Origin of the sequence: Labrys sp. KB_33_2 (genome assembly GCF_052114505.1) — a bacterium.
In the GTDB taxonomy this organism is placed as follows: domain Bacteria; phylum Pseudomonadota; class Alphaproteobacteria; order Rhizobiales; family Labraceae; genus Labrys.
The window spans coordinates 1-87,752 of record NZ_JBFREW010000026.1; the positions used below are offsets into that span (position 1 = coordinate 1).

The 87,752-nt window shown below is 60.9% G+C and carries 79 protein-coding genes, 10 pseudogenes and 1 other annotated feature; of the genes and pseudogenes, 47 read left to right on the forward strand and 42 right to left on the reverse strand.

Annotated features, from left to right (window positions below; all coding sequences use genetic code 11):
* Positions 1–133 (forward strand): annotated as a pseudogene (locus AB4037_RS31640) (IS630 family transposase); the annotation flags it as partial.
* On the opposite strand, the gene AB4037_RS31645 reads toward AB4037_RS31640, so the two are convergent.
* The 4 genes from AB4037_RS31645 to AB4037_RS31660 all read right to left on the reverse strand — a co-directional run bounded on the left by AB4037_RS31645 (position 105) and on the right by AB4037_RS31660 (position 3,115).
* Positions 105–848: a sulfotransferase family protein gene (locus tag AB4037_RS31645; RefSeq protein ID WP_441774243.1), complete on the reverse strand. Its 744-nt coding sequence runs from the start codon at positions 846–848 to the stop codon at positions 105–107. The pseudogene AB4037_RS31640 and the gene AB4037_RS31645 overlap by 29 nt on opposite strands.
* Before the next feature lie 144 nt (positions 849–992).
* Positions 993–1,790: a hypothetical protein gene (locus AB4037_RS31650; protein WP_441774244.1), complete on the reverse strand. Its 798-nt coding sequence runs from the start codon at positions 1,788–1,790 to the stop codon at positions 993–995.
* A gap of 500 nt (positions 1,791–2,290) precedes the next feature.
* Positions 2,291–2,569, reverse strand: a complete 279-nt coding sequence (locus tag AB4037_RS31655) for a PqqD family protein (protein WP_441774245.1) — start codon at positions 2,567–2,569, stop codon at positions 2,291–2,293.
* A gap of 126 nt (positions 2,570–2,695) precedes the next feature.
* On the reverse strand, positions 2,696–3,115 hold the full coding sequence (locus AB4037_RS31660; protein WP_441774246.1) for a hypothetical protein: 420 nt from the start codon (positions 3,113–3,115) through the stop codon (positions 2,696–2,698).
* 511 nt (positions 3,116–3,626) lie between these two features.
* Here AB4037_RS31660 and AB4037_RS31665 point away from each other — a divergent pair.
* The 9 genes and pseudogenes from AB4037_RS31665 to AB4037_RS31705 form a co-directional block, all read left to right on the forward strand.
* A pseudogene (locus AB4037_RS31665) lies at positions 3,627–4,173 on the forward strand (IS6 family transposase); the annotation flags it as partial.
* A pseudogene (locus AB4037_RS31670) lies at positions 4,153–4,906 on the forward strand (SDR family oxidoreductase). The pseudogenes AB4037_RS31665 and AB4037_RS31670, both read left to right, overlap by 21 nt.
* 409 nt (positions 4,907–5,315) lie before the next feature.
* Positions 5,316–6,143: a phosphogluconate dehydrogenase C-terminal domain-containing protein gene (locus AB4037_RS31675; RefSeq protein WP_441774247.1), complete on the forward strand. Its 828-nt coding sequence runs from the start codon at positions 5,316–5,318 to the stop codon at positions 6,141–6,143.
* Positions 6,144–6,286: 143 nt separating this feature from the next.
* Entirely contained in the window at positions 6,287–7,636 is a 1,350-nt protein-coding gene (locus AB4037_RS31680) for an MFS transporter (RefSeq protein ID WP_434961252.1), read from the forward strand.
* Between the two features lie 93 nt (positions 7,637–7,729).
* The gene (locus tag AB4037_RS31685; RefSeq protein WP_441774248.1) at positions 7,730–8,671 is read left to right on the forward strand and encodes a D-ribose ABC transporter substrate-binding protein; all 942 of its coding nucleotides are present in this window, start codon (positions 7,730–7,732) and stop codon (positions 8,669–8,671) included.
* 89 nt (positions 8,672–8,760) lie between these two features.
* A complete protein-coding gene (locus tag AB4037_RS31690; RefSeq protein ID WP_441774249.1) occupies positions 8,761–9,420 on the forward strand; it encodes a DUF2291 family protein in 660 nt (219 codons plus the stop codon).
* Positions 9,417–10,997, forward strand: coding sequence for a sugar ABC transporter ATP-binding protein (locus AB4037_RS31695; protein ID WP_441774250.1), 1,581 nt, complete (start codon positions 9,417–9,419; stop codon positions 10,995–10,997). The genes AB4037_RS31690 and AB4037_RS31695 overlap by 4 nt, the downstream gene beginning before the upstream one ends.
* The gene (locus AB4037_RS31700) at positions 10,994–12,058 is read left to right on the forward strand and encodes an ABC transporter permease (RefSeq protein WP_441774251.1); all 1,065 of its coding nucleotides are present in this window, start codon (positions 10,994–10,996) and stop codon (positions 12,056–12,058) included. Before AB4037_RS31695 ends, AB4037_RS31700 begins: the two co-directional genes overlap by 4 nt.
* Positions 12,058–13,086, forward strand: coding sequence for a Gfo/Idh/MocA family protein (locus AB4037_RS31705; protein WP_441774252.1), 1,029 nt, complete (start codon positions 12,058–12,060; stop codon positions 13,084–13,086). Before AB4037_RS31700 ends, AB4037_RS31705 begins: the two co-directional genes overlap by 1 nt.
* Before the next feature lie 57 nt (positions 13,087–13,143).
* Here the strand turns inward: AB4037_RS31705 and AB4037_RS31710 are convergent, their stop codons facing one another.
* Entirely contained in the window at positions 13,144–13,866 is a 723-nt protein-coding gene (locus AB4037_RS31710) for a transcriptional regulator NanR (RefSeq protein ID WP_441774253.1), read from the reverse strand.
* A gap of 206 nt (positions 13,867–14,072) precedes the next feature.
* Between AB4037_RS31710 and oiaX the strand changes: the two genes are divergently transcribed.
* From oiaX to AB4037_RS31725, 3 genes and pseudogenes are all read left to right on the forward strand, one after another.
* Positions 14,073–15,341: a 3-oxo-isoapionate-4-phosphate decarboxylase OiaX gene (gene oiaX, locus AB4037_RS31715; protein ID WP_441774254.1), complete on the forward strand. Its 1,269-nt coding sequence runs from the start codon at positions 14,073–14,075 to the stop codon at positions 15,339–15,341.
* Positions 15,342–15,360: 19 nt separating this feature from the next.
* On the forward strand, positions 15,361–16,731 hold the full coding sequence (locus AB4037_RS31720) for a four-carbon acid sugar kinase family protein (RefSeq protein WP_441774255.1): 1,371 nt from the start codon (positions 15,361–15,363) through the stop codon (positions 16,729–16,731).
* A gap of 202 nt (positions 16,732–16,933) precedes the next feature.
* A pseudogene (locus AB4037_RS31725) lies at positions 16,934–17,254 on the forward strand (IS3 family transposase); the annotation flags it as partial.
* Between the two features lie 541 nt (positions 17,255–17,795).
* On the opposite strand, the gene dhaL (AB4037_RS31730) reads toward AB4037_RS31725, so the two are convergent.
* The 8 genes from dhaL (AB4037_RS31730) to AB4037_RS31765 form a co-directional block, all read right to left on the reverse strand.
* Positions 17,796–18,443, reverse strand: a complete 648-nt coding sequence (gene dhaL, locus AB4037_RS31730; protein ID WP_441774256.1) for a dihydroxyacetone kinase subunit DhaL — start codon at positions 18,441–18,443, stop codon at positions 17,796–17,798.
* A gap of 30 nt (positions 18,444–18,473) precedes the next feature.
* Positions 18,474–20,585, reverse strand: coding sequence for a bifunctional sugar-binding transcriptional regulator/dihydroxyacetone kinase subunit DhaK (locus AB4037_RS31735; RefSeq protein WP_434961242.1), 2,112 nt, complete (start codon positions 20,583–20,585; stop codon positions 18,474–18,476).
* Between the two features lie 142 nt (positions 20,586–20,727).
* Positions 20,728–21,369, reverse strand: coding sequence for a dihydroxyacetone kinase subunit DhaL (gene dhaL, locus AB4037_RS31740; RefSeq protein WP_434961241.1), 642 nt, complete (start codon positions 21,367–21,369; stop codon positions 20,728–20,730).
* 12 nt (positions 21,370–21,381) lie between these two features.
* Complete coding sequence (locus AB4037_RS31745) at positions 21,382–22,374, reverse strand: dihydroxyacetone kinase subunit DhaK (protein ID WP_441774257.1); 993 nt, start codon at positions 22,372–22,374, stop codon at positions 21,382–21,384.
* 33 nt (positions 22,375–22,407) lie between these two features.
* Entirely contained in the window at positions 22,408–23,181 is a 774-nt protein-coding gene (locus AB4037_RS31750; RefSeq protein WP_434961239.1) for a GolD/DthD family dehydrogenase, read from the reverse strand.
* 57 nt (positions 23,182–23,238) lie between these two features.
* Positions 23,239–24,231: a substrate-binding domain-containing protein gene (locus AB4037_RS31755; RefSeq protein ID WP_434961238.1), complete on the reverse strand. Its 993-nt coding sequence runs from the start codon at positions 24,229–24,231 to the stop codon at positions 23,239–23,241.
* A gap of 82 nt (positions 24,232–24,313) precedes the next feature.
* Positions 24,314–25,318 (reverse strand): ABC transporter permease, encoded by a 1,005-nt coding sequence (locus tag AB4037_RS31760; RefSeq protein ID WP_434961237.1) that lies wholly within the window; start codon positions 25,316–25,318, stop codon positions 24,314–24,316.
* Between the two features lie 44 nt (positions 25,319–25,362).
* A complete protein-coding gene (locus tag AB4037_RS31765) occupies positions 25,363–26,841 on the reverse strand; it encodes a sugar ABC transporter ATP-binding protein (RefSeq protein WP_441774258.1) in 1,479 nt (492 codons plus the stop codon).
* 179 nt (positions 26,842–27,020) lie between these two features.
* Here AB4037_RS31765 and derI point away from each other — a divergent pair, with 179 nt between their 5' ends.
* The 7 genes and pseudogenes from derI to AB4037_RS31800 form a co-directional block, all read left to right on the forward strand.
* Positions 27,021–27,476 (forward strand): D-erythrulose-4-phosphate isomerase, encoded by a 456-nt coding sequence (gene derI, locus AB4037_RS31770; RefSeq protein ID WP_434961235.1) that lies wholly within the window; start codon positions 27,021–27,023, stop codon positions 27,474–27,476.
* A gap of 161 nt (positions 27,477–27,637) precedes the next feature.
* Entirely contained in the window at positions 27,638–28,627 is a 990-nt protein-coding gene (locus AB4037_RS31775) for an ABC transporter permease (protein WP_441774259.1), read from the forward strand.
* A 91-nt stretch (positions 28,628–28,718) separates the two neighbouring features.
* Positions 28,719–29,717, forward strand: coding sequence for an autoinducer 2 ABC transporter substrate-binding protein (locus AB4037_RS31780; RefSeq protein WP_441774260.1), 999 nt, complete (start codon positions 28,719–28,721; stop codon positions 29,715–29,717).
* 84 nt (positions 29,718–29,801) lie between these two features.
* The gene (locus AB4037_RS31785) at positions 29,802–31,370 is read left to right on the forward strand and encodes a sugar ABC transporter ATP-binding protein (RefSeq protein ID WP_441774261.1); all 1,569 of its coding nucleotides are present in this window, start codon (positions 29,802–29,804) and stop codon (positions 31,368–31,370) included.
* Positions 31,367–32,398 (forward strand): ABC transporter permease, encoded by a 1,032-nt coding sequence (locus AB4037_RS31790; RefSeq protein ID WP_441774262.1) that lies wholly within the window; start codon positions 31,367–31,369, stop codon positions 32,396–32,398. Before AB4037_RS31785 ends, AB4037_RS31790 begins: the two co-directional genes overlap by 4 nt.
* A 49-nt stretch (positions 32,399–32,447) precedes the next feature.
* Positions 32,448–33,392 carry a carbohydrate kinase family protein gene (locus AB4037_RS31795; RefSeq protein WP_441774263.1) on the forward strand — a complete coding sequence of 315 codons (945 nt, stop codon included), beginning with the start codon at positions 32,448–32,450 and terminating at the stop codon, positions 33,390–33,392.
* A gap of 789 nt (positions 33,393–34,181) precedes the next feature.
* Positions 34,182–34,868, forward strand: a pseudogene (locus AB4037_RS31800) (COG4280 domain-containing protein); the annotation flags it as partial.
* A 262-nt stretch (positions 34,869–35,130) separates the two neighbouring features.
* On the opposite strand, the gene AB4037_RS31805 reads toward AB4037_RS31800, so the two are convergent.
* The gene (locus AB4037_RS31805; protein ID WP_441774264.1) at positions 35,131–36,144 is read right to left on the reverse strand and encodes a methyltransferase; all 1,014 of its coding nucleotides are present in this window, start codon (positions 36,142–36,144) and stop codon (positions 35,131–35,133) included.
* A 494-nt stretch (positions 36,145–36,638) separates the two neighbouring features.
* Entirely contained in the window at positions 36,639–37,586 is a 948-nt protein-coding gene (locus tag AB4037_RS31810) for a LysR family transcriptional regulator (protein ID WP_434961229.1), read from the reverse strand.
* A 104-nt stretch (positions 37,587–37,690) separates the two neighbouring features.
* Between AB4037_RS31810 and AB4037_RS31815 the strand changes: the two genes are divergently transcribed.
* Positions 37,691–39,106: an aldehyde dehydrogenase family protein gene (locus AB4037_RS31815; protein WP_441774265.1), complete on the forward strand. Its 1,416-nt coding sequence runs from the start codon at positions 37,691–37,693 to the stop codon at positions 39,104–39,106.
* A 148-nt stretch (positions 39,107–39,254) separates the two neighbouring features.
* Here AB4037_RS31815 and AB4037_RS31820 read toward each other — a convergent pair whose 3' ends face one another.
* Entirely contained in the window at positions 39,255–39,746 is a 492-nt protein-coding gene (locus AB4037_RS31820; RefSeq protein WP_441774302.1) for a hypothetical protein, read from the reverse strand.
* Between the two features lie 51 nt (positions 39,747–39,797).
* Here AB4037_RS31820 and AB4037_RS31825 point away from each other — a divergent pair.
* Positions 39,798–40,049 (forward strand): annotated as a pseudogene (locus AB4037_RS31825) (hypothetical protein); the annotation flags it as partial.
* Between the two features lie 67 nt (positions 40,050–40,116).
* On the opposite strand, the gene AB4037_RS31830 reads toward AB4037_RS31825, so the two are convergent.
* Positions 40,117–41,208 (reverse strand): LacI family DNA-binding transcriptional regulator, encoded by a 1,092-nt coding sequence (locus AB4037_RS31830; RefSeq protein WP_441774266.1) that lies wholly within the window; start codon positions 41,206–41,208, stop codon positions 40,117–40,119.
* 192 nt (positions 41,209–41,400) lie between these two features.
* On the opposite strand from AB4037_RS31830, the gene AB4037_RS31835 reads away from it, so the two are divergent.
* The 5 genes from AB4037_RS31835 to AB4037_RS31855 all read left to right on the forward strand — a co-directional run bounded on the left by AB4037_RS31835 (position 41,401) and on the right by AB4037_RS31855 (position 46,954).
* Complete coding sequence (locus AB4037_RS31835; protein WP_434961375.1) at positions 41,401–42,354, forward strand: substrate-binding domain-containing protein; 954 nt, start codon at positions 41,401–41,403, stop codon at positions 42,352–42,354.
* An 87-nt stretch (positions 42,355–42,441) separates the two neighbouring features.
* Positions 42,442–43,977 carry a sugar ABC transporter ATP-binding protein gene (locus tag AB4037_RS31840; RefSeq protein WP_434961374.1) on the forward strand — a complete coding sequence of 512 codons (1,536 nt, stop codon included), beginning with the start codon at positions 42,442–42,444 and terminating at the stop codon, positions 43,975–43,977.
* Positions 43,970–44,974, forward strand: a complete 1,005-nt coding sequence (locus AB4037_RS31845) for an ABC transporter permease (RefSeq protein WP_441774267.1) — start codon at positions 43,970–43,972, stop codon at positions 44,972–44,974. Before AB4037_RS31840 ends, AB4037_RS31845 begins: the two co-directional genes overlap by 8 nt.
* Complete coding sequence (locus AB4037_RS31850; protein ID WP_441774268.1) at positions 44,971–45,975, forward strand: ABC transporter permease; 1,005 nt, start codon at positions 44,971–44,973, stop codon at positions 45,973–45,975. Before AB4037_RS31845 ends, AB4037_RS31850 begins: the two co-directional genes overlap by 4 nt.
* 112 nt (positions 45,976–46,087) lie before the next feature.
* On the forward strand, positions 46,088–46,954 hold the full coding sequence (locus AB4037_RS31855) for a D-psicose 3-epimerase (RefSeq protein ID WP_434961224.1): 867 nt from the start codon (positions 46,088–46,090) through the stop codon (positions 46,952–46,954).
* Between the two features lie 389 nt (positions 46,955–47,343).
* On the opposite strand, the gene AB4037_RS31860 is transcribed toward AB4037_RS31855, so the two are convergent.
* The gene (locus AB4037_RS31860; protein WP_441774269.1) at positions 47,344–47,529 is read right to left on the reverse strand and encodes an MFS transporter small subunit; all 186 of its coding nucleotides are present in this window, start codon (positions 47,527–47,529) and stop codon (positions 47,344–47,346) included.
* 1,472 nt (positions 47,530–49,001) lie between these two features.
* Positions 49,002–50,072 carry a LacI family DNA-binding transcriptional regulator gene (locus AB4037_RS31865; RefSeq protein WP_441774270.1) on the reverse strand — a complete coding sequence of 357 codons (1,071 nt, stop codon included), beginning with the start codon at positions 50,070–50,072 and terminating at the stop codon, positions 49,002–49,004.
* 314 nt (positions 50,073–50,386) lie between these two features.
* Between AB4037_RS31865 and AB4037_RS31870 the strand changes: the two genes are divergently transcribed.
* The 3 genes from AB4037_RS31870 (at position 50,387) to AB4037_RS31880 (ending at position 54,001) form a co-directional block, all read left to right on the forward strand.
* Entirely contained in the window at positions 50,387–51,139 is a 753-nt protein-coding gene (locus AB4037_RS31870) for an ABC transporter substrate-binding protein (protein ID WP_434961373.1), read from the forward strand.
* 60 nt (positions 51,140–51,199) lie between these two features.
* Complete coding sequence (locus tag AB4037_RS31875) at positions 51,200–52,711, forward strand: amino acid ABC transporter permease/ATP-binding protein (RefSeq protein WP_434961221.1); 1,512 nt, start codon at positions 51,200–51,202, stop codon at positions 52,709–52,711.
* A gap of 159 nt (positions 52,712–52,870) precedes the next feature.
* Positions 52,871–54,001, forward strand: a complete 1,131-nt coding sequence (locus AB4037_RS31880) for an NAD(P)/FAD-dependent oxidoreductase (protein WP_441774271.1) — start codon at positions 52,871–52,873, stop codon at positions 53,999–54,001.
* 160 nt (positions 54,002–54,161) lie between these two features.
* On the opposite strand, the gene AB4037_RS31885 is transcribed toward AB4037_RS31880, so the two are convergent.
* Positions 54,162–54,431, reverse strand: a complete 270-nt coding sequence (locus AB4037_RS31885; RefSeq protein WP_441774272.1) for an NmrA family NAD(P)-binding protein — start codon at positions 54,429–54,431, stop codon at positions 54,162–54,164.
* Position 54,432: 1 nt separating this feature from the next.
* Here AB4037_RS31885 and AB4037_RS31890 point away from each other — a divergent pair, with 1 nt between their 5' ends.
* The gene (locus tag AB4037_RS31890) at positions 54,433–54,618 is read left to right on the forward strand and encodes a hypothetical protein (RefSeq protein WP_441774273.1); all 186 of its coding nucleotides are present in this window, start codon (positions 54,433–54,435) and stop codon (positions 54,616–54,618) included.
* A gap of 126 nt (positions 54,619–54,744) precedes the next feature.
* On the opposite strand, the gene AB4037_RS31895 is transcribed toward AB4037_RS31890, so the two are convergent.
* A complete protein-coding gene (locus AB4037_RS31895; protein ID WP_441774274.1) occupies positions 54,745–55,503 on the reverse strand; it encodes an alpha/beta fold hydrolase in 759 nt (252 codons plus the stop codon).
* Positions 55,504–55,650: 147 nt separating this feature from the next.
* Here AB4037_RS31895 and AB4037_RS31900 point away from each other — a divergent pair, with 147 nt between their 5' ends.
* Complete coding sequence (locus tag AB4037_RS31900) at positions 55,651–56,094, forward strand: MarR family winged helix-turn-helix transcriptional regulator (RefSeq protein ID WP_441774275.1); 444 nt, start codon at positions 55,651–55,653, stop codon at positions 56,092–56,094.
* Here AB4037_RS31900 and AB4037_RS31905 read toward each other — a convergent pair.
* The 3 genes from AB4037_RS31905 to AB4037_RS31915 form a co-directional block, all read right to left on the reverse strand.
* Complete coding sequence (locus tag AB4037_RS31905) at positions 56,042–56,446, reverse strand: hypothetical protein (protein ID WP_441774276.1); 405 nt, start codon at positions 56,444–56,446, stop codon at positions 56,042–56,044. The genes AB4037_RS31900 and AB4037_RS31905 overlap by 53 nt on opposite strands.
* A gap of 281 nt (positions 56,447–56,727) precedes the next feature.
* The gene (locus AB4037_RS31910; protein WP_434961214.1) at positions 56,728–58,344 is read right to left on the reverse strand and encodes a DHA2 family efflux MFS transporter permease subunit; all 1,617 of its coding nucleotides are present in this window, start codon (positions 58,342–58,344) and stop codon (positions 56,728–56,730) included.
* A gap of 36 nt (positions 58,345–58,380) precedes the next feature.
* The gene (locus AB4037_RS31915) at positions 58,381–59,571 is read right to left on the reverse strand and encodes an HlyD family secretion protein (protein ID WP_441774277.1); all 1,191 of its coding nucleotides are present in this window, start codon (positions 59,569–59,571) and stop codon (positions 58,381–58,383) included.
* Between the two features lie 117 nt (positions 59,572–59,688).
* On the opposite strand from AB4037_RS31915, the gene AB4037_RS31920 reads away from it, so the two are divergent.
* Entirely contained in the window at positions 59,689–60,345 is a 657-nt protein-coding gene (locus AB4037_RS31920; RefSeq protein ID WP_434961212.1) for a TetR/AcrR family transcriptional regulator, read from the forward strand.
* A 56-nt stretch (positions 60,346–60,401) separates the two neighbouring features.
* Here the strand turns inward: AB4037_RS31920 and AB4037_RS31925 are convergent, their stop codons facing one another.
* From AB4037_RS31925 to AB4037_RS31935, 3 genes are all read right to left on the reverse strand, one after another.
* Entirely contained in the window at positions 60,402–61,736 is a 1,335-nt protein-coding gene (locus AB4037_RS31925) for an epoxide hydrolase family protein (RefSeq protein ID WP_441774278.1), read from the reverse strand.
* Positions 61,737–61,949: 213 nt separating this feature from the next.
* A complete protein-coding gene (locus tag AB4037_RS31930) occupies positions 61,950–62,372 on the reverse strand; it encodes an organic hydroperoxide resistance protein (RefSeq protein ID WP_441774279.1) in 423 nt (140 codons plus the stop codon).
* 167 nt (positions 62,373–62,539) lie between these two features.
* On the reverse strand, positions 62,540–63,454 hold the full coding sequence (locus tag AB4037_RS31935) for a LysR family transcriptional regulator (protein ID WP_441774280.1): 915 nt from the start codon (positions 63,452–63,454) through the stop codon (positions 62,540–62,542).
* A 328-nt stretch (positions 63,455–63,782) separates the two neighbouring features.
* Between AB4037_RS31935 and AB4037_RS31940 the strand changes: the two genes are divergently transcribed.
* Complete coding sequence (locus AB4037_RS31940; RefSeq protein WP_441774281.1) at positions 63,783–64,580, forward strand: SDR family NAD(P)-dependent oxidoreductase; 798 nt, start codon at positions 63,783–63,785, stop codon at positions 64,578–64,580.
* A gap of 159 nt (positions 64,581–64,739) precedes the next feature.
* On the opposite strand, the gene AB4037_RS31945 is transcribed toward AB4037_RS31940, so the two are convergent.
* The 5 genes from AB4037_RS31945 to AB4037_RS31965 all read right to left on the reverse strand — a co-directional run bounded on the left by AB4037_RS31945 (position 64,740) and on the right by AB4037_RS31965 (position 70,684).
* The gene (locus AB4037_RS31945; protein ID WP_441774282.1) at positions 64,740–66,728 is read right to left on the reverse strand and encodes a dipeptide ABC transporter ATP-binding protein; all 1,989 of its coding nucleotides are present in this window, start codon (positions 66,726–66,728) and stop codon (positions 64,740–64,742) included.
* Positions 66,729–66,731: 3 nt separating this feature from the next.
* A complete protein-coding gene (locus AB4037_RS31950; protein ID WP_434961206.1) occupies positions 66,732–67,625 on the reverse strand; it encodes an ABC transporter permease in 894 nt (297 codons plus the stop codon).
* Positions 67,622–68,575: an ABC transporter permease gene (locus AB4037_RS31955; protein WP_441774283.1), complete on the reverse strand. Its 954-nt coding sequence runs from the start codon at positions 68,573–68,575 to the stop codon at positions 67,622–67,624. Before AB4037_RS31955 ends, AB4037_RS31950 begins: the two co-directional genes overlap by 4 nt.
* Entirely contained in the window at positions 68,572–69,195 is a 624-nt protein-coding gene (locus tag AB4037_RS31960; RefSeq protein WP_441774284.1) for a dimethylsulfonioproprionate lyase family protein, read from the reverse strand. The genes AB4037_RS31955 and AB4037_RS31960 overlap by 4 nt, the downstream gene beginning before the upstream one ends.
* Positions 69,196–69,292: 97 nt before the next feature.
* Complete coding sequence (locus AB4037_RS31965; RefSeq protein WP_441774285.1) at positions 69,293–70,684, reverse strand: ABC transporter substrate-binding protein; 1,392 nt, start codon at positions 70,682–70,684, stop codon at positions 69,293–69,295.
* A gap of 245 nt (positions 70,685–70,929) precedes the next feature.
* Between AB4037_RS31965 and AB4037_RS31970 the strand changes: the two genes are divergently transcribed.
* Positions 70,930–71,805, forward strand: coding sequence for a LysR substrate-binding domain-containing protein (locus AB4037_RS31970; RefSeq protein ID WP_441774286.1), 876 nt, complete (start codon positions 70,930–70,932; stop codon positions 71,803–71,805).
* A gap of 130 nt (positions 71,806–71,935) precedes the next feature.
* Here the strand turns inward: AB4037_RS31970 and AB4037_RS31975 are convergent, their stop codons facing one another.
* From AB4037_RS31975 to AB4037_RS31985, 3 genes and pseudogenes are all read right to left on the reverse strand, one after another.
* Entirely contained in the window at positions 71,936–73,534 is a 1,599-nt protein-coding gene (locus tag AB4037_RS31975; protein WP_441774287.1) for an HAL/PAL/TAL family ammonia-lyase, read from the reverse strand.
* A 305-nt stretch (positions 73,535–73,839) separates the two neighbouring features.
* Positions 73,840–74,986, reverse strand: a pseudogene (locus AB4037_RS31980) (IS3 family transposase).
* Positions 74,589–74,705: a sequence feature (AL1L pseudoknot), on the reverse strand. Its footprint overlaps the pseudogene before it by 117 nt.
* 50 nt (positions 74,987–75,036) lie before the next feature.
* Positions 75,037–75,159, reverse strand: a complete 123-nt coding sequence (locus AB4037_RS31985; RefSeq protein ID WP_441774288.1) for a hypothetical protein — start codon at positions 75,157–75,159, stop codon at positions 75,037–75,039.
* A 184-nt stretch (positions 75,160–75,343) separates the two neighbouring features.
* On the opposite strand from AB4037_RS31985, the gene AB4037_RS31990 reads away from it, so the two are divergent.
* Together AB4037_RS31990 and AB4037_RS31995 are read left to right on the forward strand one after the other, a co-directional pair.
* Positions 75,344–76,378 (forward strand): alpha/beta fold hydrolase, encoded by a 1,035-nt coding sequence (locus AB4037_RS31990; RefSeq protein WP_441774289.1) that lies wholly within the window; start codon positions 75,344–75,346, stop codon positions 76,376–76,378.
* 346 nt (positions 76,379–76,724) lie between these two features.
* Positions 76,725–76,879 (forward strand): annotated as a pseudogene (locus AB4037_RS31995) (transposase); the annotation flags it as partial.
* Here the strand turns inward: AB4037_RS31995 and AB4037_RS32000 are convergent.
* Positions 76,879–77,208: pseudogene (locus AB4037_RS32000) on the reverse strand (LysR family transcriptional regulator); the annotation flags it as partial. The pseudogenes AB4037_RS31995 and AB4037_RS32000 sit on opposite strands and share 1 nt — an antisense overlap.
* A gap of 227 nt (positions 77,209–77,435) precedes the next feature.
* Between AB4037_RS32000 and AB4037_RS32005 the strand changes: the two are divergent.
* The 5 genes from AB4037_RS32005 to AB4037_RS32025 all read left to right on the forward strand — a co-directional run bounded on the left by AB4037_RS32005 (position 77,436) and on the right by AB4037_RS32025 (position 80,837).
* Entirely contained in the window at positions 77,436–78,170 is a 735-nt protein-coding gene (locus AB4037_RS32005) for an SDR family NAD(P)-dependent oxidoreductase (protein ID WP_441774290.1), read from the forward strand.
* A 49-nt stretch (positions 78,171–78,219) separates the two neighbouring features.
* Positions 78,220–78,972: an SDR family NAD(P)-dependent oxidoreductase gene (locus AB4037_RS32010; RefSeq protein ID WP_441774291.1), complete on the forward strand. Its 753-nt coding sequence runs from the start codon at positions 78,220–78,222 to the stop codon at positions 78,970–78,972.
* Between the two features lie 32 nt (positions 78,973–79,004).
* Positions 79,005–79,607: an NADPH-dependent F420 reductase gene (locus AB4037_RS32015; RefSeq protein WP_441774292.1), complete on the forward strand. Its 603-nt coding sequence runs from the start codon at positions 79,005–79,007 to the stop codon at positions 79,605–79,607.
* An 81-nt stretch (positions 79,608–79,688) separates the two neighbouring features.
* A complete protein-coding gene (locus AB4037_RS32020) occupies positions 79,689–80,102 on the forward strand; it encodes a nuclear transport factor 2 family protein (protein ID WP_441774293.1) in 414 nt (137 codons plus the stop codon).
* 102 nt (positions 80,103–80,204) lie between these two features.
* Positions 80,205–80,837, forward strand: a complete 633-nt coding sequence (locus tag AB4037_RS32025; RefSeq protein ID WP_441774294.1) for a class I SAM-dependent methyltransferase — start codon at positions 80,205–80,207, stop codon at positions 80,835–80,837.
* A gap of 225 nt (positions 80,838–81,062) precedes the next feature.
* On the opposite strand, the gene AB4037_RS32030 is transcribed toward AB4037_RS32025, so the two are convergent.
* Together AB4037_RS32030 and AB4037_RS32035 are read right to left on the reverse strand one after the other, a co-directional pair.
* Positions 81,063–81,554, reverse strand: a complete 492-nt coding sequence (locus AB4037_RS32030) for an SRPBCC family protein (RefSeq protein ID WP_441774295.1) — start codon at positions 81,552–81,554, stop codon at positions 81,063–81,065.
* Positions 81,538–81,894 (reverse strand): ArsR/SmtB family transcription factor, encoded by a 357-nt coding sequence (locus AB4037_RS32035; protein WP_434961192.1) that lies wholly within the window; start codon positions 81,892–81,894, stop codon positions 81,538–81,540. Before AB4037_RS32035 ends, AB4037_RS32030 begins: the two co-directional genes overlap by 17 nt.
* A gap of 140 nt (positions 81,895–82,034) precedes the next feature.
* Here AB4037_RS32035 and AB4037_RS32040 point away from each other — a divergent pair, with 140 nt between their 5' ends.
* From AB4037_RS32040 to AB4037_RS32055, 4 genes are all read left to right on the forward strand, one after another.
* The gene (locus AB4037_RS32040; protein WP_441774296.1) at positions 82,035–82,676 is read left to right on the forward strand and encodes a dihydrofolate reductase family protein; all 642 of its coding nucleotides are present in this window, start codon (positions 82,035–82,037) and stop codon (positions 82,674–82,676) included.
* Positions 82,677–83,361: 685 nt separating this feature from the next.
* Positions 83,362–83,571, forward strand: a complete 210-nt coding sequence (locus AB4037_RS32045; protein ID WP_434961190.1) for a cold-shock protein — start codon at positions 83,362–83,364, stop codon at positions 83,569–83,571.
* Between the two features lie 135 nt (positions 83,572–83,706).
* A complete protein-coding gene (locus AB4037_RS32050) occupies positions 83,707–83,931 on the forward strand; it encodes a hypothetical protein (protein WP_434961189.1) in 225 nt (74 codons plus the stop codon).
* A 36-nt stretch (positions 83,932–83,967) separates the two neighbouring features.
* Entirely contained in the window at positions 83,968–84,348 is a 381-nt protein-coding gene (locus AB4037_RS32055) for a DUF6481 family protein (protein WP_441774297.1), read from the forward strand.
* A 375-nt stretch (positions 84,349–84,723) separates the two neighbouring features.
* Here AB4037_RS32055 and AB4037_RS32060 read toward each other — a convergent pair whose 3' ends face one another.
* From AB4037_RS32060 to AB4037_RS32070, 3 genes are all read right to left on the reverse strand, one after another.
* On the reverse strand, positions 84,724–85,197 hold the full coding sequence (locus tag AB4037_RS32060) for a hypothetical protein (protein WP_441774298.1): 474 nt from the start codon (positions 85,195–85,197) through the stop codon (positions 84,724–84,726).
* 222 nt (positions 85,198–85,419) lie between these two features.
* The gene (locus tag AB4037_RS32065; protein ID WP_441774299.1) at positions 85,420–86,037 is read right to left on the reverse strand and encodes an OmpA family protein; all 618 of its coding nucleotides are present in this window, start codon (positions 86,035–86,037) and stop codon (positions 85,420–85,422) included.
* 2 nt (positions 86,038–86,039) lie between these two features.
* Positions 86,040–86,537, reverse strand: coding sequence for a hypothetical protein (locus AB4037_RS32070; protein ID WP_441774300.1), 498 nt, complete (start codon positions 86,535–86,537; stop codon positions 86,040–86,042).
* A gap of 376 nt (positions 86,538–86,913) precedes the next feature.
* On the opposite strand from AB4037_RS32070, the pseudogene AB4037_RS32075 reads away from it, so the two are divergent.
* Positions 86,914–87,138, forward strand: a pseudogene (locus tag AB4037_RS32075) (transposase); the annotation flags it as partial.
* 200 nt (positions 87,139–87,338) lie between these two features.
* On the opposite strand, the gene AB4037_RS32080 reads toward AB4037_RS32075, so the two are convergent.
* On the reverse strand, positions 87,339–87,752 hold a 414-nt coding region (locus tag AB4037_RS32080; protein ID WP_441774301.1), incomplete at its 5' end, for a PqiC family protein.

Here is an 87,752-nt window from a genome sequence, read left to right on the forward strand (position 1 = left end):
CAAAGCCCATCTGAGGGCGGCTGCCGCTCGAACTTTCGAACAACTCTGGAACGCAATCGGCGATATCTGCGATCTCTTCAGCCCAAAAGAATGCTGGAACTATCTTAACGCCGCTGGATATGCGTACGATTAAATGTCCGATGCGCTAGAAGCCGCTCGGTGCCAATTGACAAGCCTGACATATCGCGTTTCCAGTTGTCGAAATAGCGTTTATTGATCCCGGTATGAACGCTTTGCCTCAGATCAATAGAAGACACATCCAACCAAGAAAAGATTCTATTTAGATGTAACTTTGGATTGTCAATCAGATCTTCATAATGCAAAACATAATAATGACGCAAATGAGATCGATCCCGTAGAAACCGCTCATAGCATACCAAAGCGTGTTCGATAAGCCAAGGAACAGGTTTAGTGTTCCAACCTCGCTGCCTAAGGGCATATGAAGTCGCGATAGGATGGCGTAAAATAATCAAGAACCGCGAATTGGGAAAGCAATATTGCAGATAACGCGTCCGGATCAGATTTGCTGGCGACTTCTCTACGAACAATGGCCTCGATGAATCCCAATGAATTCCCCATTGCTGCCACAACCGTTCGGCATCAATCGGATTTGCTAGAGAATGACTTTCGTCCATCGCCGAGCCCGTGTAAAATCCGAAATTTCCCACACCGCCGAGCTCCTGATCAATCGGATATACAGTTTGCAGATGTTGCCCTTCATCGTGCGATGCGCCGGTGCTCTCAAAACCGCTAATCATCGGATGAGAGCGCAGGATGCTATGGAGCAAGGTTGTTCCACTTCTGTGTACTCCTCCAATGAAAACGATTTTTTTATCAATACGTTGCACAGTCTCTCATCCGCTTATATTTTCAGTCCGCCCCAACTACTCAGTGTATTGCGCCCGCAGACTTAGGGAGCCATAAATTTTGTGAGAATACGACAGCTTTGCTAGCGGCAAATTTGGCACATCCCGACGTCGCGGCTACTTCGGTTATTCGTTTGCATGTATGATTTCAACCTGCGGAAGCCCCCAGCACTGCGCATTCATGTCCAGCGCCATTATCCCCAGGCCCTCAGTTTCAATCTCTCCTTGGCCCCAATAGGGATGGCGGGGCCGGATCCTCGGATTGGCGACACCGTAAGGAAACGGTGGAAAGATCAATCCGTCGCGATGTAGGTCTGCTTTAACGAGAAGCATCGTTCCTCCAACTGCATCTAGGCGAACGACGTCCCGGTCTCGCAGACTATCCATCGTTTTAGTGCCGTGGTCGCACCAGGCGTTTAAATCGAAACTCGGACCCCCTCGCTTCTTCACGCAATGCGGATGGACGATCTCAAATTGCGTAGCTAACAATTGTTGAATTATATCTTCAGGAAAATCTATGACGTCGGCATCGAGCCACAAAACCCACTCCTCGTTGCGGAGTGCACGAAAGAGCAGTTGATTGCGAGCTCGTGCCAGGATGCAGCGTCTAAATTTCTGGATTTCAGGAGCCCATCTCGGCACTCCTGTCGGAATTCGGAAACCGAAATCTCGCTTGACCATCGTCACCGCGGCAGCGCGGAGTTGAAACACAGATTCAAATCCAAGAAGAGCTTCCCAGGTCCTATCCAAGCTATCACTTTCGAGGAAGCCGATCGATAAACTGTCTTTGGGCCAATCCAATCGCTCGATACGTTGGACATACCCATCCAGATGAGCACGGGCATTCTTGATCGGCGTCAATATTAGGACGGATGGACGGCTCGTTGCGTCCTCTGCGGTAGCCGTTGCGAAGGTCGATGTCACGTTTTTGCACCAATGCTAGGATAGACGAAATATGCTGCGATGATCTTTGCGCGCCCGGCTAATGCGCGTAGCCCTTGGAAGTCCTGTCTCGGAGAGGAGACTGGCGACTTGCTCCCCTCCATGGCTCATTCCGACCTGCAAGATCAAGTCGATCGGTCGACCCGCGCGTATATTGGGCTATCCAAAAGTGTTAACATGTGATTATTTCTCCAGACGAAGAAAATAATCACAATATATAATCTTGTTCCATTGATATTGTACTATCACATCGATTGTATATCCTCACGATAGATCGTTTCTTCGATATTTTATACCAAATTTCACTCTGATCTTTCGTTAAAAATACTAGATCGGAAGGCGCAGTGGCTTAAAGGGGTGGCAATATATTGCAACGTAAGCCGATAGACTCCGGTTGCGACAGAGTGGCGCTGCACTGGATGAGAGTAAATACGGCCCACGTACCCGTAAATCACATCGCATGAGGCTGCAACACACCGCCCTTAAGGAAAGGATATAATTAAACCCTCACGAGCTAGAGATACGAGGCAGGCCTCGATATCTGCGCTCGGCTTGGTTTTTAGGCCAAACGATTTTTGAAAGTACTCAACAATATCATCATCACTGTGTTTCCCATCGCAAAGCTCAAATACGATGGCAGCAGAAATATTTAAAAAATGGATATATTCGCCGTCCTCACCGTAAATTACATACCCATCAGGCGTATTCCTGCATTCGAAACCCAAAGCTTTCTTATAGAATCTTGAATTTTCTCGTGTCACGCAACCCTCCTATTATTGGTCGTCAAGCTTCGTCGGCGACGTACAGATCTGCAAAATCAGTTATTCACAGTCACGATATCGATGAACCCAACTTATATGGGCGGCTCCTCTAGCCAGTAATGCGGCTTATGAACTTTTTTCCGCAAAAGCTTTGAAAGCCCTGGCCGGACAGCTTTGCTCGTCGGCTTGATCTGTCGTGGACGCATCGCCTTTATTCAGGCCGGCCTCAGCATTAGGCACCGCACGCCCGTTGATGGACAATACCCGTTCAACCACGCGCCCGTCGCCATCTACGCGGATCGTCGCGACGATTTCGCAGGTTTCGTTATGCGAGCAATGTCTCTGAGCGCTCGCCTTGGCCGGGATGTCAGCCTCAAGAAAGCAGATCGACCGTCCATCCTTTTCCACGGCCGAGCCAGCCATACCAGATCCGGAACTAAAAACACCGGTATAGACGAAACGCTTAAGCTGGGGTTCGGCCGAAGCGGTGCCAATAGAACACAACAAGCATCCAAACAGGTAGGCGATAAAATGAAGTCGTGGCATCGATTCCCCCTACGGAAGCCTAATTTTCTTACCTAGGCATGACAAGACATATATTTCTCAAAATCCCTGGATTTTGCAATATCTCGTGAGGCCCGTCTAAATGACGGATCGTGGTGTTTGGGGGACGACTTCGTGGTCGTGCGCGGCGGCGCCATGCAGATCCGAGCGCAGATCGAGTTCGAGATATTCCAGTTGCAGATCGTGCGCCCTAAGCGCGGCCGCGCTTGAAAGGATTGAACTGCTGGGGCCTGGACGGCAATTCGCCAAAATGGGCTCAGTTGCTTGGCATGATGTTTTGTTGCCTGAGCCCTCTTTCGAGGTTGCCGGTGGGCGCGCCGCCCCTAGGCAAAGGCCGCGAATCCTTGCTCGGATCGGGTCGCGGCTGTTTCGATCGAGTCGCATCTATTTCGAGAAGTGACACAGGCGCACGTGGTGACCTGCTGGTCGTGTTGCAAACTTTCTGGAAACTCTCTGATGCCATGAGGCCAACTCCATTTTCGGAGCGTGTTTCATGTTCAAAGGCCGCCATTTCGATCGCTCTGGGATCCTGCTATGCGTGCGACGGTATCTGACCCATGGCTTGAGCTTGCGGGATCTGAAGGAGATGATGGCCGAGCGCGGCATCAGCGTCGACCATTCAACAATCCACCGCTGGGTCGTTCATTTTTCGCCTGCGTTGCTGCAGCGGTTCAACCATCGGAAACGGCAGGTCGGAAGCAAGTGGCACATGGACGAGCCGAAGGCAGCGCGGAGCAGCAAGACCTCTATCACGCTCCGCTGTCAGTGGATGTACCTTTATCGCGCCATCGACAGCGTCGGCGACGCCGTTGAATTCTGGTTCAGCCAGCACCGTGATCTGCTGGCGGCAAAGCGCTTTCTGCGCAAGGCGCGTGCAGCGCCATGGTCGACCCGATCGTATCGCAATCGACGGGAGCCAGGCCAACCGGGAAGCGATTATCTCTTGCGATGCCGAGAGCCGTTTGCAGGATCGATCGCACCGAGCATTGAAGGGGATCCGCATCCACAAGAGCCAATATATGAACAACAGGATTGAACAGGGGGCCGCCCAAGGCATTGGGCTGGCGATGGTTCGCGCCTTCGTGCGCGAAGGGGCTGGCGTTTTCCTCCTTGATCGGGACGAGAAGCTGCTTGCCGGTGTCGGTGACGAACTGGCGGGGCAGGGGGCGCCCATCGCCTACCGGCCATCGACATCACCGACAAGCCAGGCATTCACAGGCCGTTTCACAGGCGGCGTCGGCGATCGGCGAGATCAACGCACTCGTCAATAATGTCGGCATCAACGTTTTCGCCGAGCCATTGCAGACGACGAACGAAGAGTGGCAGCGATGCTTCGACGTCAATCTCAAAGGAGCCTGGAATTGCAAGGCGGTCCTGCCAGGAATGATCGCCGGCGGCGGTGGCGTCATTCTCAATATTGCCTCGACACACGCCCTCACCATCATTCCCCATACCTTCCCCTATCCCCTGGCAAAGCACGCGTTGCTCGGCATGACCAAGTCGCTGGCACTGGAATATGCCGGCCGCAATGTGCGGGTGAACGCGCGCGAGCCCGGTTATGTCTCGACCCAGTAGGTGATGGACTACTGGAACAGCTTCCCCGATCCCGAGGCCGCCAAGGCGGAGACGCTGAAGCTGCACCCGGGCGGGCGCATCGCCACGCCTGAGGAAATCGCGCTTGTCGCGCTCTTCATGATTTCCGACGAATGTCCTTTCATGAACGCGGTCTGCCTGACCGTCGACGGCGGCCTCTGCGTCCAGCAACACCCCTGAGCATCCGGCGCACGACGCTCATGCCGATGCGGGCTTCCTGGCGGTTGCTCTATGATCAAGAGTCTCGGCGATCTTTGCGCCGATGCAACCACTCCTGCCACGTCCGAAATATGCTCCATCGATGACAACGAAAATCTTTCGGCTTTGCCGGAGGCCATGCACTCGGCTGTCCACGGGCGCTTGCCCCCGAGATAACGAAATTCCTCCTACATATTGATAATGCAGCAGAAAATACACTTTATTGCGGCGCCTCTGCATGCAGGGAAGCCGCCGCCATGTCGGCAGCGCCGGGCGAGGTCCATGGATCTCGGCCGAAAAGGAAATTTAGATATCGTATCATGCTACAAGTGATGATTGACTCATCATACCAGTAGATCTATAAGCCACCCGAACTCGGGAGGAAATCTGCATGACGACGATCGCGCTCTTTGGCGCCGGCGGAAAAATGGGCTACCGGCTGGCCAGCAACCTCAAAGCGTCGAGCTTCGAGGTCCGGCATGTCGAAGTGAGCGCAGCAGGCCAGGAGCGCCTCAAGACCGGTCTCGGCCTTGACAGCGTAGCGCCGGATGCGGCTCTGGAAGGCGCCGATGTCGTCATCCTCGCCGTGCCTGATACGCTGATCGGCAAGGTGGCCGGCGGCATCGTCGACAAGCTCAAGCCCGGTACCATGGTGGTGGTGCTCGACGCTGCCGCACCTTTTGCCGGACATCTGCCCGATCGCCCGGACCTGACCTATTTCGTCACCCACCCCTGTCATCCTCCGATCTTCAACGACGAGACGGAGATGGCCGCCAAGAAGGACCATTTCGGCGGAATCGCTGCCAAGCAGCATATCGTCAGCGCCCTGATGCAGGGCCCGGAGAGCGCCTATGCGATCGGCGAGGAGGTCGCCAAGGTGATCTGGGCGCCGGTCATGCGTTCCCATCGTGTCACCGTCGAGCAGATGGCGTTGCTGGAGCCGGGCCTGTCGGAGACCGTTTGCGCAACCCTTCTGGTGGTGATGCGGGAGGCCATGGACGAAGTCGTGGCCCGGGGTGTACCGCACCAGGCAGCTCGCGACTTCCTGCTCGGCCACATGAACGTGCTCGGCGCCGTGATCTTCGACGAGGTCAAGGGCGTGTTCTCCGATGCCTGCAACAAGGCCATCGCCTTCGGCAAGCCGGCCCTGATGCGGGACGACTGGAAGCGCGTCTTCGAGCCGAACGAGATCGCCGACAGCATTCGCCGCATCACCTGAACAAGACCCTGCAGCAGCCGTCACCTTTGGTGGCGGCTGCTGCATTCGACCGAGCTTTTCGACGAGCAGTCGAGCAGCCAAACGTCGGCGTCCTCCACAAAAGAACAAACAGGAGGGGACGCCTGGCCTCATGGGGAGGAAAAATGAGTCCGAATACCCTCGCGATCAGTTCTATCGAAACATCGGCCATCCGTAAGGCCACCTGGCGCCTGGCGCCGTTCCTCGGGCTGATGTTCTTCATCAATTTCCTCGATCGGACCGCGATTTCCTTTGCCGGTCCGCACGGCCTGACGACGGATCTGGGGCTCACAGCCACTCAATTCGGGTTTGCCGCCGGCATCTTCTTCATCGGCTATATCCTGCTCGAAATTCCCAGCAACCTGGCCCTGCACAAATTCGGCGGCCGCCGCTGGCTTGCCCGCATCATGGTGACCTGGGGCATCGTTTCACTGCTGTTCACCTGGGTCAGCGGGGTCACCGAGCTCTATGTCCTGCGCTTCCTGCTGGGCATTGCCGAAGCTGGCTTCTTCCCGGGCGCGATCCTCTATCTCAGCACCTGGGTGCCGGCCCGCCACCGGGCCAACATCCTCGCCCTTTTCTACATCGCGCAGCCGATGACGACCGTGATCGGCGCGCCGCTGGCTTCCTCCCTGATCCAGGCCCATGGCTTTTTCGGCCTCGAGGGCTGGCGCATCATGTTCTTCGGCGTCTCGATCCCGGCCGTCCTGGTCGGCATCGTCACCTGGTTCTATCTGCCGGATTCACCCAGGGACGCGAAGTGGCTCAGCCCGGAGGAGAAGGCCTGGCTCACCGGCGAACTCGCCCGTGAGGACAGCACCAAGCGCGAGCCGCACAACGGCTCGATCGCAGCGGCCCTGTCGAGCGGCCGGGTCTGGATGCTGGCGTTCATCTATTTCGGCATGATCTATGGCCTCTACGCGCTGGCCTTCTTCCTGCCCACCATCGTTTCCGGCTTCGAGGCGAAGTTTGCCACCAAATTCACGGTCTTTCAGGCCGGGTTGGTCATTGCCGTTCCCTACCTTCCCGCGGCCATCGCGCTCTATCTGTGGAGCCGGGATGCGACCAGGCGCGGGGTTCGGGCCTGGCATATCGGTATTCCGGCCCTGATCGGCGCGATCAGCATTCCGTTGGCCCTCTACATGCCATCGCCTGAGACCACGATTGCCTGCATCACCGTAACGGCCTGCGCCATCTTCTCGGCCCTGCCGAATTTCTGGTCCCTTCCAGGGCGTTTCCTGTCGGGCGCGGCGGCAGCCGCCGGCATCGCCCTCATCAATACCATCGGCAATGTGGCCGGCTTTGCCGCACCCTATGTCACCGGCGCGGTCAAGGACTACACCGGCCTCTACCAGGCCCCGATGATCATCGTGGGAGCCTTCATGCTGCTCTCGGCCATCCTCGCCTTCCTCGTTGGACGGGAGATCAGGAAGGGCGGAGAGGTCTCGCAGGCCTACGCACCCCTCAAGCCATGAGGGCGTATTCGCACCGATAGCCAAGAAAGACCCGCCGGATACAACCGGCGGCCATCGCGGACTGAACCGTCGACAGACAAATGGGAGGACGACATGAGCTTGAAACGACTTTTACTGGGCGCAGCGCTTGCCGGCGTGATGGCATCGGCGGCGATGGGCACGGCCCTGGCCGCCGACCTCATCGCCATCATCACGCCCTCGCACGATAACCCCTTCTTCAAGGCGGAAGCGCAGGGCGCCGAGGTCAAGGCGAAGGCGCTCGGCTACGACACGCTGGTGCTGGTGCATGACGACGACGCCAACAAGCAGTCGCAGTTGATCGACACCGCCATCGCTCGCGGCGCCAAGGCCATCATTCTCGACAATGCCGGTGCCGCCGCCACAGTGGCCGCCGTGCAGAAGGCCAAGGACGCCGGCGTGCCCTCCTTCCTGATCGACCGCGAGATCAATGTGGCCGGCATCGCCGTCGCCCAGATCGTCTCGAACAACTATCAGGGCGCCCAGGCCGGCGCGCAGGAGTTTGTCAAGCTGATGGGCGAGAAGGGCAATTATGTCGAACTGGTCGGCAGGGAGGCCGACACCAATGCCGGCATCCGCTCCAAGGGCTATCACGACGTCATCGACGACTATCCCGACCTCAAGATGGTTGCGCGCCAGTCCGCCAATTGGAGCCAGACCGAGGCCTACAGCAAGATGGAGACCATTCTGCAGGCCAATCCCGACATCAAGGGCGTGATCTCCGGCAACGACACCATGGCGATGGGGGCGATCGCCGCGCTGCAGGCCGCTGGCCGCAAGGATGTGATTGTGGTCGGCTTCGATGGGTCCAACGATGTGCGCGACTCCATCAAGCAGGGCGGCATCAAGGCTACGGTCCTGCAGCCTGCCTATCTCCAGGCCCAGACCGCCGTCGAGCAGGCCGACACTTTCATCAAGACCAAGAAGGGCCCCGCGCAGGAAAAGCAGCTGATGGATTGCGTGCTGATCACGCCCGACAATGCCGGCAAGCTCGAAACCTTCGCGCTGGCAAATTGACGCTGCGATGAAAGATGCCCGGGGCTGCCTCGCTGGGGGCGTCCCGGGCCTGTTCCTGATCCCGACAACCGAGGCCGGAGCCAAAATCCATGCCCAGGCTTGCCAACAGGCTGATGATCGCCGCCATGGCGCTCGCCCTTGCAGCATGCAAGATCGTGCCGACCGTCGAGGTTGAGGCCGCCCGACAGACCGGCGCTTCGGGCGCAGGACCCGTCTTCGACCCGGACAAGGCTGTCGATGCGATCTGGTCAGCCAAGGTGTTGCCCTATCTCACGGCGAAGGCGGGCGACTTTGCCGTCGTCCGCGACCTGGTCGCGAGGAACGCGGACGAGGCCGGGCAGAAATACGGCTATCGTGCCAAGGAAGGCACCGTGCCCTGGGCCTATGTGGTCAAGGCCGAAGGCCGCATCGTCGCGGCGAACACCGGTTCGCGCGCCGCCACCATCGACGTCGATGTCGACAGGGACGGCAAGGCCGACATGGTGGTGCAGATCGGTCCGGCCCTGCGCGGCACGACGCTGCGCGACAGCCTGGATTTCGTGTCCTTCAACGCCTTCACGAACCAGATCGAATACGCCCAGTTCGGCAAGGCCTTCAACGCCAGGGTCAACGCGGACGTACTGCAGGCCCTGCCGCGCGAGCACCTGGTCGGCCGCTCCGTGACGGTGCTCGGTGCCTATGTGTTCGAGCCGGGCGGCAAGCCGCCGCTGGTAACGCCCGCCGAACTGAGCCTCGGGGCAGCGTCATGACGGGGGAGGGCCACCCTGCGACGCCCGATGACGACGTGGTGCTGCGCCTTGAGGGCGTGTCGAAGGTCTATTCCGGGACGGTTGCCGTCAGGCATGCCGATTTCGATGTGCGGCGCGGCGCCGTGAACGTGCTCGTCGGCGAGAATGGCGCCGGCAAGTCCACGCTGATGAAGATCATAGCGGGGGTCGTGCAACCCACCGACGGGCGCATCCTGCTCGATGGCAAGCCTGTCACCTTCCGGGATGCCGGCGAGGCAGTGGCCCATGGCATCGGCATGGTGTTCCAGGAGCTCAACCTGTTCGGCAATCTCTCGGTCGCCGAGAACATCTTCGCCGCCCGCGAAATCGTACGGCTGCCCTTTGGCATCGACCATCGCGCTCAGGAGCGCCGCGCCGCCGAATTCCTGGAGCGGCTCGAGGCAGGCATCGATGCCCGCACGCCGGTGGAGGATTTGCGCATCGGCCAGCAGCAGCTGGTCGAGATCGCCAAGGCGGTGGCGCAAGATGCCCGCATCCTGATCATGGACGAGCCGACCTCCGCCCTCAGTTCCGCTGAGGTCGAGATCCTGTTCCGTGTGATTGCCGACCTCAAGGCGCGTGGCGTCGCCATCGTCTACATTTCCCACCGGCTGGAAGAGCTCATCCGCATCGGGGACTACATCACTGTGCTGCGCGATGGCCGCGTCACCGGACAGGAGCGCATCACCAATGTCGATGTGCCCTGGATCGTGCACCAGATGATCGGCTCCGATGCCAAGGACTTCGCCAAGACCGAGGATCACCCGCTCGGTCCGGAAGTCTTTCGCGCGGAGGATATCTGCCTGCCGCGCGTGAGTGGCGGACTCGCCGTCGACCATGTCTCCCTGTCGGTCAGGCAAGGCGAGATCGTGGGTATCTACGGATTGATGGGAGCCGGGCGCAGCGAATTCTTCGAATGCGTGATGGGACGCCACCGCCACGCCACCGGCCGCCTCTTCGTCGACGGCAAACCGGTGGCGGAAAAGGACGTGACGGGGCGCATCCGTCGGGGCCTTGCCCTGATCCCGGAAGACCGCCAGCGCGAAGGGCTGGTCAGCATCCTGTCGATCGCCGCCAACCTGTCGATGGCGGCCCTCGGTCGCTTCCTCGCCGGCTTCCATATCCGGCGAGCCCGCGAGCAGGGCGCCATTCGCGCTGCCGTCAGGGACCTGTCGATCAAGGTAGCCGATCCCGAACTGGAGGTGAGCTCCCTGTCAGGCGGCAATCAGCAGAAGGTGGTGATCGGCAAGGCGCTGATGACCGGCCCGAAAGTGTTGCTGATGGACGAGCCTAGCCGCGGCATCGACGTCGGCGCCAAGGCCGATGTCTTCCGCACCATGCGGCGGCTCGCCGCCGACGGCCTCGGCATCCTGTTCGTGACTTCCGACCTCGACGAGGTGATGGCGCTGTCCGATCGCATCGCCGTGATGAGCAACGGCAAGCTCACCGCCCTCTTCGAGCGGGCCGAGGCCACGGCCGCCAAGGTGGTGGCCGCCTCCGCGCTCGGCCATGGCCCTGTTCCTTCCCCCTCTTCTACAAATCACGGAGCGCCGGCATGACAGTCGCGCAGGACACCTTGAACCATCCGTCCGCCGGAAACGGCTCGCTTGCCCTGAACCTGATGAAGCTGCGCACCTTCATTGCCCTTTTCGCGGTGCTGATCTTCTTTTCGCTGGCGGCGCCGAACTTCCTGAGCACCGCCAATCTCATCTTGATGTCGAAGCATGTGGCGCTGAACGCGTTCCTGGCGATGGGCATGACCTTCGTCATCGTCACCGGCGGCATCGACCTGTCGGTCGGATCGATCGTGGGCCTGTGCGGCATGGTCGCCGGCGGGCTGATCCTCAATGGCCTGGACCTGCGCATCGGCTACACCATCTTCTTCAACATCTATGAGGTGATGGCGATCACACTGCTGGTGGGTATCCTGATTGGCGCCGTCAATGGGCTGCTGATCACCAGGCTCAACGTCGCGCCCTTCATTGCGACGCTCGGAACGCTCTACATCGCCCGCGGCCTGGCGCTTCTTTCATCAGATGGCGCAACCTTCCCCAATCTGGTCGGGCGCCCCGATTTCGGCACGCAGGGCTATGCCATCCTGGGGGCTGGGCGTCTCCTCGGCTTGCCGGCCTCGGTCTGGATCCTCGCCGTGTTGGCGCTGGTTGCCGCCTATATGGCGCGCTGCACGCCGCTCGGCCGCCACATCTTCGCGGTTGGCGGCAATGAGCGAGCCGCGGGTCTGTCGGGCATCCGGGTCAACCGGGTGAAGCTCTTCGTCTATATGTTCTCGGGCTTTTGTGCCGCCGTCGTCGGCCTGGTCGTTTCCTCTGAATTGATGGCTTCGCACCCCGCCACGGGTGAAAGCTTCGAACTCAATGCCATTGCCGCAGCGGTACTCGGGGGCACCTCGATGTCCGGTGGCCGCGGCACCATCGGCGGCACCATCATCGGTGCCTTCGTCATCGGCATTCTTTCGGACGGGCTGGTGATGATGGGCGTCAGCGAATTCTGGCAGATGGTGATCAAGGGCCTGGTGATCGTCATCGCCGTGGTGGTGGACCAGGCGCAGCGCCGGCTGCAGCAGCGCGTTGCCTTGCGCCAGATGGCGAGGCTGGCCTGATGGCGTCCTATCGCGGTGCCCTGGTTGGTTGCGGCTTCTTCGCCATCAACCAGCTTCACGCCTGGTGCGACGCCGAAGGAGCCGACATCGTCGCACTCTGCGATCGCGATCCGGTGCGCCTTGCCCAGGCCGGTGAGCGTTTCGGCATCGACAGGCGCTACGGCGATGCCGAGCAGATGCTTCGGGCTGAGAAGCCGGACTTCGTCGATATCGCCACCACCGTGGCGAGCCATCGCCCGCTCGTCGAGCTCGCGGCGAAGATGGGAATTCCCGTCATCTGCCAGAAGCCCTTCGCGCTTTCGATCACGGATGCGCGTGCCATGGTCGAGGCTTGCCGCCTCGCCGGCGTGCCGCTGATGGTGCATGAGAATTTCCGCTGGCAAAGTGCCATCCAGGCCGTCAAGGCTCGCCTCGACGCCAATGTCATTGGCCAGCCCTTCTGGGCGCGCGTCTCCTTCCGCTCCGGCTTCGATGTTTTCAGCGGCCAGCCTTATCTTGCCGAAGGCAAGCGTTTCATCATCGAGGACCTCGGCATCCACATCCTCGACATCGCCCGCTTCCTGTTTGGCGAGGTGACGCGGCTGAGTGCACGCACCCAGCGCGTCAATCCCGACATCAGGGGCGAGGATGTCGCGACGATGCTGCTCGACCATGAGGGCGGTCTCTCCTCGGTGGTCGATTGCAGTTATGCCACCAGGCTGCCGGTCGATCCTTTTCCCGAAACCCTCGTGGAAATCGATGGTTCGACGGGTACGCTGCGGCTCGGCGCAGGCTATCGGCTCGTCGTGAACGGGCCTGGCGGGCAGGAGAAGGTCGATCTGTCGCCGCCTCTGCTGCCCTGGGCCTCGCGTCCCTGGCACAATATTCAGGAGAGCGTGCTCGCCATCCAGCGCCACTGGCTGTATTGCCTGCGCAACGGCAAGGAGCCTTCCACCTGCGGGCGGGACAATATCGCAACGATGGCCCTGGTCGAGGCGGCCTATGCCAGCGCGTCCACTGGCCAGACGATCGAGATGGCCTCGATATGACGCCGCGCAACCATTGATGCGCGACCTGTCCGTGCTGCCTACGCCCCGCAGCGTCGTTCAGGCCGACGCCGTGGTCTGGTGAACGTAGAGCGAGGCGGAACGATCGAGGTGCCTGACCATCGCCTGTTCCGCCCCGTCCGGATCATGGGCGATGATGCGGTTGAGGATGTCCTCGTGCTCGGACAAGGTGTAGTTCTCCTTGCCGGTCCAGATCAGCAAATCGGTGTGGTACTGCTTCAGCCAGCCGAGCATGGCCTCGCTCATCGCCTCGAACAGCGGGTTGCCGGAGATGGCGGCGATACGTGTGTGGAACAGCATGTCCGCATTGATGAAGGCATCCGCGTCGCCAAGGCTCGCGCGCTGGCGGGCCAGGGCTTCCTGCAGGCCGGCAACCGCCTGCGCATCGGCCTTCTGCGCTGCCTGGCGTACCATGCCCAGTTCGAAGAAGCGGCGTGCCTCCTTCAGATGCTCCAGCGAGGCCGGGGAGCTCGACAGGAGCACGCTGGCAGCATCGTCGACCTGCTGGAAGATCGACCTGGCGGTGGGCTGGCGAACGCGCGCCCGCTCGCCGTGGGAGATGGTGAGCAGGCCGAAGATGCTGAGCTGCTGCATGGCTTCGCGGATGGCGGGACGGCCGACACCGAGGCGGTCCATCAATTCGCGCTCGGAAGGGAAGGGGTCCCCCGGCTGCAACTCTCCGCTGGTGATCAGCGCCTTGAGGCGGTCGAAAACCTCATCGGAGAGCTTGCGACGGACAATGCGTTGATCGGGGAGGGGCATGAGGCATTCCGATTGAGGCAGTAGGTTCGGCGGTCTTTGCCGTCTGTTCTTCCGTGAGGCAAGGCCGCTGCTGCAACAGTGCCACCGCTGTCCGGAAACAGACAAGGCGAATTTCCGTTGCTTCGACTTAAGTCATGATATACTCATCATACCTGTTAAGCAATTCCAGGCCGGGCGCTGCGAGCGCCCCAGACTGAATGGGTGCCATGTCCGTCATCCGCATGACCTATCGCATCGAGACGGCTGGCGACATCGAGAAGCTGGCCGCCAAGATTGCCAGCGATCAGTCGACCGGCACCTTCGTCAGCCTGCCGGGCGAGACGCCGGAGCTCAAGGCGCGTGTCGCCGCGCGCGTCGTGGCGATCCGGCCGCTGGAGGCCCTTGAGGTGCCGTCGATCCCCGATCCCTCCACGCAGGCCGGCGCCGTGTACAAGCGTGCCGATGTCGACATCGATTTTCCGATCGAGGCGATCGGCACCGATCTGGCGGCGTTGATGACGATTGCCATCGGCGGCGTCTATTCGATCAAGGGATTCAGCGGCATCCGTGTCACAGGCATGCAATTGCCCGCGGTCTTCGCGGCTGCCTATCCCGGCCCGCAATTCGGTACGGCTGGCACGCGACGGCTGACCGGTATCGTCGACCGGCCGGTGATCGGTTCCATCGTCAAGCCAGCGCTGGGGCTGCGCCCGCCTGAATCGGCCGGCCAGGTGCGCGAACTCGTCGAAGCCGAGGTGGACTTCATCAAGGATGACGAGAAGCTGGCAAGCCCGGCCTATTCCAGCCTCGAGGATCGCGTGAAGGCGATCATGCCAGTCATCCTCGATCATGAGCAGAAGACCGGCAAGAAGGTGATGTATGCCTTCGGCATCTCGCACAGCGATCCCGACGAGATGATGCGCAACCACGATATCGTCGTTCGGGCCGGTGGCAATGCCGCTGTGATCAACATCAACTCGGTGGGCCTCGGCGGCCTCTCTTTCCTGCGCAAACGCTCGCATCTTGCCTTGCATGCCCATCGCAACGGCTGGGATATCCTCACGCGGCACCCCGGCCTCGGCATGGATTTCGAGGTCTACCAGCAATTCTGGCGACTGCTCGGCATCGACCAGTTCCAGATCAACGGCATCCGGGCCAAATATTGGGAATCGGACGAATCCTTCGTGCGCTCTTTCAAGTCGGTGACGACGCCCTTGTTCGAGGGCGACGTCTGCCCCATGCCCGTCGTGTGTTCGGGCCAATGGGGCGGTCAGGCCCCGGATACCTATGCCCGCACCGGCCGGACGCTCGATCTGCTCTATCTGTGCGGTGGTGGGGTCGTCAGCCATCCCGGCGGCCCGGCAGCGGGTGTGCGCGCCGTTCGCCAGGCCTGGCAGGCGACCGTGGAGGGCGTGCCGCTCGAAACCTATGCACGCGAGCATCGCGAACTCGCGCAGTCCCTGCAGAAATTCGGCGCCGACACCGCTGCGTCCTGAAGCTTCCGAGGAAAGAACGATGCCGGGCTTGCTGCTCTCCTATTATGGCGATGATTTCACTGGGTCCACCGATGTGATGGAAGCGCTGGCCTCGCATGGCGTGCGTACCGCCCTGTTCCTGCAGCCGCCTTCTCCGGCGCAGCGCGAGCGCTTCGGCGAATGCGATGCCATCGGCCTCGCCGGGACCAGCCGCAGCCAGAGCCCGGCCTGGATGGATGCCGAGCTCACGCCGGCTTTCGAATGGCTGAGGCAGCTCGGCGCCGCTACCTGCCACTACAAGGTCTGCTCCACCTTCGATTCGAGCCCGGCTGTCGGCAATATCGGCCGCGCCATCGAGATCGGCAGCAAAGTCTTCGGGCAGCGGCAAGTCCCGCTGGTGATCGGTGCACCCCAGCTCAGGCGCTACACCAGCTTCGGTACCCTGTTCGCCGCCTATCAGGGCCAGGTCTACCGCATCGATCGCCACCCGGTGATGAGCCGCCATCCGGTGACGCCAATGGATGAGGCGGACCTGCGCCTGCACCTTGCCCGGCAGACGCAAAGCGGCATCGGCCTCGTCGACGTTGCGGCGCTGGCGGCAGCCGATGTCGACGATACCGTCGATGCCGTCTTGGCGAAGGGCGAGGACATCGTGCTTCTCGATGTCAATGACGATGCCACCCAATTGCAGGCGGGGCGCCAGCTCCTGCGCCTGCAGTCGCGGCTCGGGCCCTTGGTGGCCGGTTCCTCGGGAGTGGAATATGCGTTGCTGCAGGCCTGGCAGGAAGCCGGCCGGATCGGGGGGAAAGCCTCCTTTTCCGCGCCGGGCGTGGCAGATCGTATCGCCGTTGTGTCGGGGAGTTGCTCGCTCACCACGGAACGGCAGATCCGCCACGCCGTCGCCCACGGATTCGACGGCATTGCCCTTGATCCGCGCGCGCTCATCCATCATGGCGAGGCTGCAATTGCAGAGGCCGTTGCCGCCGGCCTCGAAGGATTGGCCCAGGGGCATAGCGTGATCCTCTATACCGCCCTGGGGCCGAGTACCGATGTCGGCGACGAGCTCGGGACCGAGGGAGACCGCAACCGCATCGGTCTCGCTTTGGGCCGGATTCAAAAGGCTCTGGTCGAGCGCGCCGGCCTGCGCCGTGCCGTCATCGCGGGTGGCGACACTTCGAGCCATGCTTTGCGCGAACTGGGCGCCTTTGCCTTGACGACGAGGCTGCCCTTGCTCTCCTGTCCTGGGTCTCCGCTCTGCACCGTTCATGCGGATGCCGCCGCCTTCGACGGGCTTGAGATTGCCCTCAAGGGTGGCCAGGTGGGTGGCGACGACTATTTCTCGATGATCCGCGAAGGTCGCGCGTCGGTTTCATCCCGCTGCACGACAGTAGGGTCATCCCCCATCTGCTAAGCAGCGCTGCGTGCCACCTCGCGTCCCCGCTCACTCCTACGAATGCAGGAGTGAGCTGAGGGTGACCGCGTATACTTTCGTGCTGAGGGTTGTGTCGCAGATTTTTCGGCAAGGCTGCACTGGCATGAGATCGCTCCTCAGCAATTTGGGGACCCCTCATGTTCAAAGGTCGCCATTTTGACCGATCTCTGACGTGCTATGCCTGCGCTATGGCTATAGGCGCGTGCACGTCCTTCTCGTGCGTGACGGCTGGGCGATCAACATTAAGCGAACACGCAGACTTTACAACGAGTTGGACCTGCAGTTGCGCAACAAGACCCCGAAGAGGCGTGTGGAGGCCAAGCTCAGAGAGGACCGATCGGAGGCAATGCGTTGCAACCAGACCTGGGCGATGGATTTCGTCCATGATCAATTAGCGACCGGCAAGAAGCTACGCATTCTCACCATTGTCGACATCTGGTCACGGTTCTCGCCGGCCGTGGATCCCCGCTTCAGCTATCGGGGAGAAGATGTCGTCCTGACGACGTTCGATATCTTAGTGCGCAATAGCCGCCGAAACTACGCCCAGTGCAATGAGCGGGAGAAAGTCTGGGGGAGAAAAGCGTGGAAACGGCGGCGTTTGGCGGCAAAAAGTTCGAACAGCGCCCGATTTTAGATTATCGCCGTATTTCAAAGTGACGCGCTACGAGTCTCCCTCTGGAAGCAGGCACGCTCAGATGGTCGACCGGACTATATGTTCCCCATGTTTCGGCTCATACGAACAGAGCGCTGACTTTTTCTCCGTTCGACGAACCTCGCCTCCCCAGGCGATACTCACCAGGGGAGCGGTACTGAAGGCCCGGGCGACCCCGCTGCGCGCGAAGCGTATCCACGATCTGCGGCACGATCTTTTCCATGCCGAACGGTGCATCTGGGCGGCTAAGGCCTCTTCACGTTCCGACACGAGGAGATGACAAGTACAGTTCAAGCGTCATTTCGATCGATGAGGCCATCGCCCATCACCTCCGAATCATGGAAGCCCATCGATTCAGAAGCCATCTAAAATCACCAGTTTAATGCCAAGATTAGAGTTTTTCAGCAAAGGCTTCCTGCATTGCCCGCAGAATGATGAGGGCAGAAGCTGCGCCGGGATCCATATGGCCCAGGGAACGTTCCCCAAGCCGCGCCGCGCGGCCGCGGGTTGCGACCATGGACCTTGTTGATTGCGCGCCTTCTGTGCCGGCCTCCACAATATGGCGCCACATCTGCCCAGTGGTCAGGCCATTTGCATTGGCATGAACGGCGATTTCCATGGCCGGAATCCACGTGTCGAGCATCGTCTTGTCCCCGCGCTGCCCTTTGCCACGTAATTGGATACCTTTGGTAATGGCTTCGACGATAGCAACCTGTTCCGGCAGGTCGAGGGACAGTTGGTTTTTCAAGGCCTTGGATGCGTTTTGAAAAGCCGCGGCATAAAGGGGGCCGGTGGATGCGCCGACGGCATCGAGAAAGGCGGAGGCCGCTGCCGCAAAGACATCGGAGGGTGATGCCTGATCGAGATCGAGTTTTGCAAGGGCGCCGTTGACGGCCGAAAAGCCCAGAGCCATGCTGATCCCGTGATCGGCGTCGCCGATGGCGCCGTCGAGATCGGACAGATATTCCTTCTCCGCCTTTATCGACAGGGCAATTAGCTGGAACATCCAGCCGAGGCGGCGCGCTGCGGTTTCCGACATTGTATTGATCTCCCGAACAGCGTGGAATTCTCATTGGGCCGCAGGTAGCGGCCCTTTTTCGGTGATCCGAAGAAAGGCCGTATCGCAAGGATGCGACAGGAGATCGGATAGTTCCTGATCCAGATGCAGGATGGATATGGACGCACCGTTCATGTCGAGCGATGTGCAATAATGGCCGACCCAGTTCGCTACGATGCTGATCCGCTTGGCGCTGAGGCGCTCTTCCACGCGCTTGAACAGGATGTAGAGCTCCATCAGGGGGGTCGAGCCGAACGAATTGACGAGAACCGCCACCCGGTCACCCGGGCCGGCGGTCATCTCGGAAAAGACCTTGTCCATGATGCGGTCGACGATTTCGTCGGCTTGCATCATCTTCTCGCGGATAACGCCCCGCTCGCCATGAATGCCCATGCCGATTTCCATCTCGTCAGGGCCGATCTCGAAGTTGTGCCGGCGAGTTTGCGGCAAGGAACACGGTTCCAGCGCGACCCCCATCGTATAGGTGCGCCTGTTGGCTCTGCGCGCAATGGCCTCGCATTCCTCGAGCGACAGCCCGCGATCGCAGGCGGCGCCGGCAATCTTGAAGACAAAGAAATTGCCCGCCACGCCGCGCCGTCCGTCGCGATCCTCTACCGGTGAGGAGGAGATATCGTCGGTCGTCAGCACCGTCCGTGTGGGGATGTTCGCCTCCTGTGCCAGCTCGGCCGCCATTTCGAAGTTCATCACGTCGCCGACATAATTGCCGTAGACGAAAAGGACGCCGGCTCCGCCTGAGGCAGCCTTTGCGCATTCGAGGATTGGAACAGGGGGAGGCGAGGAGAAGACGTTGCCGACCGCGACTGCGTCGGCCAGCCCCTTGCCGACATAACCGAGAAAGCAGGGTTCGTGGCCGGAGCCACCGCCGATGACCAGACCGACCTTGCCCGCACGTGGACCATTGCGCGCAACCAGGGCACGCTTCGAGCCGTTGATCGGCACGATATGAGCGGCATGGGCCTTGACCACCCCGTCGAGCATTTCATCGACGACATCGTCCGGGTTGTTGAGAAATTTCTTGATGTGGGTGCGATTGTGGCTGGGCGGGGCAGCCTCGGATTCCTGGCGCAAGCGTTGGGCGGGCCTGTTGTGGATCTGCGCAACGCCATCGGCGTTGAGGATGCCACGCCCGGTCGCCGCATCGGTGATCAGCACGCTGACATAGCCGCCTCTCAGCGCCGCCAGAATTGCCGGCACCTTGTCGAAACCGCCGGCAACCGCAATGCGCATGTCGCTATCTCGCAGCCGATCGAGCGAAATGCCGATAGTTCTGTCGTCTAGAGGTCCCGAAACGGGCTGGCCATGGGAGTCGATGAAACGGCCTGCAATCACGCCGACGGCATTTCTGGCCAGATAGTCCTGGATCGACACGTCCTCAAAGAATCCGCTGGTATGGATCGTCGAATTCGGCCGAAGGGACGAAATGCCGAAAAGTGCCTTGTTGGCTCGGGTCAGTGCTTGAAATTGCTCGGCAATGACCGGTTCGTCCAAAAAAGCCGATTTGACCTGCGCATTCGACACGATAGCCGGCGCGGTGATGTTGATGAGATGAGCATTCGTGGCTGTGGCGACCGCCGCCGCGCACAGCTCCGGCGTGTAGGCGAAACCGGCTCGCGTGCCGCCGGTTGCCTGGACGACCGTCACATCCTGCAGATTGGAGATATGCAGGTTTTGGGCAATGGATAGGATTGTGCGCCCCCATGCGACGGCGACCGTATCGCCGGATTTCAGCAGCTTCGCAACCGCTTGCGCGCCGGCGGCTCCCAGGCGGTCGATCAAGGTTCGCGATCCGTCGTCATTGGGCACGACGAGGCAGTCGGTCAATCCGAAATGCTGTTTCAGCTCCTGCGCGATTACCAGCGAGCTCAGCCGCGAAGGCTCGATGGAAATGCTGACGATTCCACGGCTGCGCGCTTCGGCAAGGTAGCTGTTGACCGTTGCGCGTGAGATTCCCATTATCTCGGCGATATCGCCCTGTGTGCGCCCGTCCTCGTAATAAAGCCAGCATGCCCACACATAGGGATCGTCGCCATATCGCAGCGGTATGACATCGGCCAATTCCGCCTGACCAGGCTTGGCCATCGCGGTTTTATTACTCGGCGCCATCTTGTTTGCCATCGCTCCTGCGTCGGTCGGGAAGGCTTGCAGGACAATGCCTTTGTCTCGTTTTGAGAAAATTCGAAACAAAGGGCGGCCCAACTTTCCAAGCATAAAGTGGGGCCGCCATGTTGCGCAAATCGGCTGTCCCTTATTGCAGTTGCTCGCGGGCGCGAAGTGACAATTCCTTCAGAATGATGGCACAGGAGGTTGCCCCAGCGTCCAGGACGCCGCGGGAACGTTCGCCCAGACGGCTGGCGCGTCCGATCCTGGCCACCAAATCTATTGTGGAATCTCGCCCCTTTTCCGCGGCTTCGACGAGCTCATCCAGCGCTTCGGCAAAGGATCTGCCGGCCATGTTCGCGTCATCGAACGCGGCAAGGGCAGGAACGAATGTGTCGAGAAGCGTCTTGTCGCCGACCTTGGCTGCGCCGATGGATTGAATACCTTCTAGGCCTGCATGCAGCATACGGCTGAAGGCGGTGGCATCGATGGCGTCGACACCGTCGATCTTTTCGGCGAATTCCGTAAACATGACGCCATAGAGCGGTCCCATCGAGCCACCGATTTCGGTCATCAGGACGGTGCCAAGCGTGTCGAGCGAGCCTGAAAGGGATGCGTTCTTGCCCTTGAGCCGCTCGGCAGCCAGGTTGAAGCCTTTCGCCATGTTGACGCCGTGATCGCCGTCGCCGATCTTGCCGTCGATTTCGCTGAGAAAGGCCCGATTTTCGATAATGCGTTCTGCCATGGCCAAAACGATGTGGCCGGCTTCTGCATTGTTGAGGGTTTGCATGAGGCGTTCTCTTTACAAGATTGCAGTGCAGCGCACGTCCGTATCGAGCAGTTCCTTCAGTTCGTCGTCAAGAGCCATGACCGTCAAGGTTGCGCCGATCATTTCCAGAGAGGTGAAGTAATTGCCGATATAGGTACGATGGATTTTCAGGCCGCGTTTGACGATCTCGGATTCGATCGTATCGTTTAGGATATAGAGTTCGTTGAGCGGTGTCGCGCCGAGGCCGGAAACCAGTACGGCGACTTCGGTGCCTTCGGGAAGATCGTGGTCGTCGAGAACGATTTCGCACATGTCGCGGGCGATCTCGGCCGCGGATTTCAGCGGCTCCACGCGGACGCCCGGCTCGCCGTGATGGCCAATGCCGACCTCCATTGTGCCCGGGGCGATCTCGAAATTCGGATGGCCGACGGCAGGCAAGGTACATGGACCAAGCCCCACGCCGATCGAGCGGCAATTGTCGATCGCCCTTTGCGCGGTGGCACGGACGGCTTCGAGCGAGGCCCCCTTTGCCGCCTTGGCGCCGCCAACCTTCCACATGAAGATTTCGCCAGCAACGCCCCGGCGTTTTTCGCGCTCTTCGCGGGACGCCGAGCAGACATCGTCGTTGGCGACGACGGTCGCCACTTCGATGCCATCCTTGGCTGCGAGCCGGATCGCCATCTTCACGTTCATGTTGTCGCCGGCATAATTGCCGTAGAGCACGACGACCCCTTTGCCACCATCGGCTTCGCGGATGGCGTCATGGAAGCTTTTGGCCGTGGGCGAGGAGAACAGCTCGCCAACGGCGACGGCATCGAGCATGTTCTTGCCGGTATAGCCGATGAAGGCCGGCTCGTGGCCGGAGCCGCCGCCCGTGATGACACCCACCTTGCCGGCATGGGGGGCATTCCTGGCGGCGATGACACGGGGATTGTCGGCGAGGCGAACAATATCGGAATGGGCCTTGACGAAACCCTTCACCGTGTCTTCGACGACTTCGTCGGGATTGTTGACGAAACGCTGCATGATTTCTCCTATGGGTTCCTGGAGCGCTTCGGCTCAAAGGATCGTGTAGCCGCCATCGATTAGTAGATCGGCGCCGTTGATCATATCCGCACCGGCGGAAGCGAGGAAAACGGCCGCAGCCGCGATTTCCTCGGGAAAGGCGAATCGACCGGTGGGAATGCGTTTTCGGGCGGCCTCGCCCTTCTCTCCCGCCCAGGCCTTTTTGCCCAGTTCGGTGAGCACGATGGTGGGGGAAAGCGTGTTGACGGTGATGCCGTATTTGCCCCACTCGGCCGCAAAGGTCTTGGACATGCCGATGACGCCGAATTTCGAGGCGCAATAGGCCACATGCTCCTCGATGGCGACAGTGCCCGCCTGCGAAGCGAGATTAATGATCCTGCCGCCCTTGCCGGCGCTGATCATTTCCCGGCCGACAGCCTGCGTGACCAGGAAGCTGCCTTTGAGATTGATGTCGATCGTCCTGGTCCAGTGGTCCAGGGACAGATCCTCGGCCGGAGCCAGGAACACGACACCGGCGCTGTTGACCGCGATGTCGATGCCGCCAAAAGCCGCCTTCGTACCCGCGATCGCGGCGTTGACGGACGCAGGATCGGTGACATCGCATACGAATGCTTGCGCGCCATTCCCAAGCTCCGCCGCCTTCGCGGCGGCAAGTTCGGCGTTGATGTCGAGAACGGCGACCCGGACCCCCTTGGTGGCGAAAGCCCCTGCAATGGCCGCACCGATGCCGGAGGCGGCTCCGGTGATGAGGGCGATCTTGCCGGAGAGCGGGAAGGTCAGGTCGATTTGAGGCGCGATATCGGTCATGTCGATGGGTCCTGGCGGCGGAAGGCGCGGGGCAAGGCGATGCCCCACGCGTAAAAATCACTTGCTGCGGGCAGCGAGCAGCTTGTCGACATTGTCGGCGGTGACGGGCGTCCACGGCACGTTGTATTCCTTGGCGCTGCCATCCTTGAACGGCATGCTGGGATACTGGGCCCAGATATCGGATTGCGGCTTGTAGTTGCCCTTCCTTGCCTGGAAGATGGCAAGGTCCAGGGCTCCCTGCGCCTGGGCGCGGGCGTCCTGCAGGATCGAGGTCATCGTGCCCTGCTTGACAGCATTGAGCGCATCGGTGACGCCGTCGATGCCGGCAATCGCAAAGTCCTTAACATTGAGCTTGGCTGCCTTGATGGCTTCGATCGCGCCGAGCGCCATCTCGTCATTCTGGCCGATGACGCCATTGATCTGGCCGGGATGCGCCGTCAGCCAATTCTCCATCAGGGTCTGCGCCTCGGCGCGCGACCAGTTGGCGGTCTGGTCCTCGAGGATCTTCACATTGGGGCACTCGGCCAGCGCCTTCTTGTTGCCTTCGAGACGGGAGATCTGCGCCGACTGGCCGATCGGGCCTTCGATGATGACGACATTGCCCTTGCAGCCGATCTTGTCGAGCACGCTCTTGGCTTCCAGATAGCCCGAGACCGTGTCGTCGGAGCCGACATAGGACGACAACAGGTCGGAATGGACGCGTGTGTTCGAGCCGACGACGGGAATGCCGGCATCATGCGCGGCCTGGACGGCGGTGGCACCGGCCTCGATGTCGATGGGCACGAAGATGATCGCGTCGAATTTCTGCGTGATCATCGTGTTGAACTGTTCCTGCTGCACGAGCGCATCATAGCGCCCATCGAATACGGTCAGTTCCACCTCCCCATTCTTGACGGCAGGATGCTCCTTCAGCGCTGCCGTCCAGATCTGCATGAACTCGGCGTTGAGGCCGTAGGGGGCCGCACCGATCTTGATTTTCTTGTCCTGCGCCAGGGCAGGCGTCACCAGCAACGCCGTGGCCGCGGCCAGGGCGACAAGCAGTTTCCTCATGGTCGTTCTCCTCCGAAAATTGCCGCAGCCATGACGGCACGCGGTTCTGGATCGCGGGCGCGAGCGTCCGGATGGCACGGGCTTACTCGCCCTGGTTTCTCTTCTGATCCAGCATCACGGCACCGACGATCAGGGCGCCCTTGAGAACCTGCTGGTAGTAGGATTGGATGCCCATCAGATCGAGGCCGTTGTTCATCACGCCGATGATCAGGGCGCCGATCAGTGTGCCGGTGATACGACCGACACCACCCGACAGGCTGGTCCCGCCGATCACCACGGCCGCGATGGCATCGAGTTCGTAGGCGATGCCGGCCTGGGGCAAGGCGGAACCGGTGCGGGCCGCCAGCATCATCCCCGCCAGTCCCGAAAGTCCGCCGGAGATGACGTAGACGCTGAAACGGATGCGGGCAACGCTGATGCCTGACGTCTTGGCGGCATGCGGGTTGCCGCCCACCGCATAGATGTAGCGGCCGAAGCGCGTACGGTTCAGTACCCACCAGGAGAGGGCGAACACCAGAGCGAGCAGGACGACCGGTGCAGGAATGCCGAACAGGTTGCCGGTGCCGATCCAGCGGAATTCGGGCGTGAGGGCAGGCACGGGCCGGCCCCCGCCATAGATGAGCGTCAGGCCACGCGCTGCCGAAAGCATGCCGAGGGTGGCCACGAAGGCGGGGACGGCAAAGCGCGAGACGATGATACCGGCCACGGCGCCGCAGGCGACACCGACGAGGAGGCCCGCAGCCAATGCGAGGTAGAACGGATAAGGCGCGCCCGGCAGGCCCGCCGTTGCCGAGGTGGTGGCGAAGCTGGCGGCAATGATGCCAGTGAGCGCCGCGACCGAGCCGACCGACAGATCGATACCTCGGGTGAGGATGACAAAAGTCATGCCGACCGCCAGCACACCGTTGATGGCGGTCTGCAACAACACGTTGGAGATGTTGCCGGCGGTGAGGAAGTACTGGTTGGAGACCGATAGGATCAGGGCAAGCAACAGGAAGGCGATGAAGATGCCGTATTCCTGGACGATCAGCCGGCGATGCTCCCTGCCGGGCCAGATGCTGGTCGAAGGATTCTCGTTAGCGGACACGTGGATTTCCTTTTTGTGCCAGGCGATACGCCGGGGCGCCGATCTCAGGTGGACAAATGCACGAGCGACTGCGCGTCCGTTTCTTCACGCCGGTGGATCCCGGCGGACCGTCCCTGCCGCATCACCAGGATGCGGTCGGACATGCCGAGCACTTCGTCTATTTCGGATGAGATCATCACGACCGTGCCGCCTGCCGCCGCGAAATCGCAGATGATGCGGTAGATCTCGCGCTTGGCGCCGACATCGACGCCGCGCGTGGGCTCGTCCAGCAGGAGAAGCTTGGGCTGGCGCAAGAACCACTTGCCGAGCACGACTTTTTGCTGGTTGCCACCCGACAGGCCGGAAACCGGCATGGTATCGCGCGCGGCTTTGATGCCGAAACGCGCGATCATGTCTGCCGAGGCGGCCCGTTCCTGCCGGCGCTGCATGATGAAACCCGGGCTCAACTCCGGCAAGCTCGCCAGACAGATGTTGTTGCGCACGCTGTCGGAGAGATTGAGGCCGGTGAGCTTGCGATCCTCGGTGACGAGCGCGATGCCTGCGCGCATGGCATCGGCGGGACGGGAAATGGTGAGCGGCTGACCGTCCAGGGCGATGCTGCCGGCTGTCGGCTTGTTCAGGCCAAACAGGCAGTCGAAGATCTCCGTACGCCCTGATCCCATGAGACCGTAGATTCCGAAGATCTCGCCCCGTCGCACGGAAAATGAAATGTCGTCGATCTTACCGGGAGCCGTGAGGCCGCGAACCTGGAAACTGATGTGGTCGTCGGGAACGTTGGTCTTGACGTATTCTTCCCCGAGCTCCCGGCCGACGATCATGCGGATCAGCTCGGGCCGGGTGATATCGGCCAAGGCACYGCTGCCGACATAACTGCCGTCCCGGAAGACGGTGTAGGAGTCGGCGATCTGGAAGATTTCCGACAGCCGGTGGGAGACATAGACGACACCCTTGCCGGCGGCCTTGAGCTGCTCGATGGCCGAGAACAGATGCTGAGCTTCCTTCTCGCCGATGGCGGAGGTCGGCTCGTCCATGAAGATGACCTCGGCATCGTGACTGAGCGCCTTGGCGATCTCCACGAGTTGCATCTGCGCCACCGAGAGATTCATCATGTATTGGCTGGCACGGATATTGAAGCCGAGCTGATCGAACAGCGCCTGCGCCTCCCGGTTCATCTTGCGGAAATCGATGCCGCCGAAGCGCGCCGACGGTTCGCGCCCGAGGAAGATGTTCTCGGCCGCTGTCATGTGGGGAACCGGGCTGAGTTCCTGTTCGATGATGGCAATGCCGGAGGCAAGCGCCTCGGCCGGACCGGAGAACTCCACGGCCTTGCCGCGGCGGCGGATCGCGCCGGCGTCTCTCCGATGCAGCCCCATCAGGATCTTCAGGAAGGTGGACTTGCCCGCGCCGTTGCCGCCGCACAGGGCATGGACGGAACCCGCATGGAGCTTGAAGGCGCCATTTCGCAAAGCAGCAACGCCGCCGAAGGACTTTTTGAGCCCCTCTACCTCAAGCAAGAGATCCACGCTTCCTCTCCTCATATGCGCACGCCGCCTGGCCGGCGGGGCACATCAACGTCACGAGGTCCAAGCTCGAGCGTCGATATTGACAATTGTCAAATAAGGATCGACAAATGTCAATAACTGCAAAAACGAACAAGAGCCGTGGCCGTCGGGCACCGGCATGTCTCGGGAGGGAACCATCGATGAAGATTGCTCTCGGCGCGGATGGCGCGGGAAAGCCCCTGCTTGATGTCATCGCGCATCATCTGGCCGGAAGGGGCGACATTACGGTTACGGATCTGAGCCGGCCGGGCTACTACGCCGACATCTCAAAGGTCCTCGCCGAAAGCGTGGTCAACGGCGAATACGATCGGGGACTGTTGTTCTGCGGCACCGGAATCGGCGTGTCGATTTCGGCGAACAAAGTGCCAGGTATCCGCGCCGCCCTGACCCATGACACCTATTCAGCGGAACGAGCCGCAAGATCTAACAATGCTCAGATTATTGCCATGGGCGCCCGTGTGATTGGCCCGGAACTGGCTAAAGCCATCGTCGACGTTTTCCTCGCATCCAGCTTCGATCCAAACGGCCCATCGGCGGACAACGTCAAGGCGATCGATCGTTTGGACGCGAGGAGGGGAAATGCATCCAATACATGAGGTTGCTGCACCTCAGCGGGTGAGTTGACCTATCCGCATTTGTCATAGCGAACGATGGAGTGCGGCAATGGACTATTGCGCAATCGACAAAGAAGCTGCTCCGCCGGCGGACTTGGCCGGCCTCGCCGGTAAAACATGCTCTTCGGAGACGGGAGGAAAAAGTGTCGTCATATAGCCTGAACCGGCAGGCGCCCTTTCTGCTGTTGATCAATTGCGCGGTGCTCGCTGCCGGGGCTCTATTGGCGGGCTCCAGTTTCATCGACAGCTACAATCTGCAATCCATGGCGTCGCAGGTTCCCGAACTCGGCCTTCTGGCGCTGGGCGTCATGTTGGCCATGATCTCGGGCAATGGCGGCATCGATCTGTCGGGCATCGCCCTGGCGAACCTTGCCGGCATCGCAGCCTTTCAGGTGACAAGCCATTTCATCGTGGCCGATGACGCACCGCTGCTGTTCTTCTGGGGCTTCATCGGTCTGGCGCTTCTCGTGGGCCTGCTCGGCGGCTTCGTCAATGGAAGCGTGATCGCCTATGCGCGGCTCACACCCCTGATCGCCACACTGGGGACGCAGCTGCTGTTCACCGGCATTGCGGTGTTCCTGACCAACGGCTCCGCGATCACCATGGGCTTTATCGAGCCGCTGGATGATTTCGGCAACATGCCGGTACTCGGCATTCCCCTGTGCTTTGCGTTGTTTCTGGCAATTGCAGCCGGCCTGGCGTTTCTCTTGAAATATACGCCGTTCGGCATGAAACTCATGTTGCTTGGAAGTAATTCCAAGGCGGCACGGTATGGCGGCATCAACGAAAAGCGCATGCTGCTTGTTACCTATACCCTCTGCGGCGTGCTGTCTTCCGTTGCCGGCGTCATTATCGCGGCCCGCAATTCCTCGGTGAAATGGGATTACGGCGGCTCTTATGTGTTGATCGCCATTCTGATTGCCGTTCTGGGCGGCGTTAGGCCCGAAGGTGGATACGGCAAGGTGATCTGCGTGCTGCTGGCTGCGACGGCGCTGCAGATTCTCTCAAGCCTGTTCAACTTCATGAACATTTCGAATTTCTTCCGCGACCTTGCCTGGGGCGTCTTGCTGTTGGCCCTCCTGGCCTTCTCACGGATGCATCTGGGCGTCTGGCTCAAGCCGAAGCGACGATAGCTCGGTTCGCGATCGGCTCGGCACCGTGAAGATCCCATAGAACCGGTAATGCCGATCTTAGAAAACGATTTTGCTTAAAATGGAGGAAACTATGAGCAAAATTACCAAACTGGCAGCTTGTACGATGCTGGCAGGCGTGTTGATGGCCGGGGCTTCGTTCGCTCAGGACAAGCCATCCATCGTGACGGTGGTCAAGGTCACCGGCGAAAACTGGTTCATCCGCATGAATGAAGGCGTGGATGCGTTTGGGAAGGACAATCCCGGCTTAAGCGCCAACCAGATCGGCCCCGCCAAGGCGGATGCGGCTCAGCAGGCCCGCATCATCGAAGATCTCGTCGCGAAGAAAGTATCGGCGATCGCAGTTGTTCCGATGGACCCGTCCGCACTCGAAGGCGTGCTTCGCCGGGCCTCTCAGCGCGGGATCAAGGTCATCACCCATGAGGGGGATAGCCTCAAGAATACCGATGTCGACATCGAAGCCTTCGACAACAAGGCCTTTGGTGCGCGTATCAACGAAAAGCTCTCCGCCTGCATGGGCAAGTCAGGCAAATGGACGTCCTTCGTCGGCTCGTTGGGCAGCTTGACGCATAATCAGTGGGTCGATGCCGGCGCGGAAAACGCCAAGAAATATCCGGGCATGGAACTGGTTGCCGCCAAGAACGAATCCTTCAACGATGCCAATCGCGCCTATGAAAAGGCCAAGGAGATCTTGCGCAAATATCCGGACATCAAGGGTTTCCAGGGCTCCTCTGCCATTGACGTGATCGGTATCGGCCGGGCTGTGGAAGAAGCCGGCCTTCAGGGCAAGGTCTGCGTCTATGGCCTTGGCCTTCCCAAGGATACCGGACCTTATCTGGAAAGCGGCGCCGTCAATCAGATCTTCTTCTGGGATCCCAAGGACGCCGGTTACGTCATGAACAAGGTCTCCGAGATGGTCCTGAAGGGCGAAGAGATCAAGGACGGGGTCAATCTCGGCGTGCCGGGCTATGAAAAGATGACCGTCATAAAGGGACCGGGCAAGGGCATCATCATGCAGGGCCAGGCCTGGGTGGATGTCGACAAGTCCAACTACAAGCAGTTCCCGTTCTGACAACGAGCATCGCTCACCGATGCGTCTTCCGATGGGCGTCGATCCCGTCCTGGAAGGCGCATCGGGGAGTTTTAGGAATTTGCCATGCACGCGACCGATCCTACGCCGCGCCTTTTGCCGCCGTTTCTCGAGGTTAGAAACGTCAGGAAGTCCTTTGGCGGCGTTATGGCGCTGAAGGATGTCAGCCTGACGATCGAGGGGGGGCAGATCTATCACCTGATGGGGGAGAATGGCTGCGGCAAGAGTACGCTGATCAAGATCCTTTCCGGCGCCCAGCTTGCCGACGAGGGGCAAATTCTGATCGATGGCCAGTCGACCGGAAGTAGAGCCGGAGATCTGGGCGCGATCGGGGCGCTACGGGCCGGCATCGAAACAGTCTATCAGGACCTGTCGCTCCTGCCCAACCTCTCGGTTGCCGAAAACGTCGCGTTTACCGAGCAACTCGTCGAGGCGTCGGGACGTCTGGTTCGCAGACTGAATGTCACGGCGCTTCATGAAACGGCGCGCCGGGCCTTGGCGGAAGTGCATCTTCCGACCGGTAGTGATTTTCTCACGCGTCGCACGGACACGCTGCCGCTTGCAACGCGCCAGCTGATTGCCATCGCCCGCGCTATCGCGTCCGAAGCGCGCCTGGTCATCATGGACGAGCCAACGACGTCGCTTACGCGGCAGGAAGTCGAGAATTTGCTGGGCGTTGTCGAGCGGCTACTCGCCAAAGGTGTCGCGGTTTTGTTCGTCACGCATAAGCTCGACGAGTGCAAACTGCTCGGGGGCCGCGCAATCATCATGCGCGACGGGCTGAAGGTCGCCGAACTCGATGTCGCCGATCACAGCAAGGCTGAATTCAGTCAGTGGATGACGGGCCGCAAGATCGGCGAGACACGCTATCGCACCGATCCCAACCTTGGCGACGTTCTGCTCCAAGTCGAGAAGCTCGAGGATGGCCGGGCTTTTCGAAATATCTCGCTGAGCGTGAGAAAGGGCGAGATACTGGGCGTCACGGGGCTGTTGGATTCCGGCCGCAACGAGCTCGCTCTCGCGCTGGCCGGCGTGAAGCCGGCGGTTGGCGGCAAGATACGCTTGGCCGGCAGGACGATCGCGCCCCAATCGACGCTGCAAGCCATACAAAATGGTATTGGCTATGTGCCCGAGGATCGCCTTACCGAGGGTCTGTTTCTTGAAAAGTCGATACAGGACAACATAACGCTGCCGATCCTGGATCGACTGCGCAATGCGCTCGGCATCCTCAGTTCCCGCAGCGCCCGTCGCACTGCGGAAGCCAGTGTTACCGACCTGCAGATCGTCGCGCCGGATGTAACGGTTCCGGTGCAGTCCCTTTCCGGCGGCAACCAGCAAAGAGTGCTCATCGGGCGGTGGCTTACCATCAACCCGAAACTGCTCATCCTGCACGGGCCGACCGTTGGCGTGGATGTGGGATCGAAAGACACGATCTTCCGGATCATCCAGCGCCTGGCCGATGAGGGCATGGGCGTCATCATCATCAGCGATGACCTGCCGGAGCTTTTGCAGAATTGCGATCGCATTCTCGTCATGCGCCACGGCTGCATCGTGGCCGCGCACGAGGCCGAAGGGCTGACTGAAGACGCGATCTATCAGTCCATGGCCGGCACGTCGAAGGAGATCGCGCAATGACCGAGATTGTATCCGCGACCGCTACCGCCCCCCAGCGCCGCGGCGTCGCACGCCGCTGGTGGGATTTGATGGGGCGCCGGCCCGAACTCTTCACATTGGTGCTGACGATTGCGACCTGCCTGGTCGTGATCGCCGCCAATCCCGACTTCCTCCAGATGAGCAATATCGTCGACATACTGCGCGCGTCGGTGGTGCGCGGACTGTTCGCGATGGGGGTGCTGGTCGTGCTGGCTTCCGGGGGCATCGACGTATCGTTCACGGCGATTGCCGCTTTCGTGATGTATGTCCTGACCATGGTCGTAACGAACTGGTTCCCGGGCATGCCGATGACGGTCATCTTGATCCTTGCGGCTCTCGGCGGTGCGGCCTTTGGAATCGTAAACGGGCTGCTCGTACAAAAACTCCAGGCACCGTCGCTGATCGTCACGATCGGCACCCAATATGTCATCCGCAGTTTCTTGCTGACATTCATCGGGACCGCTCTGTTCATGAACATCCCGTCCGCGATGGACGCTTTCGGCAAGGCTTCGCTGTTCACCCATCGCGCCTCGAATGGCGTTGTGTCCGTGTTGCCGGCGACGGTTCTGGTTCTGGTCGTTGCCGCTTTCATCACGTGGTACATCCTGGAACGCACGCTGATGGGCCGCGCCATTTTCGCCATCGGTGGCAATTCCGCGATTGCCGAACGTCTGGGTATCAATCTGTTTCGCGTGCGGGTGTTCGTGTTTGCCTATGCCGGGCTGCTCGCCGGCATTGCAGGTGTAATCCACGTTTCGAGCAATCGCCTCGCCAATCCGTTCGATCTTGCCGGCATGGAGCTTGAAATCATCGCGGCCGTCGTTCTGGGCGGCGCACGCATCACGGGGGGCTCCGGATCGGTGATTGGGACCCTGCTCGGCGTGCTGTTGATAACGCTGGTCAGCAACGTACTGATCTTCGTGGGTATTCCCAGCACGTTGCAACTGGCCATCGTCGGCATTTTCATCCTGATCGCAGGCACCATTTTCGCCTTGCGTAATCGCAGCTAGCAGGCGCCTGCAGCGCAGCCCCCCATGTATCTTATTTCAAGAGGTTTCCATGTCTCATGATGTGTCAGTCATTGGGCTTTACATTCTCGACGTGCTCGGGCGGCCGGTTGATGCCATTCCACCTGGCGGCAATGTGGAGTTCATTGACGAAATCAGGCTGACGGTTGCGGGTACCGCCGGTGGGACGGTGGTGGATCTTGCAAAGCTTGGGTTGAATTGCCTCGCAGTCGGTGCCGTGGGCGACGACGAGAAAGCCGATTTCGTTCTTGCAACACTTCAGCGCTTCGGCGTCGATACGGCTCAGATGCAGCGCCTGACAGGTGTGCAGACATCGTCGACCATTTTGAATATTCGGCGCAATGGCGACCGGCCGGCGCTCCATGCGCGAGGCGCCTCCGATCATTTCGAGATTGCCGAGAGCGATCTTGATGCGGTGCTGGCTCCGGCGATCATTCACCTTGGCGGTACCGGATTATTGGCCAAGCTCGACGGCGAGCCGAGCCGCAAATTGCTGGCCGAGGCAAAAGCGCGTGGGCGGACGACAACGTTCGACCTGCTCGGTGCCAATGACGGCACGCTCGATCTTATCGCACCCCTGTTTCCCTATATCGACTATTTCATGCCCTCCATCGAGGAAGCGCGGCAGATTTCCGGCGCGTCCGGCATTGAGAGTGCGGGCCGGTTCTTCCTCGATCGCGGCGTGAAACATTGCGTGTTCACGCTTGGCGGTGATGGCGTGTGCTTCATGGACGCTCACGGCGAGATCGTTCGCCAGCCGGCCTTCCAAATCGAGGTCGTGGACACGACCGGGTGCGGCGATGCGTTTGATGCTGGTTTCATCACGGCCCTGCATCGCAGGATGGACCTGAAGACCGCTTTGAACTTTGCCCAGGCATCGGCGGCACTGGTGGCGACGGGTCTCGGCTCCGATGCAGGCATTCGGTCGTTCGAGGACACATTGGCCTTCATGAACACCATGCCGATCAAACATTGAAAACTGAAAAGGAAACATGCCGGAAATCCGGCCCTTCATGATCCCGGAGGCCGGCGGCAGGCTCAGTCAAGGATGCGCTTCGTTCGGGCGAGCAGGGGGGCTTTTGCCGAAAGCGCAGCCGCGAGGCTTGGATCCCCACCAGCGAAGATCTGCAGAACGACGACCCCGCGCCTGCCGCGCAGGCGGGGCGATATAATTCCGCGCCGCTCTGGCCAGCGGTCTGCATGATCGAAACGGCCTCGACCCATCCTGCGTTCGACCTGATCAAGGGCTGTCGCCCGGTGCTTCGTGCATGCCAGCGCGTTTAGGGCAACGTCAAACGCCGCCGCTAGGCCGCTGATAGAGCCGGGCGATCCTTCTCCAAATCCTGCAACGCAAAGACCGTCAACACGGACACCCTGCCGTGAGGCGCCCGATGCCGATGATGTGTTCGTCCGAAAACCTCGATCGTTTCATGGCCCGTCTCCTCTGTCAGAGAGCAGGCTAACCTCAAGGCGAGGACTTTCCAGGGGAGCAGGTCACCGTGAGCCTGTCTGATCCCTTCTGTTTTTGCGGACTTTCACCGAAGCAACGTCCATTTCGGATGTATTCTTCGCCAATCACGAGGCAGGCGATCGCTTGAATCTGAGGATCAGGCTTGCCGGAGGCGACGCTTTCTCGCCGCGTCGCTCGGCACGGCTGTCACCGGCCCGCGGCCGGTCCTTCTAATTCTCAGCTAAGGCAACCCCTTCTACCATGGCTCGCGGCGAGGCGGTGTCTACGGCAGGTCGAGAAAGTTCCTTTTCAGCGATGGCAATATTGGAATTGGTTTCCCTAGGTGTCGCGGCACCCGCGCTAGGTGCCGCGTTCCTCGCCTCCGTCGTCGAGGTGGTCGAAGCGTTCACCATCGTCTTGGCGGTAGGCACCTTGCGGGGGTGGCGTCCGGCTTTAATCGGTACAATGGCCGCCCTTGTCGTCCTTGGCCTGCTGATCGCTGTCTTCGGCCCTTTGATAGGTCTTATCCCGCTTCAGGTTCTGCAGCTTGTCATCGGTATTCTCCTCTTGCTGTTCGGCATGGGGTGGCTGCGGAAGGCTATCCTGCGGAGTGCCGACATCATCCCGTTGCATGATGAGGACGCCATTTTTGAATCGGAATCCGCTCGGCTGGCGGCCGCTTCCGGGCGTGAAGCCCTCTCGTGGATCGCAGGGTTGACGGCCTTCAAGGCTGTTCTTCTCGAAGGCCTTGAGGTGGTTTTTATCGTCATAGCCGTTGGTGCTGGGCGTGGCCTGCTGCTTCCCGCTGCCTTGGGAGCGCTCGCTGCGTGTTTGGTGGTACTCGCAATCGGGTTGCTGCTGCGAAAGCCTCTCGCCCAGGTTCCGGAGAATACCCTGAAGTTTGGTGTCGGCGTGATGCTTTAAGCATTCGGTGTCTTCTGGACGGGTGAGGGCATGGGGGTACCGTGGCCGGGCTCGGTCCTGCGATTGCTTGGCCTGTTGCAGGCGCCTTTTTCGCATATCGGCCTTATGGAACGACCGATCGCTTCCTCGCGCTCACCAATCTCCTGCCGATCAAATTCCTCCGGTCTTTTCCGAACCAGCCAGATGGGAGCCTCGACACGTTCGTCGCGCAGGCGCTTTTTTATAGTTCCGATCGTATGTCCGCTTCGTAGCGAAACATCTGCTGAACATCGTGAGTGCGGCAGGCAACTCGAGCCACATCACCGCGCCGATCCAGATCCCGCGCGCCATTTGGAGGGGTTCATTCAGGCTTGAATCCGACCACCATCGAATCCGGTCCCAGCAATGGCTCGACGCGTGTGGACACGAAGCCTGCTTCTCGCATCCAAGTCTGGCAGTCCGCACCAGTATAGTCGAAGCCCCCACGAGTTTCGATCAGCATGTTCAAACTCATCAGAAGGCCGAAGGCATTCTTGCGGCGTTCGTCATCGATGACGGCGTCGTAGACGATCAGGGCGCCACCTTTCGGCAAGGCGGCGAAGGCTTTTTGTATTAGCAGCTTCTTCTGGGCGAGGTCCCAGTCGTGCAGGATATGTCCCATCACGATCACATCCACGTTCGGCATGGGTCCATCGAAAAAACTGCCAGCCTGAAAGCGTATGCGCTCGGTGAGTCCTTGTTGCGCGACGAATTCGTCAAATATCGGCTGTACGGCGGGCAGATCGAAGCCGATCGCGCGCAGATGCGGATGGCTCCGCGCGACCACCACGGGCACCATGCCCTGCGCTGCACCCACGTCGGCAAAAGTCGCATATTTCGACCAATCGAACTTGGCTGCAATCGTATGTGCCGCGCCGGCGCTGATACCGCTCATGGCCTTGAGGAAGCCACTCAGGCGCTCGGGTTCCGCGTAGAGGGCCGCAAAGAAGTCTTCGCTGTGTTTGCCTTCGTTTTGGGCTTCGCCTGTGTGCAGGGCCTCGGTAAGCGAGCCCCAGAAACCGTAGAGCCGGGCATTGGCCATTTCGAGGATACCGCCGATATAGGACGGCTTCGCTTTGTCGAGGAAGAGATCCGTATCGGGGGAATTGCGATAGATGCCATCGTCGCGCTCAAGCATCCCAAGAGCCACCAGGGCATCGAGGAAATCGCGAACCGCACGGGGATGCAATTTCAACTTGGTCTGCAGCGTCGGCAGATCGGCCGGTCCCGTAGCGAGTTCTGTGAAGACACCGAGTTCGACCGCACTGAGCAATGTCTTGGAGGCCCAGAAGCCCATGCCGAGCTGCATGATATTGTCTGGTGTCGTCGCGCCCATCGTTTGTCCCCCCATGGTTTGTGTCGTTGGACTGCTGTCGAACGGTAGAGACGGAAAGAATAGGAACGAGCATCCTTGGATGCGGATCGTGATCAGGTGCCGGCGGTTGCCGACGACATCCTAGCGCCGTGCAAAGATGATAAGGTATTTTGTAGTTTTGTGAAATAATTAAAAGCCGTATGCGCGTGAAATAAAAATAATTTAGAATAATATAGATGTGTTGGCGTGGACTAAAATTATCCTTGAGGGCAATATTGTGTGTGATTACTATATTTTTTATTTGAATATATGAGGATATTGTTTGTTTTAACAGAAAGTAAATTTATGGTGTGTGAATGGCGCGTGACCTAGAAGTAAGGGTTGGATATAAAACTCTCGCCTTTTTGTTTTCTGGCAGCAACAATTGAAGGCGGTCGGCAATCCAAACGTAACTACGGAATCGAAAGGCAATCCCATCACGTTGCATGGCGTCCAGCGCTGGAGGAAGTTCGTCTCTAAAGCGATTGCTCCTGGGGCGCGTGGCTTCGCGATGTCGAAGCAGTTCGCTTCGCCAATGGCCACGCCCGAATGAGATCTATAAGGGCTCGGAGCCTGGCCGGAATATGTCGGCGTCCGGCGAAGTAAAGGCAAGGCCCCGGATAGGGCGGTGTCCAGTCTTCCAGAACCACCATCAGTCGGTGGGCGGCAATATATTCTGCGACCACCGGCTCGGCGAGATAAGTCAGGCCAACGCCCGCCAATGCCGCTTCCAGCATCAGGCTGCTTTCATCGAGTGTCAGCGTACCCGGCACATCGATCAGCATGGTTTCACCCCGACGCTCGAACTCCCAGCGGTACAGCTTTCCGCTCGCCATACGAGCACGGATGCAGCGGTGACGGCTGAGGTCGGTCGGCACCTTGGGCACACCCCGCCTCTTGAAATAATCGGGGGTGCCGACGACCAGCGAGCGGATCTCCGGGAGTATGGGGACAGCAATCATGTCGGGAGGTACTGCCTCGGCGAGGCGAATGCCGGCATCGAAGCCTTGCCCGGTGACGTCGACCAGTGCGCCCTCTGTGACAATCTCCACCTCCACGCGGGGATAGAGGCTGGCATATTCGAGGAACAATGGCGTCAGGAACATTCTTGCCGCACCGAGTGAGGTGTTGATGCGCAACGTGCCGGTAGGCTCGGCACTGTGTTCGCCGGCGTGATCGATCGCGTCTTCGATGGCCGTCAGAGCCGGCGTGATCTCCCCAACGAACTGTTCCCCCGCCGGTGACAATGCGACGCTACGGGTCGTCCGGTTGAACAGCCTTACGCCCAGTCTTTCTTCCAGTGTCGCGATGGCGTGGCTAAGCGCGGAAGAGGATATACCGAGTTCTCGCGCCGCAGCGCGGAAACCGCCCGAGCGGGCGACCGCAGCGACCGCTTCCAGTTCGACCAGGCTGGCCTTTGCCATTGCGCGATATCCTTCATCAGACTGTCCCGCTTTGGCCTTCTTATCAGATCAGTGGTCGTAGGACATATAGGCCTTCACCAGCCTTCAATATGGAGCCCTTTCCAATGCGCAATATCGACACGATCTATATCGATGGCGCCTTTATCACGCCGCAGGGCGAGGAGCGCTCGTCCTTGTTCAATCCGGCCACCGAGGAGCGGATCGGCACCGTCCGCCTCGCGGATGCGCGTGACGTTGATACGGCCGTCGCTGCCGCCAAGCGCGCCTTTTCCGGCATGGCGCGTACGTCGAAGGCCGAGCGCATCGCCATGCTCAAGCGGCTTTCCGCCGTCGTGGCCGCTCGCAGCGATGATCTCGTCGCGACGATGACCGAGGAATATGGCGCACCTGCCATTTTCACAAGCTTTGCCGTGCCGCATGCAGCGTCCGTTTTCCTCGACATGGCGGAGACACTGGAGGGATATCAGTTCCGCCGCACCATCGGTCGCGCGGAAGTAGAGATGCGCGCATCCGGCATCGCCGCTGCGATCACGCCCTGGAACAGCAATTACGGCTTCATCTGCTCCAAGCTCGCAACCGCAATCGCGGCCGGCACCACGATCGTCATCAAGCCTTCCGAGATGAGCGCGCTCCAGACGCAACTCCTCCTGCAATGCCTGCATGAGGCCGGGCTGCCGCGCGGTGTGTTCAACATTGTCAATGGCATCGGTTCAGTGGCAGGCGCTGCCCTCAGCGCGCATCCGGACATCGCAAAGATCAGCTTCACCGGCTCCACCGCCAGCGGCCGGGCGATCCTCGCTGCGGCGGCCCAGACGATCAAGCGGGTAACACTCGAACTGGGCGGCAAAAGCCCGACCATCATTCTCGACGATGCCGATCTGGATCGCACGATCCCGCAGGTACTGATGACAGGTTTCGGCAACAGCGGGCAGGCCTGCATCGACGGCACGCGCATCCTCGTGCCCGAACGCCGTCTCGACGAGATTTTGGAGCGACTGAAGGCGGCAGGCGCCGCGATGAAGGTCGGCCCCGCCAATGATCCCGGCGTCCAGATTGGCCCGATGGTCAGCCTGAAACAGTGGGAACGCGTCCAGTCTTACATTCGGCTCGGGCAGGAAGAAGGAGCCACATTGCTCATCGGCGGTGAGGGGCGCCCCGATCACCTTGATCGGGGCTGGTTCGTCCGCCCGACCATCTTCACAGGCGTCACCAACCAGATGCGGATCGCGCGCGAGGAGATATTTGGACCGGTGCTTTGCGTGATCTCCTATCGGGACGAGGCAGAGGCCATCGCGATCGCCAACGACACCGATTACGGGTTGGCGGCCTATGTCCAGTCTTCCGATCCGGAACGGGCACGCCGGGTCGCGGGACAACTGGAGGCCGGACGTGTCGCGATCAATGGCGCCCCGCACGAGCCGCTTGCGCCTTTCGGTGGGTTCAAGCAGTCGGGCATTGGCCGCGAATTCGGGCCATTCGGATTGGAAGCCTTCCTCGAACCCCGCGCGATCATCACCTGAAGCCTACCGACTTTCGAGGGAAGGTGCGGTCCTCCTTCCGTCACTGATGCAAAGCGATGGCTTGGTCGAGTCGGCCGGCGGCGCAGACGCTGTCTTGTGGGGGCTTCTGCCTTTCTGCCCCCACAACGGCATGAGGCTCAGGCGTGCCTCAGCCAAAGGTAAACGCAAAGGCCTGGGCGCCCGGATCGAGAAACTCGATCTGGAACGTTTGATCGCCAATCGGCTCATCTTGTCGAACCAGTTGGTAGAGGCGCTGGCCAACGATTGTGCCGTTACCCTCGGCATCGATATCTACTCCGTGAGCCGCACCCGGTGCCTTGCCGTCGATCAGCACCCGAAAACGTACAAGCTTGCTGTCGGCGCCAGGACCGAGAACCAGATGCAGGTCACGAGCATGGAAGCGAAAGGTGATGCCACCGTTGGCGGCATTGAGAGAGGCGCTCTCTTTCTCGACCGTCCAATTTCCGCTGAGCGTCCACTGATTGATGTCGAGACTACCGGCTTTGGCATAGACCCGCGGTTTGTTGACGATCATCCCCGACGGCGACAAGAAATTGTCCGCACGCTCATAGCCGATATAGGTCTCGGGAGAGACGACGTTGACGGTATCGGCTGCTGCCTCTACCCCTTGGGCCGACAGCCTACTACCGAAACGTCTGCAACAGAACCAAAGCGCCTTCCGACGCTAAGCGCCGCGATCGAACCCGTCATCGGCCACTGCAAGAGTGACCACCGCATGGGTCGCAACTTCCTCGCCCATTCCTCAGGCGACGCCCCCAACGCCGTTCTCGCCGCCGCACGCTACAACTTCAGCCTGCTCCTTAAATGGCTCTGCCTGCTTTGCGCCCTCTTCCTGGCCGCGCTCGGCGGCTCACGAGCACGCGCAGTCAACTGCACCCGCCTGAACGCGACTACTTCACGGGCGACTTTCTTGAAGATCTAGCGAACGCCCGGATTGCCCTTGGCGTAGGTGAGAACTTCTTAGCCGTCCGCCTCTTAGCCCTTTCTCCTCAGCGCCAATTGCTTTCCCGCTCCGAGCTCGGTGCGAATTCCGGTGGCACCACCACCATCGGATTCTCGCCCGGAACATAATTGTCCACCAGCGCGTAGCCCTCGGCGATGATGGTCTCGACGTTCTGACGTGTCATAATCACGTCGAAGGGCAGGTGGGCTGCGAACGGATCCCAGTCGGAACACACCGTGCTGACCTCGCGCATGGCTTGGCGCGGTACCTGCAGGGAGAATTGCACGAGCCCTTCGAAAGAGGTGATGGAGTTGATGAAGAGGCCGTCCGGCATGCGGCCGAGCGCTTCGAAGTGAGCAGTGAGGGCTTCCCGAGCCGATGAAGGACGATAGCCGCAGCAGGCGACTTCAAGCACTATTTCCTGCCCATTGGCTGCCACGGCGTCGCGAAAGCCGTCGATACGGCGGTCGGTGGCATGCTCTCCGGCAACGCCGCCGAGAAAGAGCAGGTCACGCGGTGCTTTCCGACGCTTTCGTAGTTTGGCGATCAGTTTTTCGGTGAGGGCACGCGCACCCCCGTAATTGTCGGTGACCACCGAGGGCGCATCGCTGCCGGGTAAGTCGAGATTGACGCAAGGAATGCCCGCAGCCCGGCACAGGGCATTGAGCGGCTTCGTGTTGCGCACGCCAGCGATGAACAGGAACTCGACCTGTTGGGACAGCAAGGTACTGGTGACGCTGGCCTCGATTTCCTCGTCGCGCCGCGTGCTCACCACAATGGGGCACAGGCCGCGCTGGCGCGTATCCGCCTCGAAAGCCTCGGCAAGGCCGGCGAAGAAGCGGTTGCGGTAATGGGGGATGATCATGCCGGCAAGGCCGGAGCGCGACAGGCGCAAGCCCCTGGCCTTCATGTTGACGGCGTAGCCGAGTTCCTGGGCTGCCTTCAGCACTCGCTTGGCGGTTTCTTCCTTGATGCGATAGCGCTTCCAACTGTCGTTGAGCACGAGGCTCACCGTGGACGGGGAGGCCTGGGTCGCCTTGGCGATGTCATAGATGGTGGATCTACGTGTGCTTGGCGAGCGCGCCATCGTCCCCTCGCTGGCTATGCGGATCGAGTTCGGTACTTTCTGAAAATGCATGCTAAATCCTTTCAGCTATCTTGACAATCTGTGCTGAATGGATTTAGCTAAGAAAGGCTTCGGGAGCAACTAACGCCGTCGCCGGCAAAACAAACTGGGAGGACTCTCGTGACTTCGCATTCTGACTCCATCCGTGCGTCGAAGATCAGCCGCCGCACCTTTCTCTCTGGCTCGGCCCTCGGGGTTGGCGGCTTGCTGATACCGGGCGTGCTCGGTGGCGCCCGCGCATCGGCGGACAAGCCGGTCATCGGCGTAGTGGTGAAGATCGGTGGTATTCCGTGGTTCAATGCCATGGAGGCCGGTATCAAAAAGAAAGCGGCCGAGCTCGGCGTCGACGCTTTCATGGTCGGCCCTACCAGCGCCGACCCGGCCCTGCAGGTTCGTGCGATCGAGGATCTAATTGCCAAGAAAGTCGACGTTATCGGCGTCGTTCCTAACGATGCGGAGGTGCTCGAGCCCGTGCTCGACCGCGCCCGCAAGGCGGGCATCAAGGTGATCACCCACGAGTCACCGAAGCAAAAGAACGCCGACTATGACTTCGAGCTGGCGTCCGCGAAAGGCTTCGGCGAGGCCTACGGCAAGCGTCTCGTGGACGCGCTGGGCGGCAAGGGCGAATATGCGGTGTTCGTCGGATCGCTCACAGTGCCGCTGCACAACGCCTGGGCCGATGCGGCGATTGCTTATATCAAGGCGAACGCACCCGACATGAAGGTGGTCGGCGACCGGTACGGTGTGGCGGAGAACGTCGATCAATCGCGGAGCACGGCTCTCGACTTGATTCGTGCCAATCCGAACCTCAAGGCTTTCCTCGCCTTTGGCAGCCAGGGCCCGATCGGGGCGGCGCGCGCGGTGAAGGAGAAGCATCTCGACGGCAAGGTGCTGGTGCTCGGCCCGTTCTCGCCTGGCCAGGGCCGGAAGCTCGTGCATGATGGTGTTTTGACCGGTGGTTTCATGTGGAATCCGGCGCTCGCGGGAGAGATTTTTGTCACCCTCGGCCAGATGGTTGCCAAGGGCGAACCGATCAAGGACGGGACCAATATTCCCGGTCTCGGTGTCGTGCATCCGGATGGCCACAATCTTATCGTGAACGAACTGGTAGAGCTCAACAAGGACACGATCGACGATCTGGCGAAGATGGGCCTCTGACCCCTCGACGTATTTGCCTGGAAACACACCCGGTGTCGCCGCCGGGTGTGCTCCCGATGAAGCCCTCATTCCGTGAGCTTTCAGACAATGGCCAATGTCCATGCAACTGCGGCAGGAGAGTCCGCGGCGGCGCCCGCTGTTCCCTTGCTGAAAATCGAGCATGTCTCCAAACAGTTTGGTGGTATCAAAGCGCTCGATGACGTCCGCTTCGACATCATGCCGGGAGAGGTTCTGTGCCTCGCAGGCGAGAATGGCTGCGGAAAGAGTACACTGATCAAGATCATTACCGGCGTGTATCAGCCCGAGCCCGGGGCGGTGATGAGCTTCATGGGGCGCCCGATTGCCGACCTGAGCCCGGCCGGTGCGCGCGGCCTCGGGATTCAAGTCATTTGGCAGGATCTTGCGCTGTTCGCCGAAATGTCGGTGGCGGAGAACATCGGTTTCGAGCGCAATCTCGGCGGCCGTCCGCGCCTCGTGAATTACGGTGCGATGCGCGCCGACGCGGAGAGAATCCTCAAGCGCCTCGGCGTCACGCTCGATCTCGACGCGCCGCTACGCACACTGCCGATCGCCCAGCGCCAGATCGTGGCCGTTGCCCGTGCGCTGGTGACCGAGGCCACGCTCGTCTTCATGGACGAGCCGACCGCATCGCTGAGCCACGCCGAGACCGAAGCGCTGCTCGACATCATCCGGCGCCTTTCCGCCGAAGGCATATCGGTCGTGCTCGTGAGCCATCGGCTCGCTGAGGTGCTCGATGTCTGCAGCCGCGTCACGGTGATCAAGGACGGCAAGCTCGTCGGAACATTTCCGACCGCCGGCATGACCCAGACCCGGCTCACCGAACTCATGACCGGCAAGACCTTCGGCTATGCCGTCAGCCGCCGCGATCTATCGGCCAAGAGGCCGGTGCTCGAAGTCAAGGGCCTGTCACAGGGCCGCGAATACAAGGACGTGTCGCTGACGGTCCGCGAAGGTGAGATCGTCGGGCTGACCGGGCGGCTCGGGTCGGGCCGCACGGAATTCGCGCTGAGCCTGTTCGGCATGACACAGCCGGACCAAGGCGACATACGTCTCGACGGCAAGCCCATCCGCTTCGCCAGCAATCGAGACGCTATCGATGCCGGCGTCGCCTATGTCTCGGAAGATCGGCTGACGCTGGGACTGATCCAGCCGCAATCGATCGAGGATAACGCCGTCATCTCGGTCCTCGATACCCTGCTCGATCCGAAGCCGCTTCTGTCTTTCAGGAAACGGGATACGCTGGTCAGCAAATGGATCAGGGATCTCGGCGTCAAGATCGGCAAGCCGGGCAATGCCATTTCGACCCTCTCCGGCGGCAACCAGCAGAAGGTTGTCCTCGCCAAGTGGCTATCGACCAAGCCCCGCCTGCTAATCCTCGACTCGCCGACGGTCGGCGTCGATGTCGGTGCTCGCGCTGGCATCTTCAACATCGTGCGCCAGCTTGCCGACGAGGGGATGGCGATCCTGCTCATCTCCGATGAAATTCCGGAAGTCTATTTCAACTCGGACGTGGTGCTGCACATGCGTGACGGCCAGATCGTCGGCCAATATCGGCCGCAGGACGTCGAAATCGACGCAATTGAGGAGGCCGTTCATGCGTAGCCTCGGCATCGGCTCTACCGAGCGCTGGCTCATCCTCGTGATTCTCGTCATGGGCGCATTTCTCAGTGTCTCGACCTCGACTTTCCTGACACTGTCCAATCTGTTCGATCTCCTAAACGCGAGTTCGGTCAACATCATCTTCGGCGTCGGCCTGCTGGTGGTGCTGATTGCAGGCGGCATCGATATCTCGTTCGCCGTCGCCGCGTCGATCGTCCAATATCTCACGGTGCTCGCCCTAGGGGCCGTTGGCGGCGGAAACTGGGTGCTCGGCTTCATTCTGGCGGGCGCCATCGGCTCGGCGCTCGGTTGCTTCAATGCTTTCTGGATCTATCGGTTCCGCATCGTTTCGATCGTCGTGACGATTGCGACCTATAATCTCTTCTTCGGCCTGCTGATGTTCTTCACCGGCGGTTCGTCGCTCTACGACCTTCCAGACTGGCTGACCGATCGGATCACGATCATCAGCTTGGATACCGCCGACGGCCGCGCGGAAATCACGATCCTGGTGGCGGTGATGGCCGCGTGTGTCGTTGCCACCTGGCTGCTTCTCAGGCGGACCAGCACCGGGCGGCAGCTCTACGCGATGGGCGACAATACCGAGGGTGCGCGGCGCATCGGCGTCAGCCTCGGCGCCATGCACTATCTCGCCTTCGGCTGGCTCGGCCTCATGGCGGGCATCGGGGGGCTCATGCAAGCGCACTACGCGCAGGAGGTCGTCCCCACCGCGCTCTACGGTCGCGAACTCGATGTACTCGCCGCGGTCGTTCTCGGCGGCGCGCGGCTCGGTGGCGGGCGCGGCTCGATCCTCGGCGTCATCCTCGGCATCATCCTTGTGGCGATGACGCAGAACGGCCTGAACCTGCTCGGCATCTCGCCTTATGCCTTCAAGATGATCATCGGCGTGATCATCCTCGTCGCCATCACGCTTTCGAGCGAGGGTGTCAGCAAACTCATCGGAAACTGGCGCGCTGCGCCGACGCGGAGGACGGCCCAGTGACCACTCAAAACAAGACGAGCGGCACGAACCGGCTCTTCGATCCCGAAATCGGAGCGCTTCTTGCCCTGCTGGTCTTCGTCTGTCTTGTCTTCGGCGTGTCGTCGCCGAGCTTCCTGAGCGGCACGACCTTCACCTCGATCGCCTTCCAGCTACCCGAACTCGGGCTCCTGACGCTGGCGATGCTGATGCCGATCATCTCCAACGGCTTCAACCTCTCCGTCACCTTCACCGCCAACCTGTCGGGACTCGCAATGGCGGCGGTTCTGCACGCCTTCGGCGGCGTCGATGCCGGGCCGTTTGCCATCGCGCTCGGCATCCTGGCGGCGCTGGCGACGGGAGCGGCGATCGGCTGGCTTATGGGCCTGATCATCGCCACCACCGGGGCGCATCCGATCCTGGTGTCGCTCTCGATGATGATCTTCGTGCGGGGCCTCGGTGAATTTCTGACTCGCGGCGGTGACATCTCGGGCATGCCCGATGCCGTCCAGGCGATAGGGCAGGGAACCCTGCTCGGCATACCGGCACCGGTGTTCGTCTTCGTCGCAGCGGTACTGATCTGGTATGTCGTGATGTCGCGGACCCGCCTCGGCTTCGCGACCAGGATGATCGGCTCGAATCTCGAGGCGACGCGCTATTCGGGCATCTCGACGCACCGCTCGCTCACGCTGATCTATACGTTGTCCGGCCTCATGTGCGGTCTTGCCGGCATCGTCATGCTGTCTCGCTTCAACTCGGTGCGCGTTGGGCACGGCGAGGCCTACCTGCTCATCACCGTGCTCGGATGCTTCCTCGGCGGCGTTTCTCCGAACGGCGGTTTCGGTCGTGTACTGCCGGTCGCGATCTCGCTCGTCATCCTGCAGGTGATCGCCTCGGGCCTGAACTCGCTGGGTGCCAACCAGCACTTGGCGACCGCGCTGTGGGGCGGCTTCCTGCTACTAGTCATGGTCGTGCGCTCGATCTGGGCGAACGGCTTCCCGCCATTCATGTTCATGAGACGATGAACTCGTCCGACCATGCTCACTCGTCACGCCCGGCTGTCGAGGGGCCGTTCGCCGGAGAACTGCCCCAGTCGTCGCCGTGCCAACAGCGCTTCCCATCATATTGGAGATACAAATGAAGTTCGGCATTTACTATTCGTACTGGGAACAGGAGTGGAGCGCGGACTGCCTGAAATATGTCGAGAAGGTTGCCAGGCTCGGCTTCGACGTGATCGAGATCGCAGCGCATCATCTGAACAGCTATAGCCCGGCTCACATTGCGGAAGTTGCCCGCGCTGCTCGAGAGAACGGGATCACGCTTACCGCGGGAATAGGTCCGTCCCACGAGAGGAACCTGTCCTCCCCCGATCCGGCGGTCAGGAAGGCAGGCCGGGCCTTTTTCGAGGAGACGCTGACGAACCTCGCCAAGCTCGACATCCACGTCATCGGTGGCGCTCTCCATTCCTACTGGCCGATCGACTATTCCAAGCCCGTCGACAAGGCAGGGGATTGGGCGAGAGGCGTTGAGGGTATTGCGGGTCTGGCCGATTTCGCCGGCAATCTCGGCATCAATCTGTGCCTCGAAGTGCTCAATCGGTTCGAGAACCACGTTCTCAACACCGCCGAAGAAGGGGTGGCTTTCGTTCGCGAAGTTGGCAAGCCCAACGTCAAGGTGATGCTCGACACGTTCCATATGAACATCGAGGAGGACAGTTTCGCACAGGCTATCCGAACTGCGGGGCCGTTGCTCGGTCATTTCCATACCGGCGAAAATAATCGCCGCGTTCCCGGCACGGGCCGTCTGCCTTGGCACGAGATCGGGACGGCACTGCGCGAGATCGGTTACAGCGGTGCGGTCGTGATGGAGCCCTTCGTCAAGATGGGCGGCCAGGTCGGCAACGACATCAAGGTTTGGCGCGATCTGAGCAATAATGCGGATGAAGCCAGGCTGGACGAGGATGCGCGCCGGTCGCTGGAATTCTCGCGGTTCGTGCTCGGCTGACTGGCAATGTCGCTGGCTTTCGTTCGGGACGGCGCCTGACCTTGTGGAGGCGGCATTCGGCAGGATGCGATTCACATTCATCCGTTGGAAGCAACGGACGATGAGAAGGACATGCCGATGACTTTGCATCAACAGGCGATCGCCGAAGTGGCAGGGCCGCTCAACAAGCTCGACGAGGCTGCCGTCGACAATGCCGTCCGGACATAACATCCGCCAGGCATGTGAGCGTCTATGCGGGAGGCCGCGAGGGCCTTCAGGTCCGCGGCTTTGCCATGGGCCTGTTCCATCTCGGCCTCTCGGTGTCCGCCGATCATGACTTCCAAGAAACCATGATCTTCCCACCGCTGGATTGCGGCCGCCAGGAAGGCGGCCGCATATGCTGCCGAGCTTCAGAACAATGCAACGACGCTTTTGAGCGTGATCCACAGACCCCAGAAAAGCGGGATGGCGACGGCGGCCCAGGCAAGCAGGGCCTTGAAGCAGGGCCTTGAAGCCGGGCCTGGCGACGATCCTTTGCCGATCGAGAAATCCAGCCCTTCTTGGTGCAGACAATATATCATCTCGTGTGCCCGCATCGGTTGTCATGACACCCCGCCTGTCTTCTCAGCACCTTGTCGGCTGCGTTTGCCGATTTGATCCGGCCCATCGTTTGGTGGGGCCGATGCTTGGCTCAAGGCCATCGACAAGACGCCAGCAAGACGCATGCCATTCAACATGGTAAGCAATATCAAAGAGTTACAGGAATGTCGGATGGTGGCTACGGGCAATCTGTCCGAGGCGACGAACAAAATGTCCTGCCAAACCGGGATGTGCATGACCGCAAGCCACGATGATCCGAACGCAAATCCAGGCGTCACCGAGCGATATGAGAACCCAAGCTATGGGCCGATGCGGAAACCCCTCGAGCCCCCACAGGGTCGAGACCGCTTCCGGAACCCGCCGCCCTGCGTGCCAATCGTGCGGAGGTCGCGAATGCCGTCGCCTTGATATGTTCGGACGTTTTGTCCGAGCTGGAGACGACAACCTGTCCAATATTGGTCGGTACGGCACGGCAGCAAAGCGAATTGCCGACCGTTTTCGCTTTGGCACGCGTGTTGCTTTGCAACTGGCAGTGCAACTACGCCTGTCTTTCGGCGGGCAGGGATATCGCTGTGTTCTTGGAGGAGGAAACCTCGGACGGATGGTTGCTCTCGGTTGACCGCTCCGGCCTGCTAGGGCGCGAAACAGGCCACCAACGTCCTGCCGCCCCGTGGAGCGCAGGGTCCATAGCACGCAACGACAAATCCGCCAGCAAACGCACCATGCGTTCTGTTGAACATGGAGAAGACGATGAATTTGTAGCGGCTACAAAGCAAAGCAAACCACGACAATTTCATAATTCAGGATGCGGATATCGATCGCTCATATGACCCGCCGAAGCCCGTGCCCGCAGACTCGGCCTGGATTCTGTGCGTCATCAATATCACCGACGTCGAACATGAGTATGCAGCCATCGCGGCGCATGGCGGCTCCTATGGCAGGTGGTTCAGGATCCCGGCTACCGGAAAGACCTGCCAGACAGACTATGACGAGTGTATGCGAACTGGAGGACGGAAGGTCATTTTGAACCGGCCGAAGGCGCCGCCGCCTTTCAGCCTTCGACTGACAACAGGTCGTGACGAAATCGGCAATGCGACGGGAATGGAATTTCTTGGGATCGAGCCAGATGATACGTGCGATGGGGGCGTGGTCGGAATTGACCGCCTATTCTGACGCTGGATCGATACGATACTGGATTGGCTGCCATGTTGGTGCTGCTAACAAAAGCTCGCTTGCAAACCGGAAGCGGAGGCACAGTATTCCGATCTGCGCGTTCCGTCTCATGCGGTGGGGATCTCGAATGGCAGTTTTGCGCATTGCGCGACTTATTTTGCGCTGTAGTGTGGCGGGCCCCATCCGAAGAATTCGTTGGGGAGGGGCCATCGCGAAGCTCCAGAACGGACAATGAACTATGCCGTCGAACAAAACAGTCTGTCGTCGCGCTTGATCGCAAGTGCGTATGGAATGTCTATGCAGGTGCGACGGCAACAGAGGCACGCTCAACGATCTCCGTCGGCAGGATGATGCGTCTCGCCTCAACGTCGCTTCCGTTCAACCGCTCGACCAGCAACTTGGCGGCCGCTTCGCCGAGGCGATAGACGGGTTGGCGCACGACGGTGATGGGGGGCGTGGTGACGGACGTCCAGTCAGCATCATGGAACGACACCAGCGACAAATCATCGGGAATGCTAAGATCCAGTTCGCGGCGGGCCTTGAACACCTCGAGGCCGATCACGCTGTCTGAGGCGATGATCGCCGTCGGGCGCTGCGAAGATTTGAGCATCGCGGTCGCGATGCGGTGCGTTTGTTCCGGCGTGGTTGCCCCTACATGCACCCAGCTTTCCATGCCTTCCAGGCCTGCTTCGCGACAGATGCCGAGAAAGCCCTCGATGCGTTGGCGTACGGAACCGGTACTGATGTCGAACGGGTTGCTGAAGCGATGGTTCGGCGTGTCGGAGGCTGTAAGATAGGCGATGCGGCGATGGCCGAGCGCGATAAGCCGGCGCGTGATGCTCTCGGCGGCGTGCCGATCGTCGGTGGTCACCGTGTCGACGGATAGGCCTTCAACGGCGCGATCGAGCAGGACGAGCGGACGACCTGAGCGCTCGATATCGCGTAGGTGCTCGATATCGTTGTCGCGCGCGGGCGAAACGATCAGCCCGTCTACCCGCTTGGCGACCAGTGTCTTCACCGCCGCCTTTTCCGCCGCGATCTCCTCGCCGGAATTGGTGAGAATGACATCGAAGCCGGCAAGGCGTGCGACATCGGTGATGCCGCGCACCGCCGAGCTGAAGAAGGGGTTTTCGATGTCGCCGACCACGACGCCGATCGTGCCGGAGCGACCCGTGGTCATGCTGCGTGCCAGCTCATTCGGCCGGTAGTCGAGCATCTTGGCGGCAGCAAGGACCTTGATCCTTACCTTGTCGCTCACCGTGCCATATCCGCCCAGAACACGCGCCGCAGTTGCTTTCGAAACGCTGGCGACGCGCGCCACGTCGGCGACGGTCACGGAGGGCACCTTGCCATGATCCTGATCCATGGCCTCAGCTTTACAAGACATATTGACGACCGGTCAATGCAGATATAACAATCTAAAAATCAAAAGAGACCGGTCTCAATTAGAAAGAGACCGGTATCATATAAAAAATATATCTCATCCGCGCGGTAAGCGATGGAGGGCCGGACGCACGGCCGAGCACCATAGTCCGGTGCACGATTATGCGTCTGTCCGTCCGGCAAATGACCATCAGAGCAGGAGAACAAGACCCGATGACCCATGCAACTACAACCCCCGGGATTCTGGGCCGGATACGGACCGCAGTCCTGGTCCTGGCGCTTGCCATCACCGGTGGCATGGCCTCAGCCGCGCTGGCCGACGACAACCCGCTCGGTCTTATCGATGCCAAGACGATCAGCGTCGGCACCATGGGTGACGCTAAACCTTACGCCTTCACCACCGCCGACGGCGGCTTTACAGGCTTCGACATCGAACTCTTTCTCAATGTCGCCGAGCGCATGGGCTACAAGAAAGATCAGGTCGTCTTCACCGGCCAGGAATTCTCCGCGCTCATGCCTTCGGTCGCCAATGGCCGCTTCGACATTGCTGCCGCAGCGATCGGCACGACCGACAAGCGCAAGCAAACCGTCGACTTTTCCGATGGCTATCTTGCAGGTTTCCTCAGTGTGTTGGCGTCAGATGCCGGCATCACCGATGCGAGCGGTCTCAAAGGCAAGCGTCTCGGCGTGGTGCAGGGCACGCTGCAGGAAATTTATGCCGAAAAGAATTTCGCCGGGACCGACTTGGTGAAGTTCCCCGACAACAATTCGGCTGTAGCAGCGCTCAACAATGGCACCATCGACGCCCATTTCCTCGACTATGAGGCGGCCAAGGACTATTCGGCCCGTTATCCGGCCTTGAAGGTTGCGGTCAACATCCCGAGTTTTGACGCCCCGGCCGGCTTTGTCATCCGGAAGGGGAATGATGCGCTGCGCACTGCGCTGAACAAAGCACTGCATGAGGCCATGCAGGATGGCACCTGGAAGAAACTGCACGAAAAGTGGTTCCCCGACACGCCAATGCCGGCCGACTATCTTCCCAAGCCATGATGCCACTTTGCCGGTCCGAACGCGCCGGCCGGACCGGTCTTTCATTCAAGGGACTTCCCTATGAACTGGCTTGAAAACCTTCGTCGCAGCTTCCTTGACTGGAATGCGATGGCCGAGGTGCTGCCGACCATGATCACGGTCGGCCTGAAGAACACGCTGATCCTGGCCGCAGCCTCCACCGTACTGGGCGTGGCGATCGGCATGGTATTGGCGATCATGGGCATTTCGCGCTCACCCTGGCTGCGCATTCCCGCCCGCGTCTACACCGATGTCTTTCGTGGTCTGCCGGCTATCGTCACCATCTTGCTGATTGGGCAGGGTTTCGCCCGCCTCGGACGCGATCTGTTCGGCCCATCGCCTTATCCGCTCGGTATTCTGGCGCTCAGCCTGATTGCTGGAGCCTATATCGGAGAGATTTTTCGCGCAGGGATCCAGAGTGTCGATCGCGGCCAGATGGAAGCCTGCCGGGCCTTGTCGATGAGCTACGGCGAAGGCATGCGGCTCATTGTCGTGCCGCAGGGCGTGCGCCGCGTTTTGCCGGCACTGGTCAACCAGTTCATAGGTAATGTGAAGGACTCAAGCCTGGTTTATTTTCTCGGCCTGCTTGCGTCCGAACGCGAGATTTTTCGTGTCGGCCAGGACCAGGCGGTGGTTACGGGTAATCTCTCGCCCCTATTGCTTGCAGGAGTTTTCTATCTCGTCGTAACAGTGCCGCTCACCCACCTGGTCAACTATATCGACAACCGCTTGCGCGTTGGCAAACAGCGGCCCACGGCCGTCTCCAGTGGACTGGAGGAAGTCAGCGAGTTGGAAGGTGTCAAGCGCGGCGAGATCAGCACAGTCTTCAAGGGAGGCAGCCTGGACGTGAGCGGCCTCGGTATGGCTTATGGCGAACTGGAGGTGCTGAAGGGCGTCGATCTTGCGGTCAAGCCCGGCAGTGTCACTTGCATCATTGGCCCCTCGGGGTCGGGCAAGTCGACCCTGCTGCGCTGTCTCAACCGTCTGGTCGAGCCGAAGAGCGGCGACATCCTGCTCGATGGCAGCAGCATCCTTGCCATGAAGCCGGAAAAACTACGCCGCCGCGTCGGCATGGTGTTTCAGCATTTCAACCTGTTTCCGGATCACACGGCGCTGGAAAACGTCATGTTGTCGCCAAACCGGATAAAGGGCCTTTCGGCGCAAGAGGCCGAGCGCATTGCCAAGGCGCGGTTGGCGGATGTCGGCCTTGCGAGCCGCCAACACCATCGGCCCGGTGGTCTTTCCGGAGGCCAGCAGCAGCGCGTCGCCATTGCCCGTGCACTTGCCATGGAACCAGAAGTCATCCTCTTCGATGAAGTGACCAGCGCCCTCGATCCCGAACTCGTGAAGGGCGTGCTCAACCTGATGGCCGATCTCGGCAAGCGTGGCATGACCATGGTGGTCGTCACGCATGAAATGGGCTTTGCTCGGCGTGTTGCCGATCAGGTCGTCTTCATGGACGAAGGCTGCATCGTCGAGGCTGGTCCTCCGGATAGCATTTTCGATACCCCGCAAAGCCCGCGCCTCAAGCGTTTCCTTGCCGAAGTGCTGTGAATGCTCGACCAAAGTCCCACGATGACATCGCCATATGACCCGGGCCGTTTGAAAAGTCCGATGTTCTTCAATGCCCCCAGACGACGTGGGGCTCTTGCGGACGCCGGAAGGTGCCCCAGTCATTTTCATCGCATGATTAGCTGATCGAAAGACCCGACTATGACCGATACCACCATCACCTCGGCCGTCATCATTGGCGCCGGCATTTTTGGCGTTTCCACGGGTGTGCAACTCGCCCGGCGTGGCATTCGCGTCACCATCCTCAATGATGGTCCGCCGGCCAACGGCGCCTCCGGCCGCTCGCTCTCCTGGCTGAATTCCGCCCGCATGCGCTCTGAACCCTATCACCTTCTGCGCATGGCCGGGATCGACCGTTACCGTACGCTGTCGGTCAGGTTTCCAAATGCGGACTGGCTTCGCTTCGAAGGGGGCCTGACCTGGGATGCCAACGATACGAGCAACGAAATCGAGGCGGCATATTGCCATGAAGTTTCCATCGGCTATGACGCCCTGCGGCTTTCGGCTGGCGAGGTCGCCCGTGTTACGCCAGGCGTCGATGCGAGCGCGATCACGCCACAAGGCGCGATCTTCAATCCGGGGGAAGGCTGGGTCGATCTGCCAGCTTTGATCGGCGTGCTCCTCGAGGAATTCGCTGCGCGAGGCGGTGCGCTGGTGACGGAGGAGGGCGCGGCACGCGTCCTGGTCGAGAACGGCCGGGCGGTCGGTGCGCAAACTGCCGCAGGCAACCGCTTTCCGGCAGACGCCGTCGTGCTCGCGACCGGGCCTGCAGTGCCGAGGATGGTCGAGGAAAGCGGCCAGACGATCGGTGACGGAACCCCGGTCGCATTACTGGTCCAGACCAAGCCGTTCGTCCATCCGCTGCGCGCTGTTCTCAACACGCCGCGAGTCGCCGTCAGACCGGCGCCTGGCGGCACCTTTTCGCTGGACGCCGACTGGGCGGCGGACCAGGGGGTGAAACTCCGTCCAGATGGCGGATATGACGTCGACGGGTCGGTGGTCGATGCTCTGCTGGCCGAGGCAGCCAAGGTGATGGAGGGCAATCCGAAGCTTGAAGCCGCCTCCATTGACGTGGGCGGCAAGCCGATCCCGGGCGATGGCGAGCCGGTGGTGGGCGCCCTCGAGGCCATCCCCGGCTATTATGTTGTCTTTAGCCACAGCGGAGCAACCTTGGGCCTCATCGTCGGTGAACTGCTTGCTTACGAGGTGGCAACAGGCGCCGAGCATCCCATGCTCGCCACTTTTCGCCCTGAACGCTTCGCGGCGCGGTAGGTAGAAGAGGAAGCATCCAAACTCGTCGCGTTCGACGAGTTCGGATGCTCGCCGCCGCGCTGCAATATTCGCTGCGATGAATGGGGCTTCGATATGGCACGACCGATGCCGCGTCCAGCGCCGGTGACGAGCGCCACCTTGCCGTTGAGACCACCCATTTTCATCTCCATTTGACAGTGTTGGTGAGCTCTCCACGTGAGGCCGGCGCATAGCCGACACGGTCGAACCACTCATACATCTTGGCGCCTTCCTCACCCATGCGTTGACGAATGACGTCCAGCGGCACCTGGAAATAGCTGAACGGGCGGCCGGTGACACGCGAGAGGATGGCGACGACGTCGTTGCCTGTGAGTTCGTCGCCCGCGAGGTCGAAGCGCTTGCCGGAAAAGCGACCTGGGTCCTCGAGGAGGCGAACCGCGACGGCTCCCATAGTGGGGACGGCCGATTTCGCGGCTGGTCGAGTGGTGCCGGTGCTGCCGCAATATACGCGCCGCAACCTCTCCATGAACGTCGTCTACCCCAACCGGGCTCACCTGCCCTTGGCCGTTTCGGCTTTCATCGATGCCGTCGTCGGCAGGATACGTGCCGAATTGCTCAGCGAACAAGGATTGACGTAGTCCGCGCCGGCGGCCGAGGCTTTCGACGGGCAAGCTCGCCATGCGGTTTGCCGTCTCCCGATCCGCGCTATACTGGAAAAACCCCCGACCGCTTGCGCGTCGGGGGGCTTGCTCGGCTGATTGCGGTTATTTCGTGCCGTTGGCGGCCTGCTCGATGAGCTTGGCGACGACCCTGGGCTGCGAGACATAGACGGCGTGGCTGCCCTTGGTCTCGACCACGGTGGCGCCGGCACGCTTGGCCATCAGGCGCTGGGCAGGCGGGGGGATCATGTGGTCATCGGTGGCGACCAGATAGAAGCTGGGCTTTTCCTTCCAGGCCGGGACGGTGACGGCGCCTGCGAGTGCTTCGACACCCCATGGCACCTGGGAGTCGGCCATGAAGGCCGCGGTCCTGGGGGCGACGTCGGCTGCGAAGGAAGCTGCGAACTTGGCCTTGTCGAGGAGCAGGAAACCGTCGACCGGCGGCAGGATCGGCGGAACGGGCGCGCCGGCCGGCGGGTTGGCGATCAGGCTGGAAACGGATTCGCCCTTGTCCGGGACGAAAGCGGCGATATAGACGAGCGCCTTCACCTTCTGGTCGGTTCCGGCTTCGGACACAACCACGCCGCCATAGGAGTGGCCGACGAGGACGACCGGGCCGTCCTGCTGGGCAATCGCCCGCTTGGTGACCGCCACATCGTCCTTGAGCGAGGTGGTGGGATTTTGCACGATGGTGACGTTGTAGCCGTCCTTCTTGAGGATGTCATAGACCCCCTGCCAGCCCGAGCCGTCGACGAAGCCGCCATGGACAAGCACGACGTTCCTGGTGGCGGGGGCGGCATGGGCCGGGGTGAGGGCGCTGGCGGAAAGGGCGATGGCAGCGGCGGCGGTGAGGGTCTTGATCATGTTCGGTCTCCCTGTGATATGTTGCGACAATCATTATCGCGATAATGATTCTATACGCACTCCCGATTTCCCTGTAAAGATATTTTTTATCGCGATAATGATTTTCGTGGAACGGGGCCGTTGCCCCAGGCTCTCGTGGAGGCTGCCATGACCGATGACACCACTTTGCCGCTGGACAGCCAGCTCTGCTTTTCGATCTACTCGGCTTCGATCGCCATCAATCGGGTCTACAAGCCGATGCTGGACGGGCTGGGCGTGACTTATACCCAATATCTCGTGCTGAGCACGTTGTGGGAAAAGGACGGCCTGACGATCTCGGCGATCGCCGAGCGCCTGGCACTGGAACCGAGCACGATTACGCCGGCGGTCAAGAGGCTGGAGGCGGCCGATTTTCTCGGGCGCAAGCGCAGTACCACCGATGAGCGGCTGGTGGAGGTCCACCTCACCGCCAAAGGTCGCAATCTACGGACCAGGACAGGCTGCCTGACCGATGCCTTGCTCAGGCATTCCGGCTTCACCGTGCCGGAGATGATCGACCTCAATCAGAAGGTCCAGAAGCTGCGCGATGGCATGCGCCAGGCGCTCGCGTAGGAAGGACCATGCGGTCATGAGGTTGAGCGCATAAGCTGTGCGATGAAAGAATAGCCTGGATTGCTGCCGTCTCTTTCGCGGCATTTTCCTTCTTGCGCCGCTGCTTGGGCCGAGACGGCATCACACCCAGATCCAGCAGGCGCCGCTCGATCGCGAGTGCATAGATGACATTAAGAACATTGCGATCGGTTAGCGTCGGGTCGCTGAGTGCCAGCACGGATGCCCGCACAACGCGTCCATTATCGGTCTTTGCCACTTTGGCAGCCACGCCGTCGTAGAGAGCATCACCGCGAAGGCCGTCCGTCGCACCCTTCACCAAGGCTGCGTAGATCTTGTCCTTTGTCTGCCCCATTTTCGTTACTCCGAACTATCGGCGTCGTGAGCCAATCTCAGGCAATTTGATAGAATACTACAAGATTGGCCTTCCCTCTGATCATGTAGCCTGTGCGGATTGCTGGATCACGGGTCTCAATCCGCGGTGGGCAAGCGGCCACACAAAAGTGGACCTCGCGCCCCTGACAGGGGTTCGAGGCCCGCTAAAACGGCCAGACGATGTGTCCGCACCGATGGAAAGGTCCTGGCGAACTCAGCCCGCAGCCGGTGCCGCGCCAATGCTTGAGTCCCATGCTCGTTTCAGTGGGCGCCGCCGCCACCATTGCCGGCCTGGATCTTCCGGGTCAGGAGCACCGCGACCGCTGCGAGTGCCAGCACCGTGCCAATCACCGCGAACGTGTCGCCAAAGCCCAGAATGAGCGCCTGGCGGTGCACGGTCGCCCCGATCACACCGATCGCCTTGTGCTGGGCAAGGGCGGCATCGGTCACGCCATGCGCCATGAAATACTGTGTCAGGTGATCGATCCTGTCGCGCACCTCGTCTCGAAACAAAGTGACGGACTGGCCGATGATGTTGGAGTGAAACTGCTCGCGCTTGGTGAGCACCGTTCCTAGCGCGGCGGTACCGACCGCGCCGCCCAGATTGCGCAGCATGTTCGAAAGGCCCGACGCCGCGCCGGCGTCGCTGGGCGCGATGCCCGCGGTGGTGATCACGCTGATCGGCGTCAGCACCAGGGCCTGGCCGATGGCGCGCACGATATTGGGCAGGAAGAACTGGTCGCCGGCATTGTCCAGCGAAAGGTTGACATTCATGAAGGCGCTTGCCGCGAAAATGCTGATGCCGACGAAAGCGATGAAACGCACGTCGAAATGCTTGAGCAGCAGTGGCACGAACGGAATGATGAGGAGTTGCGGCAGGCCGGTCCAGGCCAGGACCAGGCCGATCTGCTCGGCATTGTAGCGCTGCACCTGGCCCAGATATTGCGGCAAGATGTAGACAGTGCCGAAGAGTGCTACGCCCACCAGCACGTTGACCACGATGCCGATGCCGAAATTGCGCTGTATCAGGAGGCGCAACTGGACCAGCGGCTTCTTTACGGTCAGCTCGATGACGATGAAGGCGGTCAGGAACAGGCCTGCGATCAAGGCGAGCTTGACGATGAAAGTCGACTGGAACCAATCATCCTTGTTGCCTTCCTCGAGCACGGTCTGCAGCGCCGCAAGCCCGATGGCCATGGTGGTGATACCGGCCCAATCTCCCTCCCTGAGGAGAGAGAGCTGCATCGGCTTCTTTTCCAGCGTGAAATAGAGCGCCACGAACATGAGCAGACTCGGCGGCGCATTGACGAAGAAGATGGTCTGCCAGCCGTAATTCTCGGTGAGATAGCCGCCGATGGTCGGGCCGATGGCGGGGGCGAAAGTGACCGACAAGGCGAACATGGCCAGCCCGATCGGTTGCTGGCTCTTGGGCAGCCTGGTCAACACCATGGTGAAGGCCATGGGGATCAGCACGCCGCCGGCGAAACCCTGGAGACCACGCAACGCGATCATCGTGCCGAGATCATGGGCGAAGGCACAGGCTGCCGAAAACAGGGCGAACAGCACCACATTCACCAGCATGTAGAGCCGGAACGAAAAGACGCGGCTGAGATAGTCCGTCAAGGGGATCACCACGATCTCGCCGATGAGATAGGACGTCGAGATCCAGGCACCATTGTCGACGCCGGTGCCGATGCCTCCTTCGATGTTGAGCAACGAGGCGTTGGTGATCTGGATGTTGAGGATCGCCATGAAGGCGCCGATCATGGCGGCGAGCACCGCGATCCAGGCGTTTGTACTCGCCTTTTCGACCGGCTTCGCCGCAAGAGGCTGGGCTTGAGAAGAGCCGAGCCCAACGATCTGGGTCTGGGTAGACATCGCAGCCTCCTGGCCGCTGTGTGAAAGGGGCGCGCCTTAGTTGATCGCACCAACCGCCGAGGCGATCCGCGTCGCCTCCGGCTTGGTGTCGATGGACGGGTAGACCGACATGCCGGGTCTAAGCACGACAGGAAGGGCGCCTGCCTGGTCGAGTACGATCTTCACCGGGATGCGCTGTACGATCTTGGTGAAATTGCCGGTGGCGTTGTCCGGCGGCAGCAAGGCAAATTCCTGGCCGCTTGCCGGCGACAGGCTGTCCACATGGCCTTTGAAGATCTGTCCGGGGAAGGTATCGACCTCAATTTCGACCGGCTGCCCGGCCTGGACATCGGTGAGCTGGGTCTCCTTGTAGTTGGCGATGATGTAGGCCTCGCGGCTCGGCACCACAGCCATGAGCTGTGTGCCGGCCTGGACATATTGGCCGACCCGCAAGGTGCGGTTGCCGACCATGCCGTCGATGGGGGCAACGAGATTGGTATAAGATAGATTCAACTCGGCCTGGTCCTGCGCTGCCTTGGCGCCGGCGAGCGCGGCCTGCGCCTGGGTAAGCTCGGCCCGGTTCACGTCGAGCTGCTTGGTGGCCCTGGCGAGCACGGCGGTGTCGCGCGTGACTGCGGCGCGGGCGGCGGCAATGCGGGAGGAGGCCTGCTGCGCGTTCTGGAGGCTGCCGAAGCCTTTCTGCGCGAGCTCGGCATAGCGCTTGTCTTCCTGCTCGGCGAAGGTCTGGTTAGCAAGGTCGACGGCGACGGTAGCCTGCGCCGCGTCGATCTCAGCCTGTTCGGCAACCAGGGCTGCCTCCTTGTTGGCGATATTGGCGCTGGCCGCCGCGACCTGCGCCCGGGCCTGTTCGAGGGCGACCTTGAAGTCGCGGTCGTCGATCCGGGCCAGGACTTCGCCGGCCTTTACCGGCTGATTGTCGTTGACCAACACCGTCGCGACATAGCCGGACACCTTCGGGGAAATCGTCGTGCTGTCGGCCTTGACATAGGCGTCGTCCGTGGCGACCAGGAAGCGGCCGACCGTCCAATAGTCCCAGCCATAATGCGCGGCACCTGCAAAAGCGGCAAGGGCAACGCCGGCAAGCAACAGCCAGCGCGCTGGACGTGCTTTTCTTGTCGATTGCTGTGGAACGGGGAGGGTAGGCTCATTGACCAGCTCTATGCCGGGCAGTGCCTCGGCCGCCGGGACGGTCTTCTCATTGGTGAAGACGACTTCATGCTTGCTCATGATCCAATCCTTTCCTGGTGGAGCTGCCGGAATCGGGCTTGCTCTCTTTTAGGAAAATTGTTATTTTCCTAATTAGTCTCAGTTGCTCTTGCTGTCAATAGAATTTGGAAAATGGTCATGATCCTAAATGTGGAAACTCCCAGGCGCCAGCGTGGGCGACCGCAGATCCGGCCGGATGCAGAAACCAGGCAGTTGATCGTCGAAGCCGCCCGTTGTGAATTCCATGGCCATGGCTATGCCGGCGCCAGCATGGGGCGTGTTGCCGAACGGGCGGGGGTCTCAACCAAGACCATGTACCGCCTGATCCCGACCAAGGCCGATTTGTTCCGCAGTGTCGTCGCGGCACGGATTTCGCGCTTCTTTCTGGACCTGGACGAGGAGCGCCTCGAAAAGCTACCGATCGAGGTGGCCCTTGAGCATATTCTGGTCGGCTATGGCGCCTTGACCTTCGACGAGGAGGCGGTTTCGAGCCTTCGTCTCGTCATGGCCGAATGCGACCGCTTTCCCGAGATTGCCACCGCCTTCTATGAACTGGCTTTGCGTCCCACCAGCCAGACCATGGTGGCATGGCTCAAGCGGCAGCACGATCTCGGCGAAATCGAGATCGAAGACCCCGAGGCTGCAGTCGGCATGCTCCGCGGCATGATGACCATGGAGCCGCAGCGCGCCATCATGCTCGGCCTGCGCTCCCCGCCCGGACGCGAGGAGATCGCGGCCCGGGCGCGTCGGTGCGCCCGTCTCTTTCTGAACGGATGCCGGGCTCACAGAGACTAGAATCGATCTTTGCGGACGGTCGCGGTTTCGATCAGTCCGGCGACGGTTGCCGGGCCTCAACGCACTGAACGGAATGTCGCGCGCAGGTCTTGCGATAGGGCCTCCGGCTGTTCCCAGGCCGCAAAATGCGTGCCCTCGTCGTGGCGCTTGTAGAAAACAAGGTTGGGATAGGCCTTGCGGGTCCAGCTTTCCGGCGCCTGGTAGATCTCGTCACGAAAGGCGCTGACGCCGGTCGGCAAGGAGATGCCCTTGGGCGCGAAGAAGGCGAGCTTGCTTTCCCGATACAGCCGCGCCGATGAGACCGCCGTGTTCGTCAGCCAGTAAAGCGTGATGTTGTCGACGATATCGTCTTTCGTCAGGCCTTCCCTGGCGCCGTCGAAGACGCGCGCGATCAGGTTATAGCTGCGGATGTCGTGGTCGATGATCCAGGCCGCGAGGCCGACTGGCGAATCCGCCAGCGCATAGAGCGTCTGCGGCCGGCCTGCCATTTCCTGCGCATAGCCAAGCCCGGTCGAATAGAAATCGACGAGCTGATCCCAGGCGTGCTTCTCCTCGCCATTCAAATCCGCGGGCTCCGGGCCGTTCGGGATCAGCGGAGCGATCCGCGGAGGAATGGTCGCGGGCATGTTGGTGTGGATCGCCGCGAGGCCGGGCGGACGCTGCAGCGCCATCTGCTCGGTCACCGCGTTGCCCCAGTCTCCGCCCTGCGCGACGTAGCGGTCATAACCCAGCCGCTGCATCAGCACGGCCCAGGCACGCGCGATATGCTGCGGGTCCCAGCCATTGACGGTGGGCTTGCCGGAAAAGCCATAGCCCGGCAATGACGGGATCACCACATCGAACACATCGGCCGCACTGCCGCCATAAGCGATCGGATCGGTGAGCGGGCCGATGATCTTCAACTGCTCGATGATCGACCCAGGCCAGCCATGCGTGACGATGATCGGCAGCGCGTTGGGATGCCTCGACTTCACGTGGATGAAGTGAATGTCAACGCCGTCGATATTAGTGATGAAGTTCGGATAGCTGTTGATCCGCGCTTCGGCACGGCGCCAATCATGCTGGTTCGCCCAATAGTCGGCGAGCTTCTGAATGGTCGAGAGACCAACGCCCTGTGTCGGATCGTTCTCGCGTTCCGGCCATTTGGTCGACTTGATCCGACGCTTCAGGTCGGCAAGTTCGTCGTCGGTCGCATGGTAGCGAAACGGCTGGATCGAACTGTCGCCGATCGTCTTATGGCCGACAGCGGCAGCGTCGGACGACGGGTTGCCGGTGCTCGAAGGGGATGCTGTTGCGGTGGATATCAAGGCAGGAAGCATCACACCGATCGTTCCGGCGACGGCCGATGCGACGAAGTTCCTGCGGCCAATCAAGGGGTGGGAGGCAGGCATGGCAGTTCTCCTGAAGCAGTTCTTGGGAAGCCGATGGGCTTCTTGATGAAAAATGTGTGAAAACAAAGAGTTAGAGGGAGAGTGCGATTTGGAGAATTTGCACTTTCCCCGGGGGTGCTTGAGCGAAGACGCGGCAGGATCGATGAGAAGGCCGCGCCGCGTCCTTGGCTCCGCGTGCGTGGGAGCCGTGAGTCCAGAGTCAGCGGGTTTGGACTACGCAGAAACGGCGAGCGCGACGCTGGCGGTGATGCCGCTACGGGTCATCTTCGAATAGGGGCAGGTCGCGTGAGCGCGCTCGACCAGCCGCTGTGCGACATCATCGGCGATGCCGGGGATGCTGACGTTCAGGCGGGCGGTCAGGAAATACCCCTCCGCTTCATCAAGCGACAGGTTCACCTCGGCGTCGACCGCAGTCTCGGCCGGAAGCCTGATGCCCTGTTCCCTGGCAGCGTGTCCGAGCGCGCCCTCGAAGCAGGCGGACCAGCCCGCCGCGAAAAGCTGTTCGGGATTGGTGCCGGGACGGTTCGAGCCGGGCACCGACAGCTTGACGTCGAGCTGGCCGTCCGAACTTTTTGCCCAGCCTTCGCGGCCGCCGACGGTGTGGACATGTGCGGTGAAGAGAGTCTTGGCAGTCATGGGAAGTCTCCTGTTGTTGTATTCGGTGATGACCGATACTTGGAGGAGACTTAAGACCGACAGCAGACGGCCAAAACGATAGGCAGCCTCTCAGGCGCTGATATGGAAAACCCCAGGTCGATTGTCGCGACGTGCCATGACGTCACCACCTCGCCTCTCGATTGAACTCAGGTTGGTTTGAACGCGCCGAGATCTTTCAGCTTACGCTTCAGGCGTGGCGCTATCCAATCGATGAAGACTCGTACTTTCAAGGGCAGCAGCCCTTGGCGAACATAAACCAGGTGCACGGGAAATGACGGGCTCTCATAGTCGTCGAGTATCGCGACCAAGGCGCCCGATTGCAGATCGCCAGCGACCTGGTAGCGGGGGAGGCGGACGATGCCGACTCCACGCAAGGCCGCGGTCAGGGTAGCCGTCGCGGTATTGGCGCGAATGCGGACGTTGGGCTTGCCTTCCTGCCTGCGGCCTTCGCGCTGATAGAGCCAGCCTGGTTCGGTGATGTGGCCGAAGACGGCGCCTTCGTGGCCGGTGAGGTCTTCCGGGCTCGAGGGGCACCCCTTGCGCGCCAGATATTCCGGGCTGGCGCAGGTCACGAAGTCGAAATCGCCGACCTTGACCGCATAGAACGAACTGTCGGCAAGTTCACCCAGGCGAACGCCAACATCGACATGCTCATCGACAAGGTTCACGACACGATCGAGAGAGAGAATGTTCAGCGTGATCTCGGGGTGTTCGCACATGAAGTCATAGGCGAAGGGCAGCACATGGTCATGACCGAACGCGATCGGCACGGTGATCGTCAAAACGCCCCTGGGCGTTTCATATTCACCTGATGCCCGCAGTTCGGCATCCTCGATTTGCGCGATGATCTGGCGGGCCGCATCGACATAGTCGCGGCCCGTATCGGTGAGCTGGACGTTCCGGCTGGTCCGAACCAAAAGGCGCGTGCCGAGATGGCGTTCGAGGTCCGCGACCTTCCGGCTGACGCTCGGCAGCGGTGCATTCAGCTTGCGACTTCCGGCCGACAAACTGCCGGCGTCGACGACCGCCAGCAAAACCTGCATTGCGTCGAGACGGTCCATAAGGCCATACCCCCCACATTACCGGATTCAGCTCTGATCCGTAGTGCTGATAGGGCATTGTATAGACACATTGCTTGTTCGGCATCGCGCGTAGATGCGCGGCGAGCGATCACGCGAGCTAAAAGATACCCGATCCGGGACAGGACAAGGCCGAGAAGCCTCACATTGCCGTTGAGGTCGGTTGAACGATATGCCGGGCCTTTCGCTTTTTCGAGAGGCTGGTTTTCATTCTTGATAGCTGCCGCGCGACATCCAGAACCACTAGTTTTCCTTCGATCGCCAGGCATCGCAGGAGCTGATGCCCGTGGATAGCTGAGGAGATACGAGAATGTCAGAGACAATGGGGACCGCCGTCGTCACCGGCGCATCGAGTGGAATCGGCGCGGTCTATGCCGACCGCCTTGCCGAACGGGGGTACGACCTCGTCCTGATCGCGCGCAACGCGGACAAGCTGGCACATGTCGCCGAACGGATCCGTGCCAACACCAGCAGCAAAGTGGACGTCATGTCGGCCGACCTTGCGGATGCCGCGGACCTCGCCCAGGTCGAGGCCTTTCTCAGGGATACCCCGGACGTTACCTTGCTCGTCAACAATGCGGGTCTTGGCGGGGCGCTGAAGCTGGTCAACTCCGACGTCGACCAGATGACTTCGCTGATTTCGCTCAACGTCACGGCGCTCACCCGCTTGACCTATGCGGTCGTCCCGCAATTCATCGCGCGCGGCACCGGTACGATCATCAATATCGCTTCGATCGTTGCCATCAATCCGGAGGCGCTGAACGGCGTCTACGGTGGCAGCAAGGCGTTCGTCCTCGCCTTCAGCCAGAACCTTCAGCACGAGCTCGCTGGCACCGGCGTCACCGTGCAGGTTGTGCTTCCGGGCGCTACCGCGACCGACTTCTGGGCGATCGCCGGCCGCCCGCTTGAGCAGATGCCGGCCGCGATGGTCATGCGTAGCGAGGATCTCGTCGAGGCGGCGCTCATCGGGCTTGACCGGGGCGAGTTTGCCACCATCCCCTCTCTCCAGGATGGTGAACTCTTCGACGCCTACGAGGCCGCCCGACGGGCGATGATCGGCAAGCTTTCCACGGCTACCCCGGCGCCCCGCTACCGCGACGTGGGTTAGGGCTTTGTCGCAAATCTTCAGTGGCCTGAGGATGTCGACCTAACTCTGCCTTTGTGCAGGCGGCGATCGCATCGAATTGTTCTTTGATGTTCGGGGCTAGAGCGAAGGCGAAACGACCCCTGCATCATGCCACAGTCTGCCTGAGTGAAACGCATCCGCTCAGGCGGGGACCGCCAATTGCCCGACGGGAATGTGGCAACGTATGAAACCATCAGCCGTGCGTTGAAGGGGCGGACGGCTTTGCGCGCATCGAGAGTCGACCTGGCGCGGGCAGCGGCCCGCCAATGGGCATCCCTCCCCGTGTACCGACATGGACTGAGGCATCGCCGGCGGCATCGGCTTATAATCGTCCTTGTGCAGGTCGGGCGCGGCGCGCAGCAGCATTTCCGTATAGGGGTGCCGGGGCGAGCTAAAGAGGGCCTTGGTCCGGCTGACCTGCATGAGCTCGCCGAGATAGAGGACAGCCACCCGGTCGGCCAACTGGCGCACCACGGCCAGGTCATGCGAGATGAACAGCATGGCCACGGCATGCTGTGCCTTCAAGGAGGCCAGCAGTTCGACGATCTTGGCTTGAACGGAGACGTCGAGGGCAGACAGGATCTCGTCGCAGATCAAAAGCTGCGGCTTGACGAGCAGGGCCCGAGCGATCGCCACGCGCTGGCGCTCGCCACCGGACAATTGCTCGGGAAAGCGCTCGAGGTAGTCAGCATGAAGGCCGACGCTTTCCAGGATATCTTCAAGCGTTGCCGTCTCGAATTCGATGCCGAAATGATCCAAAGGGCGTTCGAGAATGGCCCGGACCTTGCGGCGCGGGTTGAGGGAGGCATCCGGATTTTGAAAAATATACTGGATCTGCCGCAATTGCTGGCGTGAGCGCTGGGAAAGCCGCGGTTCCAGCCGTTCGCCKCCCAGGCTGATGGATCCCGACCGGGGCGCCAGACGGCCACTGATGGCGCGCGCGATCGTCGACTTGCCGCTGCCGGATTCACCGACCAGGGCCACGATCTCACCGGCGTTGAGCTCGATCTCGATCTCGCGTGCCGTGACCTTCCCCTCCTGGCCGAGCAAGGTCCTCAGCCAGCCGGATTGAGTGTAGGAGAGCGTCAGATTTTGCAGTGACAGCAAATTGCCAGTGGCATCGGTGTTGCCGATGGGTGTCTTGTCGAGCACCGGCGGCGTCGCGGGCGGCGCAAGTTCTCTCCAGCGCATGCAGGCCACGGCATGGCTGGCGTCAACCTTGTCGAGGGATTGCGGGGTCGAGCGGCAAGCCTCACTGGCGGCATCGCAGCGCGGCTGGAATTTGCAGCCGCCGGGCATTTGATCCCGCCTCAGGACGCCCGTCAGGCCCCTGGCCCCCAGGGTGGCGTGCTGGATTGTCGGAATGGAGGCGATCAGACCGCGTGAATAGGGATGGAGTGGCCGGGACAGCAAGGTTTCGCTGTCGGCGGTCTCGACCAATTGGCCGGCATACATGACGCCGACCCGGTCGGCGATCTGGGCTAGCAGGGCAAGATCATGGGTGACATAGAGCATTGCCATGCCGATCCGGCTTCTGAGCTCCGACAGCAGGCGGATGATCTGGCGCTGGGTCGTGACGTCGAGGCCGGTCGTCGGTTCATCCAGGACGAGAAGATCGGGATTGCAGGCAACCGCCATCGCGATGGTGACGCGCTGCTGCTGCCCGCCGGAGAGTTCGTGCGGGTAGCGCCGGCGGACGTCGCCAAGGCCCACCAACGCAAACAGCTCCCGCAACCTGTCATCCATCGAGACATTGTCCGCAAGGGCTCGATGGGTCGAGATCATCTCGCGGATCTGCGACCCGACGCGCATGCCCGGGCTCAAGGCCGTCGTCGGGTTCTGGGGGACGAAGGCAATCTTTCGCCCGCGCAGCGCGGCCAGCGAAGGCGCGTCGAGTTGCAGCAAGTCGGTTCCCTCGAAAAGGACCTTGCCTGTCTGGACCCTGCTGTTGGGCGCCTGGTAGCCGAGCAGCCGATAGGCCACCGTCGATTTTCCGCAGCCCGATTCACCGACCAGGCCGAAGGCTTCTCCACGTGCGATGTCGAACGAGACCCCTTCGACGATATTCGTCCACCCGGCCGGTCCCGCATAGGCGATGGAAAGATTGTTGACGGCAATCAGCTTCGTCATGGTTCAGGCTCCCATCGCCGGCCGCTGGCCGAGCATGCGCGACAGGCCATCGGTGAACAGGTTGAGGCCGATCACCAGAGAGGCGAGGCCGAGCCCGGGGCCGAATACTGTCGCGGGCGAAGCAATCAGGAGATTGCGGTTTTCGCTGATCATCAGGCCCCATTCCGGGGTCGGCGGCCGGATGCCGAAGCCGAGAAAGCCCAGCGCGCCGATGAGGATGGGCGCATAGCTCAGGCGCAACGAAAACTCGACCAGGAGGATGTTGGCAGCGTTGGGCAGGATTTCGCGCAGCACGATCGACCACAGTCCCTCGCCGCGAAGCTGAGCAACGGCGACATATTCGCGCGTGGCGATTTCCATCGCCGCCGCCCTGGCGATACGGGCAATGCGGGGTGCGTAGACCAGGCCGACCACGAAGACGATCAACAGCGGATTTCCCGCCAGTGCCGGGCCTGCCGCAATGATGACGACCAGGGCCAGGGCCAGGAACGGGATGCTGATCATCGCCTCGACCAGGCGTTGGGAAATCTCGTCGAACCAGCCTCCGACATAGCCCGAAATCAGCCCCAGGATCGTTCCTGCCGTCATGCCCAGTATGGTGCCGCCGCAGGCCAGCAGGAGCACGATGTGGGCGCCATGCATGAACCGGCTGAAGACATCGCGCCCGATCTGGTCGACCCCCATCGGATGCAGCCAGGACATGCCCGACAGGGGCATGCCCGTCGCCATCTGGGCGAAGCCATAGGGCGTCCACAGCGCGCCGATGGCCGCGAACAGCACATGGGCGGCAAGGATCGTCGCGCCGATCCGGAAGGGGCCGGGCGTATCACGCCAGCCCCAGCCGCCGATGCGCAGCCTCTGCCGCCTTTGGCGGCTATCGAGCCTGATGAACGTCATGAACCTGTCCTCAAGCGGGGTTGCAGGAGGGTGGCGCCGAGATCGGCGAGCAGATTGGCCGCGATGTAGACGGCTGCGCTGATCATCACCGTCGCCTTGATCAGCGGGATGTCGCGCAATTGCAGCGCGTCGATCAAAAGCGTGCCGAAGCCGGGATAGGAAAATACGCGCTCCACGATGACCACGCCGCCGATCAGGAAGCCGAGATTGAGCGCGGTGACGTTCAAGGCCGGCACGATCGCATTCGGCAGCGCATGGCGCCAAAGCACGGCGCGAGGCTTGAGGCCCTTCAGTTCTGCCAGGCGCACATAGTCCGAGCGCAGTACCTCGATCAGGCTGTCGCGCAGGACCCGGATCGCATAGACGGCCATCATGATGGCCAGTGTGACCGCAGGCAGAACCATGGCGCGCAACGTGCTCGCCCAGCTGCTGGTCTCGGATATGGTCGACAGGGCCGGCAGGATCGGCAATGCCACTGCGAACACGAAGAGCAGGATGGTTGCCAGCAGGAAATCCGGCAAGGACAGCAGCAGCAGCGTGATGAAGGAGATCACATTGTCGGCGATGCTGCCTCGTCGTGTCGCCTGGACGACGGCGGGAACGATCGCAAGCACGACATAAAAGGTGAATGCCAGCGAGGAAAGCAGCAGCGTGTTGACGATGCGCGGGGCCAAGACGTCCGCGATCGGCCGGCCGGTGGCAAGCGAAGCACCGAGATTGCCGTGCAGAAGATCGGTGAGCCAGGTCAGATATCGGCTCCAGGCCGGTTGATCGAGATGCATTTGCTGGCGCAGTACTTCCAGAGCCTTCTGCGTGGCATCGCGTCCGAGGATGCGCGAGGCGATGTCTCCCGGCAGGGCCTCCAGGATGAGGAAGATCAGTATCGACACCAGCAACAAGGTGAAGATCGACAGGCCGGCCCTGGCAATGACGAGGCGAAGGATCTTCATGGCGCTTCGTTCCCCTGTGTGGTCGAAGCGGGCAGGAAGGCTGCATCGGTGAGAAGGTCGCCCGCCCAGACGTAGAGCAGCACCAAGGGCCTGTCGGCCGACAATGTGGCGTGGGGGAGCCAGGGGGGATGGTGAATGATCTCGCCGGCCTGACGCGAGACCCAGGACGAAGTGCCCGCCTGCCAGAACGAAGGACCGGTCAAGGGATAGTAGACTTCGTCGGCGGGATGATGATGGAGCGGGTAATGGGTCTGGGGGCCCAGGAACATCAAGCCGAAGGCGAGCTGACTGTCGGTCAGCAGGGTGGGGGGACCGTTCTGCGGGCCGCAGATGACGGCATAGCCGTAATTGTCCGCAAAGCTCGGGCTGGGCGGAGCGGCGAGATAGCTGGGACTGCGTGTGACATGGACAATAGGCAGGAGATCGAGGAGGGCGCTTGCCAGCGGCGAAGGATCGCCGTTGGCCGCAAGCTCCGCCTCGCAGGCCGGCTGGATCGGCACGCGCGCGCTCGGGATTTCGCGGACGGCCGTGAGGCTCTGGGCCAGAACCCGCAGACGGCTGGCATGGGAGGAAGCCACCGGATGGTGCGGACTGTCCAGGCCGTCAGCGAAATCTAGCATGAATCTTGTCAGACGATGAAGTGGCATACGCAAAAGGCCCTTCTCAGGAGCACGAGGCTCCTGAGGCTGAATTCGGAAAGAGGTGATGGAAAAGCAGCTAGTCGGCGCAGCTCAGTTCGGCATAGTCGATGCGATTGACATCGACATGGGGCGTGTAGCCGCTGCAGCCCTGGCGAAGCCCGGCCACGGCCGAGGTGAAGATCGGCAAGATCATGCCTCCCTCTTCGGCCACCATGCGCTGGGCGTCGCGATAGAGGGCCGTGCGCTGCTGCGGATCGGAGGTTTGTCCTGCCTTGACGACCAGAGCGTCGAAGTCGGGCCGATGCCAATGCGTCTCGTTCCACTCCGACTTGGTGTTGAGCGAGAGCGTCAGGGCCTCGGCCGGCGGGCGGGCGCTGGTATAGGAGATCACGGCCGGCTTTTTCAGCCAGATCGTATCCCAATAGCCTTCCGCGGGTGAGGTGATGACATTGACCTTGATGCCGGCGGGCTCCGCCATTTGTGCATAGACCTGGGCCAGGAGCAGCATGCCCGGATAGGAATCGGAGGTATAAAGATCGAATTCGATGCCGTTGGGATGGCCGGCCTCCGCAAGCAGGGCCTTGGCCTTTTCGACGTCGGCGGCCTTCGGCGGCGTGACGAGGCCAAAGGGGGAATTCAGCGGGATGGGCGTATCGCCGCCGGTTTCCCCATAGCCCAAGAGCACGGTGTCGAGGATCTTCTGGCGATCCATCACCAGCTTCAGGGCCTGGCGAACACGTGGGTCGTCGAAGGGGGCCGTGTCGGTCCATACCGCAAGATAGAGCGAGGTCGCGCCCGGGGTGGAAACCAGTGAAACGGCGGGATTGTCCTTCAAGGTGATGAGGCTGGCCGGATCGACGGCCAGCGACAGGTCGACCGAACCGGACAGCAGGGCCGAAAGACGCGAGGTCGACTCCAGGCTGGTGGTGATCTGCAGGCATTCGGCCTTGGGCAGGCCCGTGCGCCAATAATGGGGATTGCGCCGCATGACCCGCACCGGCCCGTTGATCGAGAATGTTTCCTGCATGAAGGGGCCGGTGCCGTTGCCCTTGGTCTTCAGTTCCTCGCTTTTGGCGCCGTCCCGCACCATCAGGGCATATTTCGTGGCGATCAGCATCGGCAATTCCACCACCGGCTGCTTGACCTTGAAGCGTACCGTGTGGGCGTCGACCGCCGTAATGCCTTGCGCATCGAGGAAGGCGAGTGTCGAAAACCCACCGGGCGAAACGGCCGGGTCGAGCAGGCGGCGATAGGAATAGACCACGTCGGCCGCGCCGAAATCCGAGCCGTCATGGAACTTGACGCCCTTCCTGAGATGAAAGGTCCACTCGGTGGCATCGGCGTTGGATTCCCATTTCTCGGCAAGGACGGGAACAGCTTCCATCGTCTTGCTGCGATCGACCAGAGGTTCGTAGACCGCTCGTATGTGATAGGCGCTGTCAGTGCCGATCAGCGCAGCAGGATCCATGGTTTGTTTTTCGCCGTCGGATTCATAACCCAGCACACGGACGCATTGGCCCTCGGCAAACGCTGCCGTTGCTGAAAGAATGCTTACGCCAAGCGTAAGCGTGAGGATGGAGTATTTTATGAATTGCTTCTTCACTTGCGTTCCCGTTTTTATCATTTGAGAGAATGTTAGTGAGCTTTGCCGGCCCCTTGCAAACGACAAGAATTCGCGGCTAGATGAATGAGATTCATGTAGCAGAGCCAAACGTGGTCCAGAGAACGCTTCCTCCCCTTTCCACCTTGCGCGTTTTCGAAGCGGCGGCGCGGCTATGCAGTTTCAAGAATGCCGCTTTGGAGCTGAATCTTACGCAATCGGCCATCAGCCACCAGATCGCGTCGCTGGAGCGCAATCTCGGCACGCAGCTCTTCATCAGGAAGCCAGGACGGGTCGAGCTGAGCCAGAAGGGGACGCTGTATCTATCGGTCATCCAGGACGCCCTGGACCGTATCGCCCTGACCACGGATCTCATCCGCGAGGCGCCGGTCAAGGGATCGCTGACCGTACAGGTCTATGTCACGGTCGCCGTGCGCTGGCTTATACCCAGGCTGCATCACTTCAACGAAGTCTCGCCCGAGATTACCGTCAGCCTGGATGCGAGCCTGCTCGATTGGGATTTCAATCCCGATCACGCGGATGTCGGATTGATCTATACACGCACGCCCGAACGGGCCCGGGTCAGCTACACCTTGTTGAGAAAGGAACGGCTCGTCGCCGTCTGTTCGCGAACCATTGCCGAGGCGATCTCATCACCCCAGGATCTGTCGCATTTCCCCTTCCTGTCGATATCCGGCGCGACCGACGATACCGCGATATGGGCCCAGAGCCTCGGCCTGTCCAATCTCCTGCACAAGAGCGCACCGCGCTACGACAGCACCTTGCTCGCAATCGAGGCCGCGATGAACGGCCAAGGCCTGGTGGTGGTTCCCCATTTCCTGGTCGAGGCGGATCTGCGCAGCGGCAATCTGATGATACCCGTGCCAGCCGATGTGATGCAGCCCGGCGGCTGGTATCTTGCGCATCTGCAGAGGCGCAGCAATGAAAGGCCGATCCGGGAGTTTCTGCGCTGGGTGCAATCCCAGTAGATTGCCCTCGATCCGAACGTTTGGGCACGGAGAGGGATCGGCATTTCGACAAATCTGCCGCCACCTGGGTGACGGCAGAGGATTTGTCGAGCGATATGAGCATCGCTCCTGGCGCGATGCAGGGATCGATTCAATTCGGGTCCCGGCGCCATTCCTTCAAGAAGCTTGCGGCCACCGAAATGTCGTGCGTCAGTGAACGATCCTTGTCGAGGAACGCCACTTTCTTGCGGAAGGACTGCTTGAAAGCGGCTGTCGCAGTCGAGAGAGGGCGATCCTGATGTTCGGCCAGTCGCAGGTCCACGGCCTGGGCTGCCTGGATCAATTCGATGCCGAGAATTGTGAAGCTGTTGTCGATCTGCGCGCGCACCCTGCTCACGACCAGGGGGGCATTGGTGCCGACGTCCTCGACACCGCCGGCAATCGGACGCGAGTCGAAGGAGGTGGGCTGCGCCAGTGCCCGGCTTTCGGTGGCGATCGCCATCAGCGGCGCTTCCACCACCAGGAAGGCATGCTGGGCTTCGCCGGCTGCCAGATAACGCGGCAGTTTGGAGTGCTGGGGATTGTTCAGCTTCAAGGTGCGCTCGGAGGAAGCCGTCGCGTGATGGGCCAGGACGATCCCCAGTTCCTCGAAGGAAATGACCCATGGCAGCGGATCGAAATTGGCGGTCGGCAGGACGGCCCCGCCCTCGACATAACCCCGCTTGGCCTGGGGCAGATCCGAAGCCGGACGCACTCCCAGTGCGATGCCCGGATTGTCGTCGGACGAGTTGATCTGAATCTGGAGCAGGGCCTTGGTCCGCGCGATGCTGTCGGTCATGCTGCCGAACAGATAGGGAGCCGTGCGGTAGCTCAGGGGATCCTGGAGGATGCGTTTGTCGTCCTGCTGCCACAGATAGCTTCCCGACAGCAAGGTCCGCAGTTTCTTGGCTTCGCCGATATAGCTGGGGAAGGGTCTCAAGGCGGTGACGTCATCGAGGAGCGGAGAAACATTCCCGTTCAACCCTTCCAGGCTCAGCGCATAGACCATCTCGGAGCTTGCCATCATCTGCTCCGCATCATGGATCGCCAGCGCCCCGAGCCCGGCTGCATAGGCGTTGGAACTGAGGATGGCCAGGCCATCCTTTCCGAAGGGCTTCAGCGGCTCGATCTTGGCAGCCTGCAAGGCCTGCGCTGCGGGCATGCGCTTGCCCTTGTAGTCGACATCGCCCTCACCAAGCATCGCCAATCCGACATGGCTGAGCAGGGTCATGTCTGCTTGCCCGACCGAACCGCGCGAAGGCATGATCGGCGTGATCTGTTCGTTGAGAAAGGCAAGCAGCGTTTCGGCGACGTGCTTTTGTACACCGGGGCCACCGGTAAGGATGTTATTGAGGCGCACGGCCATCGTTGCGCGGACGATATCCAGTTCGGTATCGGGGCCGACGCCGACGGAATGGGCGCGCAGCAGCCCTTCGTTGAAGTGGCGGGATGCCTCCAGGAGTTCGGGCGTCAGTTCACCCTTGGCATCCACCATCTTCCGGTCCTTGTTCCAGCCCACGCCGACCGTCAGACCGTATATTTCCTGCCCTTCCCTGGCGCCCTGCAGCAGAATGTCGAACGCCTTCGACACCTTTTCGAGGCTCTCGGGCGGAACAATGACCTTTTCTCCCTTGGCAACACGGACGATCATCTCGGGCGTCGTATCGCGACCGTTCAAGGTCACATCGGCCAACGCCCCCGACGTCAGCAACAAGTAGCTCCCGGCAATACAAGGCAGCAGCCGATATTTTGACATTTGGCTTCCCTTTTGAATTGAAGGGAACCTTGGAAAGTCCGGGATATCTTTGCAAACGATGAAAAATTACGTGCGCGTGAATCCTTTTCATGTCGCGTTACAATGGTCGGTTGGCACGGTGCAGTTCAGCCGACGAAGGCCGAGACTCGCGATCAAACGGGTGCTGCCAACCGCCTGCACCATGGTGATGTATCGAACTGCGAAATCGGTCCCAGCGATATTGAACCGCCCCTGGTTTGCCGGAGGCCGTTTCGTTTGAGTCACGCTGCCATGGCTGGTTCGCTCAGCATGGCGTAGTAGCGCTCCTCGACTTCAGCCGGCGGGATGTTGCCGATGGGTTCCAGCAGCCGGCGATTGTTGAACCAGTCGACCCAAGTCAGCTTGGCGAACTCGACGGCCTCGAGCTTCGCCAGGGTCCGCGCCTGTGGATGAGCTCCGCTTTATAGAGGCCGTTGATTGTTTCGGCGAGAGCGTTGTCATAGCTGTCGCCGACACTGCCGCCAAAGGGTTCGATGCCAGCCTCGACGAGCCGCTCGGTGTGTCGAATGCTGACATATTGAGAACTCCTGTCGGAATGATGCACGAGGCCGCCGCGGTGTGCGGGCCGTCGCTCGTGCAGGGCCTGCTCCAGTGCGTCGAGCACGAAGCCCGACCAGGTACTGACATAGGTGAAATCCGAGACCCACAGCCTGTTCGGGGCCGGTGCCCGGAAGACCCGGTTCACATGATCGAGCGGGCACGGCGCCGCCTTGTCACCGATCGTGGTGCGCACAGACTTGCCGCGGATCACGCCTTGCAGGCCCGCACTGCGCATCAGGCGCGCCACGGTACAGCGAGCAAGCTGATGCCCTTCTCGCTGCATCTGCCGCCAGACCTTGCGCACGCCATAGACCTGGAAGTTCTCGTCAAAGACCCGCTGGATCTCCGGCAAGAAGGCGGCATCGCGCCTCGCCCGGATCGAGAGCTTGGCCGGATCGCCCCGTCGCGAGGCATGAGCGTGGTAGGTTGACGGGGCGATCGGCAGCACGTTGCAGATCGGCTCGACCCCATAGGCCCTGCGGTGATCGTCGATGAAAGCGATCATGACCGGCGTCGGCGGTCGATCTGCGCCTGGGCAAAATACGCCGACGCCTTATGCAGGATCTCGTTCGCCTGCCGCAACTCCCGGTTCTCGCGTTCGAGGGCCTTGAGCTTGGCCACCATGTCCGTCGTCAGCCCAGACTTGCGACCGCTGTCGACCTCGGCCTTCTTCACCCACTCGTTCAGTGTCTGCGCCGTGCAGCCGATCTTGGCCGAGATCGACATGATCGCCGCCCAACGGGACGGATGCTCGGCTTCGTGATCCAGCACCATCCGCACCGCGCGCGCACGCACCTCAGGCGAGAACTTGTTCGTCGTCTTGCTCATACGGGCTCCACCTTCTCAGGAGTTGGAGCCTTCGGCAAACCCGGCGCGGTTCATTTCGCCAGCGTGGCGACGCCGGCGAGCTGGTCGACGAGTTCCATTGTCACCACGTCTGGCCGTGGTGACGCCGCGGTCGCGGCCGGGTTGGCGACCTGTCGCCACGCTGCATTGTCCACGGCCCGCGCGGTTGAGCCGCCCACCGGCCCGAAGACATCACATATCGAAGGGCCGGCGGGTTTAGCTGTGGGCAATGCCCGGTATGGCCATCATAGGGCCGTTACTGACTGCGATTAGCAGTCGCGAAACAACAAACACAGATCGCGCCCGCGATTACTTTGGCGGATCGGAAAGAGAGCATTGATGCGGCGGATTGGTCGCGGGCGCGTTGCCCGTCGTATTGGCGTCGGAGCGCTTTTGGCGGCCACAGTGCTGCTGGCCTCTGGCGCAGCGTATGAAGCTATCGCACGCCGGGATGCCGCCACGGCGTTCCCGCCGCCCGGCAAGCTGGCCGACATTGGCGGCCGCCGTATCCACATCGATTGCAGGGGCGACGGCTCGCCGACCGTCATCTTGGAGGCTGGCGCGGACACGAGCGGATCAACGCTCTGGTATCCCGTGATGCAAGCCGTCTCGCAGACTACCCGCATTTGTTCCTATGATCGCGCAGGCCTCATGTGGAGCGACCCCGGCCCGCTTCCGCGCGATGGCGAGGCCATCGTCGCCGATCTGCAAAAGGCACTGGCCGCAACGAACGAGCACGGCCCTTATGTCATGGTTGGCGCGTCTCTCGGCGGTCCTCTCGCCATGCTCTACACCAAGCACCACCCGGCCGACGTTGCCGGCGTCGTGCTTGTCGATAGCGCGCACCCCGACCAGATCGCGCGGCTTGAAGACGCCTCCGGCGTTGTGGACGATCCGGCCCCCTTCCTGTTTCGGGCAATCGCGAACGTTGCATGGACGGGCCTGCCCCGGTTGCTCTTGCCTGCACCTGAACTGCCAGAGCTACCCGACCGCGTAGCGGCCGAGGTCGCCGCCTATCAATCGCCGTCGCTGCGCGCCGCGCTTGACGAGGCCGTCGCGATGCCGGCGATCTTCCAGCAGGCCGGCACCTTTCGCGATCTAGGGAGCCGGCCGCTAGCCGTCCTTTCACACGGCAAGCAGTGGCAGGATTACAGTGCCGACCAGCAGGCCGTCGCCGGCATGGGCCGGGAGCAATTTGAACGCCATGAGGCCGCGTGGGCGAAGATGCAGGACGAGCAAACCGCGTGGTCGCGCGACAGCACCCACCAGACCTTGCGCGATTCAAGCCACGTCGTGCAGTTGGAGCGGCCCGACGCGATAATCGCTGCAATTGCCGAAGTCGTCGCGAAAGTGCGACAGGCAGGGCGCGAATGAGCGCACTCTTTAGATATATATGCGCGGTTTATGCCTGCCGTTTGGCCGCGAACTTGTAGAACTTGCTGCGGCTGATTTTCAGTGCCTTGCAAATCTCGGCCGGCGTCCTGTCCGTTTTCGACAAGGCTTGAATCGCCTGCACGGTTTCGTCAGGCACACCCGGCCGACCGCCCACGCGTCCCCTAGGTTCCCGACCAGTTGACGGACGTACAGGCCTGGACCGGGTTTGCTGGTCATTTCACGCACGTGCGCCCGGGCGAGGGTCCCCCGAAGTGTGCCGGTGACCTGCTCCCCTGAAAAGTCCTCGCTTTGAGGTTAGCCTGCTCTCTGACAGAGGAGACGGGCCATGAAACGATCGAGGTTCTCGGACGAACACATCATCGGCATCCTGAAGGAGCATCAGGCGGGATTGTCCGCGCCTGAGCTGTGTCGCAAGCAGGGCATCTCGGATGCGACGTTTTACACTTGTATGGCGCTATGGAGGTGTCGGAGGGCCGGCGGTCCGGCATGAGCAGGTGTGTCGCGAGGGTCGGTGCCAGTGTCACCCGCAGAAGCCCGCGCACGCTCTGGTCGCGCCCGAAGACGCGCGTCTCCAGCTCCTGCGACGACGCTTCCATCTGGATGGCGAGCTCGAGGACCTCCTCGCCCGCAGCCGTCAGGCGGTAGCCCGAAGGCAGCTTTTCGAACATCTGCGCCCCGAGGCGTTCCTCGAGCTGGGCGATGCGTCGCAGCACGGTCGCGTGGTTCACTCCAAGGCGCCCGGCGACGGCCCGCACTGAGCCGCCGCGCGCAGCGGCAAGAAAGTAGCGAACGTCATCCCAGTCGATCATGGTGCATTCCCGCGCCGCCAGCTGCGCCTTCCGAAGCCCACTCTAACAAGCTGAGCTGTAGTGCACGCGAACGCCGCGGCGTTCAATCGGCTGACTGGATCGTTTTTGCACCACCGATGTGCGCGATTCCGCACTCACCGCCAGTCTCCAGCGAACCCATGTTGAGGCTCTCGGGGGACCTCCCCGTACAGCCAAAGACCCGAGACGGTGAACGAGGACTGCACGACATGACAAGATTAAATGGAAAGACTGCCGTCATTACGGGCGGCGCCACCGGTATCGGCCTCGCCGCAGCAAGACGCTTCATCGAGGAGGGCGCCTTTGTCTTCATATTCGGCCGCCGGCAGCAAGCGCTCGACGAGGCTGTGGCCGAGCTTGGGTCCAATGCCCGGGCGGTGAAGGGCTCGGTCTCGAAGGAGGACGACCTCGACCGCCTCTACGCGGCGGTGAAGGCCGAGCGCGGAAGCCTCGATATCGTCTTCGCCAATGCCGGGGCGGGAAGCCCGCTTGAGCTCGGCCAGATCACCGCCGAGCACATTGACGAAACCTTCGACACCAATGTGAAGGGTACGATCTTCACGGTCCAGAAGGCGTTGCCGCTGTTGGGCCCGGGCGGCTCGATCATCCTGACCGGATCGAGCGCCGGCACCACGGGCGCTCCGGGATTCACTGCCTATAGCGCGAGCAAGGCGGCGGTGCGGAACCTCGCGCGGACCTGGGCGGAGGACCTGAAGGGCACCGGCATCCGCGTAAACGTGCTGTCGCCCGGGGCGACGGCGACCGAACTCGCGAAGGAGGCGTTGGGCGAGGAGGGCCAGAAGGCCTACGGCGCAATGACTCCGCTCCAGCGCATGGCCGCTCCAGTGGAGATCGGGGCCGTGGCTGCTTTTCTCGCATCGTCGGACAGCAGCTTCATGACCGCCAGCGAGGTCGCCGTTGACGGCGGCCTGGCGCAACTCTGACCCCTGTGTGGTGCCATGCCTGGCCCATGCACAACGAAGGATAAACATCATGAAAAAACTTGAAGGTAAGGTCGCAGTCATCACGGGCGGGAGCAGCGGGATCGGATTGGCCACGGCCAGGCGCTTCGTGGAAGAAGGCGCACACGTCGTGATCACCGGGCGACGCGAGAAAGAGCTGAAGGAGGCCACTGCCGTCATCAAGGAAAACGTTACGACGGTCGTCGGCGACGTGTCGCGCCTGGACGATCTGGACCGGCTCTATGCCGTCGTGAAGGAGAAACATGGTCAGATCGATATTCTATTTGCAAACGCGGGCGCCGGAACAATCGCTCCGCTCGCGGCGGCGACTGAGGCTCATTTTGACCAGACCTTCGACGTGAACGTGAAGGGGCTGTTCTTTACGGTGCAGAAGGCCCTTCCCCTCTTCCGGGACGGCGGTTCAATTATCCTGACCTCTTCGGTTTCGAACGTGATGGGGTTGCCCGGGTTCAGCGCTTACGCCGCGAGCAAGGCGGCTGTTCGCAACTTCGCGCGCGCTTGGACACTGGAGCTGAAGGATCGCAAGATCCGGGTGAACACGATGAGCCCGGGACCGATCGAGACTCCCGCCCTGGCGACAACGACGGGCCTTACCCCTGAGCAAGCCGAGCAAGCGGCCGCCCAATTTGCCTCGCAGGTCCCCATGGGTCGCAGGGGCCAGCCAGAGGAAGTCGCGGCTGCCGTCACGTTCCTTGCCTCCGATGAGAGTTCTTACATCACCGGCGTGGATCTCGCCGTCGACGGAGGGCTGGCGCAAGTCTGACCCCCGACATCAGACGCGATCGGAGAGACATCATGACCTATGCAATCATCGGCTTCGGCAATATCGGCCAGGCCCTGGCCAGGGCATTTGCCCGAAGTGGGATCGACGTATCCGTCGCAACCACGCGCGACCCAGAGAGCTTTGCATCCGCCGCGGCCGCGATCGGACCCGGGGTCACTCCCAAAAGGCTGGCGGACGCGGTCAAGGCGGACATCATCTTTTTGGCTGTCCGTTTCGAGTCGCATCCGGATGTCGCGAAGGCGCTCCCAACGTGGCAGGGGAAGACCATCGTCGACGTGACCAACGCCTACGGCGTGCCTCCTGATGAACTTGGAGGACAGCCTTCTTCCGGGTTCGTTGCCCAGGCCTTCTCCGGGGCAAGGCTGGTCAAGGGCTTCAACCATCTGATCGCTGCCACCCTCGAGCAGGATCCGGCCGTGCATGGCGGCAGGCGGGTCGTGTTCCTGGCGAGCGACGATGACGCTGCCGCAGCGGAGATTGCTGCGCTCGCGGAAAATCTTGGTTTCTCGCCGATCAAACTTGGCGGGCTGTCGGAAGGTGGGCTGCTCGTCCAGGCACGCGGGAATGGCTGGGGCCATCTGATCTTTAAGGACCTGGTCAAGTTCGACGGATGAACACGACGTGTCAACCGGCAGGGCCACGATGCACGGGGCGGATCGAGCGCGGTCCGATCCAAGCGAAATGGAGAAATTCCCATGAGCATTGAGAAGAACATCCAGACCGTGAGGGACTTCTTCGCCGCAATCGGCCGCGGCGACAGGGAGGCTCTGCTGACGCTGGTCGCCGAAGACATCGAGTGGATCATTCCGGGCGAGCACTGGCCGCTGGCGGGAACGCGCCACGGACACGTCGGGCTGGCGGATTTGCTTGAGACGGCATCCAAGTCGATAGAAACATCCACGGAACCCCGGGAGTTCGTAGCGCAAGGAGACCGGGTCTTCGTTGTCGGCTTCGCGAGGGGAAAGATAAAAGCTACGAACAAGACGTTCGAGGACGACTGGATCTTCGCCATCACGGTTCGGGACGGCAGGCTGACCAACATCCGGGAATATGTCGACACGCAAGCACTGGCCCGGGCCTCGCGGATGGACGCGTCTGGGCCTGCGTAGCGCTGGCCGTCCGCAGCCATCAACTCGGGGCAGACGGTGGATCAGCCGTGGATTGCCCGCCGCCGCCCACCCATCAAATACCTAGCCGTAAGGGAGATTCCGATGTACGACCAATCGAAGCTATCCGAACTGATCCGGTTCGCCCGCATCGATGCGGGTTCCACCGTCATCGACGTTTACCCGGGCGACGGCGACTGGACGCGCCTGTTCTCCGGGGTCGTGGGACCCCAAGGTCGGGTCTACAGCTTCGTGCCGGCCGAAGTCGCCCACTTCAAGAACGATCCGGTCGGCCGCATGCGGACGCTCGCGAAGGAGCCGGGCCGAGAGAACGTCGAAGCCATATCGGCGGACCTCGTGGCAATGCCAGAGGTCACCCCGCCCGCGAATGTCCTGTGGCTGCACCTGTTCTACCACGATCTCCACACCGCTCTCATCCAGGCCAGAGGCGCGACCGCATCCGACTTCAATCGGGCCGTCTACGAGCGGCTTAAGCCGGGTGGGTACTACGTCATCGTCGACCACGCCGCCGCAGCGGGGACGGGTACGAGCAACACCCAAGCGCTGCATCGGATCGACCCTGCGTCCGTCCGCAAGGAGGTGGAGGCGGCCGGCTTCGTATTGGACGCGCAAAGCTCCATCCTCGCGAACAAGGACGACTCGCACTCGATCAAGGTTTTCGATCCCTCGATCAAAGGTGAGACTGATCGCTTCGCCTTTCGATTCTTGAAGATCTGACTCTGACCAAATCCCCTACGACGAGGTCGGCTCTCTTATGGGAGGCGGCGTTAACAAGCGCGATGACCGAATGTGGGTCGATTTCGGAACGACAGCTGACCGCAAAAGTTGGTTGAAACCGGATCGTCCGCTGTCGACCCCGCATTCGACTGTCCGGAACGCGCCCCGTCTCAGCCATTCGACACGTTGGTCGTAACCCCTGAAAGCCGCTGCGCGATTAGTCGCCTAAGCTTTTGCTCGTCCGTCCAGCCACGCAGCGAGGCCGTCCAGCGTCTGCAGTCCGTATTCCACCGCGCCGAAGCCGATGACCACCTGACGCCGTTCGCGGCTGGGGTGGAGCTGGCGCATGGTCAGCACCGTCTTGCCATCGGCCTGTTCGTCGAAGGTCACCGTGACGCGGAAACGGTTAGGGTCGTCCGGGTCGGGCGTGCCATGGTCCATCACGATCCGCTCGTTCGGCACGATTTCCAGGAAACGCATGAGGTTGGGGAAGCGCTGCTCCTTGCCCTCGAACATGCCAACCATATCGAAACGCCAGAACCCGCCCTCGCGGATATCGGCTTCGTGGGTCTCGATATTGAGGGCGGTCGGGCCGAACCATTGGGTGAGTGCCTTGGGATCCATCCAAGCGGCAAAGACCTTGGCGCGCGGGTAGCTCAGCAGCTTGACCAGCACGATCTCGCGATCAAGCGACCAGGTCTCAAACTGGCTTGCCATGTCTTTCCTCGTCCTCTTCCGTCTTGTCCAGATAGACTTCCAGTCGGTCCAGCCGTTCGGCCCAGCGCTGGCGCTCCGCTTCCATCCAGTTCGCCGCCTCGTCGAAACGCGGCCGCACCAGCCGGCACCAGCGGCTGCGCCCGCGCTTTTCGCTAGCGATCAGTCCGCAATCTTCCAGCACCCTGAGATGCTGGGCGAACGAGGGCAGCGCCATGTCGAACGGCTCGGCCAGGACGCTGACCGGCACCTCACCCTCGGCAAGCCGCGACACCACCGCGCGGCGGGTCGGATCGCTGAGAGCATGAAAGGCAAGGTCGAGGGGGGTCGAATGATAGGGCATGTGCATCCGTAAAATGGTCGCGGGCACCGGTCAATGACAAAAAGGCACTTGCCTTAGTGTCTTTGTTCGAACATAAAGGCATCTGCCTTAGTATTTGGCCCGTGCAGGGCGAGTATGCAACCACACGCAAGGAGGCCCCGGTGGTAGTTCGTGTCGATTTCAACATCTCACTGGATGGTTTCGCGACAACGACGGACCAGACGCCCGAGCAACCGATGGGCGCCGACTGGATGCGCCTCGTCGGCGCATATATCGCGACAAGGACGATGCGTGAGCGCGTGTTCAAGGACACCAGCGGTGAAGGTACGACCGGCGTCGACGACAGATATGCCAGGGCGTATTTCGACAATATAGGTGCGGAGATCATGGGCGCCGGCATGTTCGGGCTGCACAGCTTCCCCGATGACCCGAACTGGAAGGGGTGGTGGGGCGACGAGCCACCGTTCCGCGTCCCAGTCTTCGTCCTGACCCACAGGAAGCTGCCCTCGATCGAAATGGCCGGCGGCACGGTATTCCATTTCCTCGACGCCACTCCGGTCGAGGCGCTCCGGCAGGCTGTTGCCGTCGCGGGTGGAAAGGACGTGCGGGTTGGCGGCGGAGCCAGCACCACCCGCGATTTCCTCAAGACGGGGCTCGTCGACCGTCTCCACGTCGCCATCGTCCCGATCCTGCTGGGACGCGGCATCCGCCTGTGGGACGACCTGCGAGGCTTCGAACTTGGCTACACGGCAGAGTCAGAAACGGCAGAGAGCGGCACCATTCACCTGACATTCCGGCGCTAAGCGCTGGCGCATGGACAGCATAATCATGGACTGCCCATAGGCGTCCATGATGTCGGTTTTTCGAACAGTCAGCACCGGTGGCGCCAGTCCGCTTCTGGGTCGGCATTCGACTGTCCGCAATGCGCCCCATGTCAGCCGTTGAAGGCGCGCGAGGTCGCTTCCGAAAGCCGCCGTCATTTAGATTATGTCATTCAGATTATCGCTCTCGAAGAGACCGCGATCGAACCAGCTGTCCTGGCGCAAGGTCGATGATCTGCAACTCACATCCGGTGCGCCGTAATATAGAGGATCGGGAGACCGCTCGAGCCGGGAGCTACCCAGCTCGCACGAACGGTCTGACTGCCAGTGGCGTTGGCGCGAACTGCATCCTTGTCGCCAGCCCGGTTCACCAGGATTATTTTCAATTCCGGGAATATTCTGTCGAAATTTCTGAAATGATTTGGACGGAGATGCAGATTGATTTTCAGTAATTGATCGACTCGTGATGAAGACACCTGGCGCTGAAAACTAAAGGTTGACAATAAGACTCAAGGCTCGTATTTTTTGATATCGATATTTTCTTGCCGAGTTTTGATTTTACGCGGTTGGCCCCGCGTTCTGAACGAACCTCCCTTTAAAGCATCGTTATCACCATCCGTGGCTCTCAAACGCTGCGATCATCAATCTTGCTATGAAGGGGTTTTTCATGACCACTGGCACAGTCAAATGGTTTAATTCCACTAAAGGTTTCGGCTTCATTCAGCCTGACAGCGCCGGTCCAGATGCTTTTGTCCACATCTCGGCTGTCGAGCGCGCTGGCATGCGCGAAATCGTCGAAGGCCAGAAAATCCGCTACGATCTGGAGCGCGACAATAAGTCGGGCAAGATGTCGGCCTGCAATCTGCAGGCGGCCTAATCGATCCGGGATCTGCTTTCGCTTGACCACGGATGTACTGGCACTGCCGAAAGCATGAGACCAAGTGAGGTCAGGCAATTTGCCTGACCTTTTTTGTTGCGGCTCTCCTGGAGAGCACCCATCACGAGGATAGAGATGATCGGGGACTACACCAAACCGCGTCAACAAGCCGAGGTTGCCTTCGGCAAAACACAGTCGCAGTTCTTCGCGCGCGGGCGCGCTTTCGAGGAGCTCGATTCGATAACGGTTGCCCGGGATGAAAAAATCCTGAGGCTGCGGGAAGCACGTCTTGCCAGGCAATTGCAGGACGGCATCGAATTGGTTGCCAAGCCAGCCTCGAAACGAACCAGAAAGTCCTGACTTCGGTCAGCAACGCAGTTCAATTGGAATAGAGATTTGAAAAACATCAGAAACGACGAATTTTCTGACCGTCGCAGCAGGGCTATCGACGCAAAAGCAGCTCTCCTGCAGGGCTATCGCGCCGCCAAGGAGGCTGCCGCGCCAAGCCGTGAGACCAGGCAGGCCGAACGAATTGCGATCGCCGAAGCCCGCGAGTTGCGACGCGTCGAACGCGAGCAGATCAAGCTCGCCGAACAAGCCCGACTCGAAGCCGAGATTGCGCAGCGCAGTGCGATAGCTATGGCGGCCGCGAGCGCTGAGGCAGACGCTCGCGAACTGGCTGCCAAGACGCGCATCTCCCGTGTCATCGAGGACGAAGCAGCCCGTAAGGCTGAACGGGACCGCCGTTACGCCAACCGCAAAGCCCGCCAGATCTGAGGGACTCGAACCTAGCGTAGCGGATCGAGATTGTCCGGGCTTGGGCTTGAGACCATCGCATTTTCTGGATCGGATTATCTGGGATCGTAGTTCAACCTGGACTCATATTCTACGAGCCTTCACGCCCCTTCGGCCGCTGTTCGCAAGGCGATCCTGGCAGCGCGCATTTCGTGGAAACGTTCATGGGCGCGGCCAGTCACGCTCTTTATTGCGGCGCCCGTGCCTGACTTCGGCACCGTTGAGCCGATCATCAGGCTTTTGATCCAGCAGATTCACGACATCATGTTGCGCGACCTGCCTGACAAGGCATCTTGGCAGGCAACCGAAAGTCTCGTTTTGGCAACTTGCCGTTCAAGCCCAAGCGGTTCGATCCTTTCAATCGAGGCCGCGCCTCGGAGGTACGATCTGCGACTGGAATATCTCGAACTCGATCTGCGTTCGGATCTGCTCCGCGCTGCCGCGCACGACCACGAAGTGTTCCTTGTCGAAGTATATCGTCGAAGTGTCGCCGTCGTTGCCTTCGACATAGCAGATGCGGCTCACGTTCACTTCGATCAGATGTAGATCATAGCTTCTCTCGAACCTGCAGAATACGGGGATCTTTGCCGCCACCGCTTCAAGGCGATCAGGCGTTTCTGGCGATCCATGCATTTCAACCACCCCACACAAAAACGAGCGCAATGATGGCTCTTCCAAGGCGGAAATGTAGTGAGGCCCGCGCGCAAGTCCAGAATGCCGCAGCGGCAGTTCGTCAAAAAAATGCCCGCCACGCACAAGAGGAATAGCGAGCGGGCAAGGGTCGGAACTGTCGATCTCTCCGGGACGAGAGGACAGCCAAACCGCCAGCACTCGCCAGGAATACCTCGATGTCACGTTGGCTCAGCGTGGAGCACGGATACAACCGAGCTGCATGCTGGATAATAGGGGGCGGGAACGGCCGGCATAGGAAATGGTCGTCATCCCCGACCTCACACCGACCAAACTCTTACATGACATTGCCCCTCGAGCCTTGGGCAAAAAAATTGAGGCGACAGGCCGAAGAGGGATCATCGGCCCGGAGATTTCCATGCGTTACAGTCTCGGCAAAACGAACTCGACGCGCCGGTTCAACGCGCGCCCATCCGGGTTGTCCGTGCCATTATCCAGCGTATTGGCAGCGATCGGGCGGCTGTCGCCGAAAGCCTTTGCCGACAATCTTGCCTTCTCTACTCCATGTTTCACGAGCCATTTCGCGACGGCGTTCGCCCGCTGGAGAGACAGGCCCTGATTATATCGGGCCGAGCCTTTGGAATCGGTGTGGCCCTCGACAACGACTATGCCGGTGGGAATGGATGCAATCAGGCGGGCGATATCGGCAAGCGTCGGTTCGGCGGCCGGCTGTATGGTGGCCTTGTCGAAATCGAACAGGATATCGCCTTTCATGGAAACTGTGACGGTTTTCTCCTCTTGCCGCACAGCAAGACCGCTGTGTTGAGCGGCGAGCCTGTCGGCTTTCGCAGACAGATCCAACACAGCATTATTGAGATCGGACGGCAGGCCCTTGAGATCGGACGGCACGCCCTGGAGATCCAGAATCGTAGCCTTGAGATCACGGATATCACGCTTGTACGAGGGATCTTCCGCGGAAGAGTTGCTTGTGCCAGCCACCATCATGCCCAGCACGAGAGCATACTTGCTTAGGCCGCCCATCGTTATCGATCAGTGAGCTTGATTGCGTCGAGCGTCTCGACACCTGGGATCGTCAACGACACTTCGGTGATGTCTTTTGGTGGAGCAGGAAACCGGCCGTGCCAGGAGCCTGCGATCAGAGAATCCTTGCTGGTTTTGATGATCAGATTGGGATTTGTCAGTGGCTGGTCATTGTTGTCTGTCAGCAGCAGATGCTTCTTGTTCCCGGCAAGAACATAGAAGCTGTTCTCATAGGCGTCCCGGCTGATCGAATCATAGATCCGCTCCAGCTTGTCCGCCACGAGAGGCTTGAAGCGCAGCTTGATCGTCAGGATGTCGCCGTGCCGGACTGCCTCGATCACCTGAGCTTCGGCGGCCCCGCCATTGGTCAAACCCGTGGCCAGGGGTGCGGTCGAAGCAGCCTCGATTTGTGTTTGGGCAGATGCCGTTTGAGCCAATCCAATCACCGCTAGGAAGGTAGCAAGTGTAAAGATTTTTGTAGCAGCTCTGGTCACTTTCACGACAATATTCCTCCGTTCTTCAAAGCTTATGGCTATTCATTCGAATCACGAATCGTATACTCGATAGCTTACTCACGTGCGAGAAATTTTGCGACTTCCTAGAACTCACACGTTTGTCCCTGCTCTGATCGCACCCTACCCGTCTCTAATTGCAGTGACGTGGAATCATCGAAATTTCTGGCTCGGAGTACCTGCGATCAACGCTAGTCGGGAAGGGCAGATGCACCGGATTGAGCCGTATTTTCCTCTTTCGCACGGGGTGTCTCGCATCGATGATCGTCGGATCATCAAAGGTGCCGCGTTCATGCTCGACGCCTTACCCCGGGCCAAGGCCCTGCTTGGTGACAGAGGCTAGGATGCCGACTGGTTCCGCGCAGCGCTCGCGGAGCGCAAGATTGCCGCTTGCATCCCGTCAAAGATAAATCGGAAGATGCCGATCCCGCACAACACCGCGCTCTACCGCCAGCGCCACAAGATTGAGATTATGTTCGGCAAACTCAAGGACTGGCGCCGCATCCACACCCGTTATGATCGCTGCGCGCTTACATTCTTGTCCGCCATCTGCATCGCGGCAACGGTCACCTGCCGGCTCAATCAATGAGGCCTGAGCCTAAAGCCTGTTGCGTGTGAGTTCTCGTTGAAGCGCGACTTGCAAGCAGGCGAAAGATAGCGCGTTCATCGGCGGGCTGCCATCAGCTCGCGGCGGAAGACCTCGGCCGGGGTTTGGAAGCCCAGGCATTTGCGGGGCGTAAGGTTGGACCAGCCTCGCTTATGCGGGGTAGTTTAATTGCGTCCGGAAAACTAAAATCGCCGATGAGAGCGTATCGGGCGGAGCAGTTCTTGTTCCCGCCCTAGCTTGGCGGCGATGTGTCCGGCGAGCTGGTCGAGGGCCGAGCTCATCGCCTCGACCTGGGCGGGGGCTCCGGTATCGGCCGGGGGCACGGCGATGCTGGCCTGGGCGGCGGCACCACGCCCGCCGTTGCGGTAATGCAGCCGCCATTGTGCCTGCAGCATGACCACGCCCTCGGCATTGGTATCGAAGCGGCTCACCGAAAGTTCGAGGCTGGCCGCTTCCTTGCCCGACACGGTCTGGCTGGTGGTCACCAGCGAGCCGGCGGGCAGGCGCCGGCGCAAATTCTCGGCGAGCACGCGCTGCACCATGGAGCCCATCGGCTCGCCCCAGCGTTCGAACTCGGAGACGCCGAGCTGGACGTC

Excerpts from the sequence above, each read along its gene's own strand:
- AB4037_RS32045 (WP_434961190.1), top strand. The coding sequence starts at position 83,362 with ATGACCACTGGCACAGTCAAATGGTTTAATTCCACTAAAGGTTTCGGC.
- AB4037_RS32025 (WP_441774294.1), top strand. The coding sequence starts at position 80,205 with ATGTACGACCAATCGAAGCTATCCGAACTGATCCGGTTCGCCCGCATC.
- AB4037_RS31700 (WP_441774251.1), top strand. The coding sequence starts at position 10,994 with ATGACAGTCGCGCAGGACACCTTGAACCATCCGTCCGCCGGAAACGGC.
- AB4037_RS31885 (WP_441774272.1), bottom strand. The coding sequence starts at position 54,431 with ATGGGAGCCGTCGCGGTTCGCCTCCTCGAGGACCCAGGTCGCTTTTCC.
- AB4037_RS31880 (WP_441774271.1), top strand. The coding sequence starts at position 52,871 with ATGACCGATACCACCATCACCTCGGCCGTCATCATTGGCGCCGGCATT.
- AB4037_RS31710 (WP_441774253.1), bottom strand. The coding sequence starts at position 13,866 with ATGCCCCTCCCCGATCAACGCATTGTCCGTCGCAAGCTCTCCGATGAG.
- AB4037_RS31685 (WP_441774248.1), top strand. The coding sequence starts at position 7,730 with ATGAGCTTGAAACGACTTTTACTGGGCGCAGCGCTTGCCGGCGTGATG.
- AB4037_RS31720 (WP_441774255.1), top strand. The coding sequence starts at position 15,361 with ATGCCGGGCTTGCTGCTCTCCTATTATGGCGATGATTTCACTGGGTCC.
- oiaX (WP_441774254.1), top strand. The coding sequence starts at position 14,073 with ATGTCCGTCATCCGCATGACCTATCGCATCGAGACGGCTGGCGACATC.
- AB4037_RS31900 (WP_441774275.1), top strand. The coding sequence starts at position 55,651 with ATGACCGATGACACCACTTTGCCGCTGGACAGCCAGCTCTGCTTTTCG.
- AB4037_RS31935 (WP_441774280.1), bottom strand. The coding sequence starts at position 63,454 with ATGGACCGTCTCGACGCAATGCAGGTTTTGCTGGCGGTCGTCGACGCC.
- AB4037_RS31920 (WP_434961212.1), top strand. The coding sequence starts at position 59,689 with ATGATCCTAAATGTGGAAACTCCCAGGCGCCAGCGTGGGCGACCGCAG.
- AB4037_RS32010 (WP_441774291.1), top strand. The coding sequence starts at position 78,220 with ATGAAAAAACTTGAAGGTAAGGTCGCAGTCATCACGGGCGGGAGCAGC.
- AB4037_RS31895 (WP_441774274.1), bottom strand. The coding sequence starts at position 55,503 with ATGATCAAGACCCTCACCGCCGCCGCTGCCATCGCCCTTTCCGCCAGC.
- AB4037_RS31940 (WP_441774281.1), top strand. The coding sequence starts at position 63,783 with ATGTCAGAGACAATGGGGACCGCCGTCGTCACCGGCGCATCGAGTGGA.
- dhaL (WP_434961241.1), bottom strand. The coding sequence starts at position 21,369 with ATGCAAACCCTCAACAATGCAGAAGCCGGCCACATCGTTTTGGCCATG.
- AB4037_RS31950 (WP_434961206.1), bottom strand. The coding sequence starts at position 67,625 with ATGACGTTCATCAGGCTCGATAGCCGCCAAAGGCGGCAGAGGCTGCGC.
- AB4037_RS31965 (WP_441774285.1), bottom strand. The coding sequence starts at position 70,684 with ATGGATCCTGCTGCGCTGATCGGCACTGACAGCGCCTATCACATACGA.
- AB4037_RS31805 (WP_441774264.1), bottom strand. The coding sequence starts at position 36,144 with ATGGGCGCGACGACACCAGACAATATCATGCAGCTCGGCATGGGCTTC.
- AB4037_RS32065 (WP_441774299.1), bottom strand. The coding sequence starts at position 86,037 with ATGGGCGGCCTAAGCAAGTATGCTCTCGTGCTGGGCATGATGGTGGCT.
- AB4037_RS31735 (WP_434961242.1), bottom strand. The coding sequence starts at position 20,585 with ATGGCGCCGAGTAATAAAACCGCGATGGCCAAGCCTGGTCAGGCGGAA.
- AB4037_RS31680 (WP_434961252.1), top strand. The coding sequence starts at position 6,287 with ATGAGTCCGAATACCCTCGCGATCAGTTCTATCGAAACATCGGCCATC.
- AB4037_RS31930 (WP_441774279.1), bottom strand. The coding sequence starts at position 62,372 with ATGACTGCCAAGACTCTCTTCACCGCACATGTCCACACCGTCGGCGGC.
- AB4037_RS32035 (WP_434961192.1), bottom strand. The coding sequence starts at position 81,894 with ATGCCCTATCATTCGACCCCCCTCGACCTTGCCTTTCATGCTCTCAGC.
- AB4037_RS32050 (WP_434961189.1), top strand. The coding sequence starts at position 83,707 with ATGATCGGGGACTACACCAAACCGCGTCAACAAGCCGAGGTTGCCTTC.
- AB4037_RS31815 (WP_441774265.1), top strand. The coding sequence starts at position 37,691 with ATGCGCAATATCGACACGATCTATATCGATGGCGCCTTTATCACGCCG.
- AB4037_RS31745 (WP_441774257.1), bottom strand. The coding sequence starts at position 22,374 with ATGCAGCGTTTCGTCAACAATCCCGACGAAGTCGTCGAAGACACGGTG.
- AB4037_RS31695 (WP_441774250.1), top strand. The coding sequence starts at position 9,417 with ATGACGGGGGAGGGCCACCCTGCGACGCCCGATGACGACGTGGTGCTG.
- AB4037_RS31855 (WP_434961224.1), top strand. The coding sequence starts at position 46,088 with ATGAAGTTCGGCATTTACTATTCGTACTGGGAACAGGAGTGGAGCGCG.
- AB4037_RS31990 (WP_441774289.1), top strand. The coding sequence starts at position 75,344 with ATGCGGCGGATTGGTCGCGGGCGCGTTGCCCGTCGTATTGGCGTCGGA.
- AB4037_RS31690 (WP_441774249.1), top strand. The coding sequence starts at position 8,761 with ATGCCCAGGCTTGCCAACAGGCTGATGATCGCCGCCATGGCGCTCGCC.
- AB4037_RS31830 (WP_441774266.1), bottom strand. The coding sequence starts at position 41,208 with ATGCATTTTCAGAAAGTACCGAACTCGATCCGCATAGCCAGCGAGGGG.
- AB4037_RS31705 (WP_441774252.1), top strand. The coding sequence starts at position 12,058 with ATGGCGTCCTATCGCGGTGCCCTGGTTGGTTGCGGCTTCTTCGCCATC.
- AB4037_RS31750 (WP_434961239.1), bottom strand. The coding sequence starts at position 23,181 with ATGACCGATATCGCGCCTCAAATCGACCTGACCTTCCCGCTCTCCGGC.
- AB4037_RS31780 (WP_441774260.1), top strand. The coding sequence starts at position 28,719 with ATGAGCAAAATTACCAAACTGGCAGCTTGTACGATGCTGGCAGGCGTG.
- AB4037_RS32005 (WP_441774290.1), top strand. The coding sequence starts at position 77,436 with ATGACAAGATTAAATGGAAAGACTGCCGTCATTACGGGCGGCGCCACC.
- AB4037_RS31955 (WP_441774283.1), bottom strand. The coding sequence starts at position 68,575 with ATGAAGATCCTTCGCCTCGTCATTGCCAGGGCCGGCCTGTCGATCTTC.
- dhaL (WP_441774256.1), bottom strand. The coding sequence starts at position 18,443 with ATGTCGGAAACCGCAGCGCGCCGCCTCGGCTGGATGTTCCAGCTAATT.
- AB4037_RS31845 (WP_441774267.1), top strand. The coding sequence starts at position 43,970 with ATGCGTAGCCTCGGCATCGGCTCTACCGAGCGCTGGCTCATCCTCGTG.
- AB4037_RS31860 (WP_441774269.1), bottom strand. The coding sequence starts at position 47,529 with ATGCGGGCACACGAGATGATATATTGTCTGCACCAAGAAGGGCTGGAT.
- AB4037_RS31910 (WP_434961214.1), bottom strand. The coding sequence starts at position 58,344 with ATGTCTACCCAGACCCAGATCGTTGGGCTCGGCTCTTCTCAAGCCCAG.
- AB4037_RS31795 (WP_441774263.1), top strand. The coding sequence starts at position 32,448 with ATGTCTCATGATGTGTCAGTCATTGGGCTTTACATTCTCGACGTGCTC.
- AB4037_RS31660 (WP_441774246.1), bottom strand. The coding sequence starts at position 3,115 with ATGCCACGACTTCATTTTATCGCCTACCTGTTTGGATGCTTGTTGTGT.
- AB4037_RS31865 (WP_441774270.1), bottom strand. The coding sequence starts at position 50,072 with ATGGATCAGGATCATGGCAAGGTGCCCTCCGTGACCGTCGCCGACGTG.
- AB4037_RS31675 (WP_441774247.1), top strand. The coding sequence starts at position 5,316 with ATGACGACGATCGCGCTCTTTGGCGCCGGCGGAAAAATGGGCTACCGG.
- derI (WP_434961235.1), top strand. The coding sequence starts at position 27,021 with ATGAAGATTGCTCTCGGCGCGGATGGCGCGGGAAAGCCCCTGCTTGAT.
- AB4037_RS31810 (WP_434961229.1), bottom strand. The coding sequence starts at position 37,586 with ATGGCAAAGGCCAGCCTGGTCGAACTGGAAGCGGTCGCTGCGGTCGCC.
- AB4037_RS32015 (WP_441774292.1), top strand. The coding sequence starts at position 79,005 with ATGACCTATGCAATCATCGGCTTCGGCAATATCGGCCAGGCCCTGGCC.
- AB4037_RS31915 (WP_441774277.1), bottom strand. The coding sequence starts at position 59,571 with ATGAGCAAGCATGAAGTCGTCTTCACCAATGAGAAGACCGTCCCGGCG.
- AB4037_RS31840 (WP_434961374.1), top strand. The coding sequence starts at position 42,442 with ATGGCCAATGTCCATGCAACTGCGGCAGGAGAGTCCGCGGCGGCGCCC.
- AB4037_RS31870 (WP_434961373.1), top strand. The coding sequence starts at position 50,387 with ATGGCCTCAGCCGCGCTGGCCGACGACAACCCGCTCGGTCTTATCGAT.
- AB4037_RS31925 (WP_441774278.1), bottom strand. The coding sequence starts at position 61,736 with ATGCCTGCCTCCCACCCCTTGATTGGCCGCAGGAACTTCGTCGCATCG.
- AB4037_RS32020 (WP_441774293.1), top strand. The coding sequence starts at position 79,689 with ATGAGCATTGAGAAGAACATCCAGACCGTGAGGGACTTCTTCGCCGCA.
- AB4037_RS31905 (WP_441774276.1), bottom strand. The coding sequence starts at position 56,446 with ATGGGGCAGACAAAGGACAAGATCTACGCAGCCTTGGTGAAGGGTGCG.
- AB4037_RS31785 (WP_441774261.1), top strand. The coding sequence starts at position 29,802 with ATGCACGCGACCGATCCTACGCCGCGCCTTTTGCCGCCGTTTCTCGAG.
- AB4037_RS32030 (WP_441774295.1), bottom strand. The coding sequence starts at position 81,554 with ATGGCAAGCCAGTTTGAGACCTGGTCGCTTGATCGCGAGATCGTGCTG.
- AB4037_RS31960 (WP_441774284.1), bottom strand. The coding sequence starts at position 69,195 with ATGCTAGATTTCGCTGACGGCCTGGACAGTCCGCACCATCCGGTGGCT.
- AB4037_RS31755 (WP_434961238.1), bottom strand. The coding sequence starts at position 24,231 with ATGAGGAAACTGCTTGTCGCCCTGGCCGCGGCCACGGCGTTGCTGGTG.
- AB4037_RS31875 (WP_434961221.1), top strand. The coding sequence starts at position 51,200 with ATGAACTGGCTTGAAAACCTTCGTCGCAGCTTCCTTGACTGGAATGCG.
- AB4037_RS31790 (WP_441774262.1), top strand. The coding sequence starts at position 31,367 with ATGACCGAGATTGTATCCGCGACCGCTACCGCCCCCCAGCGCCGCGGC.